This is a genomic window from Sphaerimonospora mesophila (genome assembly GCF_001417795.1).
Lineage (GTDB): Bacteria > Actinomycetota > Actinomycetes > Streptosporangiales > Streptosporangiaceae > Sphaerimonospora > Sphaerimonospora mesophila.
This window is the reverse complement of record NZ_BCBX01000047.1, coordinates 55,939-157,009: the sequence shown is the minus strand read 5'-3', so window position 1 is coordinate 157,009 and position 101,071 is coordinate 55,939. Positions and strand designations below refer to the sequence as shown.

Genomic DNA, 101,071 nt, shown 5'->3' with positions numbered 1-101,071 from the left:
TTGTTGGTGTGGGCCGCCCCTGGTTGGGGTGGCCCACACGCATTTCCGGGCTATGTTTTGTGGGCTGCCCCCTTTTTTTGGGGGTGGCGTGTTTGTGTTTGTGGGCTTGGACGCGTTTCCGGGCTGTGTGGTGTTGGGGGGTGTGGTCGCGCCTCCCTTTTTTTGTTTGTGCCCGGGGGATCCCGGGGTGGGGAGGCTGTGGGGCCTCCCCTTTTTTTGTTGTGGGGGGTTGTGGCGGGTCGTGGGGTGTTGGCTGGGGGTGGCTGTGCTGTGGGCGCGTCCGTGTGGGTGGGGGCGGGTGGGTGCTCCGGCCGGCTTGAGACCGTGCCCGAGACCACCGCGCCCGGGGAGGCCGGAGGCCTCTGTCGCCAGAGCGCGACTGTCACGGCCGGCCGGAGCAGCTGCCCGTCCCTGCCCGCACTGTTGTGGCACCAGACCCCGGCCACCCCACCACAAAACCCGCCAACCCGGCACCCCACCACATCAGTCCAACCCCAGCCGCCCCAGACACCCCACCCACCCAGCCCATTTGACGGCCGCTGGGCTGGCACAATGCCCGTCGGCTAGCGACTGATGGCGCATCAGCTGACGGTGCCGACGGGCAGAAGCTGAGGCCAGTGAGGCCAGCGAGAGTGAGGCCGGCGAGACCGCGGCGGCTCAGCGCACTCCCGCACAACCTCGCTCAGGACTTCGTTCAGGGCAGTGGTGGACGGTGGGTCGACGGCGCGTTCTGATCGTTCCGGGATTCTCGGGCGCCGATATCTGTTTGCACGGACCTGCTCAGGGCAGCGAGCATGGAGTTAGAGTGGAACGGTACGAGGATCGACCAACGGAAGATGAAGTTACTGGACCTCCACATTATCGAACCAAAAACAATTAAATGCTCGGGCGTGTCGGTAGGGCATCGCTGAGGTGTCGATTACGGTCCCTTGTATCGGGACGAACCCGGAAGAGGACAAGTCGGAAAAGGACGAGCCGATGGGGGCAGTGCGCAAGGTGGCAAGCTACCTTGGCCTGGGTGCAGCGGATCAGTACGACGAGGCTTACGGCGACGAGGACTACGCGGATGACTGGATGCCGGCCGCAGAGCGGGCGGCCAAGCGGTGGCAGCCTGCCACGGAGGCCGCGAAGATCGTGATGGTCCGTCCGCGGAAGTACGACGACGCGCTGACCCTTGGTCGGCATTTCCGGGAGGGTCATGCTGTCGTGATGGACGTGGCGGGAATGTCCACGGCGGAGGCTACCCGGATGGTGGATTTCGCGGCTGGACTCGCTTATGGGTGTGAGGGTCGCATCGAGCGAATCGCGGACAAGGTTTTCCTGATCACGCCGGCGAATGTAGAGGTTTCCACTGCTTGATCAAATGAATTCCGCAATCGATTCACCGGCCGCTGATCCGAGAATATAGGGTTTATGTCCCGAACGGTCTCGGCCGGGAGTCGCGGAGTTCTGACGAGTATGGCGTGTTCTGATCCTTTTCAACGTGTTTCCACGTCTTTCCGGCGTACTGCCGTGCCTCTGGGTCGTCCCCGTATCGCCTCTGCAGGGTGTCCGCATCGTCGCCGGCAGAGCAGCGTGATTACGCACCGGTTCCCGGTCTGCCCGGTCTGCCTGCTCTGCCTGGTCTTCAGGTCTTATCGGGCCACCGATCGATGGTCGGCTACGCGGCGCGGGGGCCGCGGCGGAGCAGTCGTGTCAGTTCGGCCAGGTCCTCGGTGGCGGCCTCGGCCCGTGCCTCTGCCTCTCTGGCGTACTCGTGCAGTGCCCACACGGCCTTTTCGGCGAGTTCGGACAGTTCCCGCGCCCGTGCTTGGACGTTCTGGAGTTCGGCCTGTTCTCGCCGGCGATCGCGCCAGACCAGATATCCCCCGTAGGCGCCCGAGGCCAGGCCCAGGCCTGCGAGGGTCCAGCCCGATGTGGCCCAGTCCCAGGGGGCTCGACCCAGGAGAGAGCCGTCTCCCAGGGTCTGGAGCAGTGCGAGGGCGGATCCGGTCACGAACGCCATGACCGCCAGGCTCAGCAGGAGGTATCCGGGCCAGGGGTGAGAGCGCCGGGGAACGGATTCGGTCACGATGCGATGTTCGGCGGTGGCCAGGGATTCCTGGTCGGGCCCTTCTGGGCGGAGTTTCACCTCGTATCCGAGGATCGGCACGGTCATGGTGTCCGGAGGGGGCTTGCGTACCACTTCGATGAGGGTTTCGGCCGCGGCCTTCACTGCGGGTGCCGCCAGATAGATCGCGAGCGCAGCCATGTGCGGGTCGCCGCCTGGCCGTACGTCATGGAGCAGGTGACCGGTGAGTGAACTCATCGGGCCTTGGGGTTCGCCCTGGCCGATCAGCGAGCGGAGCACGGCGAGGGGTTCGTCTTCGGCCCAGATCATGCCGCTGACGACCTTGGTCACCTCGACCGCGCCTCCGCTCTCGCTTCGTCGCGGAGCGGAGGTGATCTCCGCGCACCGTTCCCGCAGCCGTCGCAGCCGGGTCGCCGCGTTGATCGCCGTCGCGATCTCCGGTACGTTCGCCAGCTCGGGGAAGTCCCGGAGCGACGGCGGCACCGTCACCGGTCCGTCCTGGCCTTCCTCACCAGCCGATGCACTCGCCTGCCGGGAATCCGAAGCACCGGTTCCACTCGTCTGCCCGGCATCTGAAGCACCGGTTCCACTCGTCTGCGGGGAATCCGAAGCGCCGGTTTCCCCGGCGGCCGGGCCGCCGTCGGGCGCCGTCGTACTTTCCGGGCCGTCCGATGTCGTACCCAGGGCCGCGAGCCATCGCTCGTCCTCGGCCGGTACGGCCACCGCATCGAGCTTGCGCAGCACGAATATCTTGCCCACCGGACCGTAGGCGCCGCGCGCCGCGGCGAGCCACAGGGCTCGCTGGCCGTGGGTCACCGGGCGCTCGGCGGACAGTTCGCCGAAGGCGGTGCCGAGCCAGGAAGCGTGGATCCGGTCGCCCTGGCCGCATACGGCGAGGGCGAGACACAGGAAGAGCGTCGTGCGCCGAGCGTCGAGCCGGGTGGCGAGGGCCAGGGGCTCCAGGGCGTCCTTCCCGGACATGAGGAGCACGAGGGCCTCGATGGCGGGTGCCAGCCAGTAGTCGGGGACATCGGTGACGCCGGGTGGGAGGGCGGGGGCGTTGCCGTCGGCCGCCAGGTGGACGAGGAGGGCCTGGGCGTAGCGGTGGAGTTCCGCCGTGCCGGCCGGGTTCGTGCGGCTGCCTGGTTCTCCCGGGTTCCCGTCGTCCTCGTGGCTTCCGAAATCACTTCCGAAATCACTTCCGGGGTCCTCGGGGCTCCCGAGGCCCGCGGGTGTCCCGAGGCTCTCCGGGTTCCCGGTCTCGAGGTTGGTCAGGTCCATGCTCACGCGAAACGCTCCCCGAGGGATTGGCAGGCACTCCCTTGACCGCGCCAGATTAGACTCCTGACGCGGTAAGGGCGGACAAGACGCGCCGATCGGCGCTTCACATGCGCTCGGGAACCTCGATGCCGAGCAGATGGAGCCCCTGCAGCAGGACGCGGAGCGTCAGCGCGGACAGCGCGAGCCGCGACTGCCGCATCTCCTCGTCCTCGGCCTTGAGCACCGGGCATCCCTCATAGAACGTGGTGAACGCCTGAGCGAGGTCGAACAGGTAGTTGCACAGACGGTGCGGCTCCGACAGCTCGGCCACCGATTCCACGATGGACCCGAAACCGAGGAGCTGCAGGGCGAGCGCACGCTCGGCCGGATGGCCCAGCGTGATCGGTCCGGTCGCCTCCGCCGGGTCGTAGGAACCGGTGCGGAAGATGGAGCGGATGCGGGCGGTGGCGTACTGCAGGTACGGCCCGGTGTTGCCGGTCAGCGCGAGCATCCGGTCGAAGTCGAAGACGTACTCGCTGTCGTGGCTGACCGACAGGTCGGCGTACTTCACCGCGCCCATGCCGACCTGGCGGGCGATCTGCCGGCGCACCGCCGGGTCGTACGCCCGTTCGGCGATGACGGCCTCGGCCCGGACGACGGCCTCCTCCAGCAACTCGGTCAGCTTGATCGACTTTCCGCTGCGTGTCTTGAACATCTTGCCGTCGCTGCCGAGCACGCTGCCGATCTGGATGTGCTCGGCGCTGACGTCGTCGTGCAGCCAGCCGGCCATGCGGGCGGCCGCGAAGACCATCTGGAAATGCAGCGACTGGGTGGCGCCGACCACATAGAGGATGCGGTCGGCCTTGAGGTCCCGGATCCGGTAGCGGATCGCGGCGAGGTCCGTCGTGGCGTAGCCGTACCCGCCGTCGCTCTTGCGCACGATGAGCGGCAGCGGCGTGTCGTCGCGTCCGGTGAAGCCGGGCGGGAACACGCAGAGCGCACCCTCGCTGATCTCCGCGACTCCCCCGTGGAGGAGCTCCTCGCAGACGTCGGCGAGCATCGGGTTGTACATGCTCTCGCCGGCGATGTCGTCGTCGGTGAGGGTGACGCCGAGCATCGCGTACACGTGGTTGAAGTACTGCTTGGTGTACTCGATGAACTCGTGCCAGAGCCGCAGGGTCTCCGGATCGCCGCCCTGGAGCAGCGGCACCCGGCGCCGGGAACGTTCCTGGAACTCGGGGTCGCTGTCGAACTTGAGCCGCGCCTCCTGGTAGTAGGCGTTGCCGTCGCCCGCGGCCAGCCGCCGCAGCGACTCCTCCTCGCCGATGTCGAGCAGGTGCTCGATGAGCATGCCGAACTGCGTGCCCCAGTCGCCGAGGTGGTTCTGCCGGATCACCCGGTTGCCGATGTGTTCGTGCGTACGGGCGAGCGTGTCGCCGACGATGGTCGTGCGCAGGTGCCCGACGTGCATCTCCTTGGCGGCGTTCGGCGCCGAGTAGTCGATCACGACGGTCTTGGGCGGCGCGGCCTGAGCCACGCCCAGCCGCTCGTCGCGCAACCGCCGTACGGCCTGCTCGGCGATCCAGCCGTCGCCGAGGGTGAGGTTGAGGAACCCCGGACCGCTGATCTCGGCGGTGATGTCGGTCGTGTCGAGGGCGTCGAGCAGTGCCTGGGCGACCTCCCGCGGGGTACGTCGGAGCCGCTTGGCCAGGCTGAGCGCTACGTTCGCCTGGTAGTCGGCGAACTGAGAGGGCCTGATCAGCGGATCTTCGGTGGCGTACTCCGTCCCGAAGGCGGTGCCCAGCGCCTGCTGGACCCGCTCGGCGAGCACGAACTGCGGGTCGGTCATGCACAAAGCTTATCGGCGCGCAAGGTCCGCCCTCACCGCTTGACAGTCCGCCTACCAGCGCCGACCATCCGGGGGCGGCTGTCAGAGGGGGCCGCCCGTGACCTCTACCAGAGGCGATGCGGTTTCGGCGCGGACGCGATGCGCTCGCCGATCCGCGACACGATGCCCTGGGTCGCCAGCCTGGCGGCGAGTTCGCAGGCGGCCGCGATGCCCCTGGCCCTGGACGAGCCGTGCGCGATCACCACGGTCCCGTTCAGGCCGAGGAGTACGGCGCCGCCCTGCGACTCGGGGTCGAGCCTGCTGCTGAGTTCGCGCAGGCGCGACCGTTGCAGCAGCCCCCCGATGCGGGCCAGGCGGCTCTCCTCGATGGTCTCCCTGAGCTGGCCGAAGGCGTAGCGGACGCTGCCCTCCATGGTCTTCAGCGCGACGTTGCCGGTGAAGCCGTCGGTGACGATGACGTCGACCTTCCCGGTCAGCAGGTCGTGGCCTTCGATGTTGCCGGTGAAGTCGATGCCGGGTGCGGCCGTGAGCAGCTCGTGGGCGCGTCGGGCGAGTTTGTTGCCCTTCTCCGACTCCTCGCCGATGGTGAGCAGGCCGACGCGGGGGTCTTTCAGGCCGAGCCCGGCCTCGCCGTACGCCACGCCGAGGTGGGCGAACTGCACCAGCATCTCCGGTTTGGCGTCGGCGGTGGCGCCGGCGTCGAGCAGTACGGTCGGTCCGGGCCGGGTCGGCAGGACCACGGCGATCGCGGGCCGTACGACTCCGGGCTGGCCACGCAGGCGCAGCCGTCCGGTGGCGACCACTCCGGCGGTCGACCCGGCGGACACGACGGCGGCGGCGTCACCGCGCCGGACGAGATGACAGGCGACGGCGATGCTGGAGCGGGGACGGCGCAGGGTGGCGAGGGCGCCCTCGTCCATCGTTAGCGCCTCCTCCGCCCGGACGATGGGGATGTCGGCGATCGCGTCGTGCTCGGCCAGGGCTCGGTGAAGCTCATGCGGCCGGCCCACGAGCACGACCTGGACGCCGCGTTCCCGCACGGCCTGTACGGCTCCCGCCACGATCTCGCCGGGCGCGTGGTCGCCTCCCATCGCGTCGAGGGCGATGAGCGGTCCGCGGCCTCCAGCCTGCATGGCCGCATCTTAGGCGCTGCTCGGCGGGGTCGCGCCTGTCGCAAGCGGCGGCCACGGCACAAGGCGCGGATCAGAGCGTTAGAGGTGCTGCCCGCGATAGACCACGATCTTGCCGAAGCGCGCCTGCCCGGTGACGCGGATGAGCGGGCCGTCTCCCTGCCCTCCACCGGTCACCGACCGCTTGGAGAACAGCGCACTGCCCTCGTCGACGACGCGGGCGCCCGGCGGGACCGCCACGATGACCTTGCCGCAGAACGAGTTGAGCTCCAGCGTGACCTCGCGGCCGGGTAGGACGGCGTCGCTCAGGTCCACGATCAGCGCGCCGAAGACGGAGCGGAGCTCGGTGTGGCGCCCGGCCACCCAGCGTCCTCTTCGGATCACCTTGCTGAAGACCGCGGCGACCCGGTGGGTCTCCGTGCCAGGGGAGGGGGAGGCCGGTGTGCGTGCCGCCTCGGGAAGGTCCTTGACCAGGGGCAGGAGATCGCCGAGGGTGACGGCGGAGTAGGTGGCGTCGAGCCGGTCCGCGTGCTCGGCGCTGGTCAGGCGACCGGTGGCGAGCGCCTCGCCGAGAACGGCCGCGATCCGGTCGCGGTCCGCGTCGGAGGCGCGGTGCTCGGGGTCGTCACCGAAGAACGGGGTGAGGGTGGTCACGGCTTCAAGCCTAGCGACAAACGCGATATGTCGCGATATCTGAGAGGTGTGATCCTGCGGCAGCGGTCCGTACGGAACCCTCCTTCGGCGCGGCCCATATCAGGGCGATCGCCCCCTCGCCGCGCGCGTTGCCAAAGCCACCGGAAAGAATGGTTGCCCGGCACCGTGCACGCTTTTACCGTGCCTTTTTCACGGCTCGGAACGGGCCTGACCCCGGGATGGTCGATGGTCCTCTCATGTCCGGACTTGACCATCGGTCAGCTGGCCTGATGCCCGGCATGACCCGGCCCTGCGCCATGCCGAGAGGTGATAGAAATGCCGTCGTCTTTGTCGGCGCGTTCGCCGACCACGGGGGTTCTTGGGTTCGTCATTCCCACTCTCGTGAAACGGAATATGAACCGGGGGCAAGTTAATGAAACGAGTGGTTAGAACAGCCGTCGTCGCCGTAGCGATCGGTCTCGCCGGCGTGTTCGCGGCGCCCGCTCAGGCGGCGACGCCCGCCCACACGGCGGCGCCTGCCCAGGGCAACGCCGACGCCCGGCTCGCAGCCGTCTCCAAGCTGCTGTCCGACCTGGACTGCGACGACCCGGCCGCCGTCGCGGGCGCCACGGCCCGTACGGCCGATGCCGCCGCCCCGATCGCCGTGGACGCGGGGGCCGCCGTGACCGCCGCGGTGGACCTGACCGCCACCGTGCGGGCCGACCTCATCGCCGTGGTGGACCTCGCCGCCACCACCACCGACGAGCTTCCCGCAGCAGCGAACGCCCGTCTCGCCGAGGCGGCCGCCCTGGCGGCCGATGTCGTGGCCGACGCCAGGGCCAGGATCAGCGCCGAAGTCGTCGCCGCGCTCCGGGCTCGCCTCGTCGCGGTCCTCGACGCGGCGGTCGCCGTGGGTGCCGACGTCGGCGCCGACGCGGCCGCGGTCGTCGCGGCCAAGGCGGACACCGCGAACGCCGCCGTCAGCGGGGCCGACGAGCAGGCCGGCGCCGTCGCGGGCGCCACGGCGCGTAAGGCGGACGCCGCCGTCGCGGGTGCCACGGCCCGTACGGCCGATGTCGCCGCTCCGGTCGTCGCGAACGTGGGGGCCGCCGTGACCGCCGCGCTCGACCTCGATGTGGCGGCCGACCTGGCCGCTGCCGTCGACCTGAGGGGTGTGGTCGCGGCGACGGGGAACAGCGCGGGCGGCCTGCTCGCCGGGGTTCCGGCCACGACCACGGCGGCCGCCTCCGCTGTGGGGTCGACGGCCGCGCGTACGGCCGAAACGGCCAACGCGAACGTGACCGGCGCGGCCCGCACGGTGAACACGACCGCCGCCGCGGCCGACGCCGCCCCCGGCGCGCTGACCGCCGCGGTCGGCCTGACGGCCACGGCCGCCGCCGTCGTGAACACCCAGCCCTACTCCGCCGCGTCGACCGCTCCCTCGGTCGTCACCAACGCCGTGGCGCGACAGGCGGACGAGCCCTGCGAGTAGAGCCGACCTTTCGAACATGAAGGCCGGCGCCCCTGGTGGGACGCCGGCCTTTCGCCGCGGATGGTGAGACTAGTTGCTGGAGTAGCGGACGTGGGTGCGTCGAGCGATCTGCGCCTGTAGTCGGGCCATCTGCCAGTGCAGCTCGATGAGCTGCTCGGTGAGCGCCGCCAACGGAAGCTCCGCGGGATCTTCGTCGGCCAGGTTGTCGATCGCCGTCGCCAGCTCGCTCATCCCACCCCTCCCCTACATCGAATCTCCGTTCGAATGATAGTCGAACGAGGGGTTCGGCGGTATCAAGTCGCGTAGACCGGTGCGAGATATCCGCGGGCGAGGGTGTTCGCCGTGATGTTGAAACCGACGACGGCGGGCGAGGCGTCCTCGCCCACGCCCAGCTTGTCCACGCCGAGGGCGTGTACGGCGAACAGGTAGCGGTGCGGGAAACCGGGAGGCGGGGCGGCCCCGCCGTACGCCTTCAGGCCGTAGTCGTTACGGGCGTGCACGGCGCCCCCGGGCAGGCCCTTGAAGTCGGGGGCGCTGCCCGCTCCGGCCGGCAGTTCGGTCACCTCGGCCGGAATGTCGAACAGCACCCAGTGCCAGAACCCGCTTCCCGTCGGCGCGTCCGGGTCGAAGCAGGTCACCGCGTAGCTTCGCGTACCCTCCGGAGCGCCCGACCAGCGCAGGTGCGGGGAGATGTTCTGCCCCGACATGCCCCAATCGTTGAAGACGTGGGCGTCGCTCAGGCGCTCGCCGTCGCGGACGTCGTCGCTCTCGACGGTCAGCTCGGCCACCTCGGGGAGGTGCTCATAAGGAATCGGTGGCGGCGTCGGCACGGTTCACCCTCTCCAATCAGGCCTTGTTATAGGCGTCCAGAACCTCCTGCGGATCGCCCTGCATCTTGATCTTCCCCTTGTGGAGCCAGATCACCCGGTTGCAGGTCTCCTCGATCACGTCAAGATTGTGGGCCACCAGGAAGACGGTCCCGGCGGACTCGCGCATCTGCTTGATGCGCTGCTGGCTCTTCCGCTTGAACTCGCGGTCTCCGGTCGCCAGTGCCTCGTCGATGAGGAGCACGTCGTGCGTCTTCGCCGAGGAGATGGCGAAGCGCAGCCGGGCGCCCATTCCGGAGGAGTAGGTCGACATGGGGAACTGAACGAACTCCCCGATGCCGGAGAAGTCCACGATCTCGTCGTACTTCGCGCGCACCTCGCTGGGCGTCATGCCCATGGCGTAGCAGCCGAGCACGATGTTGCGCTCGCCGGTGAGCTCCTTCATGAGCGCGGCGTTGACGCCCAGCAGGGACGGCTGGCCGTTGGTGTAGACGGCGCCCTTGTGCGGTGGGAGGAGCCCCGCGATCGCCCGCAGCAGCGTCGACTTGCCCGAGCCGTTGCGGCCGATGATGCCGATCGCGTCGCCGTGGTGTGCGACGAAGGTCACACCTTTGACGGCGTGGACCTCCTTCATCTGCGGGCGCCCCTGCCGGCGTAGGACGCGCAGCAGCGCGTTCGCCGCGTTCCCCTTCTCGGCGTCGCTGGCCGCGCCGTAGACCTTGTAGACGATGTGCAGGTCGTCGACGATGACGGTCGGCGTCCCACCCTCGGTCAGTTCGTCCTTGGTCGGCTCAGCCACGCCCGTACCTCTCCTCGGCGCGCCAGAAGTACCAGAAACCGGCGATCAGTGCGAAGACCGCCCAGAACAGGCAGGTGACCCAGGCCCAGCGCTCCGGGAACCTCTCGTAGATCAACAGGTCGCGCATGAACTCGATGTAGGCCGCAGCGGGGTTGAACTCCAGCACCCAGCGGAGGATCTCCGGCTGGTCGGCGGTCCGCTCGGTGATGCTGTAGAAGACACCGGAGGCGTAGAGCCAGGCACGCAGGATGAACGGCAGCAGCTGGTTCATGTCGCGGACGAACGCGCCGATCCTCGCCAGGAACAGGCTCATGCCGACGTTGAAGACCAGCTGCATGAGCAGCGAGACCGGGATCAGTAGCCACAACCAGGTGATCTTCTGGACCGTGGCGAGCACGAACACGACGAGCACGCCCATCGACCAGGCGAGCTGCTGCAGTTCCTGGATCGTGTAGGCCAGGGGCAGCGAGGCCCGGGGGAAGTGGAGCGCGCGGATGAGCGACAGGTTGGAGGAGATGGACTTGGCGCCGCCGGTCACCGTGCGCTGGGTGAACGTGAAGACCATGACCCCGGTGATGAGGAACGCGGGGTAGTACTCGATGTTCTTGCGCTGGTCGAGGATGATGCCGAACATCAGGAAGTAGACGGCGGCGTTGAGCAGCGGGGTGAGAACCTGCCAGAGCTGGCCGAGTGCCGAGTCGGAGTATTTCGAGACACTCCGCGACGTGGCGTACGTGAGGATGAAGTGCCGCCGGTCCCACAGTTGTCGCAGGTAGGCGGGCATGCTGGGGCGCGCTATGGCCCGTCGCAGTCCGTAACGCTCGGCGAGAGCGGCCAGCGTCTCCGGGGCTCGGCCGCCCGCCTGGGCGTCCGCGAGGGCGGATTCCGGCTGGCTCATGGCATGGACTCTATTGGATGGTGGTCGGTGAGGTGGCCGCGACGTGCAGTACCGCAGCTTGGTCAAAGGTAGCCCAGGACATCGTGATATGGGAGCAACGGCACGGCTGGTTCGGCATCTGATGGACCATGTAGGACCTGCAGGGTGATATATGTACCTTACTGAGGGCTTTACGGCGGTGCGGGGCATTTGCGGTCGGCACGTTGAAATGCGTGTGACGCCCGAGTGGCACACGTGTGACCGAACTGCAATGAGTCAGAGACTCCTATGGTGTGTCCGATAAGGGATGCTCCGGACGACTGGCAGGGGTGTCAGCTGGTGTGACCGTGCCCGGAAAACCGAGCCTCATCAGCGGGGCGCCCATCCTAGAGGGAGGACCAAGATCCATATGCGCGTGACCAAGGGCGCGAAGATTGCCGCCGGCACCGCGCTGCTTGCGCTCGGCGTCGCCGCGTGCGGCGGTGGAGGCAGCGAAGGTAGCGGGGGGTCGGGCGACGAGAACCCCCGGGCGGCGACCGGTGCCGTGTTCATCCGGGGTTGTGAGCCCCAGACCGGCCTCGTCCCCGGGAACATCAACGAGACCTGCGGCGGCACCGTCGTCGACTTCATGTACAGCAAGCTGATCAAGTACAACTCGGACACCGCGGCGGCCGAGCTGGACCAGGCGGAGTCGATCGACACCTCCGACAACAAGGTCTGGACGATCAAGCTCAAGCCCGGGCTGAAGTGGACCGACGGCACCCCCGTCACCGCCAAGAACTACGTCGACGCCTGGAACTACACGGCCTACTCGCCGAACGGCCAGCTCGGTGCCTCCTGGTTCGCCGACATCGAGGGCTTCGACAAGGTCAACACCGCCGACCCCGACGGCCCCGAAGGGCCGAAGGAGGCCCCCAAGCCCGAGTCCGAGACGCTGAGCGGCCTCGAGGTCATCGACGACCAGACCTTCAAGGTCACGCTGAGCTCGCCCCAGGCGGTGTTCCGCACCAAGCTCGGCTACTCGACGTTCTCCGCGCTGCCCGACGCGTTCTTCAAGGACCCGAAGGCGTTCTCGTCCAACCCCGTGACGAACGGCCCCTTCAAGTTCGCCAAGTGGGACCACAACTCCCAGCTGGTCATGGACGCCAACCCCGACTACCCGGGTGCGGAGAAGCCGAAGGTCAAGCAGATCGTCTACAAGATGTACCAGGACGACAACGCGGCCTACGCGGACCTGGTCTCCAACAACCTCGACTTCACCGAGCTGATCCCGCCGTCCGCGCTCGCCGGGGACAAGTGGAAGAGCGACCTCGGTGACCGCGCGATCGAGGGCCAGCAGGGCGTCATCCAGACCCTCACCTTCCCGGTCTTCGACAAGGAGTTCGGCGGCAACGCCGACTTCCGCAAGGCCGTCTCGCTGGCGATCGACCGGAAGACCATCACCGAGAAGATCTTCAACAAGGGTCGCACCCCGCTCGACAGCTGGGTCTCCCCGATCGTCGAGGGCTACAAGGCCGGCGCCTGCGGCGACCTGTGCACCTTCGATCCGGCCAGGGCCAAGGAGTACCTCGCCAAGGCCAAGGCCGCGGGCTACACCCCGCCGAAGGAGTTCCCGATCTGGTCGAACGCCGACGGCACCCACAAGGAGTGGATCGAGGCCACGGTCAACAGCATCAACCAGGCCTTCGGCGCCGACGCCGGCTTCCAGTTCGTGCACCGGGACATGCCGACCTTCGCCGAGCTCCGCGACGTGGTCACCCAGCGCAAGCTGAAGGGCGCGCACCGCACCGGCTGGCAGATGGACTACCCGCACATCGAGAACTTCCTGAACCCGCTGTACAAGACCAACGCGTCCTCCAACGACGGTCTCTACAGCAGCAAGGAGCTCGACGCGAAGCTGCACGAGGCTGACACCGCCGCCGACCCGGCCGAGTCCTTGCGGCTTTACCAGGAGGCCGAGGCTATGCTGACGCAGGACATGCCTGTCATCCCGCTGTGGTCGTACGGTCTGCAGGCCGGCACCTCCAAGTGGGTCACGGGTGTGAAGGTGACGCCGTTCGGCGTGCTCGACCCCCTGTCCATCGCGATCAAGAGCTAGTCTCCCCGGTCCGCGACGTCGAGGCCGGTTCCGGACCGGGGCCGGCCTCGGCGGCTGTCCACCCACGCCTGCCCTGCATCGACCTGTTGGGAAGGCTCGTAGACCTTAGGCGTCAGACGGGAGGTGCGCATGGGCCGTTACACCATCCGGCGCCTGCTGCAACTCATACCCGTGCTTCTCGGCACGACATTTCTGATCAACTTCATGGTCTGGCAGCTCCCGGGCGACCCGTTCGCCGGACGCTGCGGCCAGCGGCCCTGCCCCGAAAGCTACATCACGATGATGCGGGAGCAGTTCGGCCTCGACCAGCCGATGCTGGTGCAGTACTGGAACTTCCTGAAGAACATGCTCACGGGCGACCTGGGCGTCGACTTCAAGCAGGTTTCCGTCGCGAGCCAGCTCGCCGACGCCTGGCCGATCACGATCAGGCTCGCCATCCTCGCGGTCACGATCGAGGCGTGCATCGGCATCACCGCCGGCGTGCTGTCCGGGCTCAAGCGCGGCGGCTTCCTCGACAACTCGGTGACGATCTCCACGCTGTTCCTGCTCTCGCTCCCCACCTTCGTCACCGGCTACCTGCTGCAGTGGCTGCTCGGCATGCGGTTCGGCGTGATCAAGCCCACGGTCTCCGATGGAGCGCCGATGGCGGAGCTGATCGTGCCGGCCATCGTGCTGGCCAGTCTCAACATGGCGTTCACGGCCAGGCTGACCCGGACCAGCATCGTGGAGAACCGTCGTGCCGACTATGTCCGTACGGCCATCGCCAAGGGCCTGACGAACCGGCGGGTGGTCTCGGTGCACCTCCTGCGCAACTCGCTGATCCCCGCGATCACGTTCATCGGCACCGAGGTCGGCTCGATGATGTCGGGCGCCATCATCACCGAGGGCATCTTCAACATCCACGGCGTCGGCGGTCTGCTCTGGCGGGCGATCCTGGGTCAGGACTACACGATCGTGGTGCCGATCGCCTCACTGCTGGTGCTCGTCTACCTGCTCACCAACCTGATCGTCGACCTCCTCTATGGCGTGCTCGACCCGAGGATCCGCTATGAGTGAACCGATCGTGACGCAAGACCTGGTGCAGAGCGCGGACGAACACGCGGGCTCGGCCCACCCCACCGCGGCGGACAAGCCCCGCGGCCTCTGGGGGGACACCTGGGACATCCTCAAGCGACGCAAGATCTTCTGGATCTCCCTGGTGATGCTGGTCCTGTTCCTGCTGATGACGGCGTTCCCGACGCTGTTCACCGACAAGGACCCGAACTACGCCGACCTGGCCAGGAGCATGGAGGGGCCGAGCGAAGGAGCCCTGTTCGGCATCGACCTGCAGGGGCGCGACGTCTTCGCCCGGACCATCTACGGCGCCCGCACCTCGATCATCGTGGGCACGATGGCCACGCTCGCGACCGTGGTGCTCGGCGGGATCACCGGTGTGCTGGCCGCCTACTACGCGCGGTGGACGGACATCCTCATCTCCCGGGTGGGCGAGATGTTCCTCGGCCTGCCGTACGTGCTGGGCGCGATCATCATCCTCGGCACCATCGCCCCGGCTCAGTCGAACCCGAGCGAATTCATGATCATGACTGTCGTGATCATCGTGCTCGCCGTGCTCGGCTGGCCGATCCTGATGCGCATCGCCCGCTCGGCGGTCATCCAGGCCAAGCACCAGGATTACGTGCAGGCCGCCCGCGCGCTGGGGGCGGGACCGCTGCGGATCATCTTCAAGCACCTCCTGCCGAACTCGCTGGCTCCGATCCTCGTCTACGCGACGATCACCATCGGCAGCTTCATCGGCGCGGAGGCCACGCTGTCGCTGCTCGGCATCGGCCTGCGGCCGCCGGTCATCTCCTGGGGCATCGCGATCGCCGACCACGCCCAGTACATCCGGACCGGCGCGCACGCGCTGTTCTTCCCCGCGGCGTTCCTGTCCGCGTGCGTGCTGACCTTCGTCATGCTCGGCGAGGCGGTACGCGACGCACTCGACCCCAAGCTTCGCTGAGGAGGCACGGCAAGTGACCGAAGTGCTTTCCGCACCCTCGGGCGGCGGCACCCACGGCGGTGCGCTCCTCGAGGTCGAGGATCTCCACGTGGAATTCCGCACCCGGGCCGGGGTGGCCAAGGCGGTCAACGGCGTCACCTATCGCGTGGACGCCGGAGAGACGCTGGCCGTGCTGGGCGAGTCCGGCTCCGGCAAAAGCGTCACCGCGCAGACGATCATGGGCATTCTCGACATGCCGCCGGGGAAGGTGACCGGCGGACAGATCCGCTTCCGCGGCGTCGACCTGCTCAAGATGCCCGACGACCAGCGCAGGAAGATCCGCGGCGAGGGCATCTCCATGGTCTTCCAGGACGCGCTGTCGGCGCTGAACCCGGTCTTCCCGGTCGGCTGGCAGATCGCCGAGATGTTCCGCATGCACCGCGGCACGTCGCGGTCGGAGGCGAAGAAGAAGGCCGTCGAGCTGATGGATCGGGTCCGGATCCCGGCCGCCAGGGACCGGGCGAACGACTACCCGCACCAGTTCTCCGGCGGTATGCGGCAGCGCATCATGATCGCCATGGCGATCGCGCTGGACCCCGAGATCCTGATCGCCGACGAGCCCACCACGGCGCTCGACGTGACCGTGCAGGCGCAGATCATGGGCCTGCTCGCCGAGCTCCAGCGCGACAGCAACATGGGCCTGATCCTGATCACCCACGACCTCGGCGTCGTGGCCGACGTCGCCGACAAGATCGCCGTGATGTACGGCGGGCGCATCGTCGAGGAGGCCCCGGTGCACGATCTGTACCGGCGGCCGGCCCATCCCTACTCCAAGGGGCTGCTGGAGTCGATCCCACGGGTGGACCTCAAGGGCCATGAACTGTACGCCATCAAGGGCATGCCGCCGAACCTGCTGGACATGCCGTCCGGCTGTGCGTTCCACCCGCGCTGCCCGTACCGGCGGGACAACTGCGTGACCGACGTACCCGCCCTTTATCCGATCGACGGCGCCCGCGGCAGCGCCTGCCACTACTGGAGGGAGGTCCTCGATGGCGACTCCCGCTGAACCCATCCTGGAAGTCCGCGACCTGGTCAAGCACTTCCCGCTGACCCAGGGCATCCTCTTCAAGCGGCAGATCGGCGCGATCAAGGCCGTCGACGGCGTCTCCTTCGACCTGCATCGCGGCGAGACGCTGGGCGTGGTGGGCGAGTCGGGCTGCGGCAAGTCCACCCTCGCCAAGCTGCTGATGGCGCTGGAGCGGCCGACGTCGGGCTCGGTGCGGATCAACGGCAGGGACATCACCACGGCCAGGGGCGGCGACCTCAAGCGCATGCGGCGCAACATCCAGATGGTGATGCAGGACCCCTACACCTCGCTGAACCCGCGTATGACGGTCGGCGACATCGTGGGGGAGCCGTTCGAGATCCACTCCGAGGTGGCCCCGAAGGGCGACCGCCGCAGGAGGGTGCAGGAACTGCTCGAGGTGGTCGGCCTCAACCCCGACCACATCAACCGCTACCCGCACCAGTTCTCCGGCGGTCAGCGCCAGCGCATCGGCATCGCCCGGGGGCTGGCGCTGCGCCCCGAGATCATCATCTGCGACGAGCCGGTCTCCGCGCTCGACGTGTCGATCCAGGCCCAGGTCATGAACCTGCTGGAGAGCCTGCAGAAGGAATTCGAGCTGGCCTACATCTTCATCGCCCACGACCTGTCGGTGGTGCGGCACATCTCCCACCGGGTGGCGGTGATGTACCTGGGGAAGATCGTCGAGATCGGCCGGGACGCCGAGATCTACGACGGCCCGACCCACCCCTACACGCAGGCGCTGCTGTCGGCGGTGCCCGTGCCCGACCCGGAGGGGCGCGAGCAGCGACAGCGGATCATCCTGCAGGGCGACCCGCCCTCCCCGGCGAACCCGCCGTCCGGCTGCCGGTTCCGCACCCGCTGCTGGAAGGCACAGGAGATCTGCGCAGAGCAGGAGCCCGCGCTGGAGATCCGCCCGGGGAGCCCGCACTCGAGTGCCTGCCACTTCGCCGAGGTGCGGGACGTGGTCGGCAGCGGCTGACACCGGAGGCTTGGCCGCGGTCCCTCCACCCACGAAAATTCCTCGCAGGCTCGGAGTTTCCGCGGGGCTCGAGGATGTGCCGGGAGGAGGCTCAGGTCCGCTGCGAAGCCCGCTTCTGCGGGCATTCGCCTGCGGTCCTCGGCTCCCTCCCGCTCCGCTCCCTCGATCCCGGTGAACGTTCGTGGACGAGGATCGGGAGGTTCGTCCGATCCTTCCGACACCCTTTACCATGAGGAGGGCCGGCGTCCGGCGGAGGAGGAGCGGATGGACATCGAACCGATCGATGACGACGATCTCGCCTTATCCGACCGCGATCGCCGGATCCTCGCCTTCGAACGGCGGTGGTGGCGTCAGGCCGGCGCGAAGGAGCAGGCGATCCGGGAGACGTTCGGCATTTCCGCCACCCGCTACTACCAGTTACTCAGCCAGCTCATCGACCGGCCGCAGGCCTTGGAGCACGATCCCATGCTGGTGCAGCGCCTGCGGAGGATGCGGGCCGGTCGCCGGCGCGAACGCGCCACCCGTCGATTCGGGGCGGCGCCGTGAAGCTCCCCGCCCACGACGGCCTCACCGCGATCCTCGCCGATCCCGCCGGAGCGGTGATCGGGCTCGACTTCGACGGCACCCTTTCCCCGATCGTGGCCGACCCCGCGGCCGCCGCCGTACATCCGGACGCCCCTGCCGTGCTCGCCGATCTGGCCGCGCTGGTCGGCGCCGTGGTGATCGTCACCGGCCGGCCGCCTGGTACGGCTCTCGCTCTCGGCGCCACCCCCGCCGGGCCGTCCCTCGCCGACGTGCCCGGTCTCGTCATCCTCGGTCACTACGGCATGGAGCGGTGGGAGGCCGGTGAGATCAGCGCCCCGCCCCCGCCGCCGGGGCTGGACCTGGTGCGGGCCGAGCTGTCCACCATCACCGCCGGGATGGACGGTGTCCTGATCGAGGACAAGGATCGGGCGGTGGCCGTGCACACCCGCAGGTGCCCCGACCCCGAGGCGGCGCTGGTGTCACTCGCCGAGCCGGTCGCACGGCTGGCCGAGCAGGCCGGTCTGGTGGTCGAGCCGGGACGTTTCGTGCTGGAGCTGCGGTCGCCCGGCATGGACAAGGGCCGCGCGCTGTCGGCGTTCCTCGCCGAGCGGAAGGCCAGGTCCGTCATGTTCGCCGGTGACGACCTCGGCGATCTCGCGGCGTTCGAGGCCGTCGAACGGGCGGGCATTCCCGGCCTGCGGGTGTGCAGCGGGTCGGCCGAGGTCGTCGAGCTGGCGGCGCACACCGACATCGTGGTGGACGGCCCCGCCGGCGTCGTGGCCTTCCTCGGCGCCGTCGTCGAGGCCCTCAGGGGCGGCGGGTGATCGCGCACCTGCCCGGCGTGAAGATCCGGTGAACACCCCGGGCCTCGGCCGCATGCTCGAACACGCCGCCTGGGGCTGAGCCGGCGCGCCCGTCCCGTCATTCCAGGGCGGCGAGCTGGTCGTCGAACCAGCGCCTCGGGGGGAGCGCGGTGGCGGCCTCCCGCAGCCTGGCGCAGCGCCCGGCCCGATCCTCCTCCGGCAGCAGCAGGGCCTGATGCAGGGCGGCGGCCGTGCCGGAGACGTCATAGGGGTTGACCAGCAGCGAGTCGGCGCCGAGCTCCGCGGCCGCGCCCGCCTCGCGGGAGAGCACGAGCGCGCACCGCCGGGAGAGGATCGGCCCCTCCTTGGCGACCAGGTTCATGCCGTCCCTGATCGGATTGACCAGCAGGACGTCGGCCAGCCGGTAGGCGGCCAGCGATCTCGGATAGTCGTCGTGCACGTTGAGGATCAGCGGGTCCCAGTCCTCGGTGGCGAACTCGTCCTCGATCTCCTTGGCGCACCGCTGCACGGCCGCCGTGTACTCGCGGTATTCGGGCAGGTCATGGCGGGACGGGTAGGCGAAGGCCAGGTGCACCACCTTGCCGTGCCACTCCGGATGCCCGGCCAGGAACTCCCGGTAGGCGCCCAGGCCGCGCACGATGTTCTTGGACAGCTCGGTCCGGTCGATCCGTACGATCAGCTTGCGGTCGCCGACCATGTGCCTGATCGCGGCCATGTTCGACTCGACGTCCGGCTCGGCCGCACGTGCCAGCAGCGCCTCGCCGTTCACACCGAGCGGATGTACGCCGACGCGGACGGTCCGGCCGTCATGGATGATCGTACGGCTCTCGCGATCGACGCGGGCGCCGAGGAAGGCGGCGCAGCAGTCCATGAACGCCTCGGCCCACCGGGCGGTGAGGAAGCCCGCGTGGTCGGCGCCGAGGATCCCCGACAGCACCTCCACGGCGACGTCGTCGGGAAGCAGCGAGAAGTATTCCGGCGGCGCCCACGGCGTGTGCGAGAAGTGGGCGATCCGCAGGTCGGGCCGCTCGACGCGGAGCATCGCCGGGGTCAGCGTCAGATGGTAGTCCTGGATCATCACCCGGGCTCCCGGGCCGGCCTCTTCCGCGAGCGCGAGCGCGAACGCGCCGTTGTAGTCCCGGTAGGACTCCCACTCACGCCGGAAGCGCATGCCGAACTGTGGCGTGACCGGCGTGTTGTAGAGCAGGTGGTGGACGAACCAGAGGGTCGAGTTGGCCACCGCGTTGTAGGCGCGATGGAAGACCGTCGGCGGGATGTCGAGCATCCGCACCGGTCCGGCGTCGAACGCCCGGTCGAGCCGGCCGCCCGGCGCGAGCCGTACGGCACCGCGATCGCCGTGGGAAAGGGCGGCGCAGACCCAGAGCAGGTCGGTGTCCCTGGCCACCTCGGACAGTCCGGAGACCAGGCCGCCCCCGCCTCTGCGCATGGTGAGCGCGCCGTCGTCCGCCATGGTGAAGGACACCGGCCCCCGGTTGGAAGCGATCAGAACCTGGCTGCTCATGACTCAATAGGATGTCAAAAGGAGGGTTGAAGACGGCAATGGCAATGGACGAGACAACTGAGGACCTGGCCAGGTCGGCCGCCGGGGGCGACCATCGGGCGCTCGGCGAGCTGCTCCGCCGGATCGAGCCCGACGTGTTGCGGCACTGCGAGCGACTTCTACCCTATCGCCAGGACGCCGAGGAGGCGGCTCAGGACACGCTGCTCGCCGTGGCGCGCAACATCGGCAGGTTCGAGGGCCGGGCCAAGTTCAGCACCTGGCTGCACATCGTGACCGTCAACTGCACGCGGACCACCTACCGTTCCCTGAAGCGGCGGGCGGCCGAGGAGGCGGAGGAACTGCCCGAGCAGCGCCCCGATCCCCGGCGCGTCAGCGTGATCGCGGGATCACGGCTCGATCTGCTCGACGCCATGGAGTCGCTGGAGGCGGACAAGCCCGATCTCGCCCAGGCGCTGGTGCTGCGCGACATCTGCCAGCTCGACTACGCGGAGGTCGCCGAGCAGCTCGGCATTCCGCTCGGCACCGTCAAGTCGCGGATCCACCAGGCCCGCAGATACGTGCAGTCGGCGCTCGGTGACGCGTACGCGTGACCGGGACCGGCGGACATCTAGTGGGATGATCTGTCTCGTCAGGTGAGACGCGGGATTGGATGGAGGTGCTGCCGGGGTAAAGTGCTAGCGGACGTAACCCGGATGGATCCGGACGTCCCACAACTGAACATGCTCATCCAGAGGGGTGGAGGGACCGGCCCTGCGAAGCCCCGGCAACCCTCCCGCGACCGAACTCGTGCCCACGAGGCCCGGCCGGGACAGGTGCCAATTCCGGGCTCGTGGCCAGGGTGGTCGCGAGCGAAGATGAGGGAAAGGCCTCGCTTCATGGCGCACACTGATGTCCCCCGGCCAGGTTCTCTGTCCAGCGCCGAGTTCGGCCCCGCCACCGGGCTGTCCTGTCGCGAATGCGGCGCCGTCTACGATCTGGGCCCGATCTTCGCCTGTGCCGAGTGTTTCGGCCCGCTCGAGGTGACGTACGACTTCGGCGATGTCCGCCGCGCGGACATCGAGTCGGGGCCGACCGACATCTGGCGTTACCGGGCGCTCCTTCCGGTCCCCCCGGATGTGACCGCCAAGCCGAACATCCGGCCCGGGTGGACCAGGCTGGTCAAGGCGGACCGGCTCGCGGCCGAGCTGGGATTCCGCTCGCTGTACGTCAAGGACGACTCGGGTAACCCGACCCACTCCTTCAAGGACCGGGTCGTGGCGATCGCCCTGGAGGCCGCCAGGACCTTCGGCTTCCACACGCTCTCCTGCTCCTCCACCGGAAACCTCGCCGGCGCCGTGGGCGCCGCCGCCGCACGCGCCGGGCTCGACTCGTGCGTGTTCATCCCCGCCGACCTGGAGGCGGCCAAGGTCACGATGGCCGCGGCCTACGGCGGCCGCCTCGTCGGCATCGACGGCACCTACGACGAGGTCAACCGCTTCTGCTCTGAGCTGATCGGCGACGAGCTCGGCGAGAAGTGGGGCTTCGTCAACGTCAACCTCCGGCCCTACTACGCGGAGGGGTCGAAGACACTGGCGTACGAGATCGCCGAGCAGCTCGGCTGGCGGCTGCCCGAGCAGATCGTCATCCCGGTGGCCTCCGGATCGCAGCTCACCAAGGTGGACAAGGGATTCCGCGAGCTGATCAAGCTCGGCCTGGTGGAGGACCGTCCGTACCGGATCTTCGGTGCGCAGGCGGAGGGCTGCTCGCCGGTCTCGCGGGCGTTCAAGGCCGGGCACGATGTGGTGCAGCCGGTCAAGCCGGACACGATCGCCAAGTCGCTGGCGATCGGCAACCCGGCGGACGGGCCGTACGTGCTGGACATCGCCCGGCGTACGGGCGGCGCGGTGGAGGACGTCGACGACCGCGAGGTGGTCGAGGCCATCCGCCTGCTGGCGCGGACCGAGGGTGTCTTCGCCGAGACGGCGGGCGGTGTGACCGTCGGCGTGCTGCGAAAGCTGGCGCGGGAGGGCCGGCTCGACCCGGGGGCCGAGACCGTCGTGCTGAACACCGGCGACGGGCTGAAGACGCTCGACGCGATCGCCGAGCACGCCCGTCCGGCCGCGGTCATCCGGCCGTCGCTCGAGGCATTCCGTACGGCTTTTGCCAACTGAACGCGTTTCCGCCCACGCAACGAAAGAGAGTGAAAGATGAGCGTTTCTGTGCGGATTCCGACGATTCTGCGCACGTATACGAATGGAGTCGCGGAGGTGTCCGGAGAAGGCGCGACGCTCCGCGACGTCCTGCAGAAGCTGGATGCGGACTATCCGGGCATCGGCGGCCGAATCCTGGACGAAACGGGCAAAATACGGCGTTTTGTCAACGTCTATGTCGGAGAAGAGGATGTCCGATTCGCCCAGGGTCTGGACACCCCCACGCCGGATGGCGTGCAGATCTCGGTGATCCCGGCCGTCGCCGGCGGCTGAGTCTGCTCACACTGAAAAGCCGCTGACCTGGGGGTTTGTCATGGTCCAGGTCGTGCCATGTCCATCAAATAGTGCAATTATCAACTATCGACGACTAAAGTGAATATTCGCTGATCCTGCTTTGAGCGAACGCCTAGTAGTAGTTTGCGCATTGACTCTGTTGTCCGATGCCTTGACGCAGGTATGGTCGAGGACGATCGACAAAACCGGGGGCTTCTTGGGTGTGGTCCCCAGCCCAGCAAGAGGAGTCGGAAAGTGGCGCAGGGCACCGTCAAATGGTTTAACGCGGACAAGGGCTACGGCTTCATCGCGGTAGACGGTGGCAAGGACGTGTTCGTTCATTACTCGGCGATCCTGATGGACGGCTACAAGTCGCTTGAGCAGGGGCAGCGGGTGGAGTTCGACATCACGCAGGGCCAGAAGGGCCCGCAGGCGGAAGCCGTCCGGGCCGTCTGATCTCGGGGGTGTCCGGCGGAGCACGGACGGCGCCTGCCGGACACGCCCTTGTCGCTCGACCATCGCAAGGCCCGGTTCGCCATCGGCGAGGCCGGGCCTTCGTCATTCCATCGTGGCCCTGACAGGGGTGTGTCAACGGAATCTTCGCTGGTCAGAGGGCTTGATATGCCCCGAGATGCAACTTGGCTTGCGCTTGCACTCACAAGGGTAGAGTGCTAAACACATGGTTGGCACTCTCAGGTCGAGAGTGACAACAACCAGGATCGAGGCGATGGGGTCCCCGAAGGGAGAGCGGGCCCATGCCGTCGCGGGCGTCGGCTCGGTCCAGTGAAGCCACCCTGCTACTGGGAGGTCTAGCCTTATGGCAGCCAAGATGATCGCGTTTGACGAGGACGCCCGGCGCGGTCTCGAGCGCGGTATGAACCAGCTCGCCGACGCCGTCAAGGTGACCCTCGGCCCCCGTGGCCGCAATGTCGTGCTGGAGAAGAAGTGGGGCGCCCCCACGATCACCAACGACGGTGTCTCGATCGCCAAGGAGATCGAGCTCGAGGACCCGTGGGAGAAGATCGGCGCCGAGCTGGTCAAGGAAGTCGCCAAGAAGACCGACGACGTCGCCGGTGACGGCACGACCACCGCCACCGTGCTCGCCCAGGCGCTGGTACGTGAGGGTCTGCGCAACGTGGCGGCGGGCGCCAACCCGATGGGCCTGAAGAAGGGCATCGAGGCCGCCGTCGAGCGCGTCAGCGAGGAGCTCTCCAAGCTGGCCAAGGACGTGGAGACCAAGGAGCAGATCGCCTCCACCGCCTCCATCTCCGCCGCCGACCCCGAGATCGGCTCGCTCATCGCCGAGGCGATGGACAAGGTCGGCAAGGAAGGCGTCATCACCGTCGAGGAGAGCAACACCTTCGGCCTGGAGCTGGAGCTCACCGAGGGCATGCGCTTCGACAAGGGTTACGTCTCCGGCTACTTCGTGACCGACCCCGAGCGCATGGAGGCGGTCTTCGAGGACCCCTACATCCTCATCGTCAACTCGAAGGTCTCCGCCAACAAGGACCTGCTCCCGCTGCTGGACAAGGTCGTCCAGTCGGGCAAGCCGCTGGTCATCATCGCCGAGGACGTCGAGGGCGAGGCCCTGGCGACCCTGGTCGTCAACAAGATCCGCGGTCTGTTCAAGTCCGTTGCCGTCAAGGCCCCCGGCTTCGGTGACCGTCGCAAGGCCATGCTGGGCGACATCGCCATCCTCACCGGTGGCCAGGTCATCTCCGAGGAGGTCGGCCTCAAGCTCGAGAACGCGACCCTCGACCTGCTCGGCCGCGCCCGCAAGGTCGTCATCACCAAGGACGAGACCACCATCGTCGACGGTGCCGGCGACCCCGAGCAGATCTCCGGCCGGGTGAACGAGATCCGCGCCGAGATCGAGCGGACCGACTCCGACTACGACCGCGAGAAGCTCCAGGAGCGCCTCGCCAAGCTGGCCGGCGGCGTCGCCGTCATCAAGGCCGGCGCGGCCACCGAGGTCGAGCTGAAGGAGCGCAAGCACCGCATCGAGGACGCCGTCCGCAACGCGAAGGCCGCCGTCGAGGAGGGCATCGTCCCCGGTGGTGGCGTGGCGCTGCTGCAGGCGGGCGCCAAGGCCTTCGACAAGCTGGAGCTGGGTGGCGACGAGGCGACCGGTGCCGCGATCGTCCGCAAGGCGCTGGAGGAGCCGCTGAAGCAGATCGCCGTCAACGCCGGCCTCGAGGGCGGCGTCGTGGTGGAGAAGGTCCGCAACCTTCCCGCGGGCGAGGGCCTCAACGCGGCCACCGGCGAGTACGTGAACATGTTCGAGTCGGGCATCATCGACCCGGCCAAGGTGACGCGTTCCGCACTGCAGAACGCGGCGTCCATCGCGGCGCTGTTCCTCACCACCGAGGCCGTCATCGCCGAGAAGCCCGAGAAGGAGAAGGCCCCGGCCATGCCCGGTGGCGGCGGCGACATGGACTTCTAGTCCTCCCGCTCTCCTTGCCAGAGCCACGAGAAGGGGCGGATTCCCGGTCACCCGGGAGCCGCCCCTTCCGTTTCCCGGTCACCCGGAAGCCGCCCCTTCCGTTTCCGCCGGGTCAGCTTGTGAGCTGGGCGGGGAGGGGTTCGGCGTGGAGGACCGTCAGTGAGGTGACGGCACGGGTGAGCACCACGTAGAGGCGGGCCAGACCGCGGTCTTCCGCCGCCACGATGTCGGCGGGCTCCACCAGGACGACGTGGTCGTACTCGAGACCCTTGGCGAGCGTGGCGGGGACGATGAGCACCCGGTCCTCGGCCGCCGAGTCGCCCGCCGGAGCCTCGCCGCCGACGAGTTCGGCGGCGCCGTCGAGGGCAGCCGAGACGGCGGGCACTGCGGAGTCGGGCACGATGACGCCGATGGAGCCCTCCCGGCCGAGGGCCTCTCGTACGACCTCGGGCACGGCGGCGACGGCGTCGGGCACGTGCCGTACGGTCAGGGAGCCCGCGCCGGGGCGCAGCGACCGCGGGGCGGCCAGGTCCGGCGCGACCGAGGGGAGCAGCCTGGCGGCGAAGTCGAGGACCTCGCGTGGCACGCGGAAACCGACGGTGAGCTCGGTGACCTCCCCGTCGGGCTGGCCGAGATGGTCGAGCACGGTCTTCCATGACGTCGCCGACCAGGGCGTGGTGCCCTGCGCGAGGTCACCCAGGATCGTCGCCGAGCCCGTACGGCACCGCCGCCCGAGCGCGCGCAACTGCATGGCGGACAGGTCCTGGGCCTCGTCGATGACCAGGTGGCCGTGCGAGGGCGTCCGCTCGATGAGGTCGTTCAGCTCGTCCAGCAGGGCGGCGTCGGCCGCCGACCATTTGGCCGAGCGATGCGTCCGGTACGGCTTGCGCCACGAGATCAGCTCCCGCTCCTCCGCCGACAGATCGGTCTTGGCCGCCCTGGCCAGGAACTCGGCGTCCGACAGCAGCCGGAAGAGCACCTGCTCGGCGGTGAGCTTCGGCCACACCTGGTCGAGGATGGCCTTCACCGGCTTCGACCGCGCCACCGCGTCCTGCACCCGGTCGTCCGGCGACTCGCCGCGGCGTTCCATCTGCACGAGCACGGAGTGGGCGAGCCGCTGGGCGAGGATCGTGCGGCCGGGGCCGTACCTGGTCGTGCCGCGTAGCGCGGCGACCATCTCGCGCACCTCGTGCTCGGGCACCCGGTAGCGGTTGGCGCCCTTGGTGACCAGCAGCCCCTCCTCGGGCTTGCCGACGTGGAGCCACAGCGCCCGTTCCAGGACGGCGGCCATCCGTCCGTCGCCCTTGACCGCTGACACGGCGGGGTCCTCCGGATGGGCGTGGCCGCCGAGCATGCCGGTCACGGTCGTCTGGTCGACCCGCACCTCGCCGAGCGCGGGCAGCACGGAGGAGATGTAGGAGAGGAAGGCCCGGTTGGGGCCCACGACCATCACACCGGATCGGGTGAGCCGCTCCCGGTGGGTGAACAGGAGGTAGGCGGCCCGGTGCAGCCCCACGGCGGTCTTCCCGGTGCCGGGGGCGCCCTGGACGCAGACCGTGACGCCGAGGTCGGCGCGGACGATCTCGTCCTGGTCGGGCTGGATGGTCGCGACGATGTCGCGCATCGGCCCGCTGCGCGGCCGCTCGATCTCCCGTAGCAGCAGTGAGCTCTGCTCGGGCGGCGGACCCGCGGGTAGGCGCCCGGGCCGTCCGTCGCCGAGCGGCTCGTCCTCGTACGCCGTGAGCTCGCCGCCCTGGTAGCCGAACCGGCGGCGGAGCGCGACGCCCATCGGGTCGGCGGGGCCGGCCTGGTAGAACGCGCGGGAGACCGGCGCCCGCCAGTCGATCACGAGGGGGCGGCTGCGGTCGTCGTGCACGTGCCGCCGCCCGACGTAGATCGTGCCGGGCAGGTCGTCGTCGGCGGAGCGGTCCAGGCGGCCGAAGAAGAGCGGGGCGTCCGGTTGATCGGCCAGGGCGGCGACCCGCTGGTCGAGCAGGCCCTGGAGGATCTCCCGGGAGACCCAGTCGCCGGCGGCGTCCGCCGAGAGGGAGCGAGCGTGCTCGCGCATCGCCCGCAATGCGGCGCGCGCGGCCGCGAGATGGGCACGTTCGGCGTCGAGCACGTCTGCGGGCATGTCTACGGGCACGCGAAAGCTCCTCCGGAACGCAGGGAAAGCTACGAGCTTATCGGCTGTGGGCCCGTGATCTGAAATGTTTTTTCCGTGTGTGTCGCCGCTTCCCGGCGTGGGTATCAGACGCGCTGGTGCCTCACCCGACCGGTCGCCCGTCGCCTCGACGGGGCGATATTTGGTGATTTGTCGGGATAGTGGGCGTCTGTGTGAGGAGGTGAGAAGCGTGGCCCGAACCGCTGGGATCTCCTGGACCTAGGGAGTGTCGAAAAGGGCATGACCTGTGAAACACGACCTAGGTCGAGAAGACCCACCGGACAGGTGAGCCGTTCGAGTCTCACTCGGGGGCTTGGATCTTGCCGATGCCGAGTGTGGTGACGGTGGGCAGAAGGCCCGACTCGAACACGGCCCCGAGCAGCGGCCGGTTGAGCTCGGCCAGCTGCTCGGCCCCCGCCTCGCCGAGCGCCCGCCACGGGCCCACCGCCAGCTCGTCGGTCATGCGCTCTACCTGGTCGCGCAGCGCGCGCCCCGTGGGGGTGGCCGTCCCCTCGCCGTCGATCAGGCCGCGTCCGACGAGCCGTTCCCGCGCGGCGGCCCATTCCTCGTCACTCCAGCCGCGGCCGGCGAAGTTCTCGGCAGGGGCCGCCCCGACGGCGGCGAAGGAGACCAGGGCCTCGCAGGCGTCGAGGCCGGCGGCGTGCAGGGCTGTCAGATGCCCGTCGCCGCGGTGTTCGCGCAGCACCGTGTACGCCTGCCACAGCGCGAGGTGCGGTTCCCCCGGCCAGGGGAGATCGAGGTTGGCCGCGGCGAGCGGCCGGTGGGCGACGTCCACGCTCTCCGCCGCCCTGATCGCCAGCTGGGCCGCCTCCTTGATTCCGGCGCCCACCCCGTCGCCGAGGAGTCCGCGCAACGTGCGGTCCATCGCCCGCAGCCGGGCGTCGAGCACCTGTGCGGGCGTCGCGGTCTTCCAGATGCCCGGCACGTACTCGGCGATCATGCTCGGGCTGAAGCTGTAGTAGGTGGCGCCCGTCAGCGTGGGCCCCGCCGCACCCAGCGGCGCGGTGCGCCAGGCGAAATAGCTCGGCCAGCGCGTCGTGACGTCGTAGCCGAGCGCAGCGGCCTCCTCGAATGCCTCGGGGCTGTAGTAGAGCGCGGCGTGGACCGGCTCGATTTGATGCCACATGGTGCGGGCCAGGCGTGCGTACATCCCTCAAGCCTCACTGTCTAGTTAAGATACGACAGTGACGATAGAACCGTGGCGCATCACTGGTCAACCCGAGATAGACAGTTATGTCGCGAGCAGGGTGGAACTCGCCGTTCTCCTGGTGAACGTCCTGGCCGCCGATTCGGCGCACGGCCGTCCTGTCACACCGCCCCTGACCGGGGGCGAACGGCTGGCCGCGATCCACAGCGGCCTCTCCGCCGCCGGGCGCCCTCCGAGTGGGCTCACGCCGGCCGACGCCGACCGGCTCGCGGAGGTCGCCGCCGAGGTGCGCCTGTTGTACGGCGCGGGGGACTGCCTGCCCGAGGCCGCCGCACGGCTCAACGACCTCCTGAGGCGGCACGGCGCAGTCCCCACCCTGCACGGCGACCCGGGAAAGCCGCTCCGGCTGGCCTTTCACCGGCCGGATGCGACGCTCGTGGACGCCTGGGCCGCCGATATGGGAACCGCGCTGGCCATGGTCATCGGGGTCGGTCAGGGAGCGCGGCTCGGCGTGTGCCAGGCCGCGACGTGCTCCCTGGTCTTCTTCGACACCACGCGCAACGCCTCGCGCCGCTTCTGCGATCTGTCGTGTCAGAACCGGGCCAAGGCCAGCGCCTACCGTGCTCGGCGCCGGACGTGACGAGCGGTCACTTCGCCTGCTTCTCCTCGCCGACGTCGTCCGCGTCGATGATGTGGTACGCGTAGCCCTGCTCGGCGAGGAAGCGCTGCCGGTGGGCGGCGAAGTCCTGATCGACCGTGTCGCGGCTGACGATCGAGTAGAAGCGCGCGCCGCCGCCGTCGGCCTTCGGCCGCAGCACGCGGCCGAGCCGCTGCGCCTCTTCCTGACGTGAGCCGAAGGTGCCGGAGACCTGAATGGCCACGGCCGCCTCCGGCAGGTCGATGGAGAAGTTGGCGACCTTGGACACCACCAGCACCGGGATCTCCTTGTCGCGGAACGCCTGGAACAGCCGCTCCCGCTCCCTGACCCGGGTCTCGCCCTTGATCACCGGCGCGTCGAGGTGCTCGCCCAGCTCGTCGAGCTGGTCGATGTACTGCCCGATGACCAGCACCTGCTCGTCCGCGTGCCGCCGTACCAGCGCCTCGGCCACCCGGAGCTTCGAGGGCGTGGTCGCGCAGAACCGGTAGCGTTCGTCGGCCTCGGTCATCGCGTACGCCAGCCGTTCCTCGTCGCTCAGCGTGACGCGCACCTCGACGCACTCGGCCGGTGCGATCCAGCCCTGGTTCTCCATCTCCTTCCACGGCGCGTCGTACCGCTTGGGGCCGATGAGCGAGAAGACGTCGCCCTCGCGGCCGTCCTCGCGCACCAGGGTGGCGGTCAGGCCGACCCGTCGGCGCGCCTGGAGATCTGCCGTCATGCGGAAGATCGGCGCGGGCAGCAGGTGGACCTCGTCGTAGACGATCAGCCCCCAGTCGCGGGCGTCGAACAGCTCGAGGTGCCGGTACGTGCCCTGCCGCCTGGTCGTCATCACCTGATAGGTGGCGATGGTCACCGGGCGGATCTCCTTCTTCGCCCCGGTGTACTCGCCGATCTCGTCCTCGGTGAGCGAGGTCCGCCTGATCAGCTCCTGCTTCCACTGGTGGGCCGAGACCGTGTTGGTGACCAGGATGAGCGTGGTGGCCCGCGCATGGGCCATCGCCGCCGCCCCCACGATCGTCTTGCCCGCGCCGCAGGGCAGGACGACCACGCCCGAGCCGCCGTTCCAGAACGCGTCGGCCGCCTCCTTCTGGTACGGCCGCAGCGACCAGCCCTCCTCACGGAGCTCGATGGGGTGATGCTCGCCGTCGACGTAGCCGGCCAGGTCCTCGGCCGGCCAGCCGAGCTTGAGCAGCAGCTGCTTGATGTTGCCGCGCTCGGAGGGGTGCACGGCCACCGCGTCGGCGCTGAACCGCTCGCCCAGCAGCGGCCGCACCTTCTTGGACCGCAGCACCTCCTCCAGCACGGCGCGATCGGAGGTGGCGAGGACCAGGCCCCAGGTCGGATGCTTCTCCAGCCGCAGCCTGCCGTACCTCGCCATCGTCTCGGCGACGTCGACCAGCATCGCGTGCGGCACCGGATAGCGGCTGTAGGTGATCAGCGCGTCGACCACCTGCTCGGCGTCGTGCCCGGCGGCCCGGGCGTTCCACAGCGCCAGCGGGGTCACCCGGTAGGTGTGGACATGCTCGGGGGCGCGCTCCAGCTCGGCGAACGGTGCGATCGCCTTGCGGCACTCGTCGGCGAGCTCGTGATCGACCTCGAGCAGCAGTGTCTTGTCCGACTGGACGATCAGCGGCCCGGCCATCCCCGTCATGTCGATCTCCACTCCCCCTCGTACGGCTAACGCCTATCCAACACGTGGCGGGGCCGGATCAGTCCCCGGTCGGTGGAACTCGGCAGGCGGGCGTCAGTCCAGGTAGCCGTTGGCCCCGAGGTAGATGAGCGTGCCGATCCCGATGACGAGCAGCCCGACGTTGATGCCGATCGAGACCCACGTCCATTTCAGCAGACGCCGGGCCGTGTCCGGCTGGGTGTCCACCTTGCTGAGCGCGATCCCGGACAGGATGGCCCCGGCGATGCCGCCGAGGGACACGTAGCAGCTGAAGGCCAGCACGAGGCTGACGACGAGGGCGACGATCGCGTGCGTGCGCGGCCCTTCCTGCCGCGGCGGGTAGCCGCCGGGAGGGTAGTACCCGTACTGGTTCTGGTAGGGGCCCGGCCCGGGCGGCGGGTAGTACCCGTACTGCTGGTTGGGGTCCGGCCCGTGGTTCGGGTCGTACCCGTACTGCTGGTTGGGGTCCGGCCCGTGGTTCGGGTCGTACCCGGGCGGTGGACCGCCGTACTGCTGCCGGCCGTAGGGGTCCTGACCCGGCGGCGGTCCATAGGGGTTGGCCGCGTTCTGCCAATCCTGTGGGTCGTGGCCAGGCTGTGGTGGGGTCGTCACCTTAGATTCCTTTGCTCTATGCGAAGCCCAAGGTTTACCAAGATATGGGAGAGCGGTTATGACCTGATGTCCGTGATGCCGGTGATGCGGCTGAGGGCGAAGCGGTGGATCGTGGCCCGGGTCTCGTCGTAAGCCGTGAGGTAGCCGCCCTCCACCCGAGCGGGTTCGAGTATGCGGCTCGTGGCGTGGCCCTGGGAGTCGAGATAACCGATCCAGACCCGCGATCCCTCTCTGATCGCCTCCCGGAGGGCGTCGATGGTGGTGCTCGACGGTGACCGCGGCACCTCGCCCTCGGGGGCCTGCGCCGGATGCCTGCGCGCCAGGTGCGCCTCGTCGCCGGCGCGTACGGCCCGGACGGCCGCGGCCACCAGGTCGGACTGATCGGCCTCAGGCCCGGCGGCGACCGATGTGAAGGCGGACGGAGGGGTGACCGTCCGCCTGGCGTCGGCCCGCGTCACCAGCACGTCGCCGTCGCTCGACTCGGCCATCGGCGAGTAGCCCATCGCGCGCAGCGAGTCGACCAGCGCGGCCCGGGACGTCTTGGACGCCAGCACGGTCGGGGCGAGCCGTCGTAGTCGCAGCAGTGCGGCCCGCCGGTCGGCCAGCACCTCGTCGAGGACCGCCGGATCGTCGCACCGGACGTAGGCGGAGGCGGTGCCGACCCGGATGCGCCCGTGCCGCCGGGCCACGTCGGTGACCAGGTAGCGCAGCGGCTGGGGGACCGGAGTGGCCGAGTGCCGCTCCAGCGCGGAGATCAGCTCGTCGGCCGACTGTCCCGCGTCGAGCGCCCGCCTGATCGACGCCTCACCGAAGCGGTAGACCGTCGCGCCCCCCTTCGACTCGACGTCGGCCATGAGCGCGATCTGACGCTGGAGGCCGGTGGTCAGCGGTCCCGGCGCCACGGCCGTGAGATCGGCCTGCAGCAGCACGTGGTCGACCGGTTGGGGCAGCAGCGGCGCGAGCAGCTCGGCCGCCGTGCCGCCGCCGTCCCTCCTGTCGCCCTTGTCTCCCCTGTTCCGCTTATCTGCCTTGCCTCGCTCGTCTGCCCTGCCCCGCTCCTTACCGGTGCCTCGGCGCGGTTTCCGTACGGCACCGAGGGCGGCGCCGTGTGCCGACAGCGCGCCCAGCCCGGTCACGCCGAGATGCTCGGCCTCGCGCAGGGTGAACTCGACGATCCGGTCGAGCCGCGCGACTCGCTGGCGTGGCCGTTCCCACGCCAACCGGGCCAGCACGGACTCGACGGTCGGCGCGACGCCGGGGGCCGCCGACGCGAGCACACGCAGCACCTGCGCGCGCACCCGTCCGGTGCCCGCCCGGCGCAGGCCCGGATGCAGGGCGTTGAGCGGCCGGTCGCGCTCGTCGCGCTCACCGATCAGGCCGGGCACGCGGTCCATGCCCATCCAGGCGGCCGCCAGCCCGGCCCACTGATCTTCGACGGACCTGATCCGCCACGGGTCGTAGGCGTCGGTCGGCAGCCACTCCCCGTCCCCGTCCGCGATCAACCCGGCCGCGTGCGCGACCTCGACCACCAGGCCGGCGACCCACTCGGGCACGTCGAGGGTCTGCGTGACGCGCTTCAGGTCCCGTATGGCGAGGCCCCCGGCCCGCAGCACTCCGGGCGGGTCGGCGCTCCACCATTCGCACAGCTCCTCGACCGTGCGGGTGAACGTGAACGCCTGCCCGGCGGCGGTGCGGTCGGCCAGGCCGAGGTCGCGTACGGCTCCGGCAGGCTCGGGCGGGTGGGGGGACAGGTTCCGGTGGAGGCGGCCGTTACGCAGGAACAGGGCGACCTCGCGAGGCAGGGCGACGGTCTCCTCTCCGGTCGCGCCGAGCAGACCGCGGGCGAGGAGCTGATCGATCGGCGTCCGCGCCGTGGCGGCGGTCACCTCGCGCCGGGCGTTGGGCAGCCGCCCGCTCGCCGGGCCCCAGGTGAGGTCGTCGAGTGCGGCGCGGGCCTGGGGCGAGACCTCGGCGACGAGGCGGGCGACCGTCGTGGGGTCGGACAGCCGGGCGGTCAGCCGCTCCACCGGGGCGCTGCCGTTCCGCCGCGGGTTCCCGCCCCTCCGCGTCCCGGACGACATGGCGGCGAGCATCGCCTCTATCTGCTCCGGCGGGTGATGGCGGAACACCTCGGCGGCCGGCGGCCCGAGCCCGGCGGCGGGGTCGAGGGCCTCGGCGACCCCCGGAGCCGGCAGCGGCACGCCGACGACACCGTCGTCCGGGTCGGCGTCGGGGTGCCGGTCGTAGACCAGGGCGTTCTCGCGGAGCCGGTCGAGCGCCGCTTCCAGCGCCGCCTCGAGTGACGTTTCGAGCGCGGCTCCCGATGCGGTTCCCGACGTGGTTTCACGTGCCGTTCCGGTTGCGGTTCCCGATGTGGTTTCACACGCCGGTTCCGATGCCGTTCCCGATGCCGTTCCCGATGCCGGTTCCGACGCGGGGGACGACGCGGGCTCGCCGCTCTCACCGTCCGTGTCGTACGAGGCCCGGGCCAGCAGAGACCTTAGGTCGGCGGGGCCGGGCCGCATCACCACGAGGGTTTCGAGCACGCAGAGGGTGAACCGGTCGAGCCGGTCGAGCGCGCGGCCGAGGGCGGACGGGCTGCTCGCGCGGGCGGCGAGGCCGTCGATGTCGGCGGGAACGGGCGTGATGAGTTCCGGCCGTGCCGTTACGAGCGCCCTGAGCTGCTCGTCAGAGCGGCAGCGCAGCCACTCGGTGAACTCCCTGCCCTTCATCCGTTCCATCGTATGGCCGGTCCTTGAAGCGAGGCTTCTGATTCCCGCCCGGAAGAAGGGTCCACGTGGTCCCTCTGTGGGCATAACCTACATCCATCACCTTCACGACAGTCTGAACGAGGTCAGCTCTGTGCCGAGTGGCAAGGTCAAGTGGTACGACGCCGACAAGGGGTTCGGCTTTCTCACGCGCGACGACGGCGGCGAGGTCTTCGTGCACTCTTCTGCGCTGCCCAAGGGCGTGGAGGCGTTGAAGCCAGGGCAGAAGGTCGAGTTCGGTGTGGCCGAGAGCCGCCGAGGTCAACAGGCGCTGTCCGTCCGGCTGGTCGAGCAGCCGCCCACACTGGCCAGGTCCCCCAGGAGCAAGGCCAAGCGAAAGAAGCCGGACGAGATGGTCGTCATCGTCGAGGATCTGATCAAGTTGCTCGACGACATATCCGACTCCTACCAACGGGGCAAGCATCCGGACGCGGCTCACGCCAAGAAGGTGGCCACCGTACTGCGGGCCGTCGCGGACGATCTGGACGCCTGACTTCCGGCTTCTTGCCGAGGCACGGATAAGTTTGGTCTCAGCGTGGGTGAAAATGGAGTGTGAGTCGAACCCGAATCCGTAGCACTCCAGTCGATGCGGCCTGTGCGGCGGCGGTGGATCTCGCCCGTACGGCCGTCGAAGCGATCGCGCGACCCGGTGAGGTCGGCGAGCATCTGGGCTTCGACAGCGAGGGCGACCGGGTCGTGACCCACTACTTCGAATGCCTGGATCGGGCCTACCTGGGCTGGCGCTGGGCGAGCACCGTGGTCCGCGCCTCCCGTGCCCGCAACGTGACCGTGAGCGAGACCGTGCTGCTGCCCGGGGCCGGCGCGCTGCTGGCGCCGCGCTGGGTGCCGTGGAACGAACGGCTGCGCCCGGGCGACCTCGGCGTGGGCGACCTGCTGCCGGCCGAGGCCGACGACGACCGGCTGGTCCCGGGATACACCGCGACCGATGAGGACACCGACCGCCAGGCGGTCCTCGAGCCGGGCCTCGGCCGCGCCCGCGTGCTGTCGCCGATCGGCCGCGACCTCGCCGCGCGCCGCTGGCGCTCGGGGGAGCCCGGACCGGACGCGCCGATCGCTCATGCGGCGCCCGCGCAGTGCTCCACCTGCGGCTTCTACTGGCCGCTCGCCGGTGCCCTCGGGCGCGCGTTCGGCGTGTGCGCCAACGAGTACGCCCCGGACGACGGCCGCGTGGTCGCGGTCGATCATGGCTGCGGCGCCCATTCCGAGGCGACCACGGTACCCTCGATGATCGCGGAACCTCCGCCCCCGATCCTGGACGACATGGGCTACGACCTGATGGACCAAGCCTGATCATGCATGACCTGGACCTAGGCGCCGCGCGCCTGCGTGAGACGGTTCTCGCGGCGTGGACGGCCTCGCCGGCCCGGTTCCGCGAGGACGCCAACGCCGAGGAGGACTTCGCGCTCGGCGGTTACCGCGATCGCCTGGTGGTGGAGCTGGCCCAGAACGCCGCCGACGCCGCGCTGCGCGCGGGCGTGCCCGGACGCCTGCGGCTGGAGCTGCGCGACGGTGTGCTGCTCGCCGCCAACGTCGGCGCACCGCTCGACGCGACGGGCGTCGAGGGCCTTTGCACGCTGCGCGTCTCCGGCAAGCGGGACGAGACCGGGGCCGCAGGCCGGTTCGGTGTCGGCTTCGCCGCCGTGGTCTCGGTCACCGACGCCCCCGCCATCGCCTCCCGTGAGACGGGAGGGGTGCGCTGGTCCCGGGACGAGACGGCCGCGCTCGTGGCCGGTCGCCCCGAGCTGGCCGCCGAGCTAGCCGACCGCGCGGGGCACGTGCCGCTGCTCCGTCTGCCGTTCCCCGACGACTCGCTCGCCGTTCCCGACGGTTTCGACACGGTCGTACGGCTCCCGCTGCGCGACGAGGCGGCCGAGCGGGCCGTACGGCGCATGCTGGAGGAGGCCGGCCCCGCCCTGCCGCTCGCGATGCCGGCGCTGAAGGTCATCGAGATCGAGGTCGAGGGGCGGAGCCGGGAGATCTCCGCCGAGGGGTGGCACGTGGTCGCCGAGTCGGGCGCCTTCACCCCCGAGCAGGTGGCCGAGCTGTTCGCCGACCGTCCCACCGAGGAGCGGGCCAGACCCTACTGGGAGGTCCGCTGGGCCGTACGGCGGCCCGACGCGGCGGGCGGCGGCGACGTCCCGCGCGTCGTGCACGCGCCCACGCCGAGCGACGAGCCGCTCGACCTGCCCGCGCTGCTCATCGCCACGTTCCCGATGACGACCGACCGGCGGCACGTCGCCCCGGGGCCGCTCGCCGACTTCCTGGTCAAGCGGGCGGCCGAGGCGTACGTCCGGCTGCTGGAGGAGCTGCCGCGCACACCCGAGCTGCTCGATCTCGTGCCCGGGATGATGGGCAAGGGGGCGCTCGACGCGGCGATCCGCCAGGAGATCATCCGGCTGCTGCCGGACACCCCGCTGCTGCCCGCCATCGGCGAGGACGACCCCGTGCCGGGGAGCCAGGCGCGTGCGGTCCTCGGCTCAGCCGAGTTCCTGGAGAAGATCGCCGGCATCGTCCCCGGGCTGCTGCCCGCCGGATGGGCCTCCCGTCACCCGGCGCTGACCACGCTCGGCGTCCGGCGGGTGGAACTCGCCGACGTGGTGGACATGCTGACCGGCGACGCGGTGGAGGACCGCGATCCGGCGTGGTGGCGGTCGCTGTACGAGGTGCTGCCCGCCGACGACCCGGAGGCGATCGCCGCGGTCGCGGTGCCGCTCGCCGACGGCCGCCTGGTGCGGGGACCGCGCGGCACGGTCATGCTGTCGGGCGCGAGCGGCTCCACTGTGTCGGACCCTGCCGCGCTCGCGCCGCTCGGGCTGCGGATCGTGCATCCCGAGGCCGCCCACCCGCTGCTGCTCCGCCTCGGCGCGGCCGAGGCGACGCCGAGGACCGTGCTCGACGACCCGCTCACCCATGCCGCCGTGGCCGAGTCGCTGCACAGCGCCGATCCCGAGCCGGTGGCGCAGGCCGTGCTGGCCCTGGTCGAGGCCGCCGGGCTGACCGCGGGGGAGGCGCCGTGGCTGGCCGATCTGGCGCTGCGCGGCGCGGACGGCGAGCTCTACGCGGCGGGCGACCTGCTGCTGGCCGACGGCTCGCTGGCCGGGCTGATCGATCCCGAGGTGCCGTTCGGCGTGGCGGCGCCGGAGCTGGTGGCGAGGTTCGGGCCGAACGTGCTGACGGCCGCGGGCGTGCTCGACGGGTTCGCGGTCGCCAACGACACCGATGTGCTGCTCGACCCGGCCGACTGCGACCACGATCTCGATCTCGAGGACGAGTGGCTGGAGGCCGTGCTCGACCTCCTGCACGATCGGCTGCCCGACCTCGACGTGCCGCCGGTCGCGCCCGAGTTCAGCGCCGTGCGCGACCTGGAGTACGTCGCCGACTGGCCGGCCGCGCTGGCGTTGCTGTCGAGGCCGCCGCTGCGTGCCGTGCTGCGCCCGCTGCGGGTGATCGCCGCCGGGCAGACCATCGAGGTCCCGTCGTACACCGCGTGGTGGCTGTCACGCCATCCCGTGCTCGACGGCAGGCGCCCCACCTCGCTGCGGCTTCCCTCGGGCGACCCGCTGCTGTTCGGCCTGTACGGCGACGCCCCGGCGGGCATCGACGAGGCCGCGCTCGAGCTGATCGGCGTCAGGTCGTCGCTGGACGCGCTGCTGGCGTCGCACGGCGGCCCGGACGAGCTGCTCGACCTGCTGGCCGACCCGTCGGTGGAGGTCGACCGGGCGCAGTTGCGCGCCCTGTGGATCGCGCTCGCCGCCGTCGACCCCGCCGGGGTCCACCCGCCCGAGGCGGTCAGAGCCGTACAGAAGGGCTCGATCGTGGTGGCGGACGTCGATGACGGGCGTGGTCCCGTCGTCGTGGAGGCGCCCGACCTGCTGCCGCTGGTGGCGGACCGGCCGCTGGTGCTCGCGCCGTTCGATCTGGCGGAGGCGCTGTCGGAGGTGCTCGACCTGCCGCTGGTCGGTGAGATCGTCTCCGGTGCCGTCACCTCGTCGGGCAGCGAGCGTCCGGTCCCCGAGGAGGTGCGCTCACTGCTGCCCTCGGCCCCGCCGACCTACGTCGAGCACGAGAACCTGCTGGTGGACGGCACTCCGGTGCCGTGGCGGTTCTTCGAGGGCAAGGTCCACGCTTCGGGGGTCGAGGGCCTGGCCCGAGGTCTCGCCTGGGCGTCCGGACAGTGGGGCGACCGGCTGGCGGTCGCCGCGCTCCTGCGCGATCCGGGCCGGGTGCCGCTGCTGCTGGCCGAGGCCGATCTCGACCCGGTCGCCTCACTCTGAAACTTACTCTGAGGCTTGATCTGCGGCTTACTCTGCGGCGTCACGCCGCCGTGAGTCACGGCGGCGTACGTAGAGGAGGCCGAACACCCCCAGCCCGATGCCGACGACACAGGTCCAGATCGGGCGGCCGTCGGTCGGCTGGACGACCAGCAGGACCACCAGGAGGGCGGCCGCCCACAGCCCGGTGCCCACGAGGATCGTCGGGGTGTCACGGGTCTGCAGCGGCTGGGGATCAGGCCGACGTGGTTGGGTCACGCGAAGCAGTTTACGCGGAGTCGCCCAGGAGGCACCCTGCTGCGACAAATCGGTCACCTAGCCACTACGCTGCTTCCGGCCCCTTTCGCGGGTGGTATCCGCCCGAAACGCTGCGGCGAGTGAGTGAGACCGTGACCAAACCCCTCAATCCCCTTGATCGCTTCTTCTTCATATCGGCGCGTGGTTCGACGATCGGCCAGGAGGTCCGTGGCGGCTTCGCCACGTTCTTCACGATGGCGTACATCGTCGTGCTCAACCCGATCATCATCGGTACCGTCGCCGACAAGACCGGCCAGTTCCTCGGCGGCGGAGAGGCGCCCAACCTGCCCATGGTGGCGGCGGCCACGGCCTTCGTGGCGGGCATCCTGACGATCGCCATGGGCGTGTTCGGCCGGGTGCCGTTCGCGCTGGCGGCCGGCCTCGGCCTGAACGCGTTCGTGGCGTTCGGCATCGCGAGTCAGATGACCTGGGAAAGCGCGATGGGTCTGGTCGTGCTGGAGGGCATCGTCATCGCGATCCTCGTGGTGACGGGCTTCCGTACGGCCGTCTTCCACGCGATCCCGGCCCAGCTCAAGACCGCGATCAGCGTCGGCATCGGCCTGTTCATCGCGCTGATCGGGTTCGTCGACGCCGGGTTCGTACGGCGCATGCCCGACGCCAGCGACACCACGGTTCCCGTCAAGCTGGGCGTGGCCGGCAACGGGTCGCTGACGGGATGGCCGACCCTCGTCTTCGTGATCGGCCTGCTCATCATGGCGTTCATGGTCGCCCGCAAGGTGAAGGGCGCGATCCTGCTCGGCATCGTCGGCACGACCGTGCTGGCGATCGTCGTGGAGGCCATCGCCAAGCTGGGTCCGCAGGTCGTCGACGGCAAGCCCGCAGACCCCAACGCGTGGTCGCTCATCGTCCCGGCGTGGCCGTCGAAGCTGTTCGAGGTGCCGGATCTGTCGCTGCTCGGCCGGTTCGACCTGTTCGGTGGCTTCGCCCAGATCGGTGGCCTCGCCGCCGTGATGTTCGTCTTCACGCTCATGCTCGCCGACTTCTTCGACACCATGGGCACGATCGTGGGCGTCGGACGCCAGGCCGATCTGGTCGGCCCGGACGGCACCGTCGAGCGCACCCGCGAGATCCTGCTGGTCGACTCGATCGCTGCCGCGGCCGGTGGCGCGGCGAGCGTGTCGTCGAACACGACGTACGTCGAGTCGGCCGCCGGCGTCGGCGAGGGCGCCAGGACCGGACTGGCCAGCGTGGTCACCGGCCTGCTGTTCCTGCTGGCCATGTTCTTCGCGCCGCTGACCGAGATCGTGCCGTTCGAGGCGGCGACCCCGGCGCTCGTGATCGTGGGCTTCCTCATGATGACCCAGATCAAGGAGATCGACTTCAGCGACTTCGAGATCGCGATCCCGGCGTTCCTGACGATCGTGCTGATGCCGTTCACCTACTCGATCACCGCGGGCATCGGCGCCGGCTTCATCAGCTACATCGCGATCAAGGTCTTCCGCGGCAAGATCCGGGAGCTCCACCCCCTGCTGTGGATCGTGGGCGCGCTGTTCGTCGTCTACTTCACGCTGGAGCCGATCAAGGGTCTGCTCGGCATCGCCTGACGTACGGCTCCAATTCACGTCTTGGACGTACGGCCCGGCCGCCATGGTGATCGATCGTCGCCATGGCGGCCGCTTGCGTTTCCCCGCCGGTCAGGGGTCCGGCCTGGGTAGTGTCATAACGTGACTGGCAGGGCACACCGCGCGGTGCCGGTGGAACTGCTTCCCCGGCTCCGGATGGCACGCGACCGGATCGACCGCGACTATCGGAGCGAGCTCGATCTCGACCAGCTCGCCGCCGTCGCCGGCATCTCCAAGTTCTACTTCATCCGCTGCTTCGAGGCGGCGTACGGCGAGACGCCGATCCGATACCTCACCCGCCGCCGTCTTGAGCGGGCCCAGGACCTGCTGCGGTTCGCCAACCTGACCGTCACCGAGGTCTGCATGGCCGTCGGATTCTCCAGTCTGGGCTCGTTCTCGGCCAAGTTCCGCCGACTGGTGGGGGAGAGCCCCAGCGCCTACCGCGAGCGCTGGGCGGCGCGCGGCGGACCGCACGTTCCCGGGTGCTACCTGTTCATGAGCGGGGTGCTCGACCTCGCCGCCACGAGGGCCCCGGATGCGGCGGGAGCGGATTGTGCAATTCTGGAGAAGCCCAGGTCAGAGGGGTCGGGATAGGTTCACACCCATGATTACGAACGTCTCTCTGGTTACCGTCTACTGCCTCGACCAGGACGAGGCGAGGGACTTCTACGTCGATGTCCTCGGCTTCGTCGTGCGTACGGACTTCACGATGGGCGACGGCTATCGCTGGCTCACGGTGAGTCATCCCAATCAACCCGAGCTCCAGATCACGCTCATGAAGCCGGGTCCGCCGCTCGACGCGGAGGCCGCGGACTTCTACCGGCGCCAGCTGGAGAAGGGTCAGATGGGCGGTCTCGGCCTGCGGGTCGACGACTGCCGGAAGACCTACCAGGAGCTGGTCGCCAAGGGCGTCACATTCCTCCAGGAGCCGGCCGAGCGGCCGTACGGCGTCGAGGCCGTCATGCGTGACGTCTCCGGCTACTGGCTCGTGCTCGTCGAGCCGAAAGAGTCCGAGCACGGGGGCATGCCCGGGCCGGCCTGAGCGGCGCGGCGCCCGGAAGAAGGACCGGGAAGGACGCGGAAGGACGCGAGAAGGACCGGGAAGGACGCGGAAGGACGCGAGAAGGACCGGGAAGGACGCGGAAGGACGCGGGAAGGACACGACGGAGGCCGTCACGGTGACTCACACCGTGGCGGCCTCTCGCATGCGGTTCGCGGAATGTCCCGTCGTGGCATATAGTTAGCAAAGGTAATGAGTTATGCTAACGAACCCAGACAAGAACGCGACGAAGAGCGCCGCGAAGAACGCGGTCAAGGACACCGAGAACCTGCGCAGCGATGCCGGGCTCGCCGCGGCACTGCGCGTGTCACTGGCGCGACTGACGCGTCGGCTGCGCAAACAGGCCGCCCATCACTCGCTGACACCCACCCAGTTCGCGACGCTGGCCGCCGTCGGGCGTCACGGCGCCATCACCCCTGGCGAACTCGCCGAGCACGAGAAGGTGCAGCCGCCTTCGATGACTCGCGTGATCGCCAAGCTGGAGGAGCGGGGGCTGTTGGAACGCACGCCTCACCCGACCGACCGGCGGCAGGTGACGGTCAGCCTGACGGATCAGGGAGCGGTGCTGCTCAAGGAGGAGCGCCGGGCCAAGGAGGCGTGGCTGGCGCAGCGGATCAGGGAGCTGACGCCGGAGGAGAGGGCGACACTACGGGCGGCGGCGCCGATCCTGGAGAAGCTCTCCAAGATCTAGCGGGCCGAGAGTCGGACGGCATGTTCCGCTCGCTGCGGAACCACAACTACCGGCTCTTCGCCGCCGGCGGCGTCATCTCCAACACCGGCACCTGGATGCAGCGGACCGCGCAGGACTGGCTCGTCCTCGACCTCACAGGCGGTAGCGGCTCCGCGCTCGGAGTGACGGTCGCGCTGCAGTTCCTCCCCGTGCTGCTCTTCGGGCTGTGGGGCGGCATGCTCGCCGACCGCTATCCCAAGCGCCGGGTGCTCGTCGTGGCCCAGGCGATGCTCGGTCTGCTCGCGTTCACCATGGGCGTCCTCGTCGTGACCGGCACGGTGCAGGTGTGGCACGTCTACGTCATGGCGTTCGTGCTTGGACTGGTCGCCTGTGTCGAGGTGCCGACCCGGCAGTCGTTCGTGGTGGAGATGGTGGGCCGCCGTGACCTGCCGAACGCCATCGCGCTGAACAGCTCGTCGTTCAACCTGGCCAGGATCGTCGGCCCGGCCGTGGCCGGCGTCCTCATGTCCTGGATCGGCACCGGACAGATCTTCCTGCTGAACGCCGCCTCGTTCCTGGCGGTGATCGCCGGACTGCTGCTGATGCGGCCGTCCGAGTTGCGCACCCCGGAGCCCGTCCCGCGGGCGAAGGGCCAGCTCCGGGAGGGTCTGCGGTACGCCGCCGGTCGGCCCGGCCTGCTGCTGCCGCTGCTGATCGTCGGGTTCGCCGCGATATTCACCCAGAGTCTGTCCACCGGCATCGCGCTGATGGCCAGGGAGGTCTTCGGTGCGGGGGCCTCCTCCTTCGGCATCGCGTCCAGCGCGTTCGCCGTGGGGGCGTTCGGCGGTGCGCTGCTCGCGGCCAAGCGGGTCAAGCCCAGCCGGCGGTTCCTGATCGCCGGCGCACTGTGCTTCGGCGTGTTCCAGATCGCCGCGGGGTTCGCCCCCGCCTACTGGGCGTACCTGATGCTGCTTGTCCCCGCGGGGATGGCCGTGATCACGGTGAACACGACCGCCAACACGTTCGTGCAGCTCGGCTCCTCGCCGGAGATGCGCGGCCGGGTCATGGGGATGTACGTGCTGGTCGTCACCGGGGGAGCGCCCATCGGTGCGCCGCTGGTCGGCTGGCTGGCCGAGCTGGTCAACCCCCGGGTGGCCGTCGCGACCGCCGGGGCGCTGACCGTCGCCGGCGTCGGCCTCGCCGTACTGCTCACCCGGGCGATCGCCGCGCGCATCGGCGCACGGGAGGCGGCGGCGCAGGACCAGGACCGTACGCGACAGAACGGCATGTCCTCGAACGGCACGTCGTCGAACGGCACGTCCTCGAACGGCACCTCCTCGAACGGTGCTTTCCGGAACAGCGCCTCTCGGATCGGCGTCTCGCCTAACGGAATGTCACAGGATGGGGTCGCGCAGAACGGAGCCTCGCGGGAGGGGGCATCGCGTGACCGGTCGGGGGGACACTCGCCGAGTGAGCAGATTGTTCGTGGCGCTGCTGCCTCCGCCTGAGGCACTGGCCGAGGTCGCCACGGCCGTGGAGTCCGTCCGGCCCGGCTGGCCCAGGCTGCGCTGGATAGACCCGGCGCTCTGGCACGTGACGCTCGCCTTCCTCGGCGAGGTGCCCGACCGGGTGCTGCCGGAACTGGGCGTACGGCTGGCCCGGGCGGCCGCCCGCCACCGGCCGGTCACGCTGTCGTTCGCCGGCGCGGGGGCCTTCCCGTCGGCGGGGCGTGGCCGCGTGTTCTGGCTCGGCCTCACCGCGGTCCCGCCGCTGCCGCGGCTGGCCGACTCGGTCGCCGCCGGCGCACGCCGCGCCGGGGCGGGGGAGCAGGACCGCAAGCGGTTCCACCCCCATCTCACGCTGGCCCGCTCACGCGACGGTGACGATCTGCGCGATCTCGTCGATGGGCTGAGCTCGTTCAGCGGCCGCGTCTGGCGGGCGGACGCCGTACACCTGGTCCGCAGCCACCTCGGGTCGTCCGTACGCTACGAGCCCCTCGAGGCGTACGCGCTGGGAGGCTGACGGACCCGGGCTGAAAGTAGCCCAAAGTTGGTAAAGTCACCCCATGATCACGCCGGGCGGCCCATCTGCTCTGCCCACCTCCGCCCCGCCCGCCGAGCCCACCGGCCCCCCTCTCGCCGGACCGGCTTCGACGCCGCTTTCCGCCCGGGCCAGGCACGTACGGCTGGTGCTCGCCGGGGTCTGCGTCGCGCTGCTCTGCGTCGGCACCTTCTGGGGGGATGACGACGCCTTCCCCTTCGGGCCGTTCCGGATGTACTCCACCAGCACTCCGCCCAACGGCAACATCCACGTCATGGTGCTGGAGGCCCGGATGCCGGACGGCTCCTGGCGGGAGGTGCCGCTCGACTCGTCCGCCGTGGGGGTGAACCGAGCAGAAGTCGAGGGCCAGATCCCGCGTTTCCAAGCAGCTCCGGCGCTCGTCGGCCGGCTTGTGGAGGCTCACGACCGGCTGCGCCCCGCCGAGCCGCGCTGGACCGGCGCCCGGCTTGTGATGCGCTACCTGAAGCTCCGCGACCGTAGGTTCGTCGGCACCGAGGACAAGGTGGTGGCCCAGTGGCTGCGCTGACCCGCTGGTTCTTCGGGCCGGTTCCCCTGGCCCGGGTGGCGGTCTTCCGGATCGCCGCGTACCTGTTCATCCCGCTCGATCTGCTGGTGCTCCGGCCGCTCGGATCGCATCACGCCTCGGCGACCGAACTGTACAAGCCGCTGATCGTGGCCGAACTGCTGCATCTGCCCCGGCCGACCCCCGCGTTGATCCTCGTGGTCACCTGGACGCTGATCCCGCTGGCCCTGCTCGCCGCGGCCCTCGCGCCGTCCGGACGGTGGCAGCGCGTCCTCGGTACGGCGATCTTCTTGCTCTACTTCGAGCAGCTGATCATCAGCTTCTCGTTCGGGAAGGTCGACCACGACCGTATCGCCTACGTGGTGGCGCTGGCGGTGCTGCCAACGGTGGCGAGGGCGCGGTTGCGGGGCGAAGGCTCGGCCGAGTCGGCTGCGTGGGCGCTGCGCTGCGTGCAGATCGCGGTCGTGGCGACGTACTTCCTCTCGGCGTTCGCCAAGCTCCGCTTCGGCGGCGTGGAGTGGGTCAACAGTGCGACGCTGGTCCGCGCGGTGATGCGCCGGGGCACCGGGGTGGGCCGGTTACTGCTCGACTATCCCTGGGTGCTGCACTGGTCCCAATGGGGGATCATGCTCATGGAGCTGGGCTCGATCGTGGTCCTCTTCCTGAACGGCCGGTGGCGATACGCCGCAGTCGGCGTGCTGACCGCTTTCCACCTGACGGTCTACGCCACGATCTCGATCATGTTCTGGCCGCACGTGCTCTGCCTGCTGCTCGCCTTCCTGCCCACCGAGCGCCTCGTACGGCACGGCCACGCAGGCGGTGTCCCGGCCGTGGGGACGGAGGAAGCGGCGCCTGGCGCAGAGGCGGCTTCAGCCGTTCCTGCGCTGGTCGGCGGGTATGACGCACATCGGGGTGCCGCCGGGGAGCCGATGCCGGTTGTCGGCGATGAGCCGGTACACCCCGTGGGCCAGCCACCGGAAGGGCGGGACGCGCAGGACCAGCCCCAGAGGTGACCAGGGCAGTCCCGCCGCGATAAGGATCTTGGCGACGGCCTGGGCCCCGCCGTACAGGCGGCCCCGCGTGTCCGCCCAGAGCAGCTCGTACTCCGCCCGTTCCCGGGTGGTGCCGAGGGCGGCGAGGTCGGTGAACTGCCAGGGCCGGACGTCGGCGGGGACGTTCATGCGTCGTTCGACGAAGTTCGCCGCGGTGGTACAGAAACCACAGTCCCCGTCATAGACGACCAACGATCTCTCCACGGTTCCCCATCATGCCGTACGCCCCGGGAATGCGTCGGGTCCACCTGGGCCGTACGGTCACCGCCCATCGCGTCGGCGACGACGCCATGCGAACCACGCCGGCATGTCCCGAGCTCAGGTCGAGGCCATCGTAGGGATGTCGACCGGACTACGTGAGGGGTTCGTTCCCGAGCAGTCGCGGACCCCCGCGACCACGACCGACACGACGCTCGGAGCATGGGCTTGGGCCGAGCTCCGCCCTGCCTTCGCCTCACACGTTGCTCTGTGAGAGACCCCAAAGTTGCGGACATTAAGGGCGAACGGCATTTACTTCTCGTATTTACGTTGAATTAATCGGAAGAAGAGGTTGCCATTTGTAAGTGAAGCATGAGATTATACGGACAGGTTTTCGAATCATCGGACCTGTCGGGGAGAGGATTCCGTGGAGCAAGAGGGGTGTGTGGATCTCGTGATGCCGAGACGGCCAAGGCGGATGGCGCTGAGGTTGGCAGAGTTGCGGCCGATCGATCCGACGGAACTGATCATGCTCCTGGAGTTGTCCGGTCCGGTCGCGCTGTCTGCCCGTGATTCTTCTGCCGGTCTCTCCCCTGCTTCATCCCTGCTACACGAGGAGGAATGTGGCCGGATGGGGGAGGACGCACCGACGAAGACGGATGCGGAAGCGCAGCCGGTTAGAGAGGCGCGGCCGGAGGCGCGGGGACAGGTGCAGGATCGTGCGGAGGCCTCCGCGGTCGCCACCGATCCTCTGGCCGCTTATGCCGATGGTTCCTGTTCCTCTGGTTCCCCTTCCTCGTACGGCTCGGCAACGGCGTGCAGACAAAGCGCGGATGTGCACAGTCTGCCCAGCCGTGCGAGTCCGGCGAGCCGAACGAGCCGGGCGAGTCGGACATCGTCGGCGAGCCCGACGGGCCCGTCCAGCCGGGCAGGCCCGCCAAGCTCGTCAATTGGCCTGACCTCCGGGGAGGATCAGGGGCAGCCGGGGCGGCGGGCGATCTCGAACCATACGACGCGACCGGCCGGGCTCCCGTGCGCTCCCCAGCGGGTGGCCAATCGATCGACCAGCCACAGCCCTCGGCCGCGTTCGGTGTCCAGATCTGCAGCCTCAGCGACCATGGGGAAGGCTCCGCTCGACCCGTCGTCGGTTACGTCGACGCGGATGGTCGCACCGGCGTCGACGACCGCCACCGACACCTGGCCGTGCCGGTGAAGTCCTGAGTCCGAGTGCTGGACGGCGTTGGTCACGAGCTCGCTGACCAGCAGCAGTGCATCGTCAACCTGATGGCACTCGGCCACGCGCAGCAGGTCGCGGACGAAGGCGCGGGCGATCCCGACAGATATCGACCGGCCGGGGAGAACGGCGCTGCCCAGGAGGTCAGGTGATGCAGGACAGGCTGTGCCGGGTGCCGCGTCGGAGGTCGCGGCCGTTGCGGTCGCGGTGGTTGTGGTCGCGGCCGTTGTGGTCGCGGCCGTTGTGGTCATCGGGTCACCTCCGTGATCCGTCGTGCCGCCTCGGCGTCGAGCGCCCGTACTCGTCGGCCCGGCCCACGCCCCCAGGTGAAGAACCAGTCGCCGTCGCGGGTCGAGACCCTGACCTTGAGGTGATCGGCGGCATGTGGGAACACCAGGGCCGGCTCCCCGTCGCGGGGGAGCGCGACGGCAGAGCCGTACCCCAGCTCACGGAGGTCCCAGGCGAGCCGCACCAGGTGGATGTACTGCTGATGTAGTCGTCTGCCTGGTCGCATGCTCCTGCCCTTCGGATGCCGCCACATCGATGAACGATTTCTCAGCCGAACGCCATTTGCGGGTGTCCGGTCGGTTGGCGTCCGTTTTCGCGTCGCCGTGGCCGTCGCCATGGCCGTCGCCGTCGCCGGTCCCTGAAGTACGGCTTACGCAAAGACTGCCCGCAGGCTTCGGAATCGTGTGGCCGGATTGGATGCCAGAGCACGCCAGAATATGACCAGTCAGGGTTTGGGGAGGTCTATCGCATGAATGGCGGGTACATTTACCGCGCGGTTTCCGTGGCTTATGGAGGTTGCGATGGAAGGTGTGCTCGAACGCGACGCCGACTCTTCCCGGGCGCGTTTCGGTGCCGAAATGCGCCGTTATCGCGAATCGGCGCAATTGTCACAGAGCGCGGTGGCCGTCCGGCTGGGCTGCACGCAGACCCAGGTGAGCCGTCTGGAGGTCGCCAAGCGGACGCCGTCCAGGTCGGACGCCGAAAAGCTGGATCAGATCTTCGGGCTGACCGACAGACAATACTTTGTCGGCTTATATCGCCGCATCGTGTCCCGTTCCGGCGGCCCCAGCTGGTTCATGGGCTGGATGGACGAGGTCGAACCACGCGCGACCGTCCTCCGCAGCTGGGACCCGCTGCTGATCCCGGGAATGCTGCAGACCGAGGCTTACGCGCGACATCTCCTCGCCAAAGAACCTCGGGTGACTTCCCAGGAGGTGGAGGAGCGAGTCCAGGCCCGCCTACAGCGTCGCAGTGTCCTGGACAGGGCGGACCCGCCGTTGCTCCTGGCCCTTATGGACGAGGGAGTACTGCACCGCCGGATCGGCGAAGCGCAGGTGATGCGAGAGCAGCTTGGTCATCTCATCGAGATTGCCGGGCGCAGCAATGTGACGGTCCAACTTGTCGACCCCGGCTGTGTCTCTGGCCTGATCGGCGCCTTTATGATCGCCGAGCTTCCTGATGGTGAGTCCGATGCGATTCATGCGGATTCGGTAGCTCAAGGGCTAGTCTCCACCGCGCCCGATCTCGTAGCCTCTGTTTGGGTTCGATACGAAGCTATCCGCGCATGGGCCTACCCTCAGCATGTATCACTGAGTATGATCAAGGAAGTGATGGCCAAATGGATCTGAGCGGTGCGCAGTGGCGCAAATCATCCTATTCCGGCTCCAATGGGGGCCAGTGCGTCGAGGTCGCCGAAAACCTCCCGGGGGTGGTCGCGGTGCGCGACAGCAAGGATCCTGACGGCCCCGCGCTGGTCTTCACCCCCGAGGAGTGGCGGGCGTTCATCAGCGGTGTCAAAGCCGGGGATTTCGATCGGTAACGCCGGCCGCTCCGCACGGCTGTGGCGCATGACTCCGCGGAGAGGAACCCCTGGCCAACCCCGGGGAGCCGATGACGGCGACCATTCGATGACGTCCAGCGGCGGAGGCGGCCGATGATACGAAGCGATTACGTCACCGCCCACGTTGTCCGCCCCTTCCGGATCACGACAGGTGGGGCAGCAGCAGGCGGGCCACATCGAAGGCCCGGCTGATCGGGGACCGGTTCGCGCCGGGCGTCCACGCCTCAGCCGTCCATACGTCCGACATGACCGATTTGACGAAACCCCAGGCCACCACGCGGTCGAGCGGCATCGCCAGTTCGTCGGCCAACTGCTCGACCCTGGCCGGGACCAGGGCGGTCAGCGCCTCGTCACGGTCATCCGGATCCGGGTCGTACAGCAGCGTGCCGACGTCATAGCCCGGGTCGCCGACGAGGCCGTGCGGGTCGATCGCGAGCCATGGCTCACGGGTTCCACGCAGAACGTTGTCGTGGTGCAGGTCGCCGTGCAGCACGACGAGTTCATTGGCCGACTCGCACAACTCACGCATCAGCCCGCCCGCGCGCGTGACGAAATCCAGCGGCAGCGGACCGTTGTCGCCATGTGTGGCCGCATATCGGTCGAACGCCTCGACCTGGGACGACGCATCGGAGATCTGGTGGTCGGGTGGTGGCGGCACGTGCAGCCGACGCATGACGGCGGCCAACGCGGACGTCGCCTCGGCGTCGCGGGCCGGGACCAGGTCACGCAGGCGCCGACCGGGGGTGACGCGTTCCAGCAGGAGTGCGCCCCGGCTGTGGTCGACATTCAGCAGCCGAGCCGCCCCCCGGCCGCCGAAGGCGGCGAGAGCGGCGGCCTCAGTCGGTGACGTACCGCCCGGCACGCCCAGCTTGAGCACGGCCGGGGTGCCCTCGGGGCAGACGACCCGGGTGACGTAGTGGTAGGACGGCGCGTACGGTTCCCCCACCGTCAGGTCCCAGTCACGGGCCACGGCGCTCAGGATGGACGGGAGCTCGGCCAGCCATCGGGCGCCGTCGTCGCCCCACACCTCCAGGACGTTCCTGCTCAGCTCCTCGGTGATCACGACGCGACGATATCTTCCCCGATCCTCCCGGATCTTTCCGGCGCGAGATCAGCGGCAGGCCGAGCGGCCGCGGACTTCCGAGACCGGGGTGGGGCCGAGATGCGCCCCGCCCGCCCCGGGGAGGGGATGAATCGCCCCCGGGGCGTACATCACTGACCTATGTACGGGACGGGTGAGACCTTGGTCCCTGGAGTGCGCGGCCCTCACGCGATATGAGGGCCCGGCGGCCCACCCATTAGGGTGGAGACGTGGATCGACCTCGAAACTGGGTGCTGCCCGCTGTGCTGGTGCTGCTCTTGCTCATCGTGGTCGTCGGCGCACTCCTCAACGGTTGATCACCAGGCGTACTCCTCCGGCGCGGTCTTGTAGCCGGGGAAGATCTCTTCGATGCGGGCCAGCGCCTTGTCGTCGAGCTTGACCTCCAGGGCGCGTACCGTGCCGTCGAGCTGGGCGATCGTACGGGGACCGATGATCGGCGCGGTGATGGCCGGCCGGGTCAGCAGCCAGGCCAGCGCCACGTTGGCCGGGTCTTCGCCGATCTCGTCGCAGAACGCCTCGTAACGCTCGATCTTGTCCCGGTGCTTGTCGAGCTCGGCGACCATGTGCTCGGAGGCCGACCGGCCCTTGTCCATCTTCCGCAGGATGCCGCCGAGCAGGCCGCCGGCGAGCGGGCTCCACGGGATCAGCCCGAGCCCGTAGTCCTCGCACGCCGGGATGACCTCCAGCTCGGGGGCGCGTACGAGCAGGTTGTAGTGGGACTGCTCGCTGACCAGCCCGAGGAAGTTGCGGCGGCGGGCGGTCTCCTGCGCCTTGGCGATGTGCCAGCCGGCGAAGTTGGAGGAGCCGACATAGAGGATCTTGCCCTGCTGTCGCAGCACCTCCATGGCCTCCCAGAACTCCTCGAACGGGGTGTTCCGGTCGATGTGATGGGCCTGGTAGAGGTCGATGTAGTCGGTCTGGAGGCGCTTGAGCGAGGCGTCGGCCGCCCGCCTGATGTTGAGCGCCGACAGGCGGCCGTCGTTCGGCCAGTCGCCCATGTCGCCGTAGAGCTTGGTCGCGATGACCGTGCGCTCCCGTCGGCCGCCGCCCTTGGCGAACCAGCGGCCGATGATGTTCTCGGTGATCCCCTCACCCTTCTTCCAGCCGTACACATTGGCCGTGTCGAAGAAGTTGACACCCAGCTCGTGGGCGCGATCCATGATCGCGTGAGAGTCTTCCTCCGTCGTCTGCGGGCCGAAGTTCATCGTGCCCAGGCAGAGCTTGCTGACCTTCAGTCCGGTGCGTCCAAGCTGTCCGTACTCCATGCCGACCACGATAAGAACCTGGAGTGGACTCCAGTCGAGCCGACACGGTGCCGCCCGTCATCTTCAGGTTCTTATTTGACCGATCGTTCTTGATTGATTAGTGTGACGGGCATGGCGAGGAGCAAGGAGTTCGATCCAGATGTCGTGCTGGGGCGTGCTCTGGAGCTGTTCTGGCAGCGTGGTTACGAGGCGACGTCGATGGCCGATCTGGTCGAGCACCTGGGGATCGGCCGGGCGAGCATCTACGCGACGTTCGGGAGCAAGCACGATCTCTACCTGAAGGCGCTGGAGCGCTATGTGCGGACCCGAGACCCCGACCCGGTCGAGTCGCTGTCGCAGCCGGGACCCGCCCTGCCGGCCGTGCGCGCCCTGGTGGAGCTGTACGTCGAGGATTCGATCCACGATCTCAACCGGCGCGGCTGCATGATCGTGAACGCCGCCGCCGAGCTGCTCCCCGAGGACGAGCGGGTCGCCCGCTTCGTCGAGGCCAACTGGACCGGTCTGGAGACCGCGCTCACCTCCGCGCTCATCCGTGCCCGGGCCCAGGGTGAGATCTCCGCGGACGCGGACCCTCGGGCGCTGGCGCGGTTCGTGCTGGTCCTCCTGCAGGGGGTCCGTCTGATGTCGAAGGGGCACGGTGACCCCGGGCGGCTGCGGGACGCCGGCGCCCAGGCGCTGCGCCTCCTCGGCTGACCTGCCGGCCCTCGATCTCCCGGGTCCCCGGGTCCCCTAGTTCCCAGGTCCTCCCGGCCGCCCGGAGTGTCGGGCACGGTCTTCACGGCTCCGCTGAAAGGGCACTCTCATGCCGTTATTTTGGAATGATCGGTCAAGAAAGATGGTGCCCTTCACCCTGCTCGGCTCCGCGCAGGTCACCCTGATCGCGTCGATCACGCTCATCACGGTCCCGCTGCCGGCGATTCAGCACGAGTTCGGCCTCGACCAGGGCGAGCTGGCCCTGCTGAGCTCGGCCTACGGACTGACCTTCGGCGGGCTGCTGCTCCTGGGCGGCAGGCTCGCCGACCGCCTGGGGGCTCGACGGGTGTTCGTCACCGGAATGGCGCTGCTCGCCGCGGCCTCGGCGTTCGGCGCGCTCGCGTCCGGCCCCGCCGTACTGCTCGGGGCGCGGTTCGCACAGGGAGTGGGCGCCGCGCTGGCGGCTCCGGCGGCCGTCGCGCTGGTGACCCGGCTCCATCCGGAGGGCCGGGAACGGGCACGCGCGCTGGCGGTCTGGGGCACGCTGTCGGTGACCGGCGCCGTCGCGGGCAGCCTGCTGTCCGGAGTGGTCGCCGCTGTGCTCTCGTGGCGCTGGTCGTTCCTGATCCCGGCGGTCGTCGCCGCGGTCACCGTCGCCGGTGCGGCCCGCCTGCCGTCCGCGCCGGCGCAGGCGGCGTCCCCGCTCGACTGGCCGGGCGCGCTGCTCGCCACCGTCGGTCTGGTGGTGTTCAGCCACGGCCTGTTGGCCACGCGAGCCGATGTCGTCGTCGCGGGCCTGGCGCTGTCGGCCGGTTTCGTGGCCTGGCAGGCGAGGGCCGCCGCGCCGCTGCTCCCGCTCCGGCTGGTGCGCGATCCCCGGCGCGGGGCGGCCCTGCTGGTCGTGTTCGTGACCGCTGCGGCCAGCGCGACCGGCACGTTCATGCTCAGCCTCTATTTCCAGCAGGTACGCGGCATGACGCCGATCAGTACGAGCCTGGCCTTCCTGCCCTTCCTCCTGGTCGTCGCGATGGGGCCGGTCAGCGTACGGTTCGTGGCGCGGTTCGGGGTGCGCCGGGTCACGGTGGCCGGACTCGCGCTCGCCGCGGTGTCGATGCTCCTGCTCGGCCGGATCGGACCGGACACGCCCTACGCGGGTCAGCTGCTCGCCGGGCTGCTGATCTTCCCGGTCGCATCCGGCCTGGCCTTCTCCGGCGCCACCGTGACCGCCCTCGACGACGTGCCCCCGGTGGACGCCGGGGTCGCGGGCGGGCTGGTCACCACGGCGATGGAGGTCGGCCCGACCGCAGGTCTGGCCGTGCTCGTGGCGCTGGCCGGCGCCCGGGCCGACGCGGTCCGGACGAGCGGGCTGAGCGCGGCGGGGGCGGCCGCCGAAGGGTACGGCTTCGCGCTCGCCGCTCTGGCGCCGGCGTTCCTGCTCGCGGCGGCCCTGGTCGCCGTCGCGTTTCCCAGGTCCGGGCCGCGGCCCGTTCCCGAAGGTCCCATCACAGAAGGGGTAACGAAATGAGATTCACCGACAAGGTCGTGCTGGTGACCGGTGGCGGATCCGGCGTCGGGCGGGCGATCGCCCTCGGTTTCGCCAGGGAGGGCGCCACCGTGGTGGTGGCGGGCCGTGGACGGGAGGCGCTGGAGCAGACCGTCAAGCTCATCGAGGCCGAGGGGGCCGGGGCCGCGGCGCTCCCCGTCGACGTCACGGACTCCGCCGATGTGGCCCGGCTCATCGGCGACATCGTCGGCCGGTACGGCAGGCTGGACGTCGCGGTGAACAACGCGGGGACGTTCGCGGCCGGTACGGTGGCCGAGCTGGCCGAGGAGGACTGGGCGCGGGTCATGGAGGTGAACGCGACCGGCGTCTTCCTCGCCATGAAACACGAGATCGCCGCGATGCGCGCCCAGCATGGCGGGACACAGGGCGGTGGCGTGATCGTCAACATCAGCTCGAACATCGGCGCGCACGTGCGCATACCCGGGGTGGGCGCCTACGCGGCCTCGAAGGCGGCGGTCAGCGCGCTGACCAGGACGGCCGCACTGGAGTGCATCGAGGAGAACATCCGGATCAACGCGGTCAGCCCGGGTGCGCTGGACGCGCCGATGTCCCTGCGGCCGGGGGAGACGCCGGCCGATCGGGCGAACCGGATGCGGGACGAGAACCCGATCGGCCGGGTCGGCACCCTCGACGAGATCACCGGCACCGTGCTCTGGCTCGCGTCCGACGAGGCCGGCTTCGCCGTGGGCCTCGACCTCGTCCTCGACGGCGGCGCCGCCGCCTGAGGGCCTGTGCCTGACCGTACGGCGCCGGTCTCGCGCGGAGACCGGCGCCGATCCGGGGTCAACGTTTGCTGACCAGGCTCATAACCCGCCTGAACGGGGCGTTCCACGCGAGGACGGGCGGCATCGGGGAAGATTGCCGCATGGGGAGCGCATCGGCGGGATCGGTACGGCGGGCTCGCGGGGACGATCGACGGGGCGGCAGGCCGACATCCCGGGGGCGGGTCTCGCGCCCGGTGCGGATCCTGGCGGCGCTCCTCGTGGCATCGCCCGTCGTGGTGGCGCCGACCCTGCCGCTTCCGGCGAACGCTCTCCCGGCGAATACTTTCCCGGCGAACGCGCGTACGGCGCCCGCCCTCGCACAGCGGGCGGCGGACGACGAGGGGCGGTTGCTGTTCAAGTTCCGTGACCCGCGCATCGCCGAGTCGAGCGGGATGGCGATGTCGCCCACGCGCAAGGGCATCCTCTACACCCACAACGACAGCGGCGACGGACCGAGGTTCTTCGCCGTAGGCATGGACGGGCGGACCCGGGCCACGTTCACGATCTCCAATGCCGAGGCACGCGACTGGGAGGCCATGGCGGCCACGGTCGATCCCAAGACCGGCCGGGGTGTGCTGTGGTTCGGCGACACCGGGGACAACAACCGCGTCTGGCCGGACATCTCGGTCTACAAGGTGATGGAGCCCCGGACCATGCGGGACGCGACCGTCCAGGCGACCAGGTACCGCTTCCGGTACGAGGACGGCAAGCATGACGCGGAGGGCCTGATGGTGCACCCCCGCACCGGCCGCCTCTACATCGTGAGCAAGGAGTTCTCCGGATCCGTCTACGCGGCTCCCGCCAAGCTGCGCACCGACCGGGTGAACGTGCTGCGCCGCGTCGGCCCGGCTCCCCTCATGGCCACCGACGCGGCCTACGCCCCCGACGGGTCGAGCTTCGTGATCCGCACATACTTCTCCGCGTCCGTCTACCGGGCGCCCGGCGAACTCCTCGCGCACCTGACGATGCCGCCGCTGGACCAGGCCGAGTCGATCACCTACACACGGGACGGCACCGCGGTGCTCGTCGGCTCGGAGGGCGTCTCCAGCCCGGTCTACCGGGTGCAGCTGCCGCAGCAGGCCCGCCCGCACGCCACGCCGTCCGCCTCATCCGCCGCGCGTACGGCGAAGCCGACGGCCTCCCGCGCGGCCGCGCGGGAGCATCGTCAGCCGGACGACGGCGGCGTGGCCGTGCCGATGGGCCTGTTATGGGTCGCCGTCGCCGTGGGGGCGATCGGCGTCATCGGCGTGATCGCGTACCGGACCGGCCGCTGATCCGCCGCAGCGAGCGATCAGGCCCGGTCAGGCGCGCGCGTACACGCGGTGGACGAACTCGGCCAGCTTGCTGTCCGGCAGTTCCTTGGCCAGATCGGCCTCGCTGATCATGCCGGCGATGCGGCCGTTCTCGATCACGGGCAGCCGCTTGATCTGGTTCTGCTCCATCGTGAGCAGCGCCTCCTCGACGCTGGTCTGGGCGTCCACCCAGACGAGGCCGCCGGCCAGTTCGCCCGCCGTGCACTCCTCGAGGTCCTTGCCCTCGGCGCAGCATTTGATCACGATGTCGCGGTCGGTGATGATCCCCTTGAGGCGGTCGTCCTCCCCGCAGATCGGCAGTGCGCCGACGCCGAGGTCGCGCATCATCTCGGCCGCGTGACGCAGGCTCTCGTGCTCGCCGATGCACTCGGCACCCGGATGCATGACGTCGCGGGCGGTTTTCCCGATACTCTCTGTGGTCATTTGTGACCCCCCGAATAGGAGTTGCGGACTGGTTCGGGGGCCCATACCCGGTTTAGCCGCTTGGATTCCGGCTCGGCGCACCCGCCCTCCCGGCGACCTGGGCATTGCCGTTCAGATAGCTTTAACGGTGCCCTTACCGCATATGCCCTAGAGTGTGCGCGCCATGGTCACTGAATCATCCGAAGCCAGGCTATTGATCGTCGAGGACGAGCCGAACATCCTGGAGTTGCTGTCCGCGAGCCTGCGATACGCGGGATTCGAGGTGCACTCGGCGTCCAACGGAAGTGAGGCGGTCGCGGCGGCCCAGCGTCATCGGCCCGACCTCATCGTGCTCGACGTCATGTTGCCCGACATGGACGGTTTCGACATTGTCCGCCGGATGCGCGGCGGTGGTACGCGGACGCCTGTGGTCTTCCTCACGGCACGGGACGCCACCGAGGACAAGATCCGCGGTCTCACCCTGGGCGGGGACGACTATGTGACCAAGCCGTTCAGCCTGGAAGAGGTCATCGCGAGGATCCGCGCCGTGCTGCGCCGTACGTCGGGTGGCGTCGTGGCCTGCTCGCCGCGGTTGACGTTCGCCGATGTCGAACTGGACGAGGAGTCGCACGAGGTCTGGCGGGCGGGCAGCGCGATCCCGCTGTCGCCGACGGAGTTCAAGCTGCTGCGCTACTTCATGGCCAACGCCGGGAGGGTGCTCTCCAAGGCGCAGATCCTCGATCACGTGTGGGACTACGACTTCCGGGGCGACGCCGGGATCGTCGAGTCGTATGTGTCGGTGCTCCGCCGAAAGCTCGACAACCGCCATCCCCGGCTCATCCACACCCTGCGCGGCGTGGGGTACGTCATGCGCGTTCCGCCCAACGGCGCCTGAGACCCGTCGTGTCCGGACGAACTCCGCTGCGCATCACGCTCAGCGCGGCCATGCTCGCGCTGGTCGCCGTCGCGCTGGCGGTGTTCGGGGTGAGCAGCATGTCCGTGCTTCGCGACTATCTCGTCACCCGGGTGGACGGGCAGTTGCACGGCATCGCCACCGATGCCGCCCTGCGGGTGCAGCGCGGCCCCACCGCGTTCAGCAGGCTGCGGGTGCCCCCCGAGGGCCGGGTGGAGGTCCGCGACCGTGAGGGCAGGACGATCCTGACGCAGGCCGGGATGGCGGTGGAGAACGTGCCGGGCCCGATGGCCGTGACGTCCACGGCCCCACAGACCGTGCGCGCCGTGTCGGGCGATGTACGCTGGCGAGCCAAGATCCTTCCCATTGACGGGGTGGGCACCATGGTCGTCGCCATGGACCTGGCCTCGGTCACCCAGATCACCACCCAGCTCGCCGTCATCGAACTGCTGTGCGGTGCCGTCGTCATGACCGTGCTGGCCGTTGTCGGGGTGGTGGTCGTACGGCGCAGCCTGCGGCCGCTGACGGAGATCGAGGCGACGGCCGCGGCCATCGCCAGGGGACACCTCGGCAGCCGGATCCACGACCGCCACCACCCCCGCACGGAGGTCGGCAGCCTGGCGCGCTCGCTCAACGGCATGCTGGCGCAGATCGAGTCGGCGTTCCAGGCCAGGGCCGCCTCGGAGGCCGCCGCCCGCGAGTCGGAGTCGCGGATGCGGCGGTTCATCGCCGACGCCTCCCACGAGTTGCGCACGCCGCTTACGTCGATCCGGGGATTCGCCGAGTTCTACCGGCAGGTGCCCGGGTCCGACATCACCCGGCTGATGGAGCGGATCGAGAGCGAGGCGTCCCGGATGGGGCTGCTCGTCGAGGACCTGCTGCTGCTCGCCCGGCTGGACCAGCAGCGTCCGCTGCAGCAGCAGCCGGTGGACCTGCTGGCCATCGCGGCCGACGCCGTACACGACGCGCGGACGCTCTGCCCGGATCGCGACGTGTCGCTGGTGATGGAGGGCGAGACGGCGCTGATCGTCTTCGGCGACGAGGTGCGGCTGCGCCAGGTCGTGGGCAACCTCATGAGCAACGCGACCACCCACACCCCCGAGGGGACCGAGATCACGGTGCGCGTGGGCGCCTGCGGAGAACAGGCGTACATCGAGGTGGCCGACGAGGGGCCGGGGCTCACCGCCGAGCAGAAGGCCAGGGTGTTCGAGCGCTTCTACCGCGCGGACCCGTCCCGGAGGCGGCCCGAGGGGGGAAGCGGGCTCGGCCTCGCCATCGTCGACTCACTCGTACGCGCCCACGGCGGAAGCGTGAGCGTACGGTCGGAGCCGGGAGCCGGGGCCGCCTTCCGTGCCGTCCTCCCCCTGGCCCCCGAAGCCCAGACCTAAGCCGTCCGAGATGCCCCCTCCCCGGCCTTCCCCACCCATGCCCGTGATCTTGCGAATTCTCGCGCGTGGGGGTCATGAGCAGGCACTTTGGGTTCCGTGATCTTGCAGTATCTCGCAGGCCTGGCCGTTGAGCAGCGAAAACGGCATCTGTGATCTTGTAGCTGACGGCCAACTGCAAGATCGGCGAACGTATAAGTGCAGGTCAGGGGGCTTGTCTGCAAGAATCTGCAAGATCACGAAGTGAATCCGCCCAGGTGCGGAGGGTGGTTTGCAAGTATTCGCAAGATCACGGGGGTGGGGGTGTGGGGGTGGGGGTGGCGCCGGCTTCTGAGCTTGGCAGGAAACTCTCAGGATCGGCCAAGGTAGCCCGAAGCGGGGTTTGCCATGGTCTTAAGACTATGCAGTCAGTGACGAAGCGCACAGTGGTGTCCGCCGACGGCGCGGGAGGTTCGGTCCACGGGGAGGGAGCGGCATGAGGGCGAACGCTCGCACGAACACCGGAGGCGCCTTCAAGACGGCGGCGCGAGCCGAGAAGTCGGCGGGCCGCCTGCTCGTCGTCGACGACGAGCCGAACATCCTGGAGCTTCTCTCGGCCAGCCTGCGGTTCGCCGGTTTCGACGTGGTGACCGCCTCGAACGGCGCCGACGCCATGCTGGCCGCCGAGCGGGAGCGGCCCGACCTGATCGTGCTCGACATCATGCTGCCGGACATGGACGGCCTGGCCGTCGCCGACCGGCTGCGCGGGGCCGGACCGCGGATCCCGGTGGTCTTTCTCACCGCCAGGGACGCGACCGAGGACAAGATCGCTGGGTTGCACAAGGCCGACGACTACGTGACGAAGCCGTTCAGTCTGGAGGAGGTCATCGCGCGGATCCAGGCCGTGCTGCGCCGTACCCGTGGCGAGGAGGGCCCGTCACGGCTCGAGGTCGCGGACCTGGAGATGAACGAGGACACCCGGCAGGTGTGGCGGGCGGGCCGGCCCGTACGGCTGTCGCCGACCGAGTTCAAGCTGCTGCACTACTTCATGGTCAACCAGGGCAGGGTGCTCTCGAAGGCGCAGATCCTCGACCACGTGTGGCACTACGACTTCGGCGGGGACGCCAACGTCGTCGAGTCGTACGTCTCCTACCTGCGGCGGAAGATCGACAGGATCGAGCCGAAGCTCATCCACACGATCCGCGGGGTGGGCTACGTGCTGCGCGCTCCGCGCCACTGAGCGAGGCTGCTCTCCACGGCGCGTCGGGCCTCAGGGCTGGGCCGGGAGGCGGCGGCGGCATCGCGCTGCCTCGGCGATCGTCAACATCACCATGTGATTTGACCCGTTTCGTACGGGAAAGCCGTCTTTATGGCGGGCGACGACGGGCTGGTCGGGACGCAGCGGCTGCTCGGGGCGCTTCGGGAGCTGCGACGCCACCTCGACCAGGACCTGTTCCCGCTGGCCATCGGTGACGTAGCGGCCGACCGGCGCATGCTCAAGGAGCTGAGCGGGCAGCTCGACGACTATCTGCTGCCCAGGCTGACCGCCATCGACGCGCCACTGCTGGCCGTCGTCGGCGGCTCCACCGGTGCGGGCAAGTCCACGCTGGTCAACTCGCTGGTCGGCGCCGACGTCACCGAGCCCGGCGTGCTGCGGCCCACCACGCTCGCCCCGACCCTGGTCGCCAATCCCGCCGACGTCGCCTGGTTCACCGCCGCGCACGTCCTCCCCGGCATGCCCCGGATGACCGGGGGAGGGGCGACGGGCGGCGGTCGCGGCGAGCCGGGGACGCTCAGGATCGCCACGTCGGGCGAGCTGCCCGCCGGCCTCGCGCTGCTGGACGCCCCCGACGTCGACTCGGTCGTCAGCGCCAACCGCGAGCTGGCGGCGCAGCTCCTCGCCGCCGCCGACCTCTGGCTGTTCGTCACCACGGCGGCCCGCTATGCGGACGAGGTCCCGTGGAGCTTCCTGCGCCGCGCCCGCGAGCGCAGCACCGCCCTCGCCGTCATCCTGCAGCGGGTGCCCCCGGAGGCGAGCGAGCCCGTGACCGCTGACCTGGCCCGCCTGCTCAGGGAGAACGGCCTGGCCGGCGCGCCGCTGTTCTCGGTGCCCGAGCTGGCGCTCACGTCGGAACGCGCCAGGCTGCCCGCTTCAGCCGTACGGCCGATCTCCGACTGGCTGGCCGGGCTCGCGGCCGACGCACGCTCACGAGCCGCGGTCGTACGGCAGACCCTCACCGGGGCGCTGGACAGCGTCGCGGCCAGGGTGCCGGAACTGGCCGACCGGGTCGAGCGGCAGCAGGCCGGCATCGCCGAGCTGCGCGCCGTGGTGGAGGAGGCGTACGCCTCGGCCCTGCTCGGGTTCGACGAGGGCATGCGGGACGGCGTGCTGCTGCGCGGCGAGGTGCTGGCCCGCTGGCAGGACTTCGTCGGCACCGGCGACCTCATGCGGTCGCTGCAGTCGCGGGTCGCGCGGCTGCGTGACCGGGTCACCGCGGTCGTCACCGGCCGTCCGACTCCCGATCGGGAGCTGAGCGTGGCGCTGGAGAGCGGCGTCGCGGCGTTGATCCGCGCGATGGCCGACGGCGCGGCCGAGCGATCGGTCGAGTCGTGGCTGGCCCGGCCCGCCGGTCGGGACCTGCTGGAGAGGTCCGGTGTGGCGGTCACCGGCCGGCTCGGCCGCGCGGGCGCCGAGCTGTCCGGCCGGGCCGAGACGGCCGTACGCGCCTGGCAGAGTTACGTGCTCGACCTGGTCAGGTCGGAGGGGGCGGATCGGCGGACCCTGGCCAGGGCCGCTTCGTTCGGCGTCAACAGTCTGGGCGTGCTGCTCATGTTGGCGGTGTTCTCCGCGACCGGAGGGATCACCGGCATCGAGGTCGGCATCGCCGGCGGCACCGGCGTGCTGAGCCAGAAGCTGCTCGAGGCGGTCTTCGGCGACCAGGCCGTGCGTGAGCTGACCCGCTGCGCCCGTGAGGACCTCCGCCGCCGGGTCGGCCTCCTCCTCGACGAGGAACGCGCGCGGTTCACCTCCCTGCTGACGGGGCTCGGGGGCGCTGCGGACACCGCGGCGCAGCTCAGGGAGGCGGCGCGGGCCGTACGGGAGAGACGGGAAAGGCAGCCCCTTTGAAACTTCTCGGCAGGAAAGCGGGGCCTCCGCTCGACGACCGGCTCGCGGCGCTCGCCGAGGCGGCCGACCTGGCGGAGGGACGGCTCGGCGCGGCCGCGATCGACCGGGCGCGCGACGTGGTCGACCGGGCCGGGGTGCGGCGCAGCCTGTCGGTGGAGCACACGGCAGTCGCGCTCGCCGGAGCCACCGGCAGCGGGAAGTCGTCGCTGTTCAACGCGTTGACCGGCACCGATCTCGCCGAGGTGGGGGTGACCCGGCCGACGACCGCCCACGCCCAGGCGGCGCTGTGGCACCCGGCCGGAGCCGGCCCGCTGCTCGACTGGCTCGGCGTGCCGCTGCGGCACACGGTCGCCGACCGGGCGGCCTCCGGCCTGATCCTGCTCGACCTGCCCGATCACGACTCGATCGAGCTCTCGCACCGGCTGGAGGTGGACCGGCTGGTCGGCGTCGTCGACCTGCTGGTGTGGGTGCTGGACCCGCAGAAGTACGCCGACGCGGCCGTGCACGAGCGCTACCTGCGCCCGCTCGCCCGCCACCGGGACGTCACGGTCGTCGTGCTGAACCAGATCGACCGGCTGCCCAGGCGATCGGTCTCCCGCTGCCTCGACGATCTGCGCCGGCTGCTCGCCGCCGACGGGCTGTGGGACGTGCCGGTGCTGGGGGTGTCGGCACGGACCGGTGAAGGCGTCGCCGAGCTGCGCGCGGTGCTCGACAAGCGGGTGTCCCGCCGCCGGGCCTGGGCGTCGCGACTGGCCGCCGACGCCGCCACGGCCGCCGCCATGCTGCAGGACTCGGCGGCCGACGGCGCCGGCTCGGGCGACCACGTCAGGCAGGATGGCGTCTTCGCCGATCGGACGCGGACTCGGGAGCTCGCCCGGGCGCTGGAACAGGCGGCCGCCGTGCCGGTGGTCGTCCGGGCGGTCGCCAAGGCCCACCGGCATCGGGCGGTCGCCGCGACCGGGTGGCCGGTGACGCGGTGGATGCGCCGGCTGCGCCCGGATCCGCTGCGGCGGCTGCGGCTGTCGGGCGGCGGCGACGCCCGCACCTCGCTACCGGCGGCGACATCCGTGCAGGTCGCCGCGGTGGAGCTGGCCGTACGGGACATGGGCGCAGCGGCCGCCGCCGGCGTGCCCGAGCCGTGGGCGACGTCCGTACGGCACGCGGCGCGGTCGCGGACGCCGGAGCTGGCCGACGCCCTCGACCGGGCGGTGGCCACCACCTCGCTCGGCGTGTCGCGGACACCCCGGTGGTGGCGGGCGGCGGGAGCACTGCAGTGGCTGCTGACCGCCGCGATGGCGGCCGGAGCCGTGTGGCTGGCCGTGCTCTTCGTGCTCGACTATCTCCTGCTGCCCCGGCCGCCCACGCCCACCCTCGACCGGGTGCCGTGGCCGACCGTGCTGCTGGCGGGCGGGGCGGTGGCGGGGGTGCTCGTCGCATTGCTCTGCCGGGTGGTCGCCTGGCTGGGCGGCCGCCGCAGGGCGCGGAGGGCCGCCAGGGCACTGCGGGCGGCCGTAGAACAGGTCGGAAACGAACTGGTCATCGCGCCCACCACGGCGGAGCTGGCGCGTTACGGACGATTCGTGGAGCGGGTCGCCGTGGCCGGGTCCTGATCCGCACCGGATGCCTGCGCCGCGCCGGGCAGGCCGGCCAGATCGGCGGCCTGCTTGCGTGCCTCGATCTGGCGTGGTCCCAGCTCGCTGTCCTCAGCCGCCGCCTTGGCCTCGGCCGCCGCCTGCTCCGCTGCGGCCACGGCCGCGCTGCCCGCCTCGCTCCGCTCACGCTCCCGCGTGGCCGGGGACGGCGGCAGCGATTCGGTGAACGCCTTGGACACACCCTGAAGCGCCGAGGTCACCTCGCTCGGGATCACCCAGAACGTGTTGCCCTCGCCCTGCGCGAGCTGGGGGAGGACCTGCAGGTACTGGTAGGCGAGCAGCTTGGGGTCGGGGTCGTTGCGGTGGACGGCCTGGAAGACCTCGTCGATCGCCTGCGACTGGCCCTCCGCCTTGAGGATCTGCGCGGTGCGCTCACCCTCGGCGCGCAGGATCGCGCTCTGCTTCTCACCCTCGGCGGTGAGGATCTGCGACTGCCGCTGCCCCTCGGCGGTCAGGATGGCGGCGCGCTTGTCCCGCTCGGCGCGCATCTGCTTCTCCATGGCCTCCTTGATGGTCTTCGGCGGGTCGATCGCCTTGATCTCGACCCGGTTGACCCGGATGCCCCATTTGCCGGTGGCCTCGTCCAGCACGCCCCGGAGCTGGCTGTTGATCGTGTCGCGCGAGGTGAGCGTCTTCTCCAGGTCCATGCCGCCGACGACGTTGCGCAGCGTCGTCACCGTGAGCTGCTCGACGCCCTGGATGAAGTTCGCGATCTCGTACTCCGCCGCCCTCGGGTCGGTGACCTGGAAGTAGAGCACGGTGTCGATGTCGACGACGAGGTTGTCCTCGGTGATGACCGGCTGAGGTTTGAACGAGACCACCTGCTCACGCAGGTCGATCAGGGGCCGGACCCGGTCGATGAACGGGATCACGAAGTTCAGGCCGGGGCCCAGCGTACGGTAGTACCGTCCCAGGCGTTCCACGTTGCCCGCTCGGGCCTGTGGGACGATGCGGACCGCGCGCAACACCGTGAACACCACGACCAGCGCCACGATGATGCCGCCGATCAGGGCAGGGTCCTCCATGCTCACTCCCTGGGGTAGACGAGGGCGGTGGCGCCCTCGATCTCGATCACGTCCACGGTCGCGCCGGCGGGGATGACGAGGCTGTCGTCGTAGGCCCGGGCGGACCACTCCTCACCGCCGATGCGCACCCTGCCGCCGTGCGCGGTGACCTGACTGGTCACGTAGGCCGGCTTGCCGATGAGGGCGGACACGCCGAAGCGCCGGAGCGGAGGCTGCCTGATGAGCCGCTGTGCGAGCGGCCGCGCGACGACGAGCCCGGCGGTCGAGGCGGCGGCGAACAGCGCGAGCTGGAGGCCGACCGGGAGTCCGACGAGGGCGGCTCCCGCCGTCAGCAGCGCGGCGGCGGACAGCAGCCCGAGAGCGGCGGTCAGCGTGAAGATCTCCGCGACTCCGAGCACCGCCGCCAGGATGAGCCAGACGATCCAGGACTCCATTTGCCCGCCTCCATAAGCAATAACGAAGTCCGTTGGGTCAGGGTTCCCCTAAGTTATCCCTGTCCAGTTCTGTCCGGGGTAATCGTTCGGAAGTGGTGCGCGAACCGAGATGTGACACCCTGGGCACCGGCCGCCACGGCGCTCACCGCGTACTCCGTTGCGGGACGCAGCGGACGGGCGGAGCGCCAGACGGTGTGGGAGGGGTCGAAGCCCCCGGGCACCAGGTCCCGTCCGGCGAACGCCACGACGCTCGACAGCCGGCCGCCCTCGGCCCGCACCACGATGCGCTCGCCGGGCGGCCGGGTGGTGACGGTGCCCGACGAGGGCGTCATCGTGATGCGGGGTGCGGGCGGGACGCGTACGGCACAGCCCCCGATGGCCGCTACGAGGAGAAGGGCCGGGAGAGCCCAGGCGGCGATCCGGCGCATATGTTCCTGCCTCCGCTACTCGGGACACCCCAGGGTAGCGGAAGGTGACGACACGAACACGTCCGGTCGCGATCCGCGATCGGACCGCCCACCTGGTGGCCGTACTCAGGTCCGGGCGTTCCACGTCCAGGCGTAGGCCGGATCCTCGCAGGCCAGGGCCGCCGGGCCGAGGTCGAGCGGCCGGAACGTGTCGAGCATGACCGCGAGCTCCGTGGTCGTCGTCATGCCCTGCCGTACGGCCTCGACGGCCGCCTCCACCGCGCCCGGCTGCGGACCGTGTGTGAAGCCCGCCGGGTGCAGCGAGATCGAGCCGACGTCGATGCCCGACCCCTTCCGCGCCGTGTAGTCGCCGCCCACGTAGAACATCAACTCGTCGGAGTCCACGTTGTGGTGGTTGTACGGGATCGGCACGGCCTCGGGATGGAAGTCCAGCGGCCGGGGGCAGAACGAGCAGATGACGAAGTTCGGCCCCTCGAACGTCTGGTGGACCGGCGGCGGCGCGTGCGTGCGCTTCACGATCGGTTCGAAGTCGTGAATGTTGAAGGCGTACGGGTACAGGCAGCCGTCCCAGCCGACCACGTCGAACGGGTGCTGCGCGTAGGTGAGCCGGGTCAGCCCGCCCCTCGTGCGGACCAGGACCGGGACCTCCTCGCCGTCCACCAGCAGCGGCTCGGCCGGTCCGCGCAGGTCACGCTCGCAGTAGGGGGCGTGCTCCAGGAACTGTCCGTACTGCGACAGGTAGCGCCTGGGCGGCCTGATGTGCCCGGCCGCCTCGATGACCAGCGCGGTCACCGGACCCTGCGGCACCCAGCGGTGGATCGTCCCGGTCGGGACCACGACGTAGTCGCCCTCGCCCACGTCCATCGCGCCGTACGTCGACTCGAAGCGCGCCCGCCCGCTCGCGATGTACACGCACTCGTCGCCCATCGAGTCGCGGTAGAGCTCGCTCGGCGCGTCCGTGGCGGCGTACGAGATGCGGACGTCGGCGTTGCCGGCCAGCAGCAGGCGCCCGGAGACCAGATCGCCGGTCGGCGACAGATCGCGGGTGCGGAAGTGACGCGGCGAGAGCGGGAGATTGGCGGTGAGCCCGGAGCCGCCCCCGTCGACGGCCTCGGCCTTCACGATCGCCGTCGGCGCGTGGCGGTGATAGAGGAGCGAGGAGTCGGAGGAGAAGCCCTCCTCGCCCATCAGCTCCTCCTGGTAGAGCCCGCCGTCGGGTTTGCGGAACTGCACGTGGCGTTTGCGCGGCACCTCGCCGACGCTGCGATAGTACGGCATGGCTATCCTCCATGGCCGAAAATGTCCGCTTATCGGACACTGATGTCCTCTATACGTACGACGATCCGTCAATGTGCCATGAATGTCAAACACATCGGGGCGAGCGCGACGGCTACAAGGGCACCGCAAGGCCCCTGAAAGGGCCTCCGTTTATCACTTGGGGGACATCGACCCGAGGAGCCCCCCTATGAACAGCCTCTTGCCGCTCTCCCGCAGGCAGCGGAGCGTGTCCGACCACCCCGGGTCACGGCGCCACCGGCGGGCCGCCCGCGCCGTGACCTGTGCTCTCCTGCTCAGCCTGGCCACCGCGGTTTCATCGACACAGCCGGCGGCCGCCGCCCCGGGCAGCGCGGATCCGGCCGCCGGATCCGTCACCCCGGCCGTGACCTACGTGCAGATGTTCGGGCGCTGCGGCTGACGGCGTGAGCCGGTCTGTGAGCCGGTCGCCCGCCGGTTCATGAGGACGAGGGCTAGGTCATGAGGACGAGGGCTCGGTCATGAGGACGAGGGCTTCGGTTGCGCGAGGGCCGCGGCGAGATTCCCGGCGGCGGTGAGCACGAGCGGGCCCACCGTCGCCACGTCGAGGTCGGCGAAGCTGACCACGCCGACCGACGCCTCCAGCCACGAGAGCCCCGTGATCGGCGCGGCGATGCCCGTGGCGCCCTCCTGAAGCTGACCGTGGCTCGTGCGGAGCGGTGGATCGCCGCCCTCGCTCATGCCGTCGTTCGCGCTGTCTTCGCCGGAGCCGCCGGAGCCGCCGGAGCCGCTGGAGCCGCCGGAGCCGCTGGAGCCGCCGGACCGCAGCGCGAGCAGCGCCAGCCCCGCCGCGCCGCGGGTGAGCGGGTGCCGCGATCCCTCTCGGTAGGCGACGTGCATGTCGGTCCACGACGGCTCGACCACGGCCACGGCCAGCCCCTCGTCGCCTTCGGCGATCGTCAGATGCGCCGTCGCCCCGGCCCGCTCGGCGAGCGTGCGCAGCACCGGGAGCGCCGTCGCGCGCAGCAGGGGCTGTACGGCCTGGGCCAGCCCGAGGACGCCGAAACCGAGGTGGACCCGCCCGTCGGCGTCCCTTCTGGCGAAGCCCTCGGCCTGCAGGGTGGTGAGCAGCCGGTAGACGACCGGACGGCTGAGGCCGAGCTCACCGGCCAGCTCGGTGGGCGTACGCCCGCGGTGGCCCTCCGCGAGCAGCCGCAACAGCCGTAATCCCCGTTCCAGCGTCTGCGCCGACTCGGCCGCCATCATGCTGTCGATTATCGCGCCCCGCCCGGAAACCACGAACCGCATCACGCGTAGCCCACGTTCGACGTAGGCAGCATGGCATGTAGGTCCCTCTCGCCACGGAGTTGGGCGGCGGACATCAGCCGGGGGCCGTCCTGGACGCGATCGCGGTCGGCCGGACTCGGTTCCACGAGATCGGGGACGCGGTCGGCACTGACCCCACGCGGACCCTCGATCGGCTTATCGAGCTTCGGCTGGTAGAACGCCTGATCCCGGTGACCGAGGACGAGCGGAGGCCGAGACGGAAGATCTACCGCATCGCGGACAACTTTCTCGCGTTCTATCTCGGCCCGCTGATGCGTAATCGGTCGAAGATCGAGATCGGCCTCGGTGAAACCATCCTGCCGGTGATCGTCCTGCGGTACGCGATCTGTGGGCGAACCGAGGTGAGGGAGGCCGATCCCGGGGTCCTCACGGTCACCGCCGCCGACATCTTCAGCCCGGACTGACGGTCCGGGCATCCGATGTCAGCGGCCGCGCAGCCAGGTGCCGAACTCGTCGAGGTCGATCAGCCCGTCGCCGTCGGAGTCGACCTTGGCGATCGCCCCATGCGCCCCACTGATCGTGAGGGGATCACCGAGCACCGCCATGAGGCGGACCAACTCGTCGGCGGAGATCCGCCCGTCCTTGTCGGTGTCGATGAGTTCGAAAGTGGCGGCGTACTCGCTCATGCCGTCCTCCACGGGATCGATCGGCGAACCTGGCCGGTCAATCATGCCGTAATCCTCGGTCGTTCAGCCTCTCGTGCATGTGGGCGCGGGCGTGGAGTTCGTGCCGTTCCAGGAGCCGAGGAAGCCGAAGGTGGCCTCGGCGCCGGGAGCGAGGCCGCCGTTCCAGCCGACGTTCTTCACGGTCACGTCCGCGCCGCTCTGGCTGAGCGTGCCGTTCCACAGCTGCGTCACCTGCTGGCCGTCGGCGTACGCCCAGGAGACGGTCCACCCGTTGATCGAGGCGGCGCCCGTGTTCTTCACCGTGACCTCGCCCTGGAAACCGCCCGACCACTGGTTGGTGATCTCGTAGGTGGCCGTACAGCCACCGGGGCCGGTCGGCGTCGGAGTGGGCGTCGGCGTCGGGGTCGGTGTGGGAGTGGGGGTCGGTGTCGGGGTGGGGGTCGGACTGGGGGTGGTGCCGGAGAGCAGTGCGGCCAGCGCCGGATACCACCTGTCCGCCATCTTCTGGTCGCCGCTCGCGTTCGGGTGCACGCCGTCGTAGGTGTCGGTGCTCGTGCTGAAGCCGGTCCACTGGTCGACCACCACGATCGGCGAAGCGGCGGTGGTCTTCGACGCCGCCCAGCCGGGGATCGCGTCGTTCAGTGCCACGGCCCGGGTGCCGCACTCCGAGCAGGTGCTCGGGTTCATCGGGATGATCTTGGCTACGAGGATCTTCATGTTCGGGTTGCTCGCCCGCATCTGGTCCACGAGCTTGCCGTACGCGGTGAGGATGGTCGCGGTGGGCCGGTTGCTCCACACGTCGTTGGTGCCGAAGTGCATCAGCACGATGTCCGGGTGGGTCGCCGAGAGCCAGCCGGGGAGCTGGTTCTGGTCGGCGACGTTCGTGACGAGCGCCCCGCCGTGGCCCTCGTTGTCTCCGTCGTACGGCACCGAGCAGCCCTGTGGGGGCAGCGTGCCCACCATGTCGATCGACGTGTAGCCGTTGTTCTGCAACTTGTTCCACAGCAGGGCCCGCCAGCAGCCGGGCGATCCGGTGATCGAGTCGCCCAGTGGCATGATCCGCACGGTGGCGGCCGCTCTGGCCGGGCCGGCGACCAGCATGCCGAGCAGCACCGTCAGGGCTGCCAGCACGGCTTTCGTCTTGGACATCGCGCTCCCCTCCTAGGACGGGCGCGATGCTAGATCCGTACGGCCCTGCTGCCCAGAAACGATCGCGGATGCGCCGTTTGACGTGCGAAAACATATGTACGTTTCATCCGCGGCCGACCTGTTGCTGTGGGGGGCCGGAGACCGATTCGGGCACCGCTGTTCCACCAGGTCGCGCGACCGAATATGCTCGGGTGCACTTATGCACGTCTACTGGAGGATGCGGTCGCCATGTACAAGGAGTTCCTCGGCGAGGTCGTGGTGTGGCTGATCCCCGTCGTCGTCCTTGTCGCCTTGGCGCTGATGATCACCAGCCACCCCGCGTAGGCCAGACGTCGGACAAGGGCCGGGCCAGCGAGGTTCGGCCCTCTTTTGCGTGCCCGGACCCGTTCCCGGCCATGTCGCGGGGCGGGTGATACAAGCCCGGAAAAGGGATGATGTCCAGGGGTGATTCCATCGGAGATAGTTAGACTCCGTACTATCAACCATGGAACTAGTGAGAGGACTCTCCCATGCGCACCATCATCCGGAACGTCCGCGTCTTCGACGGCGAGCGCATCCTGCCCCCGGCCGATGTGCTGATCGTCGAAGATCGGATCGCCGAGAACGACGGCCGTCGCGCCGACGTCGAGATCGAGGGAACGGGCAGGACCCTGCTGCCGGGGCTGATCGACGCCCACACGCACGTCTCCGACGGCATGCTCGCCCAGGCCCTGACCTTCGGGGTGACCACGGAACTGGACATGTTCTGCCTGCCGTCCAACCTGGCCCGTCAGCGCCGGCTGGCCGCCGAGCGCGACGACGTGGCCGACCTGCGCAGCGCGGGCGTCCTCGCCACCGCGCCGGGCGGGCACCCGAGCCAGATCATGGCGGCCGAGTCCGACGCGCTGGCGCACATGGGCGACGCGGTGGGGCCCTTCGACACCATCGCCGACGCCGCTGAGGCCGGGGCGTTCGTGGCCGCGCGACTGGCCGAAGGCGCCGAGTACCTGAAGATCGTTATCGACGACGGTTGTACGGCCGGGCTGGATCTGCCGGTCATGGGCCCGGACGTGGTCGCCGCCCTGGTCGAGGCCGGGCACGCGGCGGGACTGAAGGCCATCGCGCACGTGGCCACGGCACGCGACGCCGTCATCGCGCTGGAGTCGGGCATCGACGGGCTCGCACACGTTTTCCATCACGCCGAGCCCGGCGACCCGGCCGTCGAGGACCTGGCCTCCCGGATCGCCGATCAGGGGGTCTTCGTGATCACCACGCTCGCCTACGTCGAGGCGATCACCCAGGATCCGGCGGGGGCCGAGCTGGTGCGGGACGAGCGGATCGCCTCTCGCCTGCCGCGGCAGGCCTTGGCCATGGTCGATCGGGACTACTCGGCCGTGCCCGTCCGCCCGGACGGCGTCGCCTACGCCCTGCGCGCCACGGGGGCGCTGCACCGGGCCGGAGTGCCGCTGCTGGCCGGCACCGACGCGAACTTCTTCGCCCCTCTGCACGGCGCGAGCATGCATCGTGAGCTGCTCATGCTCACCCAGGCGGGGCTGAGCCCCGAGGCGGCGCTGGCCGCCGCCACCGGCCTTCCCGCCCGGCACTTCGGACTGAACGATCGCGGGCGGGTCGCCCCGGGGCTGCGCGCCGACCTGGTGCTCGTGGACGGCGACCCGCTGCGTGACATCACGATCTCCCGCGCGATCGTCGATGTCTGGCGACGCGGGGTCCGCCAGAGCCGTTAGGGAGCATCCGGCCGATCCTCGCCGATCCTCGCCGATCCACGGGCCGTCCCCGACCCCCTGCTCATCCCTTGGCCTGATCCCGCTCAGCTCAGGGCGCCGAGGAGGCCGCGCACGATCCGGTTCAGCGTGGCGGCGTCCTCGGGCGTCAACCCTTCGGCGAGCCCGGCCAGGTTGGCCGCGTGGTCGGTGAGCGTCGCGTCGATCACCTCGCGGCCCTTGTCCGTGAGGACGATCTGAAAACTCCGCCGGTCGGCGGGATCCAGGTTCCGCTCGACCAGTCCGGCAGCCTCCAGGCGGTCCAGCCGGCTGGTCATTCCGGCCCGCGACGTCATCAGCACGGCCGACAACTCCGAGGGGATCATGGTGTACGGAGCGCCGGATCGGCGTAGCGCCGCCAGCACGTCGAACTCCCCCTGGCGCAGGCCGTGCAGCCGGAAGACCTCCTCGACCGCGTCCTCGACCATCCGGGTCAGCCGGGCCAGCCGCGCGAACACCCCCATCGGGGAAAGATCCAGGTCAGGTCGTTCGCGTCGCCACTGGTCGAGCATGACGTCGACGAAGTCCGCCGCTTCCTCGCTCACCCGGTCATCGTAACCGCGCCATCTCCCCACCCCCATGCCCGTGATCTTGTGAGTGCTCGCAGCCGGGGCAGGGCACTCACAAGATCACGGGCATGGGGAGTGAACTGGTGCAAAGGTCGCAGCTTCCCCACATGTCGCCCTGATCGCGACAAAAGTGTCACTCCACTGGAATATTGATCAATCGGGGCGGATCGTGTGATACTCCCCAACGGTGTGATCAACGAGTGGGGAGCGAGTCTGGATGTCGACTGATGCGGTCGTGCAGACAGCGAGAGACTGTAAGACTTTTCCCCTGACCCGGGTCCTTCCATCGCTACTACGAGACCCGGTCGGCGCGTTGCTGCAGATGGGGCGGCGTGCGGACGGCGAGATCGTCCAGATCAACCTGGGCCCCTTCCGGCCCTATCTGGTGACCCATCCCGATCATCTACAGCACATCCTGCGGGGCAACGCGGCGAACTACACCCGGGAGGGCGTCTTCTGGCGGCCGCTGCACCGTCTGTTCGGTCACAGCATCATGTCCGACGGCCCGCCGTGGGAGCGGAGCCGTAAGGTCCTGCAGCCGGTGTTCACCGCCAAGCACATCGAGTCGCTCGCGCAGCGTATGGCGGACGCGATCGCCGACGGCATCGACGGGCTGGCCGAGCCGGTCGCGAGTGGCCGGCCGATCGACGTTCCCGCCGAGATGGCCCGGATCGTGAACACGGCCGTCGTCAAGATCTTCTTCGGCGACAAGATCTCCATGGCGGACACCGAACGGCTGGCCCCGGCCTTCAACGCGGTCGGGACGTCCGTCGTCTTCCGCTACCTGCTGCCCTTCCTGCCGGGATCGGTGCCGGTTCCCGGGGACAGGGCGTTCCACGGCGCTCTGCGGACGATCGACGACATCGTGGGCCCGCTCGTGGAGAGGTATCGAGACCGGCCCGGCGACGGCGACGACATCGTCTCCGTCCTGTGCCGGGCGGGCGGCCACGACGACCCGGTGTGGGTGCGGGACAACCTCGTCGCCATGCTCGCCACCGCCACGGAGACCACGGCGGGCGCCCTCACGTGGCTCTGGCCCCTTCTCCACTCCCACCCGGACGTGGCCGTGCGACTGCAGGAGGAGATCGACCGCGTCGTGGGGGGCGAGCGCGTCCGGCCCGAGCATCTGGCGAGCCTGCCGTACACGAAACAGGTCGTCCAGGAGGTGTTGCGCCTGTTCCCGGTGGGCTGGCTCTTCCCCCGGATGGTGGTGGCGGAGGAGAACGTCGGCGGAGTGCGGCTCAGGCAGGGCAGGACGGTCCTCATCAGCCCGTACGTCACCCACCGGCTCGCGACGCTCTGGGATCGGCCGGACGAGTTCGACCCCGATCGTTTCTCGCGGCGCCGCTCGGAGGGCCGGCACCGGTACGCGTACTTCCCGTTCGGCGGGGGACCGCACCAGTGCATCGGCATGTACGTCTTCACGATGGAGGCCCACCTCATCATCGCGGGGATTCTCAGCCGTTATCGGCAGGTGGCGTGCAGCCCCGAGGTCGCCACGCCGCGGATGGGCGCCTCGCTGAGACCCCGTCAGCATGTCGAGATCGTCCTACGCCCGGCCCGGGACGTCGGGCAGGAGGACGCGGCGTGACACTCCCTGTGTCAACCTCAGGCAGCAATCCGCTCGGATGTTTGCTCGGTCAGGCTGGCTGCGGCCCCGTGCTGTTGGGGGTCGTACGGCGTGCCGTCCAGCCAGCACCGGTAGATGACGCGGATCCAGGCGCGGGCCAGGATACGGACCGCGTGCGGGTGGTCCTTGCCTGCTGCCCGGGCATCGCGGTAAATCTTCTGCGCCCAGGGGCTGGCGTGCCGGCTGTTGTCGGCGAAGGTGGTCATGGCCTTGCGGAAGCGTTTGTTGCAGGCCCAGCGGAAGTGGACGGCGCGGTGCTTGCCCGACTGCTTGGTGACGGGCGTGCACCCGGCCAGGGCGGCGACGGAGTCGGCGCTTGCGTAGGCTGGACGGCAGTCGCCCCACTCGGCGAGCATCTGGGCGGCGTTGATCTGACCCGACCTTGGCAGCGACGTGAAGATCTCACCGTCCGGATGCTCGCCGAGGTGGGCGGCGCTCGACCGGTCCAGGTCCTTGATCGCCGCGTTCAGCGCCTTCAGCGTGGCCACCAGCGCCAGCACAGCATCACGAAGCCCTTCGGACAGGGCGTCGGCGACGGTTCCGGCCGGGGCCGAGCGCAGCCGCTCCAGCAGCTCAGCGGGACTGCGACGGCCGGAGTAGCCGTGCTTGACCAGGAACGCCGCCATGCGCTTCACCCCGAGGCGGGCAGCGGTGGCCGGGGTGGGGTAGCGGGTCAAGAACTCCAGGCTGATCGGCGACTCCACATCAGCGAAGAGGGCTTCGGCCCCCGGCCAGAAGGCATCCAGCAGCGCCGACAGCTGGTTGGTGGCGGCCACCCGCATGTCCACCAGATCATCACGGGTGCGCACCACCGTGCGCAGCGCCTTGGTCTCATCGGAGTACGGCGTGGCCACACGCAGCCGGTGCCGGCGAAGCCGCAGATACTCTGCGATCACCGCCGCGTCGCCCGCGTCGTTCTTGGCTCCGGACAGTACCTCGCTCTCCCGCCAGGCCTTGATCGCATTCGGCTTGACCGGAACCACCGGGTGCCCGGCCTCCAGCAGCAGGTCGACCAGCCGCCCGTTCGGCCGCTCGATCGCGATCGGAACCTGCCCTGCGGGCCCGTACTTGCCCAGCCGGCGCACCAGGCGAGCGATCCCGTCGGTCGAGTGCTCGATCACGAACTCGGAAATGATCTTCCCGGTCTGGTCTTGGACGCACACCGCGTGCTCGGCGGCGGCCCAGTCGATCCCAACGAAGAACAGCGCTTCGGGCAGCGCAAGCGACACGACAACTCCTTACGGCGGCAGCGACGACTCGGCGGAGAGGCTGACTTCCGGGTGGTCACTAACCGGCGCTCTGCGGCGCGTCTCCCTGTTGCCAGTCCGCAGCCTCGGGGAGGCCGGGGGCGGTGGTGTCACGCTGGCCGTTCACCGGCGACCACAACGGACCGTCACCCCGGCCTCCGCCGAGTCCCTACATCGAGACCCTATGCGGACCTCACAATGAGGAGTGTGGCCTAGTGACCACGGCGGCCGAGAGGACGGACGAAATCGACGCGGCCCGGCTGTGCGGTACGGCCGCGGCGGTGGCCGCGCAGTCGCAGCGAGATCTGCGCGAGTGCGCCGCGGCCTACCCCGAACTGTTCCCCGACAGCCCGTTCGACGCCGCGTTGTTCAACGCCGTCGCGCTCGCGAACGCGTTCGGTGCTCCGTGGGCGACGGCCGATCGGCTGCGGATCGCCAACCGCACGGCACTGTGGATCTTCGCGGTCGACTGGCTGCTGGACTATGTCGCGACATCCCGTCAGGAGGTGGAGTCCGTCGTAGACCGCTGCTTGCGGGTGGCGGTGGACGGCCGGCGTGAGCCCGACTTTCCGCTGGGGTGCTTCCTCGCCGACATCCGGGGCGAGTTGGCCGCCGCGCCGGCGTTCGCGGAAAGGGGCGAGGTCTGGGCGGCCGAGTTGGAGCTGATGCTGGCGGCCATGCTCCGGGAATGGGACTGGAAGACGGCGGCCAAGGACGGATCGCCTCTACCGACATTGACCGAATATCTGAACAATGCGGACAATTTCGGCTCTTCTCTCGTCAACGTCTCCTACTGGATCATCGGCGGCGATCGGGCGGCCCTGGATCGGCTGGACGTGCTCAGGCGCGCGAGCGACGAGGTCCAGCGGGTGCTGCGTCTCCTGAACGATCTGGCGACGTACGAGCGCGACGTCACCTGGGGAGACCTCAACGCGCAGATGCTGGGCGCCGGCCGAGCCGAGATCATCGGGCGGATCGGCGACCTGGTCGACGGCTGCCGCGGACTTCTGGAGCCGCTGCGGGACGAGTGTCCTCTCGAAGTGGCGTATCTGGAGCGACAGATCGGCTACAGCATGGGTTTCTACGGCATCACTGACTATTGGGGCAAGCTGTGAACAGTGGCGGCGTGATCTCAAGTGCGGCCGTCGATGTGACCGCCGGCGCTGACGAGTTGATGCGGGACCTGATGGCCCGGCCCTGGGGGCAGGTCTCGCCCTCCGTTTACGAGACCGGCCGACTCGTGTCCCTCGCCCCCTGGCTGGTCGGTCATGAGGCCCGGGTGGCGTACCTGCTCGCGACGCAGCGGCCGGACGGGTCGTGGGGAGCGCCGGACGGTTACGCGCTGGTGCCGACGGTCAGCGCCACGGAGGCGATCCTGTCGGCCGGCGCCCGCGGCGGCAACGGCGCCGACCCCGCGACCCTGCGAAACTCGGCGCTCCGCGGTGTGCGCGCGCTGTCAGGTCTGCTCGCCGAGACGGCGGCTCGCCTGCCCGACATGCCCGCCATCGAGCTGATCGTTCCGGACCTCGTCGTCCGCATCAACGCGCATCTGGCGGCCATGCCGGGCTCGGACGTCGAACCCCTCCGGCTGCCCACGGGAATGAGCGAAACCCCGATCACGCTGATCAGGCGGCGGGTGGAGTCCGGCTCGGCGCTGCCGGAGAAGCTCCTGCACGCCTTCGAGATCGCGGGCGACTCGGCCGCGGGGGCCCGCATGGCGAACCCGACGCCCATCGGCACGGTCGGCGCCTCGCCGGCCGCGACGGCGGCCTGGCTCGGTGACGGCGCGACCGCCGACGCGGGCGCCGGCCCCGCCGCCCGCCGTTATCTCGAGGCGGTGGCGCTGCGTCACGGCGGTCCTGTCCCGGTCGGCCTGCCGATCACCGTGTTCGAGCGCGGCTGGGTGCTGAGCTGGCTGGCCCGCGCCCGGATCCCCTTCGACGTGCCGCCGGAGATGCTGGCCGACCTCCGGGCCGCGATCGGTCCGACGGGCACGCCCGCCGGGTCGGGGCTGCCGGCGGACGCCGACACCACCTCCGTCGCCCTGTACGCGTTGGCCCTGCACGGCATGCCGTACGAGCCGGAGAGCCTGTGGGCCTTCGAGACGCCGACGCACTTTTGCACCTGGCAGGGTGAGGACGGGTCCTCGGTCAGCGTGAACGCCCACGTGCTGGACGCCTTCGGGCAGTATGTGGCGGTCCGGCCCGACGCGGCGGCACGCTACGCCCCCGTCATCGGCAGGCTGTCGGCCTGGCTGGCCGAGCGGCAGCGGGCCGACGGGAGCTGGGACGACCGCTGGCACGCCTCGCCGTACTATGCGACCGTCTCCTGCGCGCTCGCGCTCGCCGAATTCGGCGGGGCCGCCGCGGAACCCGCGGTGCGCAGGGCGGTGCGCTGGGTGCTCGAGACCCAGCGTGACGACGGGTCGTGGGGACGGTGGGCGGGGACGGCGGAGGAGACCGCGTACGCGATGCAGGTTCTCCTGCTGGCCGGGCAAGGGGAGCGGGTCGAGGAGGCCGCCGCCCGGGGGTACGGATATCTCCTCCGTGCCTCGGCGGACATCGTCGACGGCCCGCCGCTCTGGCACGACAAGGACCTCTACCTTCCGCTGGCCGTCGTCAGGGCGGCGGTGCTCGCCGCACTGCATCTTGCGCAGTCGGATCCACTTGTTGTGAGGCGCCTAGTCAAGTAAGATCGCCCGGGTCAGTAATTACCATTGATTCGGACATTTCCCCCTTTGTCTGATTGGGTTGAGCGCTTTTGGGGCCCTTGCTAGGGTGTTCCAGATGTGGCGTGTTTTCAGCAGTGGACGGAACATTCAGGGCTGACCTGGATGAGGGTTGGCCCAGGTGAACGCGCTGTTTTGAACTTCTCAACCTTCCGCTGAATGGAACTGTCTATGCGCTTCCGGAATTCGCGCGTACGGACGAAAGTCACCGCGATGCTCGTGTCGCTCGCGGCCCTCTGGGCCTTCGCGGCGTGGGTCACTCTGCGGGACGGCCTGAACCTGGCGTGGGTTTCGGTATACAACACGAACGTCGCCCAGCCGAGCGAGTCGCTGCTGCTGCAACTCCAGCAGGAACGCCGGCTCACGATGATCCATCTGGCGGACCCCGGAGCGGTCGGAAAGAGCCAGATCGCCGCCCAGCGGACCCGCACCGACGAAGCGGCCGCGAAGTTCCGCGAGCTCGCGAGCACCGACAGGGTCGAGTTCGCCGCGGATGACGTGCTGAAGGAGCGGATCGGCGAGACGTTCCGCCGGCTGGACGAGTTCGGCACCGGCCGGAAGGAGATCGACGCCGGGCGCCGGGACCGGGTCACGGCCGTCGCCGCCTTCAACAATCTGATCGACTCGCTGTATCGGACGTACGAGTCGCTCGCCACCCTGGACGACGACGCGATCGCGCGGGACACCCGGACCCTGATCTCGCTGAACTGGACCCGGGAGCTCATCTCGCGCGAGGACGCGTTGCTGGCGGGCGTCGTCGCGGCCCGGCGGTTCAGCGGAACCGAGTCCGTGCGGTTCACCCAGATCGTGGGCGCGCACCGCTACAACATGGACCGCGTGCTGACGGATCTGGAGAACGAGGATCCGACGGCCTACCAGCAACTCCGCAAGAGCCAGGCACTGGAGCGACTGCACAGCCTGGAAGACCTGGTCTCCCAGCAGGGCAGGCCCGGCGTGATCCCGCCCGTCACCTCCGAGCATTGGCAGAACACGACCGCGCGCGCCCTCACCGAACTGCACAACGTGGTGCGCGAGGCCGGTGAGCGGCTGGTCGACCGCTCGACACCGGTCGCCGTCGGCGTCATCGCCCGGCTGGTGCTCGCGGGCCTTCTCGGCCTGGTCGCGGTCATCGCGTCCATCATCCTGTCCATCACCACGGCCCGGGCCCTGGTCCGGCAGCTCGAGAAGCTGCGCACCGCCGCCATGGAGCTCGCCAACGAGCGGCTGCCCAGCGTGGTCGCCCGGCTCGCCCAGGGCGAGAAGGTCGACGTCGCCGCGGAGGCGCCGCCCCTGAAGTTCGGCGACGACGTGATCGGCCAGGTGGGCACGGCGTTCAACGCGGTCCAGGAGACCGCGATCAGGACCGCGGTCGAGGAGGCCCAGCTCCGGCAGAGCATCCGCGACATTCTGCTCAGCCTCGCCCGGCGTACGCAGTCGCTGGTCCACCGCCAGCTCACCCTGCTCGACGTGATGGAGCGGCGCGAGTCCGAGCCGTCCGAGCTGAAGGACCTGTTCCGGATCGACCACCTCGCCACGCGAATGCGCCGCAACGCCGAGAACCTCATCGTCTTGGCCGGCGCGTCGCCCGCGCGGGCCTGGCGCCGGTCGGTGCCGATGGTCGACGTCGTACGCGGCGCCCTCGCCGAGGTCGAGGACTACACGCGAGTCACCGTGCTCCCGATGGGGGAGACCGCGCTGTCCGGCCGGGCCGTCGGCGACGTGATCCACCTGCTCGCCGAGCTGATCGAGAACGCGGTGTCGTTCTCCCCGCCGTACACCACCGTGCAGATCGGCGGCCAGGCCGTGGCCAGTGGTTACGCGATCGAGATCGAGGACCGCGGCCTGGGGATGAGCGCCGAAGACCTGGCGGCGGCGAACGAGCGGATCGCCAACCCGCCGGAGTTTAACCTGTCGAGCACCGCGAGGCTCGGCCTCTACGTGGTGAGCAGGCTGGCCGAACGGCACGGCATCCGGGTCGCGCTCAAGGCATCGCCGTACGGCGGCACCACGGCGGTCGTGCTGCTGCCGCACGACCTGGTGACAGAGGGCGGGGAGGTCCTGTCCGACGGAGCGACGGATCACGGGCGCAGGTCCCTCCAGCCGGGGGGCGCCCGTGAGACGGCACTCGTCGGCGCGCCCGAGGTGTTCGCAGCACCAGTTCAGGAGGTGGTTTCCGTACCGACGAGCGTCCCAGAACCACCGCGGACCGAACCGCAGCCGAGTGAGCCGGTCGGTACCGAAGTGCCGAGGCCCGCGTCTCCGGCCTCGTTCACCCCCTCCGGCCTGCCGTTCCGGGTACCGCAGGCCAGCCTGGCGCCGGAACTGGCCGCCGGGCCGCAGTCGGTGCTCGACGGCGAGGATGATGAAGATCGTTCGCCGGAGGACATCAGAAAGATCATGGGCTCGTTCCAGTCGGGCACCAGGAAGGGCAGATCCGAGGCGGCGAAGCTGCTGGATGAAGGGCATGAAGGGAAGGACGACCAGTGACGCAGAAGACGGGCGCGTCCGCCGATTTGGCGTGGTTGCTCGATGATCTGGTCGATCGGGTCCGGGAGGCCGAGCACGGCATCGTCCTGTCCAGGGACGGTCTGCTGCTGGCCGCCTCGCGCGGCCTGCGCCTCGAGGACGCCGAGCATCTGTCCGCCGTGGCCTCCGGGCTGCAGAGCCTGGCGCGGGGGGTCGGCGAGCGGTTCAACGGCGGCACGGTCAGGCAGACCATCGTCGAGATGAAATCGGCCTACCTGCTCGTGACCGTGGCCGGTCAGGGCGCCTGCCTCGCCGTGCTGTGCAGCGGCGACGCGGACGTCGGCCTGGTGGCCTATGAGATGGCCATGCTCGTCGCCCGGGTGGGGCAGTACCTCACCTCACCGGCCAGAACGGTGACGAGAGAGGGGCACGGATGAGCGGACACGAGTGGGGCCCGGACGGTTGGAGTCCGGACGACGACCGGCTTCTCGACGCTCCCACCATCCGGCCGTACGTCATCGCACGCGGCCGGACGGAGGCGCAGGACCGATTCGATCTGATCTCGCTCGCCGTGACGATCAAACCCACGACCGGGCGCGAGGTCGGCCTCGATCCCGAACACCAGACGATCGTACGGCTGTGCCGCAGGCCGTTGTCGGTAGCGGAGATCGCGGCGCACATGGACCTGCCGGCCGGGATTGTCCGAGTCCTCCTCGGTGACCTGTTCGACCGGGGGTTCGTCGCCGTGCAGCAACCGCAGCCGGAGATGGACGTGCTGGACGAGAGAATGTACAAGGCGGTGCTCGATGGCCTTCGGGCGCTCTGACCAGCCCAAGATGCCCAAGGCGATCAAACTGCTGATCGCCGGCGGTTTCGGAGTGGGCAAGACCACGATGGTGGGCGCGGTCTCCGAGATCCGGCCCCTGCGGACGGAGGAGACCCTCACCGACCGCAGCGTGGGCATCGACGACCTGTCCGGTGTGGAGACCAAGGCGACCACCACCGTGGCGATGGACTTCGGCCGGATCAGCATCGGCGACGAGTTCATGCTGTATCTTTTCGGCACCCCCGGCCAGGAGCGGTTCTGGTTCGTGTGGGACGAGCTGGCCCGCGGGGCGCTCGGGGCGGTGGTGCTGGCGGACACGCGGCGCCTGGCGGACTGCTTCCCGTCCGTGGACTACTTCGAGCGGCGCGGCACCCCCTTCATCGTCGCGGTCAACTGTTTCGAGGGCGCCCCGGTGTTCGAGCTCGCCGAGGTGAAGCTGGCGCTCAACCTGGGTGAGGACATTCCGGTCCTGCTGTGCGACGCGCGCAAGCGCGAGTCGGGCAAGGAGGTCCTGATCACCCTGGTCAAGCACGCGTACGGCAAACGCCCCATGGCCACCGTGAAGTGATCGCCTGGCAGAGCTGAGATCAACCGCCCGAGTGGCGGACAAAGCAGACGAGCCCATGCCATCCTCGTGATGGTATGGGCTCTTTGTGTTATGTGTCCCCTTCGTCGACCGGTTCCGTAGACCTTCTGAAGCGAGACGAGTAACAGCTGCACAACAGCCGTTGATCTGGCGGTGCACCCACTGTAACGTCTGCCACATCGCAGAAACTATCGGACATGAGCCGAAAGTTTCGGAAATCCAGGAGGGAACCACCGTGAAGTTGAGTCGACGAGGCGCGGCGCTGTTCGCGGCGTCAGCGTTAATCTTGGGGGGCTGCGGCAGTACGGGGGACGACGCCGGCGACAGTAAGAGCGAAGCCGGCGGCCAGGTGACCGTCGAGTTCTGGAACATCTGGACCAACGAGCCGCTGAAGTCGTACGGCGCTCAGGCCATCAAGGATTTCGAGGCCAAGCACCCGAATATCAAGATCAAGAACGTCGCGATCGAGAACGACGCGTTCAAGCCCAAGTTGACCACGACCACCCAGTCGGGCAAGGCTCCGGACGTCTTCCAGAGCTGGGGCGGCGGCGTCCTCAAGCAGCAGGCCGATGCCGGGCTGGTGAAGGATCTCACCGCGGACACGGCCTCCTGGATCGGGCAGTTCACCCCCGCCGCGCTCGCGGCGTACCAGATCGACGGCAAGACCTACGCCATCCCGCACGACATCGGGATGGTCGGCTTCTGGTACAACAAGGCGCTGTTCAAGCAGGCCGGCATCGCCGGGCCGCCGCAGACCTGGTCGGAGTTCATCGACGACGTCAAGAAGCTGAAGGCGGCGGGCATCACCCCGATCTCCCTGGCGGGTAAGGCCAAGTGGCCGGGCCACTACTACTGGGCCTACCTCGCCATGCGGATCGGCGGCCTGGACGCGCTCAAGCAGGCCGGCGTCGACAACAACTTCACCGGGCCCGACTTCATCGCCGCCGGTCAGAAGGTGAAGGAGCTGGCCGACCTCGACCCGTTCCAGAAGGGCTTCCTCGGCGCGGCGTACGACACCCCCGACGGCCAGGCGGCGACCATGGGCAACGGGAAGGCCGCCATGGAGCTGATGGGCCAGTGGGCGCCGTCCGTTCAGTCGTCGGCGGGCAAGGGCATCGGCGAGGACCTCGGGTTCTTCCCCTTCCCGACCGTTGAAGGCGGCAAGGGTGCGATCACCGAGGCCTTCGGCGGTGGCGGCGGCTTCGCCGTCGGCGCGGACGCGCCAGCCGAGGCGGTCGAGTTCCTCAAGTTCCTGACCGACAGCGTCGAACACCGCAAGGCGGTCGCGTCGGGTGGCGTCCTTCCGGTGCTGAAGGGCGAGGAGGACGAGGTCAAGGACCCGAACCTGTCCGTGGTCGCCAAGAACCTCGCGACGGCCACCGGGTTCCAGCTCTACCTCGACCAGGCGTATCCCCCGGCCGTGGGTCAGCAGGTCAACGACAGCGTGGCCGAGCTGATCGCCGGGACGAAGACGCCGGAAGAGGTGGCTCAGGCCATCACGGAGACGGCGAAGTCGGAGTAGCTGCCGCGTGAAGATGACAAGACCCCGGGGCCGGCAACGGCTCCGGGGGTTTACCACGATTGTCCTGTTCCTACTCCCCGCCCTGGTGCTGTTCGGCCTGCTGGTGCTGGCGCCGATCCTGGTCGCCATGTACACCAGCCTGTTCAAGTGGAACGGCCTGGGCGGCCCGCCGACCGAGTTCATCGGGCTCGACAACTTCACCAAGGCGTTCTCCGACGAGGTGTTCATCGGCGACCTGTGGCACGGCCTCGTCATCATCGGCCTGTCGCTGCTGGTCCAATTGCCGATGGCACTGGGCATCGCGCTGCTGCTCAACCAGCGGATGCCCGGGCGGGCCGTCTACCGGCTGGTGTTCTTCGCACCGTACATCGTGTCGGAGGCGATCACGGCCGTGCTGTTCGGCCTGATCATGCAGCCCGGTGACGACGGCCTGGCCAACCAGCTCCTGGGATTCTTCGGCATCCCCGGTGTGGAATGGTTCGCCGACCAGAAGATCGTGCTGATCTCGCTGTTCCTGGTGATGACGTGGAAGTACTTCGGCTTCCATATGATCATCTACATCGCGGGACGGCAGGGCATTCCACGGGAGCTGACCGAGGCCGCCCAGATCGACGGCGCGACCTCCTGGGAGGTGTTCCGCCATGTCACGTTGCCGCTGCTCGGGCCGACGATCCGCATCAGCGTGTTCCTGTCCGTCATCGGCGCGATCCAGCTCTTCGACCTGGTGTGGATCCTCACCGAGGGTGGGCCGGTCCACTCCTCCGAGACCATGGCCGTCACGATGTTCCAGTTCGGCTTCAAGCGGTTCCAGGTCGGCTACGCCAGCGCGATCAGTGTGATCATGTTCCTGATCAGCCTCGTCTTCGCGCTCTTCTACCAGAGATACGTCATGCGCCGCGACCTCGAAGGAGCGACCACAGTGCTGCGAGACCAGCGATGAGCGACCACAGGCGTACCACTGTCACGTCGGTGAACCGCGGCCCGATGCGCAGTGCCCTCCTGCAGGTGCTCGTGCTGTTGCTCGCCGCGCTCATCATCATCCCGCTGGTGTACGGAGTGCTCGGCGGATTCAAGAGCACCGACCAGCTCTCCAGCAACGCCTTCGGTCTGCCCGACCCCTGGGTGCCGGAGAACTACACGGACGTCCTCGGGTCGGCCGAGTTCTGGACACAGCTCTGGAACAGTACGTTCATCGCGCTGGTGACGACGATCATCGTGGTCCTCTTCTCCGCGATGGCGTCCTTCGTGTTCGCCCGGTTCGCCTTCCGCGGCCGGGAGGCGATGTTCACCCTGTTCGTCACCGGGCTGATGTTCCCGTTCGCGGTGGCGATCCTGCCGCTGTTCGTCCTGCTGCGCATCTTCGGGCTGCTGGACAACCCGCTCGGCGTGATCCTGCCCCAGGCGGCGTTCCAGCTGCCGATGACGATCATCATCCTCCGCGGTTTCTTCCGGGCCATCCCGGGTGAGATCGAGGAGGCCGCGACCCTCGACGGGTGCAGCGCGTTCGGCTTCTTCTGGCGGATCCTGCTGCCGATGGCCAGGCCGGCGCTGGCCACGGTCTCCGTGCTGACCGTCGTCTTCAGCTGGAACAACTTCATGCTGCCACTGGTCGTGTTCAACGATCCCGGCTGGTTCACGATCCCGCTGGGCGTCCAGCAGTTCAGTGGTCAGTACGCCTCCGACTACGCGCGTGTGCTCGCCTACGTCACGCTGGCGATGGTGCCGGCGTTCGCCTTCTACGCCGTGGCGGAGCGCCAGCTCGTCGGCGGGCTCACCGCCGGTGCCATGAAGGGCTGAAGCTGCGCTCCGTGCTGTATGGGAGGATTGTCCCATCAGCGCGGGGGGTGGCGATGACGGCTGCGACCATCCGCGTCGCAGAGGACGCGGACATGCCGCGCGTACGCGGCGACGTTGGAGCGTATTTCGAGCTCCTGAGCAAATGGCCCGAAACGCCGGATTTCTTGGACGCGGAACGGGCGTACGGCACGCTGCTCGTGGGCGAGGCCGGTGGCCGGATCGCGGGGTTCGGCGGGACACTGCGCCGAGGTTCGCTGACGCACCTCGGCGACCTGTTCGTGCTTCCCGATCACCAGTCGTCGGGCGTCGGCCGGATGATCCTCGCCCGGCTGCTGCCCCGGGACGCCCCCCAGATCACCTTCGCCGCCGCCAACGCGAGCGCGCTCGCGCTGTACATACGGCACGGCATGCGGCCGCGCTGTCCGTTGCTCTACCTCGAGGGCCCGTTCGAGGGCGGGCCGCCCGCGGCAGCGGAGGTCGGCCCGCAGGAGGCGGCGGTCATGGACGCCGTGATCTCCGGTGGAGACCGTACGGACTGTCTCACCTGGTACGCCGGGCTGCCGGGGGCCGGGGTACGCCGCAGCGACGGGGGATACGCGTTCACCAGGATGGTCGGCGACACACTGGTGATCGGACCGGCGGGGGGCGAGACGCCGCAGGACAGCGTGGAAGTGATCTTGCAGACGATAGCCGCGCATCCCGGTGCGAAGCTGATCCAGGTGGCGGTGCCCGGTGTGCATCCGCTCCTGCCCATGCTGCTCGACGCCGGCTGGCGGATCACGGCCATGGACACCGTGATGACCAGCGAGGAGGGGCTCGTCCGGCTGGACCGATACCTCCCGCACCCCGATCTCGGTTAGCGCGTGTCGGGCACTGGCGACCTGGCAGAGGAAACCCCGCCCCCCGGCCGCTGGGATGGCCGGGGGGCGGGGCGGGGGTTGGTTCTCCAGGATGGTCTGTCAGGCGACCCTGCGCAGGTAGTGGGTGAAGGCCCAGCCCGATCTGCCGTTCGCCGCCTTCACCGCGGTCCAGCCGCGCGTGCTGTCGCAGGCGCCGAGGAAGCGCCCGTCGGACACCCGCAGCCGACCGATCCGCCGGTGGTGCAGGCCCGGGCCCTTGCGTACGTTGAGGAAGCTTGACTTGCGCACATGCCTGAGCCGGTAGGCGCAGGAGAGCTCGGGCAGGTTGCTCGGGGCGTCCGCGGCGGCGGGCAGCCTGCGCACGTAGTGGGTGTGCACCCAGCCGCGCTCGCCGTTACCGGACTCGACCTCCACCCAGTGGCCGGACGGTGAGCAGGCACCGGCGAAGCGGCCGTCGGCGACGGTGAGCCTGCCCACGGGTCGATACTTCAGGCCGGGGCCCTTGCGTACGTTGAGGAAGCTCGACTTTCGCACGTTCCGGACCTTGTAGGTGCAGGAGAGCGCCGACGGCTGCGCCTGCACAAGAATCCCGGACGATTTCGCGGTCTCGGGATCGGGGTGGACGATGTCGGCCTGGGCGGGCGACCCCGCGATCACGAGCCATCCCGCCGCGGCGCAGGCCGTGAACGCGGGGATGATCCGCTTGGCGATCCTCACGATGTCTCCTTCGGTTCGCATCGCTCTCGCCGGGGAGGGGCCGGTCTGTGAGTTTCACCGAAGGTTGTTGACCGATTACCCGGAGTTTACACCCGCCTCATGCGTCTCTCCTTTTCTTTTACCTTCGCGGGTGGTCCCGCCGGAACCGATCAAGGTCCCTCCGCCCGGGTCGATCCGGGGCATGCGGGGGATGACGGCAGGTTCGTGCGTGGGACACCTACGGGACGAGGGATCGGCGATGCCTCCAGGCGAGTTCGAGGACGGCCGCGCCGGCCGCCTGCATCGGCTCGCGGTGGACGTACCGGCTCACCGAGTCGTGGTCGAAGGGGATGCCCGTCGCGCCGACGACGCGTCCCTCCTCGTTGGCCGCGGCGACGTCGCCGAAGACCGTGTCGAAGGTTTCGGCCTCTATCACGGTCACGGCGAGGATGTCGGTCGCGAAGGTGAGGGGATCCACGCCGATCCCGAGCACCAGTGACCGTAGCCTGCCGCTCTCCCGGGCGTACGTCAGCTCTCGATAGAGGGGCCAGGTCTCGTAGTCGAACGCGTCGCCGTACGTCTCGGACCGCCCGAGGAACTCCTCGGCGTACTCGCGGACCACGCACTTCCACAGGTCGAGGTCGGCCGTCTCGGCGTGGGGCGTCTCCTCGGCGGGTTGGAACACTCCCACCGGCACGACCTGATAGAGCCCGCCGCCGTGCGCGACCCGTGCGGGGTCACGCCAGTGGAGCACGAACGTCATCGCGCCGGTGCGGCCGTCGCGGCGCAATGTGAGCATGGAGATCGCCGGTAGCGCGGGCCGGGACCGCAGGTCGGTCGGGTCTTCGATGAGCCGGCGGAACGGCAGTCCCGTCGCTCGGCGGAGCCCGGACCCGCCGAGCGGCCCGGACCCGCCGGGGTGCCGGGACGTTCCGCCGTGCTGTGCGGCCGCGAACTCGTGGGCGACGGTCTCGCCGACGTCGACCCCGTCGAAGTAGTGGCCGCGAGTGAAGCCCAGCTCCGGCCAGGCGACGTCCAGCAGGCGGTAGCACGTACGGTTCTCGAACAGCTTTGGCCTGTCGAGGGCCGCCATCGCCTGCGCGTACGTGGGGATGCCCGGCGGGAGCACGGCGCGGGCCGCCGCTTCGCGGCCGGTCACCATCGGAGCGGGCGGGTGGTCGACCCATCGCAGGGTGATCCCGTGGAGATCCACGGGGTGGGGCGGCGTCCACGCCTCTCTGGTGAGCAGGTGCGTCGATCCGACCCTGGGCAGGTCCGGATAAAGCCGATCGGCCGCTTTCGCGAGTCGATGGCGGTGCTCGTTGAGATAACGGCGCACCTCACGCCACGTCGGGTGAGATCCGTACGGCTGCGCGCTCGCGCTCATCGACGCCCCGAAGCAGGAGGGAGGACTTCCACCCGGCACCCTACGACCCCGGAGAGAACCCCGGCACGGCTCGCGTTTCACCGCAGGGCGGCGGTGGCCCTCGCTGGGCGTAGCGCCAGGGGCAGCAGGCCGCCGAGGAGGAGCAGCGAGCTGATCGGCAGGAGGTCCAGGGAGGCCGCGGGGAGCACCACGGCCGCCAGGACGAGCAGCGCGGCCCACACCTTGAGCACGCCCTTCGCGGCAAGCACTGCGGCCAGCGCGAACAGGCCGATGTAGAACAGCATCGGCCCGACCTGGTAGACGACCAGCGGCACCCCGGGCACCGAGGACACCTTGTCGGACAGCACCCGCATCGCCTCGTGGTCGGCGGCCATGAACCCCACCACGATGTCGATGGCGAACTGCGCGATGGCGGCCACGGCCCCGGCCGTTCCGACCACGGCGGCGATGGTGGCGGCGGCGGTACGGCCCGCCAGCCGGCGCATCTCCCACATGACCGGCACGAACAGCACCAGCGCGGCAAGGAAGGCCAGGTGCCCGCCGGTCCAGGCCAGGCCCGGTCCCCGGCTGCCGTCGAACCCGTCGACGATTCTGATCAGCGCGTAGGCGAGTGAGAGTGCGGGAGCCGCCACGAAGGCATGACGTATGTTCACGAGCGCTCCTTGTGTTGGGGGATGCGCCCATCCTGATCTTGCCGGTGGCGGCCGGGCATCGGGTCACGCCCCCAGACGACCCTGAGACGACCCCGAACCGCACCGGGGAGCGGGCCCGAACCCACGTAAGGGTCCGGCCGCTCCGGTAAGTGGGATCAGCCGCTGTGGGCGCCGTGGAAGGGGGTCGTGACGCCCTCGTAGGCCAGGTGCAGCATCATGCCCATGTCGGCGTGGCTGAGGTTGTGGCAGTGGTTCATCCACAGACCGGGGTTGGCCGCGCGGAAGGCGACCTCCCACACCTCGCCCGGCCGTACGTCGAACGTGTCGAGCCAGAGCGGGGTCCCGGTCGGGGCGCGTCCGTCGCGGGAGAGCACCAGCACGCGATGGCCGTGGAGATGCCACGGGTGGGTCTCGAGACCGCGGTTGACCACGGTCAGCTTGATCAGGTCGCCGTCCGCGACGAGCTGGGTGGGGATGTCCGGGAACGCGTGCCCGTTGACGGTGTGCGCGTACATCGGCCGTCCCCCGGCCAGTGAGACGCCCCGGTCGAGCACGAGGGTGAACCGCCGATCGAACGGACCGGCCGCCGTGAACGCCGTCGGGGCGGGTGTGCCGTACCCGAGGAGATCGAGCTCGGGCCAGCCGGACGTGTCCTCCCCGTCGCCCGCGGCCCCGTCGACCGGCGTGAGCCGTACGCCGACCACGCGGTCGTCGGCCCGCAGCACCACCGCTCCCGTCGCCGGCATGGTGAACGCGAGGTCGTAGCGGCCGCCGGCCGGCAGCCGCAGCCCCACCCGGGCCAGCTCACCGGGTTCGTGCAGGTCGTCGCCGTCGACGGCGACGAGCCGGTACGGCACCCCGGAGAGCGTGAACCGGTGCGGGGTGTTGTCGGTGTTGATGAGGCGGAGCCGTACGGACGTCCCCGGTGACGCCTGCCGGACGATGGGCCGATCCTGGTCGCCGAACACCACGGTGCCCGTGAACGTGTGCACCGGGAGCGCGAGGTCCACGTCCTCGGGGGCGGCGGCCGATCTCGGGGCGACCACCAGCGTGCCGTAGAGGCCCTTGCGCACGCCCTCGTCGGAGACCTCGTGCGTGTGATACCAGTACGTGCCCGCCTGGTCGGCACGGAAGCGGTAGGTGAACTCCTGACCGGGCATGACAGCGTCCTGGGTCAGGCCGGGCACGCCGTCCTCGCCGGCGGGCACGTCGTATCCGTGCCAGTGCAGCGTCACGCCGTACGAGACGTCCGCGTTGCGCAGCCGTACCTCGATGAGATCGCCCTGGGCGGCCGTGATCGCGGGGCCGGGCACCTGGCCGTCGAACGTCCATGCCTCGACGCGCTTGCCCGAGGCCAGCGTGATGGTGGCGGTGCGGGCGGTCAGCTCGAACCGCCGGATCGCGCCCCCGGGCGCCGGCGTGTCCGGACCGCGGAACCCGTCGACGGGACGTCCCTGCCCGGTGTCGTGCCCGACGCCGTGCCCGGTGTCCTGCGCTGTGCGGTGCTGCGCCATGAGCGCGGTCGACCCGGCGGGAGCGGCATCGCCGGTCGTCGTCGTCTCGGTGGGCGGCACGACCGCCAGGCCCACGCCGACGAGGGCGGTCGCCGTGACCGCTGCCACGGCCACACGCAGGCCGGGCACCGGCGCCGCGGCGATCACCCGCCAGGTCACGAGCACGGCGAACGCGACGACCGCGGTGATGACGAGACCGGTGCTCCAGGTGGCCGGGTAGCCGAGCAGCAGGGCGTGAACGGGCCCGGCGACGGCCGCGTACCCCGCGGCCAGCAGGGGGACGACGACGACCGGCGCGGCCGTGGGGGCGGTGGCACGCGTGCGAACGGCGGCGACGAGCCGGGGACCGGCCAGCGCGGTGGCGGCGACGGACGTGATCAGCAGCAGCGGCAGCGCGAGCGTGACCTTCTCCTGGACGAACCACCATCCCGCGCCGGCGAGCGCCACCACGGACCATATCCGCGTCAGGGACGCCAGCACCGCGGCGACGAACAGGGCGGCCGCCGCCCTCGGACGCCGGGCGGCGGCCGTCGCTCCGGCGCCCAGCCACGCCGCGGCGGCCGCGACCGAGGCGAGCAGGTCGAGCACCATGAGCCGATCGGCGGTCATGACGCCCGCACCGCGGGGCCGCCGGCGGGCGACACGGGCGCGGCGGGAGCGTCGGCCATCCGGAGCCGAGCCTGCCGGAACACCGCCCCGCAGACCCCCATGATCGCCATCCCGTTGATCGCGTGCAGGCCGAACACGGCGAGCGAGACCGGGGTGGCGTTGCCGGTGGCGTCGCCCAGCGCCTTGCCGGTGACGACGATCAACGCCTGCACGAGGATCAGGCCCAGCGGCAGGATGGCGAGCCCGATCTGGCGTCCCGGCGCCCGCGCCACCGCCGCGACGATGGTGGTCAGCAGTGAGAGCAACGGCATGATCATCATGCCGTTCATGGAGTGCAGAGTGTACGACTGGTCGTCCTGGGGTCTGTCGAAGGCGCCGACGGCCGCGAAGTACATCTGCACCACGGCGGCGGCGAGCAGCAACCCGGCGAGAACGGTGTGGACTTTGCGCATGGCGCGACCCCCTCGGGGCGGAACGGAAGGACGATCGCGATCGTGTCCCATTCCGCCCCACCGGGTCGTCCGCCGCCGGGAGACTTTCCGGCTACCACCCGGGGAGTACGGCCACGGCGTGGTCGTCCGCCGGGCGTACCGCTGCCCGTCCTTCCGGCGATCTACCCGATGGCCGAGGAGGCTCATCCGAGCAGGTCGGCCGCCTGCTCGGCGACCTCGTCGACGGAGACCCCGGCCACCCAGGAGACGTCGTGGGGGCAGCGCGCCGCGGTCAGGTCGACCCCGCTCGCGCCGCAGACCGGGCAGGCGACGGTCCAGGAGACCAGGGGCCGGTGGCGGGTGCGCGTCAGCGGTCCGGCGTTGATGAGGTTGCCGCACCAGTAGATCCCGACGGTGGGGGTGCCGACGGCGGCGGCCAGGTGCCGGGGACCGGTGTCGTTGGAGATCACCAGCGCGCAGCGCTCGTACAACGCGGCCAGCCCGCCGATGCTCAGCAGGTCGACGGCCGGTACGGACGGAGTCCGCATCGCGGCCGCGACCTCCTCGACCACGTCACGCTCCTTGCCGGTGCCCGTGACGACGACCGGACGGCCGAGCCGGTCGGCGACGGCGGCGAAGCGTTCGGCCGGCCACCTGCGCCGCGGGTCGCTCGCGCCGGGATGCAGCGCCACCAGGCGGGGCGGTGGCTCGCCCAGCTCGCGAGCGACCTCGGCCCGGTCGGCGTCGGTCACGGCGAGGCGGGGCTCGAGGACGTCCATCGCCCCACCGGACGGTCTCCCCCCGACCAGGGCGGCGACCTCCAGATAGCGCAGCACCTCGTGCTGGTAGTACACGTACGGCACCCAGCGGTCGAGGCGTTCGGCATCGGGGGAGCAGAGCCCGGCGGTCACCCGCGCACCCAGCCGCCGCACGAACGGGTTGGAGTTGCGCCCGCCGCCGTGGATCTGCACCGCTAGGTCGAACCGGTGGCCGCGCAACTCGTCGAAGAGGCCCTCGGGAGCCAGGTGGCCGGCCGCCGCCTCGGACACGCCGGAGATCGGTGGCAGCGCGATCACGTCGTCCACCGGGCCCGGGCGGCCGGTGAGGAGGTCGGCGTGCCATGACCTGGCGAGCAGGGTGATCCGCGCATCCGGATAGGCCCCGCGCAGGGAGTCGAGCGCGGGCAGCGCCAGCAGCAGGTCGCCGAGCGCGTTGGCGCGCAGCACGGCGATGCGCCGGACCCCGTCGATCGGCGCGCCCATGTCGCTCATGTCGTCTCGAAGACGTGGTCGTAGCACTCGGCGCGGCGGTCGGTGACCGTGGTGGGCAGCTCGAGATGGTAGGCGCGGCTGGGCAGCAGCCCGGCTCCGCCGTACCGCTCCATGACCCGCAGCTGCGCGACGACGTCCTCACCCGCGTGGCGGGGCGGCACGCCGCGCCAGAAGTCGAAGCCCCCGCACTCCACCAGCCGGGCGTGGTCGTAGAGCACGCATCCGCCGATCCAGGCCACCTTGTACGGCTGCCACCCGACGTCACCCGCCCCGGCCTTCTCGGCCCCGGCCTTCTGTGCCCCGGTCTTCAGGGCCCCGGTCTTCTGAGCGAGATGCAGGGGGTTGGCGGCGTTGTGCAGGGTGTGCCGCCGCCACGCCGGGCTCTCGCGCCGCACCCGCTCGGGCCGTACCTCGCCGTTCCATGGTTCGTACGGCGTCAGCTCATCGGGGCGTACGTCGTCCCGGTACGACAGGCCGTGCAGGGCGTAGCCAACGAAGCCGCAGCGCAGCCGCTCCATCGCGGCCAGCAACACCTCCACGGCCTGCGGCTCCAGCCACACGTCGTCGTCCAGATAGAGCACCAGCCGCCGCTCGGCCCGGCCCAGCAGGAACGCCCGCTGTTCCGCCATCCCCCGGGGCGGGACGTGGCGGTGAAGCTCGACCGGCCGCTCCCGGTGGGAGAGGATCCGGATCGCCGCCGCCACCAGAGGGTCGTCGCCCACCGGGGTCTCCGACTGGTCGGAGATCACCACGCGGAACCCGGTGGCCGTCTGGGCGGCCAGGCCGGAGAGCGTGACCGAGAGCGCGCCGGGGCGGTCTCGGGTGGGCACCAGCACGTCCAGGTCTGACGGGGCGAACATGCGCGCCAGATACCCGTGAGGTCACCGGGCAAACGACCACCGCGACCCCACGGCGTGGCCGGAGTGTCCGGCCGTGATCACCGAGCGGCCCGGCCTACGACGGCCTTGCGAGCCGCTTGGACCGGTCGGGCCGAGCGGCTCGACAGGCGAACGAGCCCCGATCTCTCGGGGCTCGCTCTTCTCGGAACTCGTTCAGACCGGCTGGGTCGGCCCTATCGGGTGAGCCCGTGGCCGTGACCGTCGGCGGTGGAGGCGGACGTGACGACGGCGGACGCCGTACGGGCGGTGGGCTGTGAGCCCTCGCCGGGCAGCTTGCCCGCGTACGCGAACGTCACGGCGGCGGTGGCGATGGCGCCCAGGTTCAGTGCCAGCGCCTTGTCGCTGATGTTGGCGAGGGTGTCGCAGGCCTGGTGGTAACAGGGGTCGTAGGCCTGACCGGCGGTGCCGCCGAACATCTGCTGCTCCTCGGCGGTCTTGATGCCCTCGGCGCCGGTGAACAGGCCACCGGACGGAATGCCCGCCTCGATGAAGGGCCCGTAGTCGGACCGGCCGTCGAAGTCGGTGCCGACGTACTTCTGACGCAGAGTCTTGAAGTACTTCTCGAAGACCTTCTCGATCTCGTCGGATCCGGCCGGACCGGCGGGTGCGCCCACGGCGTCCGAGTCGTCACCGTCGTAGATCTTCAGCGCGTAGTTCGGCGAGCCGATCATGTCGAAGTTGAGGTACAGCTTGGTGTTGGCGAGCTCCTGCGCCGGCAGGTTCGCGACGTAGTGCTCGGCGCCGAGCAGGCCCAGCTCCTCTGCGCTCCAGAAGGAGAAGCGCAGCTTGTTCTTCGTGGGGACCTTGCCGAGTGCCTTCGCGACCTCGAGAATCGCGGCGCTGCCGGAGCCGTTGTCGTTGATGCCCGGCCCGGCGAGCACGCTGTCGAGGTGGGCGCCGAGGTGGACGACCCTCTTCGCGTTCCCCCACTTGGAGTCCGCGATGACGTTGTGCGTGGTCCGTATCTCGCTGATGGTGTCCGCCTTGAGCCGGACGACGGTCCCGGCGGCCGCGAGCTCCTGACCGGTGGCGAAGCTCGCGCCCACCACGGGGATCTTGACCGTCGGCTCGCCCAGGGTGCCGTTGAGCGTCTCGGCCCGGCCCTCCTGGCCCTCGTTGAAGATGATGGCCCCGGCCGCACCCGCGGCCTGCGCGTTCTCCGCCTTCTCCTGGAAGGAGCAGGTGCCGCGCTGGAGCAGGGCGATGTTGCCGGGTGTGAAGCCGGCGAAGTCGGCGGCTTCACAGCCGGAGGTGGAGGAGTTCGGCTCGCCCGGCGGCAGGGCGAGGTCGATGTTCTGTACGGGAGCCGTCACGTCGCCGGCCCCGGAGTAGGTCATGGTGGCGAAGTCACCGACGGAGCTGCCGTCGGGGGGAGTGGGCGCGTAGGTCTTGGGGGTGGGGGCGGTGCGCTGCAGCACACCGGTGGAGTTCTCCGAGAAGAAGGGGAACTGGAATGCCTGGAGTGTCACCGTGTAGCCGGCCTTCTTCAGCACGCCCGCCACGTAGTCACGGGACGCGTCGTAGCCGGAGGTCCCGGCGGCCCGGTTGCCGCCGTTGGCGTCGGCGATCTGCTGGAACTTCCGCAGGTGCTGCTTCACGCCCGATGCGACGACCGACTGGATCACTCGCCCGGGATCGGGGTCCGCGCTCGCAGGTGTCGCCAGCGCGAGAGGGAGCACGAGGGCGACGGCCGCGGTAGCGGCGCCGACCCCCTTGCCGAGGGTGAAGGGCATTGGGCTCTCCTTCGGGTCCAATGTCTGGAAAGTCCCCCGTGGTGGTACTGATCGGGAAACCTAGCTGCTGTCAAGCCATCCGTGAAGGGCTGTCAGCATCCCTCGTCCCAGTCGTTATGGAGATCGGCCGGGGACGCTCGTCCGCTTGAGGGAAGCTTGTATAGTTTTGCACTCTATGTCGGTTTTTGCGGCTGACTCTCAGCTGCTTTCCAGGAAGCATCGGTAACTTGGGTGGGCATGGCATGGCACCGCAAGGTCAATAATGCGCTGGTCAGATACACGGGAATCCAGGTCAAACGAGTAGGGAAAGTGGGGTCGGCGTCCCCGGCGGCGGTCTCTCCCGCCGTACCGGGAAAAGCCCAGGTCCAGAACCCGCCCGACGAGGTGGTCGTACGGCCGCCGGCCGACCCGCGAAACGACCGGCTGCTGGACTCACCGATCTTCATCATCTCTCCCGTGCGGTCGGGGTCGACCCTGCTGCGCTCGATTCTGAACGCTCACTCACAACTTCATGCCCCGCATGAGTTGCACGTGCGCCGGCTGAGCGTGGGGTTCGGCACCCCACTGGCGGAGCGGGCGATGGCGGCGCTCGGCCACAACCAGGCCGATCTCGAGCACCTGCTGTGGGATCGGGTGCTGCACCGCGAGCTCACCCGCAGCGGCAAGCGCTTCATCGTGGACAAGACGCCCGCCAACGCCTTCGCCTACCAGCGCATCGCCACCTGCTGGCCGGACGCGAGGTACATCTTCCTGCTGCGCCATCCCGCCTCCATCGCCGCCTCCTGGCACGAGGCGAGCCCGGAGAAGCGGACCTACGACGAGGCGGTGGCCGACGCCCTGCGGTACATGAAGGCGGTGCAGCGGGCGAGGAAGGCGCTGACCGGCCACACCGTGCGCTACGAGGACCTGACCGAGGATCCCGAGCGGGAGACCCGGGCCATCTGCGAGTTCCTCGGCATCCCCTGGGAGCCGGGGATGCTGGAGTACGGCGAGCAGGCGGTGCTGCAGAAGGGACTCGGCGACTGGAAGGACAAGATCCGCAGCGGCAGCGTGCAGCCCGGCCGCTCGCTGCCGGACCCTGACTCGGTCCCCGAGGCGCTGAAGTCCATCTGCCGCAGCTGGGACTACCTGTCGAAGTCGGAGAGGCAGATATGAGCATCCGTTACCTGCTTCTGCACGCCTACGGTATGGGCGGCACGATCCGGACCGTGATCAACCAGGCGAACGCGATGGCCGAGTTCGGCCACGAGGTCGAGATCGTGAGCGTCGTACGGCGCCGCGACGAACCGCAGTTCCACATCGAGCCGAGCGTCAAGCTCACCGCGCTGGTCGACCAGCGGGACGGCGTGCGGTCCGACTCCCTCGGACGTCGCGTCTGGCGGCGGGTGCGCGGCAAGATCGTGCCCCAGGGGGAGTTCGCCGCGGGATACTTCACAGAACGGGTGGAGAAGGCCGTCATCGACTATGTCTCGTCACTGGACGGCGGCATCCTGGTCACCACCAGGCCGGCGCTGAACCTCATCGCGGCCCGCTGCGCCCCCGAATCGGTCGTGCGCGTGGCCCAGGAGCACATGAACCTCGCCGCCTATCCGGAGACGGTCCGTCAGGAGATCGCCCGGTACTACGGCAAGTTCGACGCCATAGCCGTACTGACCGCGACGAACCAGCGGGAATATCAACGCCTGCTGCCGGACACGAAGATCGTGCGTATCCCCAACGCGGTCGACGTGGTGGACGGCGAGCCCACGCGCCAGGAGAACCCGGTCGTGATCGCCGCCGGCCGTCTCGTCCCGCAGAAGGGGTTCGACCTGCTCATCCAGGCGTTCGCCCAGGTGGTCGGGCGGCACCCGGAGTGGCGGCTGCGCATCTTCGGCAGCGGCCCGAGACGGGACCGGCTGCGCGGGCTCATCGACGAGTACGGCCTGAGCAAGCACGTCTCGCTCCGTGGCCGTACGAACCGGCTGCACGAGGAACTGGCCGAGGCGTCGATCTACGCGCTCAGCTCGCGCTTCGAGGGCCTGCCCATGGTGATGATCGAGGCGATGACCCATGCGCTGCCGATCGCCGCCTTCGACTGCCCGACCGGGCCCGGCGACGTGCTGACCCACGAGGTCGACGGGCTCGTCGTTCCGCCCAAGGACGTCGACGCGCTCGCGGCCGCCCTCGACCGGCTTATGTCCGACCGGGACCTGCGGGTACGGCTGGGCACGGCGGCGGCGATCACCGCCAGGGGGTACGGCCGCGGCGCGGTCATGCCGCTCTGGGAGAACCTCTTCACCGAGCTGTCGGCGACCAAAACCCCCACCACCACCCCCGTGATCTTGCAAAAGCTCGCAGAGAAGGCCCGTGGCCTGCCCAGACTCCCCTCGTGATCTTGCAGAAACTCGCACAAGGGTCGGCCTGCCTGCGGTTTTACCATCCGTGATCTTGCAGTCGAAAGTGCAAGATCACGGATGATGTTCTCCCTGTTCGATGGGGATGCGTGCGAGTTTCTGCAAGATCACGGAAGGTGAATGTGCCGGTGGGAAGCCTTTCTGTCGGCAACTGCAAGATCACGCGGGTGGGGTGTGTGGGATCAGGTGACGGGCAGGGCGGTGGCCAGCAGGATGATGCCGACGGAGCCGACGAGCGAGGCGATGGCCATGGTGCGCGCGAACACGGCCATCCCCCGCCCGTTGGCCCAGCCGTGCAGCGTGGCCGCGACCATGACGAGGACGAAGAGCAGCAGCTTGGCCGCGAGCGTCCGGCCATAGCCGGGATAGGTGAGCGACTCCCAGGTGACGCCCTTGTGCACGGCCATGGCGATCCCGCTGGAGATCTGCACGGGCAGGAAGAACGCCCCCGTGAACATGCCGAAGCGGCGGCCGACCTCGCGGAGCACCCGGCCACGCTGGTCCGTCTCCAGCAGTCGCCGGGCCAGCGGGAGGACGACGAGCGAGACGGTGAGCTGCCCGCCGACCCACAGCGCCGCCGTGGTGACATGCAGGAAACGGATAACGGACCACCAGGTCAACGGGTCACCTCGAAGATGCCGTGCGCACCGGCCTCGCCGTGGCGCATGTCATGGTCGACGAAAGGATAGTGACCGGGCTCGGGGAAGACGGTCTCCACGAAACCGCCCTGGGCCGCGGCCAGATCGAGCACCTGGGAGCCGCCGTCGTCACCGGGACGGAGCAGATAGGCGCCCTCCTTGTAGACGGTGTCGAACTGCGCCCCCACGATGTGGAAGGCCGTGCCCGAGGACGGACCGGCGGCGACCACCCACACCCGGACCCGCTCGCCCGGGCGGGCGGTCAGCGGAGCGTGATCATAACCGGCGGCCGTGCCGTTGAACATCCAGGCGTCCGGCCGGCCGTCGTGCATCTTGCGGACCTGTCCGGTGCTGCCCGGCTCCCCGAGGTACAGCTCGCCCTGCACGAGCACGTACTCCCGATCGACCTTGGCCAGGCCCGGCGGATCGATGATGACCGCGCCGTACATGCCGTTGGCGATGTGCTGGAGCATCGGCATGGTCGAGCAGTGATAGAGCCACGCTCCGGCGCGCTCGGCCCGGAACCGGTAGGTGAGGCGCTCGCCGGGCTGGATGGTCCGCATCGGCACGTCGGGCGCGAGTGACCCGGCGTGGAAGTCGATGCCGTGTCCCATCGTGTCGTCGTTGATCAGCGTGATCGTGAACACGTCGCCGACCTTGCCCCGCAGCACGGGCCCCGGGACCGTGCCGCCGAAGGTCCACATCCGCTGCCGCACCCCGGGCGCGACCTCGATCTCCTTCTGGACCGCGCGGATCTCGACCTTGTGCTCGGTGGCGCCGGGCGCCGGGCGCAGGGTCGCGTCGTACGGACGCCATCCCGGGCTCATCGAAGCGGCCAGGTTGAGCGGGCCGCTCGCGGCGTGATCCATGTGATCCATCGGCGCGGATCCGGGCTCCTCGCCGGACCCGGTCCCGCCCTCGGATCCGGCGACGGCGCCGGCGACCTCGATGCGCATGGTCATGCCGGCCGCGCGGTGGCCCGGGACCGTGCACCAGCCGTCGATCGGGCCGGTGAGCGGGGGCACTTCGAGCGTCGCGGTCTGCCCGGGGCCGAGCATCGGGGTCTGCTGGCCGGTGGCGAGCCGCAGGTCGTGCTGCTGGGCGTCCCGGTTGGTCACCCGCAGCACGAGCCGGGTGCCCGGAGACGCCTTGATCGTCGCCGGGCTGATGCGCATGCCGACCAGGGTGACCTCCACCGTCTGTACGCCCGTGCCGACCTGGGTGGTGACCCCGGCGCCGCCCTGCGTCGTGACCCCCGGCCCGCCGCTGAGCGCGACGGCGACGGCCACCGCGGTGGCCAGCGCGCCGACCACCACGCCCCCAATGGACGGCGAGACGCGCGGGCCGCGCGCCCGGAACACGGTGACGGCGGCGAGCAGGACGAAGGCCCCCAGCGCGGCCAGCACGAGCGCCCACGCGACCTGCGACACCCGGGCGGGCACGGGCAGCACGACCAGCGGCACCGCGATGTTCACCATGATCAGCCGGATGATCCAGCCTCGTTCCAGCAGCGCGGCGTTCCGCTTGAGCGCGGCCGGTCCGCCGCCGAGCACCACGGGCAGGAGGAAGGTCAGCGCGCCGAGGAGGGTCTGCCCGACGAAGCCCACCAGGATGAACGGCACCAGCGGTTCGAGGTCGTCCGCCACCTGGTCGGCGGCGCGGGTGGCCACCACGGACAGATCGGTGAGCACGGCCACGATGAACCACACCGTGCCGGCGGCGAGCATCCACGCGGCCGGCGTGTGCGGCCGCCGGCGCCGTGCCGTACGGAGGAACGGCACGAGCGCGAGCGCGGCCGCCGCGGCGTACAGCAGCAGTCCGGCCACCGCCACCCAGCGGGCTCCGGCCAGGAATCCGCCCACCGTCACAGCGAGGCCGGGCGCGGCCAGGCGTAGCGAGCGGCGGGCGATCATGTCGCTCCCGTCCGCGACCTGGGTGCGCAGCACCGTGGGCCAGAAGGTGAACAGCGTGCCCAGCACGGCCAGGCCGACCCAGCCGAGCAGGTTGATGTGGATGTGCGCGGCCTCCAGTCGCGTGGTGCCGATGCCCGGCGGCCATCCGGCGAGCATCAGCCCGCCCAGTGTCCCCCCGGCGACGAGCGCGACTCCCGCGCAGATGTACCAGGCGACCACGTGTGCGAACCGACCGCCGAGTGCCCGCCTCGTCCACGCGGCGAGGATCCCCACGTGCCAGCCGACCACGCCGACCACGATCACCGCCCCGGCGACGCCCAGGTGGACGGGGCCGTAGGAACCGCCGTAGAGCACCGAAAGCACGCCGGTGTTCAGGGCGGCGAGCCGGACCGGGCGCACCCAGGGCGCCGGCTCGCTGTGGCGCAGCAGCGCGATCGCGAAGTGCTCGGTCCAGGTCACGATGGCGTTGGTCACCGCGCCGAGCAGGAACACGTGAATCGCCAGCCACTCGGGAGCCGGCAACCGGACGTGCGTGAGCGCGGCGACACCCGCCAGCGCGAGCCAGGCCAGCACGACCGCGTTGGCCAGCGCATGCCAGGACGCGCGCGAACGGCGCTGCGTAGGTGGCGTCGGCCGGGGGCCCGGGGCTCCGATGCGCACATCGACCGATGTCATGTCGACTCCATCTTCCGAGAGCGAGACGGGCGGGCGGCCGCACCCGTCTGACGAGAGCGAACGGCGTAGCGGGTGAGCACGGCGGCGCCGGCGAACGCCAGCAGCGACACCTCGCCCAGCACCCCGCCGATCGTGCGGGCGACCGGCACCCCGCCGAGGTCGCCGGTGATCCGCACCAGCAGGGCGGCGTGCAGCAGCGCGAGCGGGCCGTACAGCATCGGGTGGTACGGCAGCCGCACGCGTAGTACGGCGGGGAGGATGACCGGCGCGTGGCCGAACACCATGGACATGACGAACCCGAGGAACACCGCGTGCAGCGAGGCGTCGTAGATGCCGCCGGTCTCCGGCCGTCCGAAGGTCACCCACAGCGCGCCGGCCAGGATCAGCCAGGCGTAACCCGCGAGCAGGCAGACGGCGGCGAAGCGCGGCAGGCCGGTCGATCGCACGGTCTTGCGTGCGATGTCATGGACGATCAGCAGTCCCGACAGCGAGACCATGCCCAGACCGGCCACCCGCCATCCGACCGCCGGCCAGGGCATCGAGACGATCACACCCGCGGCGAGCACGCCCATGGCGGCGAGGATGCCGTCGCTCGCCCGGCGGCCTTTCGCCTGGCCGGGCAGGAAGCCCACGTGGGCCAGCTCGAGCCGTTCTCCCGCGATCGTGAGCACGAGGAACGCCATCAGCCAGGGCACCAGGTCGGCGACCGGGAGCCCACGCAGCCACAGCAGGCCGCCGAGGTACCAGGCGATCGCGCCGGACATCTGGACGACGACCTCGCGGCCGGGCCGGCGGGCGAGCAGCACGAGATAGACGGCGAGGAACCAGCCGGCCGCCGCGGTGAGCAGCACCTGCCCGGGCCGCGCGAACCCCGCGGCGCCGGCGAGCGCGCCGACGGCGGCCAGGGCGGGCGCGGCGTAGCCCCACGGGCGGCCCAGGGCGACCGCGCGCTCGAGTGAGATGAGCGTGCCCAGGAAACCGAGCGCCATCAGCGGGCCGTGCTGGGGGGCCAGGGCCGTGTTCGGCACGGGCACACCGGTGCCGAGCAGGCTCAGCCCGCCCCAGAGACCGGCGACGACGGACAGCATGGCGCCCGCCAGCAGCGGGAGCCGCCTGACCGCTGCTCCGGCGC

At 69.9% G+C, this 101,071-nt stretch carries 93 protein-coding genes and 1 riboswitch (1 of these 94 cut by a window edge); of the genes, 52 read left to right on the top strand and 41 right to left on the bottom strand.

The genetic code is table 11. The features are described from left to right. Window positions 1-978: 978 nt before the first annotated feature. Window positions 979-1,359 carry a cell division protein SepF gene (locus tag AP234_RS28085; RefSeq protein ID WP_055482744.1) on the top strand — a complete coding sequence of 127 codons (381 nt, stop codon included), beginning with the start codon at window positions 979-981 and terminating at the stop codon, window positions 1,357-1,359. 301 nt (window positions 1,360-1,660) lie between these two features. On the opposite strand, the gene AP234_RS38920 is transcribed toward AP234_RS28085, so the two are convergent. The 4 genes from AP234_RS38920 to AP234_RS28065 form a co-directional block, all read right to left on the bottom strand. Then, entirely contained in the window at window positions 1,661-3,352 is a 1,692-nt protein-coding gene (locus tag AP234_RS38920; protein ID WP_235558418.1) for a hypothetical protein, read from the bottom strand. A gap of 103 nt (window positions 3,353-3,455) precedes the next feature. After that, the gene (argS, locus tag AP234_RS28075) at window positions 3,456-5,180 is read right to left on the bottom strand and encodes an arginine--tRNA ligase (RefSeq protein WP_055482743.1); all 1,725 of its coding nucleotides are present in this window, start codon (window positions 5,178-5,180) and stop codon (window positions 3,456-3,458) included. Between the two features lie 104 nt (window positions 5,181-5,284). Beyond that, the gene (gene plsX, locus AP234_RS28070; protein ID WP_055482742.1) at window positions 5,285-6,313 is read right to left on the bottom strand and encodes a phosphate acyltransferase PlsX; all 1,029 of its coding nucleotides are present in this window, start codon (window positions 6,311-6,313) and stop codon (window positions 5,285-5,287) included. Between the two features lie 78 nt (window positions 6,314-6,391). Continuing rightward, the gene (locus AP234_RS28065) at window positions 6,392-6,964 is read right to left on the bottom strand and encodes a DUF1707 SHOCT-like domain-containing protein (protein WP_055482741.1); all 573 of its coding nucleotides are present in this window, start codon (window positions 6,962-6,964) and stop codon (window positions 6,392-6,394) included. A gap of 421 nt (window positions 6,965-7,385) precedes the next feature. Here AP234_RS28065 and AP234_RS28060 point away from each other — a divergent pair, with 421 nt between their 5' ends. Then, complete coding sequence (locus tag AP234_RS28060) at window positions 7,386-8,435, top strand: hypothetical protein (RefSeq protein WP_055482740.1); 1,050 nt, start codon at window positions 7,386-7,388, stop codon at window positions 8,433-8,435. Between the two features lie 69 nt (window positions 8,436-8,504). Here the strand turns inward: AP234_RS28060 and AP234_RS37695 are convergent, their stop codons facing one another. From AP234_RS37695 to AP234_RS28045, 4 genes are all read right to left on the bottom strand, one after another. Beyond that, complete coding sequence (locus AP234_RS37695; protein WP_162842220.1) at window positions 8,505-8,666, bottom strand: hypothetical protein; 162 nt, start codon at window positions 8,664-8,666, stop codon at window positions 8,505-8,507. Window positions 8,667-8,728: 62 nt separating this feature from the next. After that, the gene (locus AP234_RS28055) at window positions 8,729-9,265 is read right to left on the bottom strand and encodes a YbhB/YbcL family Raf kinase inhibitor-like protein (protein WP_055482739.1); all 537 of its coding nucleotides are present in this window, start codon (window positions 9,263-9,265) and stop codon (window positions 8,729-8,731) included. A gap of 16 nt (window positions 9,266-9,281) precedes the next feature. Beyond that, complete coding sequence (locus tag AP234_RS28050; protein WP_055482738.1) at window positions 9,282-10,061, bottom strand: ABC transporter ATP-binding protein; 780 nt, start codon at window positions 10,059-10,061, stop codon at window positions 9,282-9,284. Beyond that, window positions 10,054-10,959 (bottom strand): ABC transporter permease, encoded by a 906-nt coding sequence (locus AP234_RS28045; RefSeq protein WP_055482737.1) that lies wholly within the window; start codon window positions 10,957-10,959, stop codon window positions 10,054-10,056. The genes AP234_RS28050 and AP234_RS28045 overlap by 8 nt, the downstream gene beginning before the upstream one ends. A 388-nt stretch (window positions 10,960-11,347) precedes the next feature. Here AP234_RS28045 and AP234_RS28040 point away from each other — a divergent pair, with 388 nt between their 5' ends. From AP234_RS28040 to otsB, 7 genes are all read left to right on the top strand, one after another. Next, a complete protein-coding gene (locus tag AP234_RS28040) occupies window positions 11,348-13,036 on the top strand; it encodes a peptide ABC transporter substrate-binding protein (RefSeq protein ID WP_055482736.1) in 1,689 nt (562 codons plus the stop codon). Between the two features lie 129 nt (window positions 13,037-13,165). Next, complete coding sequence (locus tag AP234_RS28035; RefSeq protein ID WP_055482735.1) at window positions 13,166-14,092, top strand: ABC transporter permease; 927 nt, start codon at window positions 13,166-13,168, stop codon at window positions 14,090-14,092. Beyond that, a complete protein-coding gene (locus AP234_RS28030; protein ID WP_055482734.1) occupies window positions 14,085-15,035 on the top strand; it encodes an ABC transporter permease in 951 nt (316 codons plus the stop codon). The genes AP234_RS28035 and AP234_RS28030 overlap by 8 nt, the downstream gene beginning before the upstream one ends. Before the next feature lie 13 nt (window positions 15,036-15,048). Continuing rightward, window positions 15,049-16,080 carry an ABC transporter ATP-binding protein gene (locus AP234_RS28025; protein ID WP_055482733.1) on the top strand — a complete coding sequence of 344 codons (1,032 nt, stop codon included), beginning with the start codon at window positions 15,049-15,051 and terminating at the stop codon, window positions 16,078-16,080. Continuing rightward, on the top strand, window positions 16,064-17,080 hold the full coding sequence (locus AP234_RS28020) for an ABC transporter ATP-binding protein (RefSeq protein WP_055482732.1): 1,017 nt from the start codon (window positions 16,064-16,066) through the stop codon (window positions 17,078-17,080). Before AP234_RS28025 ends, AP234_RS28020 begins: the two co-directional genes overlap by 17 nt. A 264-nt stretch (window positions 17,081-17,344) precedes the next feature. Then, window positions 17,345-17,626, top strand: coding sequence for a DUF3263 domain-containing protein (locus tag AP234_RS28015; protein WP_083502501.1), 282 nt, complete (start codon window positions 17,345-17,347; stop codon window positions 17,624-17,626). Continuing rightward, a complete protein-coding gene (gene otsB / locus AP234_RS28010) occupies window positions 17,623-18,429 on the top strand; it encodes a trehalose-phosphatase (protein ID WP_055482730.1) in 807 nt (268 codons plus the stop codon). The genes AP234_RS28015 and otsB overlap by 4 nt, the downstream gene beginning before the upstream one ends. A 97-nt stretch (window positions 18,430-18,526) precedes the next feature. On the opposite strand, the gene AP234_RS28005 is transcribed toward otsB, so the two are convergent. Beyond that, the gene (locus tag AP234_RS28005; RefSeq protein ID WP_055482729.1) at window positions 18,527-19,951 is read right to left on the bottom strand and encodes a trehalose-6-phosphate synthase; all 1,425 of its coding nucleotides are present in this window, start codon (window positions 19,949-19,951) and stop codon (window positions 18,527-18,529) included. A 38-nt stretch (window positions 19,952-19,989) separates the two neighbouring features. Between AP234_RS28005 and AP234_RS28000 the strand changes: the two genes are divergently transcribed. From AP234_RS28000 to groL, 5 genes are all read left to right on the top strand, one after another. Beyond that, window positions 19,990-20,541 (top strand): RNA polymerase sigma factor, encoded by a 552-nt coding sequence (locus AP234_RS28000; RefSeq protein ID WP_055482728.1) that lies wholly within the window; start codon window positions 19,990-19,992, stop codon window positions 20,539-20,541. Between the two features lie 130 nt (window positions 20,542-20,671). Next, a riboswitch (SAM riboswitch) is annotated at window positions 20,672-20,812 on the top strand. A gap of 14 nt (window positions 20,813-20,826) precedes the next feature. Beyond that, complete coding sequence (thrC, locus tag AP234_RS27995) at window positions 20,827-22,101, top strand: threonine synthase (protein ID WP_055482727.1); 1,275 nt, start codon at window positions 20,827-20,829, stop codon at window positions 22,099-22,101. 36 nt (window positions 22,102-22,137) lie between these two features. Continuing rightward, the gene (locus tag AP234_RS27990; RefSeq protein ID WP_055482726.1) at window positions 22,138-22,413 is read left to right on the top strand and encodes a MoaD/ThiS family protein; all 276 of its coding nucleotides are present in this window, start codon (window positions 22,138-22,140) and stop codon (window positions 22,411-22,413) included. 255 nt (window positions 22,414-22,668) lie between these two features. Then, entirely contained in the window at window positions 22,669-22,869 is a 201-nt protein-coding gene (locus AP234_RS27985) for a cold-shock protein (RefSeq protein ID WP_055482725.1), read from the top strand. A gap of 361 nt (window positions 22,870-23,230) precedes the next feature. Further along, complete coding sequence (gene groL / locus AP234_RS27980; RefSeq protein WP_055482724.1) at window positions 23,231-24,856, top strand: chaperonin GroEL; 1,626 nt, start codon at window positions 23,231-23,233, stop codon at window positions 24,854-24,856. Window positions 24,857-24,968: 112 nt separating this feature from the next. On the opposite strand, the gene AP234_RS27975 is transcribed toward groL, so the two are convergent. Together AP234_RS27975 and AP234_RS27970 are read right to left on the bottom strand one after the other, a co-directional pair. Continuing rightward, complete coding sequence (locus AP234_RS27975; RefSeq protein WP_055482723.1) at window positions 24,969-26,990, bottom strand: AAA family ATPase; 2,022 nt, start codon at window positions 26,988-26,990, stop codon at window positions 24,969-24,971. A gap of 331 nt (window positions 26,991-27,321) precedes the next feature. Further along, window positions 27,322-28,191, bottom strand: a complete 870-nt coding sequence (locus tag AP234_RS27970) for an SCO6745 family protein (protein WP_055482722.1) — start codon at window positions 28,189-28,191, stop codon at window positions 27,322-27,324. Window positions 28,192-28,225: 34 nt separating this feature from the next. Between AP234_RS27970 and AP234_RS27965 the strand changes: the two genes are divergently transcribed. Beyond that, on the top strand, window positions 28,226-28,828 hold the full coding sequence (locus AP234_RS27965) for a CGNR zinc finger domain-containing protein (protein ID WP_235558415.1): 603 nt from the start codon (window positions 28,226-28,228) through the stop codon (window positions 28,826-28,828). Window positions 28,829-28,835: 7 nt separating this feature from the next. Here AP234_RS27965 and AP234_RS27960 read toward each other — a convergent pair whose 3' ends face one another. The 3 genes from AP234_RS27960 to AP234_RS27950 all read right to left on the bottom strand — a co-directional run bounded on the left by AP234_RS27960 (window position 28,836) and on the right by AP234_RS27950 (window position 33,859). Continuing rightward, on the bottom strand, window positions 28,836-30,488 hold the full coding sequence (locus AP234_RS27960; protein WP_055482765.1) for a DNA repair helicase XPB: 1,653 nt from the start codon (window positions 30,486-30,488) through the stop codon (window positions 28,836-28,838). A gap of 102 nt (window positions 30,489-30,590) precedes the next feature. Beyond that, a complete protein-coding gene (locus AP234_RS27955; RefSeq protein WP_055482720.1) occupies window positions 30,591-31,127 on the bottom strand; it encodes a hypothetical protein in 537 nt (178 codons plus the stop codon). Window positions 31,128-31,183: 56 nt separating this feature from the next. Further along, window positions 31,184-33,859 carry a helicase-associated domain-containing protein gene (locus AP234_RS27950; protein WP_055482764.1) on the bottom strand — a complete coding sequence of 892 codons (2,676 nt, stop codon included), beginning with the start codon at window positions 33,857-33,859 and terminating at the stop codon, window positions 31,184-31,186. A gap of 130 nt (window positions 33,860-33,989) precedes the next feature. Between AP234_RS27950 and AP234_RS27945 the strand changes: the two genes are divergently transcribed. From AP234_RS27945 to AP234_RS27935, 3 genes are read left to right on the top strand one after another with little or no spacing between them, the layout of a single operon-like run. Next, window positions 33,990-34,388, top strand: coding sequence for a cold-shock protein (locus AP234_RS27945; RefSeq protein WP_055482763.1), 399 nt, complete (start codon window positions 33,990-33,992; stop codon window positions 34,386-34,388). 59 nt (window positions 34,389-34,447) lie between these two features. Next, entirely contained in the window at window positions 34,448-35,206 is a 759-nt protein-coding gene (locus tag AP234_RS27940) for a DUF3027 domain-containing protein (protein WP_083502500.1), read from the top strand. Window positions 35,207-35,208: 2 nt separating this feature from the next. Then, entirely contained in the window at window positions 35,209-38,190 is a 2,982-nt protein-coding gene (locus tag AP234_RS27935) for a sacsin N-terminal ATP-binding-like domain-containing protein (protein WP_055482718.1), read from the top strand. A gap of 27 nt (window positions 38,191-38,217) precedes the next feature. Here AP234_RS27935 and AP234_RS27930 read toward each other — a convergent pair whose 3' ends face one another. Further along, the gene (locus tag AP234_RS27930; protein WP_235558414.1) at window positions 38,218-38,445 is read right to left on the bottom strand and encodes a DUF2530 domain-containing protein; all 228 of its coding nucleotides are present in this window, start codon (window positions 38,443-38,445) and stop codon (window positions 38,218-38,220) included. Between the two features lie 119 nt (window positions 38,446-38,564). On the opposite strand from AP234_RS27930, the gene AP234_RS27925 reads away from it, so the two are divergent. From AP234_RS27925 to AP234_RS27895, 7 genes are all read left to right on the top strand, one after another. After that, window positions 38,565-40,049 carry an NCS2 family permease gene (locus AP234_RS27925; RefSeq protein WP_055482717.1) on the top strand — a complete coding sequence of 495 codons (1,485 nt, stop codon included), beginning with the start codon at window positions 38,565-38,567 and terminating at the stop codon, window positions 40,047-40,049. 120 nt (window positions 40,050-40,169) lie between these two features. Then, complete coding sequence (locus tag AP234_RS27920) at window positions 40,170-40,661, top strand: helix-turn-helix transcriptional regulator (protein WP_055482716.1); 492 nt, start codon at window positions 40,170-40,172, stop codon at window positions 40,659-40,661. A gap of 10 nt (window positions 40,662-40,671) precedes the next feature. After that, window positions 40,672-41,109, top strand: a complete 438-nt coding sequence (locus tag AP234_RS27915) for a VOC family protein (RefSeq protein ID WP_055482715.1) — start codon at window positions 40,672-40,674, stop codon at window positions 41,107-41,109. A gap of 217 nt (window positions 41,110-41,326) precedes the next feature. After that, window positions 41,327-41,818, top strand: coding sequence for a MarR family winged helix-turn-helix transcriptional regulator (locus AP234_RS27910; protein WP_083502499.1), 492 nt, complete (start codon window positions 41,327-41,329; stop codon window positions 41,816-41,818). 20 nt (window positions 41,819-41,838) lie between these two features. Next, window positions 41,839-43,305 (top strand): MFS transporter, encoded by a 1,467-nt coding sequence (locus tag AP234_RS27905; protein ID WP_083502498.1) that lies wholly within the window; start codon window positions 41,839-41,841, stop codon window positions 43,303-43,305. Continuing rightward, window positions 43,268-43,819 (top strand): RNA 2',3'-cyclic phosphodiesterase, encoded by a 552-nt coding sequence (thpR, locus tag AP234_RS27900; protein WP_055482714.1) that lies wholly within the window; start codon window positions 43,268-43,270, stop codon window positions 43,817-43,819. The genes AP234_RS27905 and thpR overlap by 38 nt, the downstream gene beginning before the upstream one ends. A 43-nt stretch (window positions 43,820-43,862) precedes the next feature. Then, window positions 43,863-44,384 carry a hypothetical protein gene (locus tag AP234_RS27895; protein WP_055482713.1) on the top strand — a complete coding sequence of 174 codons (522 nt, stop codon included), beginning with the start codon at window positions 43,863-43,865 and terminating at the stop codon, window positions 44,382-44,384. Between the two features lie 866 nt (window positions 44,385-45,250). Here the strand turns inward: AP234_RS27895 and AP234_RS35395 are convergent. The 3 genes from AP234_RS35395 to AP234_RS27880 form a co-directional block, all read right to left on the bottom strand. After that, window positions 45,251-45,562: a thiol-disulfide oxidoreductase DCC family protein gene (locus AP234_RS35395; protein WP_235558417.1), complete on the bottom strand. Its 312-nt coding sequence runs from the start codon at window positions 45,560-45,562 to the stop codon at window positions 45,251-45,253. 1,041 nt (window positions 45,563-46,603) lie between these two features. After that, entirely contained in the window at window positions 46,604-47,116 is a 513-nt protein-coding gene (locus AP234_RS27885) for an ATP-binding protein (protein ID WP_055482711.1), read from the bottom strand. Beyond that, window positions 47,113-47,379, bottom strand: coding sequence for a hypothetical protein (locus AP234_RS27880; RefSeq protein WP_152990652.1), 267 nt, complete (start codon window positions 47,377-47,379; stop codon window positions 47,113-47,115). The genes AP234_RS27885 and AP234_RS27880 overlap by 4 nt, the downstream gene beginning before the upstream one ends. Window positions 47,380-47,674: 295 nt before the next feature. Here AP234_RS27880 and AP234_RS27875 point away from each other — a divergent pair, with 295 nt between their 5' ends. Together AP234_RS27875 and AP234_RS27870 are read left to right on the top strand one after the other, a co-directional pair. Further along, window positions 47,675-48,502: a helix-turn-helix domain-containing protein gene (locus AP234_RS27875; RefSeq protein WP_160330500.1), complete on the top strand. Its 828-nt coding sequence runs from the start codon at window positions 47,675-47,677 to the stop codon at window positions 48,500-48,502. After that, window positions 48,493-48,693, top strand: a complete 201-nt coding sequence (locus AP234_RS27870) for a DUF397 domain-containing protein (protein ID WP_055482708.1) — start codon at window positions 48,493-48,495, stop codon at window positions 48,691-48,693. Before AP234_RS27875 ends, AP234_RS27870 begins: the two co-directional genes overlap by 10 nt. Window positions 48,694-48,856: 163 nt before the next feature. Here AP234_RS27870 and AP234_RS27865 read toward each other — a convergent pair whose 3' ends face one another. Then, complete coding sequence (locus AP234_RS27865; protein WP_055482707.1) at window positions 48,857-49,777, bottom strand: aminoglycoside phosphotransferase family protein; 921 nt, start codon at window positions 49,775-49,777, stop codon at window positions 48,857-48,859. A 335-nt stretch (window positions 49,778-50,112) separates the two neighbouring features. After that, window positions 50,113-51,081 carry an aldo/keto reductase gene (locus AP234_RS27860; RefSeq protein ID WP_055482706.1) on the bottom strand — a complete coding sequence of 323 codons (969 nt, stop codon included), beginning with the start codon at window positions 51,079-51,081 and terminating at the stop codon, window positions 50,113-50,115. Window positions 51,082-51,192: 111 nt separating this feature from the next. Between AP234_RS27860 and AP234_RS27855 the strand changes: the two genes are divergently transcribed. From AP234_RS27855 to AP234_RS27840, 4 genes are all read left to right on the top strand, one after another. After that, complete coding sequence (locus tag AP234_RS27855; protein ID WP_055482705.1) at window positions 51,193-51,774, top strand: TetR/AcrR family transcriptional regulator; 582 nt, start codon at window positions 51,193-51,195, stop codon at window positions 51,772-51,774. 142 nt (window positions 51,775-51,916) lie between these two features. Next, window positions 51,917-53,299 carry an MFS transporter gene (locus AP234_RS27850; RefSeq protein WP_055482704.1) on the top strand — a complete coding sequence of 461 codons (1,383 nt, stop codon included), beginning with the start codon at window positions 51,917-51,919 and terminating at the stop codon, window positions 53,297-53,299. Next, window positions 53,296-54,063, top strand: a complete 768-nt coding sequence (locus tag AP234_RS27845; RefSeq protein WP_055482703.1) for an SDR family oxidoreductase — start codon at window positions 53,296-53,298, stop codon at window positions 54,061-54,063. Before AP234_RS27850 ends, AP234_RS27845 begins: the two co-directional genes overlap by 4 nt. A 140-nt stretch (window positions 54,064-54,203) precedes the next feature. Further along, complete coding sequence (locus AP234_RS27840; protein ID WP_055482702.1) at window positions 54,204-55,376, top strand: hypothetical protein; 1,173 nt, start codon at window positions 54,204-54,206, stop codon at window positions 55,374-55,376. 27 nt (window positions 55,377-55,403) lie between these two features. On the opposite strand, the gene AP234_RS27835 is transcribed toward AP234_RS27840, so the two are convergent. Then, window positions 55,404-55,838: a CBS domain-containing protein gene (locus AP234_RS27835; protein WP_055482701.1), complete on the bottom strand. Its 435-nt coding sequence runs from the start codon at window positions 55,836-55,838 to the stop codon at window positions 55,404-55,406. Window positions 55,839-56,001: 163 nt separating this feature from the next. Between AP234_RS27835 and AP234_RS27830 the strand changes: the two genes are divergently transcribed. The 5 genes from AP234_RS27830 (at window position 56,002) to AP234_RS27810 (ending at window position 62,831) form a co-directional block, all read left to right on the top strand. Beyond that, a complete protein-coding gene (locus AP234_RS27830; RefSeq protein ID WP_055482700.1) occupies window positions 56,002-56,712 on the top strand; it encodes a response regulator transcription factor in 711 nt (236 codons plus the stop codon). A gap of 8 nt (window positions 56,713-56,720) precedes the next feature. Next, entirely contained in the window at window positions 56,721-58,118 is a 1,398-nt protein-coding gene (locus tag AP234_RS27825) for a sensor histidine kinase (protein WP_235558413.1), read from the top strand. A gap of 472 nt (window positions 58,119-58,590) precedes the next feature. After that, a complete protein-coding gene (locus AP234_RS27820) occupies window positions 58,591-59,334 on the top strand; it encodes a response regulator transcription factor (protein ID WP_055482699.1) in 744 nt (247 codons plus the stop codon). A gap of 129 nt (window positions 59,335-59,463) precedes the next feature. Beyond that, the gene (locus tag AP234_RS27815; RefSeq protein WP_055482698.1) at window positions 59,464-61,221 is read left to right on the top strand and encodes a hypothetical protein; all 1,758 of its coding nucleotides are present in this window, start codon (window positions 59,464-59,466) and stop codon (window positions 61,219-61,221) included. Beyond that, window positions 61,218-62,831, top strand: a complete 1,614-nt coding sequence (locus AP234_RS27810; protein ID WP_055482697.1) for a GTPase — start codon at window positions 61,218-61,220, stop codon at window positions 62,829-62,831. Before AP234_RS27815 ends, AP234_RS27810 begins: the two co-directional genes overlap by 4 nt. Here the strand turns inward: AP234_RS27810 and AP234_RS27805 are convergent. From AP234_RS27805 to AP234_RS27790, 4 genes are all read right to left on the bottom strand, one after another. After that, on the bottom strand, window positions 62,789-63,898 hold the full coding sequence (locus AP234_RS27805; RefSeq protein ID WP_083502491.1) for an SPFH domain-containing protein: 1,110 nt from the start codon (window positions 63,896-63,898) through the stop codon (window positions 62,789-62,791). The two genes, AP234_RS27810 and AP234_RS27805, sit on opposite strands and share 43 nt — an antisense overlap. A gap of 2 nt (window positions 63,899-63,900) precedes the next feature. Further along, complete coding sequence (locus AP234_RS27800) at window positions 63,901-64,332, bottom strand: NfeD family protein (RefSeq protein WP_055482696.1); 432 nt, start codon at window positions 64,330-64,332, stop codon at window positions 63,901-63,903. A gap of 53 nt (window positions 64,333-64,385) precedes the next feature. Then, window positions 64,386-64,760, bottom strand: coding sequence for an Ig-like domain-containing protein (locus tag AP234_RS27795; protein WP_055482695.1), 375 nt, complete (start codon window positions 64,758-64,760; stop codon window positions 64,386-64,388). Window positions 64,761-64,865: 105 nt separating this feature from the next. Beyond that, window positions 64,866-66,038, bottom strand: a complete 1,173-nt coding sequence (locus AP234_RS27790) for a homogentisate 1,2-dioxygenase domain-containing protein (RefSeq protein ID WP_055482694.1) — start codon at window positions 66,036-66,038, stop codon at window positions 64,866-64,868. A gap of 187 nt (window positions 66,039-66,225) precedes the next feature. Here AP234_RS27790 and AP234_RS27785 point away from each other — a divergent pair, with 187 nt between their 5' ends. Then, window positions 66,226-66,456 (top strand): hypothetical protein, encoded by a 231-nt coding sequence (locus AP234_RS27785; RefSeq protein WP_055482693.1) that lies wholly within the window; start codon window positions 66,226-66,228, stop codon window positions 66,454-66,456. Between the two features lie 77 nt (window positions 66,457-66,533). Here AP234_RS27785 and AP234_RS27780 read toward each other — a convergent pair whose 3' ends face one another. Then, on the bottom strand, window positions 66,534-67,322 hold the full coding sequence (locus AP234_RS27780) for a helix-turn-helix domain-containing protein (protein ID WP_235558412.1): 789 nt from the start codon (window positions 67,320-67,322) through the stop codon (window positions 66,534-66,536). A 59-nt stretch (window positions 67,323-67,381) separates the two neighbouring features. Here AP234_RS27780 and AP234_RS27775 point away from each other — a divergent pair, with 59 nt between their 5' ends. Then, window positions 67,382-67,765 (top strand): hypothetical protein, encoded by a 384-nt coding sequence (locus AP234_RS27775; protein WP_055482692.1) that lies wholly within the window; start codon window positions 67,382-67,384, stop codon window positions 67,763-67,765. Window positions 67,766-67,783: 18 nt separating this feature from the next. On the opposite strand, the gene AP234_RS27770 is transcribed toward AP234_RS27775, so the two are convergent. Next, window positions 67,784-68,032 (bottom strand): EF-hand domain-containing protein, encoded by a 249-nt coding sequence (locus tag AP234_RS27770; protein ID WP_235558411.1) that lies wholly within the window; start codon window positions 68,030-68,032, stop codon window positions 67,784-67,786. An 18-nt stretch (window positions 68,033-68,050) separates the two neighbouring features. Further along, window positions 68,051-69,136: a cellulose binding domain-containing protein gene (locus tag AP234_RS27765; protein ID WP_055482691.1), complete on the bottom strand. Its 1,086-nt coding sequence runs from the start codon at window positions 69,134-69,136 to the stop codon at window positions 68,051-68,053. 509 nt (window positions 69,137-69,645) lie between these two features. Between AP234_RS27765 and AP234_RS27760 the strand changes: the two genes are divergently transcribed. Beyond that, complete coding sequence (locus AP234_RS27760) at window positions 69,646-70,860, top strand: amidohydrolase family protein (RefSeq protein ID WP_055482690.1); 1,215 nt, start codon at window positions 69,646-69,648, stop codon at window positions 70,858-70,860. An 83-nt stretch (window positions 70,861-70,943) separates the two neighbouring features. Here AP234_RS27760 and AP234_RS27755 read toward each other — a convergent pair whose 3' ends face one another. After that, window positions 70,944-71,441, bottom strand: coding sequence for a MarR family winged helix-turn-helix transcriptional regulator (locus tag AP234_RS27755; RefSeq protein ID WP_055482689.1), 498 nt, complete (start codon window positions 71,439-71,441; stop codon window positions 70,944-70,946). A gap of 346 nt (window positions 71,442-71,787) precedes the next feature. Here AP234_RS27755 and AP234_RS27750 point away from each other — a divergent pair, with 346 nt between their 5' ends. Beyond that, window positions 71,788-73,056 carry a cytochrome P450 gene (locus tag AP234_RS27750; protein WP_235558416.1) on the top strand — a complete coding sequence of 423 codons (1,269 nt, stop codon included), beginning with the start codon at window positions 71,788-71,790 and terminating at the stop codon, window positions 73,054-73,056. A 17-nt stretch (window positions 73,057-73,073) separates the two neighbouring features. Here AP234_RS27750 and AP234_RS27745 read toward each other — a convergent pair whose 3' ends face one another. After that, window positions 73,074-74,324, bottom strand: coding sequence for an IS110 family transposase (locus tag AP234_RS27745; RefSeq protein ID WP_055482687.1), 1,251 nt, complete (start codon window positions 74,322-74,324; stop codon window positions 73,074-73,076). A gap of 233 nt (window positions 74,325-74,557) precedes the next feature. Between AP234_RS27745 and AP234_RS27740 the strand changes: the two genes are divergently transcribed. The 10 genes from AP234_RS27740 (at window position 74,558) to AP234_RS27695 (ending at window position 85,127) form a co-directional block, all read left to right on the top strand. Then, the gene (locus AP234_RS27740; RefSeq protein WP_235558410.1) at window positions 74,558-75,457 is read left to right on the top strand and encodes a terpene synthase family protein; all 900 of its coding nucleotides are present in this window, start codon (window positions 74,558-74,560) and stop codon (window positions 75,455-75,457) included. An 11-nt stretch (window positions 75,458-75,468) separates the two neighbouring features. Further along, window positions 75,469-77,034, top strand: a complete 1,566-nt coding sequence (locus tag AP234_RS27735) for a prenyltransferase/squalene oxidase repeat-containing protein (RefSeq protein ID WP_235558409.1) — start codon at window positions 75,469-75,471, stop codon at window positions 77,032-77,034. Window positions 77,035-77,283: 249 nt separating this feature from the next. Then, on the top strand, window positions 77,284-79,557 hold the full coding sequence (locus tag AP234_RS27730; protein WP_235558408.1) for a nitrate- and nitrite sensing domain-containing protein: 2,274 nt from the start codon (window positions 77,284-77,286) through the stop codon (window positions 79,555-79,557). Beyond that, window positions 79,554-79,973, top strand: coding sequence for a roadblock/LC7 domain-containing protein (locus AP234_RS27725; protein ID WP_055482685.1), 420 nt, complete (start codon window positions 79,554-79,556; stop codon window positions 79,971-79,973). Before AP234_RS27730 ends, AP234_RS27725 begins: the two co-directional genes overlap by 4 nt. Next, window positions 79,970-80,362 (top strand): DUF742 domain-containing protein, encoded by a 393-nt coding sequence (locus AP234_RS27720; protein WP_083502490.1) that lies wholly within the window; start codon window positions 79,970-79,972, stop codon window positions 80,360-80,362. The genes AP234_RS27725 and AP234_RS27720 overlap by 4 nt, the downstream gene beginning before the upstream one ends. Then, on the top strand, window positions 80,343-80,930 hold the full coding sequence (locus AP234_RS27715) for a GTP-binding protein (RefSeq protein WP_055482684.1): 588 nt from the start codon (window positions 80,343-80,345) through the stop codon (window positions 80,928-80,930). Before AP234_RS27720 ends, AP234_RS27715 begins: the two co-directional genes overlap by 20 nt. A 253-nt stretch (window positions 80,931-81,183) precedes the next feature. Continuing rightward, window positions 81,184-82,470, top strand: coding sequence for an extracellular solute-binding protein (locus AP234_RS27710; RefSeq protein WP_055482683.1), 1,287 nt, complete (start codon window positions 81,184-81,186; stop codon window positions 82,468-82,470). Window positions 82,471-82,483: 13 nt separating this feature from the next. Then, window positions 82,484-83,410, top strand: coding sequence for a carbohydrate ABC transporter permease (locus AP234_RS27705; protein WP_055482754.1), 927 nt, complete (start codon window positions 82,484-82,486; stop codon window positions 83,408-83,410). A gap of 29 nt (window positions 83,411-83,439) precedes the next feature. Beyond that, window positions 83,440-84,267: a carbohydrate ABC transporter permease gene (locus AP234_RS27700; RefSeq protein ID WP_235558407.1), complete on the top strand. Its 828-nt coding sequence runs from the start codon at window positions 83,440-83,442 to the stop codon at window positions 84,265-84,267. Window positions 84,268-84,320: 53 nt separating this feature from the next. Continuing rightward, window positions 84,321-85,127: a GNAT family N-acetyltransferase gene (locus AP234_RS27695; protein ID WP_055482682.1), complete on the top strand. Its 807-nt coding sequence runs from the start codon at window positions 84,321-84,323 to the stop codon at window positions 85,125-85,127. 99 nt (window positions 85,128-85,226) lie between these two features. On the opposite strand, the gene AP234_RS27690 is transcribed toward AP234_RS27695, so the two are convergent. The 8 genes from AP234_RS27690 to AP234_RS27655 all read right to left on the bottom strand — a co-directional run bounded on the left by AP234_RS27690 (window position 85,227) and on the right by AP234_RS27655 (window position 94,320). Further along, window positions 85,227-85,844 carry an SH3 domain-containing protein gene (locus AP234_RS27690; protein WP_160330499.1) on the bottom strand — a complete coding sequence of 206 codons (618 nt, stop codon included), beginning with the start codon at window positions 85,842-85,844 and terminating at the stop codon, window positions 85,227-85,229. Between the two features lie 217 nt (window positions 85,845-86,061). Continuing rightward, window positions 86,062-87,210 carry a hypothetical protein gene (locus AP234_RS36675; RefSeq protein WP_055482680.1) on the bottom strand — a complete coding sequence of 383 codons (1,149 nt, stop codon included), beginning with the start codon at window positions 87,208-87,210 and terminating at the stop codon, window positions 86,062-86,064. A gap of 77 nt (window positions 87,211-87,287) precedes the next feature. Continuing rightward, the gene (locus AP234_RS27680) at window positions 87,288-87,863 is read right to left on the bottom strand and encodes a hypothetical protein (RefSeq protein WP_055482679.1); all 576 of its coding nucleotides are present in this window, start codon (window positions 87,861-87,863) and stop codon (window positions 87,288-87,290) included. 155 nt (window positions 87,864-88,018) lie between these two features. Next, on the bottom strand, window positions 88,019-89,986 hold the full coding sequence (locus tag AP234_RS27675; RefSeq protein WP_055482678.1) for a multicopper oxidase family protein: 1,968 nt from the start codon (window positions 89,984-89,986) through the stop codon (window positions 88,019-88,021). Beyond that, window positions 89,983-90,438, bottom strand: coding sequence for a DUF6220 domain-containing protein (locus AP234_RS27670; RefSeq protein WP_055482677.1), 456 nt, complete (start codon window positions 90,436-90,438; stop codon window positions 89,983-89,985). Before AP234_RS27670 ends, AP234_RS27675 begins: the two co-directional genes overlap by 4 nt. A 182-nt stretch (window positions 90,439-90,620) precedes the next feature. Continuing rightward, a complete protein-coding gene (locus AP234_RS27665) occupies window positions 90,621-91,688 on the bottom strand; it encodes a glycosyltransferase family 9 protein (RefSeq protein WP_055482676.1) in 1,068 nt (355 codons plus the stop codon). Then, complete coding sequence (locus AP234_RS27660; protein WP_055482675.1) at window positions 91,685-92,548, bottom strand: glycosyltransferase family 2 protein; 864 nt, start codon at window positions 92,546-92,548, stop codon at window positions 91,685-91,687. The genes AP234_RS27665 and AP234_RS27660 overlap by 4 nt, the downstream gene beginning before the upstream one ends. Window positions 92,549-92,760: 212 nt before the next feature. Beyond that, entirely contained in the window at window positions 92,761-94,320 is a 1,560-nt protein-coding gene (locus AP234_RS27655) for a M28 family metallopeptidase (RefSeq protein WP_055482674.1), read from the bottom strand. Between the two features lie 237 nt (window positions 94,321-94,557). On the opposite strand from AP234_RS27655, the gene AP234_RS27650 reads away from it, so the two are divergent. After that, window positions 94,558-95,475 carry a sulfotransferase family protein gene (locus AP234_RS27650; protein WP_055482673.1) on the top strand — a complete coding sequence of 306 codons (918 nt, stop codon included), beginning with the start codon at window positions 94,558-94,560 and terminating at the stop codon, window positions 95,473-95,475. Continuing rightward, window positions 95,472-96,692 carry a glycosyltransferase family 4 protein gene (locus AP234_RS27645; RefSeq protein ID WP_083502486.1) on the top strand — a complete coding sequence of 407 codons (1,221 nt, stop codon included), beginning with the start codon at window positions 95,472-95,474 and terminating at the stop codon, window positions 96,690-96,692. Before AP234_RS27650 ends, AP234_RS27645 begins: the two co-directional genes overlap by 4 nt. A 203-nt stretch (window positions 96,693-96,895) precedes the next feature. Here the strand turns inward: AP234_RS27645 and AP234_RS27640 are convergent, their stop codons facing one another. The 3 genes in view from AP234_RS27640 to AP234_RS27630 are tightly spaced (each overlapping or abutting the next) and all read right to left on the bottom strand, a layout consistent with a single transcriptional unit that may run on beyond the window. After that, window positions 96,896-97,333: a hypothetical protein gene (locus tag AP234_RS27640; protein ID WP_055482672.1), complete on the bottom strand. Its 438-nt coding sequence runs from the start codon at window positions 97,331-97,333 to the stop codon at window positions 96,896-96,898. Beyond that, window positions 97,330-99,939 carry a multicopper oxidase domain-containing protein gene (locus tag AP234_RS27635; protein ID WP_055482671.1) on the bottom strand — a complete coding sequence of 870 codons (2,610 nt, stop codon included), beginning with the start codon at window positions 99,937-99,939 and terminating at the stop codon, window positions 97,330-97,332. The genes AP234_RS27640 and AP234_RS27635 overlap by 4 nt, the downstream gene beginning before the upstream one ends. After that, a protein-coding gene (locus tag AP234_RS27630; protein ID WP_055482670.1) for a hypothetical protein crosses the window boundary here: on the bottom strand, window positions 99,936-101,071 show its 3' portion. It continues 22 nt past the right edge of the window; 1,136 of the gene's 1,158 nt are visible here — the last part of the coding sequence; its start codon lies beyond the right edge, outside the window; the stop codon is at window positions 99,936-99,938. The genes AP234_RS27635 and AP234_RS27630 overlap by 4 nt, the downstream gene beginning before the upstream one ends.

Excerpts from the sequence above, each read along its gene's own strand:
- AP234_RS28085 (WP_055482744.1), top strand. The coding sequence starts at position 979 with ATGGGGGCAGTGCGCAAGGTGGCAAGCTACCTTGGCCTGGGTGCAGCG.
- AP234_RS38920 (WP_235558418.1), bottom strand. The coding sequence starts at position 3,352 with ATGGACCTGACCAACCTCGAGACCGGGAACCCGGAGAGCCTCGGGACA.
- argS (WP_055482743.1), bottom strand. The coding sequence starts at position 5,180 with ATGACCGACCCGCAGTTCGTGCTCGCCGAGCGGGTCCAGCAGGCGCTG.
- plsX (WP_055482742.1), bottom strand. The coding sequence starts at position 6,313 with ATGCAGGCTGGAGGCCGCGGACCGCTCATCGCCCTCGACGCGATGGGA.
- AP234_RS37695 (WP_162842220.1), bottom strand. The coding sequence starts at position 8,666 with ATGAGCGAGCTGGCGACGGCGATCGACAACCTGGCCGACGAAGATCCC.
- AP234_RS28045 (WP_055482737.1), bottom strand. The coding sequence starts at position 10,959 with ATGAGCCAGCCGGAATCCGCCCTCGCGGACGCCCAGGCGGGCGGCCGA.
- AP234_RS28040 (WP_055482736.1), top strand. The coding sequence starts at position 11,348 with ATGCGCGTGACCAAGGGCGCGAAGATTGCCGCCGGCACCGCGCTGCTT.
- AP234_RS28035 (WP_055482735.1), top strand. The coding sequence starts at position 13,166 with ATGGGCCGTTACACCATCCGGCGCCTGCTGCAACTCATACCCGTGCTT.
- AP234_RS28030 (WP_055482734.1), top strand. The coding sequence starts at position 14,085 with ATGAGTGAACCGATCGTGACGCAAGACCTGGTGCAGAGCGCGGACGAA.
- AP234_RS28020 (WP_055482732.1), top strand. The coding sequence starts at position 16,064 with ATGGCGACTCCCGCTGAACCCATCCTGGAAGTCCGCGACCTGGTCAAG.
- AP234_RS28015 (WP_083502501.1), top strand. The coding sequence starts at position 17,345 with ATGGACATCGAACCGATCGATGACGACGATCTCGCCTTATCCGACCGC.
- AP234_RS28005 (WP_055482729.1), bottom strand. The coding sequence starts at position 19,951 with ATGAGCAGCCAGGTTCTGATCGCTTCCAACCGGGGGCCGGTGTCCTTC.
- AP234_RS28000 (WP_055482728.1), top strand. The coding sequence starts at position 19,990 with ATGGCAATGGACGAGACAACTGAGGACCTGGCCAGGTCGGCCGCCGGG.
- thrC (WP_055482727.1), top strand. The coding sequence starts at position 20,827 with ATGGCGCACACTGATGTCCCCCGGCCAGGTTCTCTGTCCAGCGCCGAG.
- AP234_RS27990 (WP_055482726.1), top strand. The coding sequence starts at position 22,138 with ATGAGCGTTTCTGTGCGGATTCCGACGATTCTGCGCACGTATACGAAT.
- groL (WP_055482724.1), top strand. The coding sequence starts at position 23,231 with ATGGCAGCCAAGATGATCGCGTTTGACGAGGACGCCCGGCGCGGTCTC.
- AP234_RS27975 (WP_055482723.1), bottom strand. The coding sequence starts at position 26,990 with ATGCCCGCAGACGTGCTCGACGCCGAACGTGCCCATCTCGCGGCCGCG.
- AP234_RS27970 (WP_055482722.1), bottom strand. The coding sequence starts at position 28,191 with ATGTACGCACGCCTGGCCCGCACCATGTGGCATCAAATCGAGCCGGTC.
- AP234_RS27960 (WP_055482765.1), bottom strand. The coding sequence starts at position 30,488 with ATGGCCGGGCCGCTGATCGTCCAGTCGGACAAGACACTGCTGCTCGAG.
- AP234_RS27950 (WP_055482764.1), bottom strand. The coding sequence starts at position 33,859 with ATGAAGGGCAGGGAGTTCACCGAGTGGCTGCGCTGCCGCTCTGACGAG.
- AP234_RS27935 (WP_055482718.1), top strand. The coding sequence starts at position 35,209 with ATGCATGACCTGGACCTAGGCGCCGCGCGCCTGCGTGAGACGGTTCTC.
- AP234_RS27915 (WP_055482715.1), top strand. The coding sequence starts at position 40,672 with ATGATTACGAACGTCTCTCTGGTTACCGTCTACTGCCTCGACCAGGAC.
- AP234_RS27910 (WP_083502499.1), top strand. The coding sequence starts at position 41,327 with ATGCTAACGAACCCAGACAAGAACGCGACGAAGAGCGCCGCGAAGAAC.
- AP234_RS27905 (WP_083502498.1), top strand. The coding sequence starts at position 41,839 with ATGTTCCGCTCGCTGCGGAACCACAACTACCGGCTCTTCGCCGCCGGC.
- AP234_RS27895 (WP_055482713.1), top strand. The coding sequence starts at position 43,863 with ATGATCACGCCGGGCGGCCCATCTGCTCTGCCCACCTCCGCCCCGCCC.
- AP234_RS35395 (WP_235558417.1), bottom strand. The coding sequence starts at position 45,562 with ATGAACGTCCCCGCCGACGTCCGGCCCTGGCAGTTCACCGACCTCGCC.
- AP234_RS27885 (WP_055482711.1), bottom strand. The coding sequence starts at position 47,116 with ATGACCACAACGGCCGCGACCACAACGGCCGCGACCACAACCACCGCG.
- AP234_RS27880 (WP_152990652.1), bottom strand. The coding sequence starts at position 47,379 with ATGCGACCAGGCAGACGACTACATCAGCAGTACATCCACCTGGTGCGG.
- AP234_RS27875 (WP_160330500.1), top strand. The coding sequence starts at position 47,675 with ATGGAAGGTGTGCTCGAACGCGACGCCGACTCTTCCCGGGCGCGTTTC.
- AP234_RS27870 (WP_055482708.1), top strand. The coding sequence starts at position 48,493 with ATGGATCTGAGCGGTGCGCAGTGGCGCAAATCATCCTATTCCGGCTCC.
- AP234_RS27860 (WP_055482706.1), bottom strand. The coding sequence starts at position 51,081 with ATGGAGTACGGACAGCTTGGACGCACCGGACTGAAGGTCAGCAAGCTC.
- AP234_RS27855 (WP_055482705.1), top strand. The coding sequence starts at position 51,193 with ATGGCGAGGAGCAAGGAGTTCGATCCAGATGTCGTGCTGGGGCGTGCT.
- AP234_RS27850 (WP_055482704.1), top strand. The coding sequence starts at position 51,917 with ATGGTGCCCTTCACCCTGCTCGGCTCCGCGCAGGTCACCCTGATCGCG.
- AP234_RS27845 (WP_055482703.1), top strand. The coding sequence starts at position 53,296 with ATGAGATTCACCGACAAGGTCGTGCTGGTGACCGGTGGCGGATCCGGC.
- AP234_RS27840 (WP_055482702.1), top strand. The coding sequence starts at position 54,204 with ATGGGGAGCGCATCGGCGGGATCGGTACGGCGGGCTCGCGGGGACGAT.
- AP234_RS27835 (WP_055482701.1), bottom strand. The coding sequence starts at position 55,838 with ATGACCACAGAGAGTATCGGGAAAACCGCCCGCGACGTCATGCATCCG.
- AP234_RS27830 (WP_055482700.1), top strand. The coding sequence starts at position 56,002 with ATGGTCACTGAATCATCCGAAGCCAGGCTATTGATCGTCGAGGACGAG.
- AP234_RS27820 (WP_055482699.1), top strand. The coding sequence starts at position 58,591 with ATGAGGGCGAACGCTCGCACGAACACCGGAGGCGCCTTCAAGACGGCG.
- AP234_RS27815 (WP_055482698.1), top strand. The coding sequence starts at position 59,464 with ATGGCGGGCGACGACGGGCTGGTCGGGACGCAGCGGCTGCTCGGGGCG.
- AP234_RS27805 (WP_083502491.1), bottom strand. The coding sequence starts at position 63,898 with ATGGAGGACCCTGCCCTGATCGGCGGCATCATCGTGGCGCTGGTCGTG.
- AP234_RS27800 (WP_055482696.1), bottom strand. The coding sequence starts at position 64,332 with ATGGAGTCCTGGATCGTCTGGCTCATCCTGGCGGCGGTGCTCGGAGTC.
- AP234_RS27795 (WP_055482695.1), bottom strand. The coding sequence starts at position 64,760 with ATGCGCCGGATCGCCGCCTGGGCTCTCCCGGCCCTTCTCCTCGTAGCG.
- AP234_RS27790 (WP_055482694.1), bottom strand. The coding sequence starts at position 66,038 with ATGCCGTACTATCGCAGCGTCGGCGAGGTGCCGCGCAAACGCCACGTG.
- AP234_RS27785 (WP_055482693.1), top strand. The coding sequence starts at position 66,226 with ATGAACAGCCTCTTGCCGCTCTCCCGCAGGCAGCGGAGCGTGTCCGAC.
- AP234_RS27780 (WP_235558412.1), bottom strand. The coding sequence starts at position 67,322 with ATGCGGTTCGTGGTTTCCGGGCGGGGCGCGATAATCGACAGCATGATG.
- AP234_RS27770 (WP_235558411.1), bottom strand. The coding sequence starts at position 68,032 with ATGATTGACCGGCCAGGTTCGCCGATCGATCCCGTGGAGGACGGCATG.
- AP234_RS27765 (WP_055482691.1), bottom strand. The coding sequence starts at position 69,136 with ATGTCCAAGACGAAAGCCGTGCTGGCAGCCCTGACGGTGCTGCTCGGC.
- AP234_RS27760 (WP_055482690.1), top strand. The coding sequence starts at position 69,646 with ATGCGCACCATCATCCGGAACGTCCGCGTCTTCGACGGCGAGCGCATC.
- AP234_RS27750 (WP_235558416.1), top strand. The coding sequence starts at position 71,788 with ATGGGGCGGCGTGCGGACGGCGAGATCGTCCAGATCAACCTGGGCCCC.
- AP234_RS27730 (WP_235558408.1), top strand. The coding sequence starts at position 77,284 with ATGCTCGTGTCGCTCGCGGCCCTCTGGGCCTTCGCGGCGTGGGTCACT.
- AP234_RS27720 (WP_083502490.1), top strand. The coding sequence starts at position 79,970 with ATGAGCGGACACGAGTGGGGCCCGGACGGTTGGAGTCCGGACGACGAC.
- AP234_RS27715 (WP_055482684.1), top strand. The coding sequence starts at position 80,343 with ATGGCCTTCGGGCGCTCTGACCAGCCCAAGATGCCCAAGGCGATCAAA.
- AP234_RS27705 (WP_055482754.1), top strand. The coding sequence starts at position 82,484 with ATGACAAGACCCCGGGGCCGGCAACGGCTCCGGGGGTTTACCACGATT.
- AP234_RS27695 (WP_055482682.1), top strand. The coding sequence starts at position 84,321 with ATGACGGCTGCGACCATCCGCGTCGCAGAGGACGCGGACATGCCGCGC.
- AP234_RS36675 (WP_055482680.1), bottom strand. The coding sequence starts at position 87,210 with ATGAGCGCGAGCGCGCAGCCGTACGGATCTCACCCGACGTGGCGTGAG.
- AP234_RS27675 (WP_055482678.1), bottom strand. The coding sequence starts at position 89,986 with ATGACCGCCGATCGGCTCATGGTGCTCGACCTGCTCGCCTCGGTCGCG.
- AP234_RS27670 (WP_055482677.1), bottom strand. The coding sequence starts at position 90,438 with ATGCGCAAAGTCCACACCGTTCTCGCCGGGTTGCTGCTCGCCGCCGCC.
- AP234_RS27665 (WP_055482676.1), bottom strand. The coding sequence starts at position 91,688 with ATGAGCGACATGGGCGCGCCGATCGACGGGGTCCGGCGCATCGCCGTG.
- AP234_RS27660 (WP_055482675.1), bottom strand. The coding sequence starts at position 92,548 with ATGTTCGCCCCGTCAGACCTGGACGTGCTGGTGCCCACCCGAGACCGC.
- AP234_RS27655 (WP_055482674.1), bottom strand. The coding sequence starts at position 94,320 with ATGCCCTTCACCCTCGGCAAGGGGGTCGGCGCCGCTACCGCGGCCGTC.
- AP234_RS27650 (WP_055482673.1), top strand. The coding sequence starts at position 94,558 with ATGGCATGGCACCGCAAGGTCAATAATGCGCTGGTCAGATACACGGGA.
- AP234_RS27645 (WP_083502486.1), top strand. The coding sequence starts at position 95,472 with ATGAGCATCCGTTACCTGCTTCTGCACGCCTACGGTATGGGCGGCACG.
- AP234_RS27635 (WP_055482671.1), bottom strand. The coding sequence starts at position 99,939 with ATGACATCGGTCGATGTGCGCATCGGAGCCCCGGGCCCCCGGCCGACG.